Here is a 115,343-nt window from a genome sequence, read left to right as displayed (position 1 = left end):
GAACCGGTGGACTATCTGGGCATGCAGCTGCCGCTGGATCCGCAGATCGGTACCGCGATCTTTCCGGAGCACGCCCAGGACACCAACTCACTGATTCGCCGCGCCCACATCGCGCAGGGCTCGAACGAAGCCCGCGACCGCGGATTGGCCTATTACCAGCCAACACGGGATTCCTACAGCGCCGACCGGCTGACACTGGTCTCGGAGTTGCGCAAGGCGCTGCAAAACGGCGAGCTGGAGCTGCACCTGCAGCCCAAAATGGCGCTGCCCTCCCGCACCATTGTCGGGGTGGAGGCACTGATTCGCTGGCCTGAGCGCAAAACCCCCATCCCTGCCGATATGCTGATCGGTATTGCCGAGCAGACCGGGCTGATCAAGCCACTGACGCGCTGGGTTCTGGAACAGTCTCTGGCGCTTCGGACCAGGCTGGTGGAACAGGGCTGGCCGCTGGGCATTGCCGTGAATATTTCGCCGAACAATCTGCGGGAGCCGGATTTCCCGATGTTTGTCCAGCGGCTGATGAGCAGTCATCACAGCCACCGCGGCATGATCATCCTGGAGGTCACCGAAACGTCGATGATGCAGGACCCGGCCAACTCCCTGAAGGCGTTGAACTCGCTACACACAGCGGGTATCCCGGTCTCCATTGATGACTTCGGTTCGGGCTATTCGTCGCTGTCGTACATCAAGCAGTTGCCCGCCAGCGAGATCAAGATCGACCGCTCCCTGATTACCGATATCGGTACTCATGCCGGTGACCGCGTCATCGTGCAGACCACCATCGATATGTGCCATTCCCTCGGCTACAAAGTCGTGGCAGAAGGCGTGGAAGACGAGACCACGGCGGCGCTGCTGGAGAGCATGGGCTGCGACATGATCCAGGGCTACCTGCTCACGCCGCCACTGCCCCTGGAAGAGCTGCTGGTCTGGTTATCCGACCGCGCCGCCGCGGAGGACAAGCGGAAGATTGTCTGATGCCGGGAAGGCAAGAGGGCGAAAGAGCGGCTGTCACCCCGGTCCGTCAGCGGGCGCGTTTGCGGATCAGCGCTTCCTGGGTGGTGGACGCCACCAGACCGCCCTGCTGATTGAAGAAGTTGCCGCGATTGAAGCCGCGGCCGCCGGAGGCGCTGGGGCTGTCCTTGTCGTACAGCAGCCACTCGTCCATGCGGAAATTCCGGTGAAACCAGATGGCGTGGTCCAGGCTGGCCACCTGCATGCCCTTGCTCATGAAGGTAACACCGTGGGGATTGAGCGAGGTGCCCAGAAAAGAAAAGTCCGACGCATAGGTCAGCAGGCAGCGATGCAGGACCGGGTCATCAGGCAGATGTCCCTGGGTCCGGAACCAGCTTTGCTTGTGGGGCGGCCGCGCCTCGGGCTTGAACGGATTGACCGGGTCCACCGGACGGATCTCGATCGGACGCTCACGGGTGAGCGTATCCCGCAGGTGCTCGGGAACGTGAGGGGCCAGCATCTCGCCGTATTCCTGCTCCGACTTCAGGGTGTCCGGATCCGGTGCATCGGGCATGTCCAGCTGGTGCTCAAAACCCTGCTCCTCCACCTGGAAAGACACCGATCCGGTGAGGATCTCTTTACCGCCCTGGCGCGCAATAACCCGGCGCACGGAGAAGCTGCCGCCATCCCGCACCCGCTGCACTTCGTAGTCAATCGGCATGCTGTGATTGCCCGGGCGCAGAAAGTAGGCATGCAGGGAATGGGGCAACCGGCCTTCGACCGTGCGACTGGCCGCCATCAGCCCCTGCCCCAGAACCTGGCCGCCAAACACGTTGGGAAAACCAAGGTCTTCACTGTCACCCTGGAAATGGTCGTCCCCGATTGGCGAAAGATCCAGAAGATCCACCAGCTTTCTGGTTATCTCAAGCATGCCCACTCCTGTCAATTCGTTAGCTCACGAATGAATTTCTACCCGAAGCCGGGCCTTTTCGCAATAACTCAGCCGTGAATGGGGGGCACTTCCTTTGACAGGGCCTGCTTTTCCACCGCAAACCGGCCAGTCACCGCGAAACCCAGCACGGCACCATCCGCCGCTTTAAACAAGGCACGGACATCGCTGCCCTCCTGCTCAAGCTCCCACGCTCCGGCAGCGTTGGGCGGGGGCGGGCAGACGGCCGTGGGGCAGCACGGGGTTTTGATCATGACCGGCATGGTGCCGTAAGCCACCTCGGTGCGCTCACTCACCAGCGTTTTCGCCAGGGCTCGGGAGCAGGCCATCAGCGGCAGCACGTACAGCAGCACGTGGCCGTCGACCTCGGCGCAGTCACCCAGGGAATAGACATCCGCCGCGGAGGTTTCCAGCGCCCGGTTAACCACAATGCCCCGGTTGGTGGCAATGCCGGCAGCTTCCGCCAGTTCGGTTCGCGGCCGCAGACCGACAGCGGAAATCACCAGATCCGCTTCCAGCGTCTCGCCGTTGGCCAATGCCAGCCGCACGCCCTCACCAGCACGGTCAATGCGATCCACCACGGTTTCGAGATGGAAACCCACGCCCAACTCGGTCAGCTCGGCCTTGACCGCCTCTGCCGCCGGCGGCGGCAGTAGCCCCGGCATCAGCGTGTCAGAGGGGGCAATCACATCGACCTCGACACCGCCGTTGCGGAGGTCGTTGGCAAACTCACAGCCGATCAGGCCAGCACCCATGATGGCCACCCGCTTTTTGCCCGCCAGCGCTTCGCGGAACGCGCGGTAATCCATCAGATCGTTGATGGAATGCACGAATTCCTGACCGTCACCTTCAATATTCAGGCGAATCACGTCAGCGCCCCAGGCCAGCACCAACTTGCTGTAGCGGAGACGTTCGTCGCCCAGCACCAGCTCGTGGGCTGCGGTGTCGATGCCGGTCACCGTGGTGAACGTGCGCAGCTCGAGATTCAGCTGCTCGGTCATGGCGTCGGCACTGGCCTGGGCCAGCTCCTCGGCCTCCTTGCCCTTGGTAAAACCGGTTGACAGCATAGGTTTGGAATAACTGAAGCCGTCATCGGCGGTGACCATGACGATGGCGATGTCCTTGTCTTGCTTACGGATCTCCCGGGCCAGGGAGTATCCGGACAGGCCGGTTCCCACGATGACGATAGGGGCTTCTGTTGTCATTCCAATTCTCCGTCGGTGTGCTTCTCAGGGTGGCGGCCGGGTATCAGCCAATCTCGATCATTTCAAAGTCTTCTTTGCCCACGCCGCAGTCAGGGCAGACCCAGTCCTCAGGCACATCTTCCCACTTGGTGCCCGGCTCGATACCGTCTTCCGGCCAGCCTTCGGCCTCGTCGTAAATCAGTCCACACACAACACACTGCCACTTTTTCATAATCTCTCTCCGCGTAGAATTCGGGCGCAATGATAATTGTCAGACAATATTGCACGCAAGTTTTTTGGTTGTGACTGCACATTACTCAAAACGGGCCACCATCATACCCACCCGCCCGGGATTGACCAATGCCACTCAGGACAGTCTTTCCCGGGTATTTCTGCCAATCGCCACAAATACCCATGGGCCGGTCGGTGGGTTGCCCCTCCCTTATACCCGCCTCCTCCGGTATAATCGCCGGTTTTACGACAGGATCCGACCGCTATGACCGATACCGTCGCCGAGATGAATCAGGTAATGAATGAAGCCGATTGCCTGGTCGATGAACAACAGGTACAGGTGGCCATCCGCAGCCTCGCAGACGACATCACCCGCCGCCTGAAAGACAGCAACCCCCTGCTGTTCTGCGTGATGAACGGCGGCCTCATCCTCACCGGACAGCTGCTACCGCTGCTGAAGTTTCCGGTGCAGGCGGAATACCTGCACGCCACCCGCTACCGTCAGGAAACCACCGGTGGCATCCTGGAATGGAAGCTGCGACCGGAAGCGGACATGAAAGACCGCACCATCCTGATCGTTGACGACATCCTGGACGAAGGCACGACCCTCTGCGCCATCGCCGATTACTGCCTCGCCCACGGCGCCCGCGAAGTGCTGACCGCGGTACTGGTGGACAAACAACACGACCGCAAGGCGCACCCGGATCTGAAAGCCGACTTCACCGGCCTGAACGTGGAAGACCGCTTCCTGTTCGGTTTCGGCATGGACTACAAAGGCTACTGGCGCAACGCCCCCGGTATTTATGCCGTCAAGGGACTTTGACCGGCGGGTGGACACGCCTGGCAGGGTGCCATTAACCGCACCCCTGGCGATTCCGCCCACCGACTGGTATCGCTCGCTGGCTGCTGCAGGCCTCCGTGACAACACGGTGCACGGCCCTGCCCGTTTCTGGTTACAGGCGGAAGGTTCGCTGACCCGGGAACTGCAACGGCGCTGCACCGACTCATTCCACGTTAACGTGATCCGTGAAGGGTTTTCGCGCCCGACCCGTGAAGAGGCGCAGACACTCAACGTGCCCGAGCGCCAACTGGCGTGGATTCGCGAAGTGCAGCTGTGTGGCGACGGTGCGCCCTGGGTGCTGGCCCGCACCGTTATTCCACTGCCCACCCTGGAAGGCGCCGGGCGACGCCTGCGCCACCTCGGCCGCCAGCCACTGGGCGCCTGGCTGTTCAGCAACCCCCGCTGGCAACGTGGCCCGTTTGAAACCGGCGTCTGCCTGACCTGCGACCCGAGCCAGCCCCCGGTGGCCCGCCGTTCGCGTTTCCACAACGGCGACAAGGCGCTGCTGGTGGGCGAGTACTTTCTGCCCCAGTTCTGCCACTGAGCCCGGCCTTTAACAGGCGCACGTCCGCTGGCTATAATCCACGCTCAGGAAAACACCAGCCATACCCAATCGGACCACGCACTATGCTGTTGAACGCCATGCCCGAACACCTGCGGAGCCGCCTGGCGGACTACGCCAAGCTACTGCGACTGGATCGCCCCATCGGCAGTTTGCTCCTGCTCTGGCCCACTTACTGGGCGCTGTGGCTGGCCTCCGACGGATTCCCGGGCATCGGCAACCTGATCATCTTCACCGTCGGGGTGTTTCTGATGCGCGCCGCCGGCTGCGCCATCAACGACTTTGCCGACCGCGACGTCGACCGCCACGTCAAACGCACCAGAGATCGCCCCCTGACCTCTGGCCGCATTGCCGCCTGGGAAGCGGTCGCCCTGTTCCTCGGCCTCGCCCTGGTGGCCTTCCTCATGGTGGTGCTGTTCACCAATCCGCTGACCCTGTATCTGTCCTTCGGCGGCGTAGTCCTTGCGTTCATTTACCCGTTCATGAAGCGCTACACCCACCTGCCGCAGCTTTTCCTGGGCGCCGCCTTCTCCTGGGCCATTCCCATGGCATGGGCGGCCGAAGCCAATGAACTCACCCAGCTGACCTGGCTGCTGTTCACCGCCAACGTACTCTGGACCGTGGCCTACGACACCTTCTACGCCATGGTCGACCGCGACGACGACCTCAGGATTGGTGTCAAATCCACCGCCATTCTCTTTGGCGACGCCGACCTCGCCATCATCGGCTTTCTGCAGGGTCTGGTGGTGGTGATCCTGATCATGGTGGGCAACCAGGCGGACCTGGGCATCATCTACAATCTGGGTGTCCTCGCCATGGCCGGCCTGTTCATCTACCAGCAGTACCTGGCCCGCTTGCGCGAGCGGGAGGGCTGCTTCAGAGCGTTTCTGAACAATAACTGGGCAGGATTTGCGGTGTTTGCCGGGCTGGTCGTCGATCGCTTGCTGCAATGACAGTAAGGAATATGGGAGCGGTGTGTCGCAGTCGTGCCCACTCCCGCCACCAGGCAGAATGTGTCATATACTTGTAACACTATGGCGTTGTAATAAGGCAGCAACAAACCAAGGTCTGATACAGGTTAATGCCCATGAATGGAAAAACTGTCCTGATCGTCGACGACGAGGCCCCGATTCGCGAAATGATCGCCGTGGCCCTGGAAATGGCGGATTACGACTACCTGGAGGCAGCGGACGCACTGGAAGCGCATGCCCTGATCGTCGACAAACACCCCGACCTCGTCCTGCTTGACTGGATGCTCCCCGGCACCAGCGGAGTGGAACTGGCCCGCCGCCTCAAAAAAGAAGAGGCCACAGCCGACATCCCCATCATCATGCTCACCGCGAAAGTCGAGGAAGACAACAAGATTCAGGGCCTGGAGGTGGGCGCTGACGACTACATCACCAAGCCCTTCTCCCCCCGCGAACTGGTCGCCCGCCTGAAAGCGGTGCTGCGCCGGGCCACACCACCGGGCGTTGATTCTCCGGTAGAAGTGGAAGGCCTCACCCTTGACCCGGTCGGCCATCGGGTCACCACCGAGCAGGGCGCCCTCAGCATGGGCCCCACCGAGTACCGGCTGCTGCAATTCTTCATGACACACCAGGAACGGGTATATACTCGCTCTCAATTGCTGGATCAGGTCTGGGGTGGCAACGTCTACGTTGAGGAGCGTACCGTTGACGTGCACATTCGCCGGCTGCGCAAGGCCCTCGGCGAGCAACATGACCACCTGATCCAGACGGTGCGTGGTGCCGGCTACCGCTTCTCCACCCGGGCGGCATAAACGGCGGACGCAACGGCGGCACACCAACTCCAGGGCGTCTCGATGCAACACAACTGGTCACGATACTTTCGCCTGATCATCGGGTTTCTGGTCGTCTGCACCGCGGCGGGCGCCTTTTTCGGTTACCCGATCTACGGCCTGACCCTCGGTTTGATCGCCTACCTGTGGTGGACGCTGGTACACGCCCGGCGCCTCTACCACTGGCTGGGCAACCCCGGCGCAACCCGTGAGGCGCCCCAGAGCATCGGCCTCTGGGGCGACATTTTTGACGGTCTCCACAAACTGCATCAGAGCCACCTGCGCCTGCAGGATCGCCTGCGGGCACAGATCAACCGGGTGCAGGAATCCACCAACGCCATGCGCGATGGCGTCATCATGACCGACGCCAAAGGCTCCATGGAATGGTGGAACGGCTCCGCCGAGTACCTGCTCGGGTTCCGCCGCAACACCGACCGCGGCCAGTACATTCACAACCTGATCCGCACCCCGGCGTTCAAAGCCTACTTCGACGCCCGCGACTACCGCGAGCCGCTGGACATCAACTCTCCGGCCAAGCCCCACATTCACCTGCAGATCCAGATCAGCCTGTTCGGTGACGACGATCGCCTGATCGTTGCCAAAGACGTGACCCGGCTGTATCAACTGGAGCAGATGCGCCGGGATTTCGTAGGCAACGTGTCCCACGAGATGCGCACCCCGCTGACCGTCATCAGCGGCTATCTGGAGACCCTGGTCGACAACGCCGACGACCTGCCGCCGAAGTGGCGCCGAGCCATCACCACCATGGCCCAGCAATCGTCCCGCATGGAAGCCCTGATTACCGACCTGATCCTGCTGTCAAAGATTGAAACCGGGGAACAGACCGTCAATGACACGGTGACCGACGTGGACGCACTGATTCGCCAGATCTGCCACGACGCCAGCGCCCTGAGTGGGGAAAAGGAACACGAATTCAGCGTGAAGATTACCGACCAACGGCTACTGAAGGGCGACGAAAGCCAATTGCGCAGCGCCTTCTCCAACCTGATCTTCAATGCCGTGAAATACACGCCCGCCAGGGGCCACATCACCGTGACCTGGAGCGCCAACCGTGACGGTGCGCATCTGTCGGTGCGGGATACCGGTATCGGGATCGATCCGGTGCACATTCCCCGCCTCACCGAACGTTTCTACCGCGCCGACCCGAGCCGCCACAAAGACACCGGCGGCACCGGCCTCGGGCTGGCCATCGTCAAACACGTGTTGCTGAACCACGACGGCACTCTGGAAATCAAGAGTCGCATCGGCGACGGCAGCGAGTTTATCTGCCACTTCCCGCGGGAACGGCTGGTCGAACGGGTACCGGAAAACGTATCCTGATCAGCGGTTGGCGGCGCGGAAACGCGCCACGAAGCGGGACAGGTCTTCAAGCTTCTTCGGATCCTCATCTACAAAGCGGATGGTGACACTGACAAAATCCGTGTCCTGACGCTTATCCACCGCCTGCAACTGGTGAACGTATCCGTTAAGCCTCGCCATCTGCCCTTCCGCAATCTCGATGTCCACCACCGCCTGATCAAGAATGCCGGGAAAATCCTGATCCCGCTTCGCGATAACACGCACTTCTGTCAGGTTGATGTCTTTCACCACAGATTTGAGCGTGCTGTCGGCAAAGCGCACCGAGGCCACGCTCAGCGAGCTGCAGGCGGCGGGTTTCTGCTCCGGAACCCCGGCGCCGGCCGCCAGCAGGGGCGAGGCGGCTGTGCCTCGCTCTGTGGCCGGGGTGTCGGTGACAGGCTCACGCTTCTGGGTCAGCAACGTCGCCGATTCCTTGAAGGCATCGGTGGGGCTGGCCATGGATTTTCCGCCGTGGTCCATGGCGTCTTTAAGGCTGCGCCCCATCACCTTGATGATTTTCTTGCTGAGACCGTCCGGACTGAACGGTTTGCCGAGATATTCCGACACCCCCTCTTTCACCGCTTCTACCACATGATTCTTATCGCCGCGGCTGGTGATCATGATAAACGGCACTTTCTCGTACTGCGGCTGCTGGCGCATCCACTGCAGCAGTTCCAGGCCGGACATCTCCGGCATTTCCCAGTCGCAGAGGATCAGATCGAAGGCGCCCCGGGACATCAGCGACTGTGCGCGACGGCCGTTCTGCGCGTCGGTGGTTTCAATCACGGGAAAACGCTGGCGAATCGTTCGTTTCACCAGATCCCGCACGAAGCTGGCGTCATCCACTACCAGCGCTTTGAGCATTGCCATGTTGTTTTGACCCTTTTACCGACCATCCGGGACGTTTCTCGATGAAACTATAGAACAAAGCAGACCCGGGAAAACCCCGACGCTACAAAAAGACCACAATTCACTGCAGGCGGGAACCGGCGGGTTAACGATTTGTCACGGTGACAGGCCCAAACCGGTATTTTCGTTCGTAAAAAAAAGGCTACCATGGCCGTGCCTGTTCAAAATGAACACCTCACCCATTATTGTTTCCATACCGAGGTTCTGCGTGCAAAACAGACATTCAGGGACTACCCACGGACAACGGACACTGCAACGTCTCTCTGTGACCGGACTGCTGCTGGCACTGGCGCTGCCGGTCGCCGCGGAAACCAGCAACACCGAGGCGTTCGGACAATGCGTTGCACGCCTCAAAGACCACGCAATTGCAGCGGGTGTCAGTACCAAAACCGCCAACGATGTGCTGACAGAGGTCGAACACCTTGACCGGGTGATCGAGCTCGATCGGCGCCAGCCCGAGTTCACCACCACGTTTGCGGATTACCTCAATCGCCGGGTGAACGAAGACCGCATCAGCAAGGGTCGGGAATTACTCAAAGAGCACCGGGAGCTGCTTGCCCGGGTCACCCGGGAAACCGGTGTACCGGCGCCGTATCTGGTGTCTTTCTGGGGGCTGGAAACCAACTTTGGTTCCTACTTCGGCAAGATGTCGGTGCCCAGTTCGCTGGCAACCCTGGCCTGCGACCCGCGCCGCAGAAGCTTTTTTACCGAGCAGCTGACCGCCGCGCTGCGGATTATTGACGAAGGCGCCATTGCTCCGGAACAGATGGAGGGATCCTGGGCCGGCGCCATGGGCCATGTCCAGTTCATGCCCACGGTGTTTCTCAAGCACGCCGTGGACGGTGACGGCGATGGCAAGCGGGATCTGTGGAACAGCCTGCCGGACGCCATGATGTCCGCAGGTAACTTCCTGCAACATCTGGGCTGGGACGGCGACTACCGTTGGGGCCGGGAAGTGCGGCTGCCCGCCAGTTTCGATTACTCACTGGCCGACGGCCGGCGCCTTGAGCTGGCGGAATGGAACAAGTTGGGCATCACCGACGCCTTCGGCAACGCACTGGCGGATGAGCCCATCGACGCGGCCCTGGTGGTGCCCTCCGGCCACCGCGGACCGGCGTTTCTGGCCTACCGCAACTTCAACGTGATCATGGGCTGGAACCGCTCGGAATTCTACGCCATTGCCGTGGGCCACCTGGCCGATCGTATCGCCGGGGCGGGCGGCCTGCAGACCCCCCCACCGGAGGATCAGCCCAATCTGTCCCGGGACATCATCCTTGCCCTGCAACAGTCACTGAACGGCCGCGGATTCGACACCGGCAAGCCAGACGGTATCATGGGGCCAGCCACCCGCGGGGCCATCCGCGGCTATCAGGCGGCCAACGACCGCATCGCCGACGGCTATCCGTCTCAGGACATCCTCAACGAGCTGACCGTGGCTCCGGAGGCCGAGAATCAACCCGACGCGTCCGAGGAATCCGATGACTGAGCACAGTACGCCATGGACTCGATAACCCAGGCGGCCCTCGGGGCAACGCTCGCCGGCGCGGTAGCCGGCAAAACCCTCGGGCGCTCGGTGCTGCTGACCGGAGCTGTGCTGGGCACCCTGCCGGATCTGGACGTGATCATCGATTACGGCAGTGCCGTGGCCAATTTCACCCAACACCGGGGGTTCAGCCATTCGCTGTTAATCCTGATCCCGCTATCGTTTCTGCTGGCCTGGGCATTGTGGCGCTGGAAACCGCAGCTGAGTTATCAGCGCTGGCTGCTGATGACCGGCCTGATTCTGGTCACCCACCCGGTCCTGGACACGTTCACCACCTATGGCACCCAGCTGTTCTGGCCCTTTGGACCACCGGTGGCGCTGAACAGCATTTTTATCATCGACCCGCTGTACACCCTGCCCCTGCTCGCCGCCATGGTGTTCTTTCTATGCCGGCCACAGAGAACAACCGCACTGGTGACGGGCCTGGCGGTGTCCACTCTGTATCTGGGCTGGACGCTGGCTGCGCAACAGATGATTACCAATCGGGTGGAACCGGCACTGGCCCAGGCGGGGCTGGCAGAGGCACCGCGCATGGTGCAACCCATGCCTTTCAACACCGTTCTGTGGCGGGTTACCGTGGTGAGTGATGATCGCCGGGTGGAAATGGTGACCGGCTTTCTCGACGGCGACGCGCCCCTCAACCTCGAGGAATTCGCCCGCGATCCGGCACTGGCCGCGCGCGCCCGCACCCTGCCTGAGGGACAGCGACTGGAATGGTTTACCGATGGCTTCCTGCATTATGAGCAGCAAGGCGAGCTACTGATCGCCACCGACGTGCGCCTCGGGGTTCCGGGCGCGCACCCGTTCACGTTCGTGCTGGCGAAGAACAACGGCAATAGACTGGAACCGTCCCTGAGCTACCGTCTGGACCGCCCCGCGGTCCGCAAGGAACTGCTGGGTGCGCTCTGGGCCAGACTGACCGGCACGGCGCCGGTGCTGTGCCTGGCCAGTCTCGAGCTGCCACCCCCCGGAGAGCGGTGTTCCTGACCGTGCGCCTTGATCAGTTTGTGGCCACCGCCACCGCGCTCTCCCGCAGAGAGGCCAAGCAGGCGATCACCCGGGGTCGCGTGCGGGTAGACAGCCACCCCTGCCGCGGCGCAAATACCCAGATCGACAGCGATGCCCGCGTCACACTGGATAACGCCACGCTCACCCTTCCCGGCGAACGCTACTTGATGCTCAACAAACCGGCCGGCGTGGTCAGCGCCACCACCGACAGCGATCACCCCACGGTACTGGATCTGCTGCCCGCGGCCACCGCCCGGGGCCTCCATATTGCCGGCAGACTGGATGCCGACACCACCGGCCTGGTGTTGCTGACCACCGATGGCCGGTGGTCGCACCGCATCACCTCGCCACGGGTGGAATGCCCCAAGACCTACCGGGTATCCCTCAGTGAGGCGGTAGCGGACGAGGCCCTGCAGCAACTGGAATCGGGGGTCACCCTGCGCAACGACCCGAAGCCCACGAAACCCGCCAGCATCCGGCGCCTCGGTGACCGCGAGATCGAACTGACCATTTCAGAAGGCCGGTACCATCAAGTGAAGCGCATGTTGGCGGCGGTGGGTAATCATGTGCTGGCGTTGCATCGCCAGCGCATCGGCACCATCGAGCTGGATCCGGCCCTGGCACCCGGAGCCTTCCGCGAGCTGACCGATGCCGAGATCAACAACGTGGTCTGAGTGCCGGCGATCAGGCCCGCTCGAACTTCTGGGCCTTGAGATTCTTGCGCACGGCACCGGCCTCGAACACCTCACCGTTCATGGCAATGTAGACACCCGCCGGCAGCAGCTGCACCGCAGCCCAGGCGAAGCCGACATTGAATACCGCATCACTGCGGCGCATTCTCGCCGGTTGCATGGCGCCCAGCAGCACAATGGTCTTGTCGGTGATGGTCGACAGCGCGCGAGCCGTTTCGGCCATGGTGTCGGTACCGTGGGTAATGAGGATCTGCGTCGCATCAGCGGCCGCCACCGCCTCACGAACGGCCTCGCGATCGGCATCGGTCATCTCGAGACTGTCCTTTCGCAACAGGCCGTTAATGGCGTAGCCGTCGTGAATATTGGATTCGGTCAGCAACTCCGGCAGCAACGTGTCTCCGATCTCAAACGCGCTGTTGACATCAAAATACACCTTGTCGATGGTGCCGCCGGTTGTAAAAATCTGGATCATCTGTTCCCCCACTCCCTGTCAGTTTGAGCTCGCCGGCTGTTGCGTCTGACCGCCCTCGGCATAGATCGCGTTTTTCTCCTGCTCATACGCCTTGGCCGCCGCCGCAACGCGGCCGGTTGCGCCGGTATCCAGCCAGTTGCGGATGCGGCCGGCATCGCCGATCGGTGAGCGGGTGCCAAGCGAATCCAGTAGCACCGTCACCACCTGTTTGCCGTTCATGTTGGACACCATGACCAGGCAGCGGCCCGCTTCGGACAGGTAGCCGGTCTTGCTCAGACTTACGCCCCAACTGTCCCGATGCACGAGAATGTTGGTGTTGCCATAGGACAGGCTATATCGGGGCTGGCGGAAGCTGGCGGAGAAATAGCGGGTGGTCGAATAGTCGCCAATCTGCGGGTGGCGTGCCGCGGCATTGACCAGTTTGACAAGGTCCGCCGCGGTGGAGGTGTTGTGCACCGAGAGTCCGGTCGGATCCACAAACCGGGAACGGGTCATGCCCAATGCCAGCGCCTTTTCATTCATGGCGCGAACAAACGCATCGAAGCCACCGGGATGCTGACGGGCCAGGGTGTAGGCCGCAAAATTCTCCGAGGACATCAGAGCGATTCGCAACACGTCCGAACGCCGCAGCTCCGAGCCCACACGAATACGGGTATAGGCATTGGCCGGCGCCGGTATGTGGCGTTTCTCGAACACCAGCCATTCATTGAGCGGTACGCCGGAATCCAGTACCACCAGTGCCGTCATCAGTTTGGTGATGGAAGCGATGGGCACGATCCGGTCGGCGTTCTTGCCGTAAACCAGGTCGTTGTCACCGGCGAAAGTAACGGCCGCGTTGACAGACGCCAACTGAACCACACTCGCTTCGCCGCCCTCACTCTGACTGCGGGCACCCGTATTGTGGGCGTAGGCCTGGCTCATAACCGCACTCAGCAACAACAGCATCAGGCCTGACAAGGCACTTCGGATCATCCATCAACCTCTGACTTCATTTCTGTGGCTTCATTCACGGTGGCTACTATACCAGCGAATGACACCAGGAGAATGAGCGCCGCCGCCACAAACCATTAACACTCCGTCAGGTTCGTGCCGACCAACAGGGACGTGCACGCATTCACAGTTCTCACCCAGGCGTTTAAAACAGCAAATGCAAAACACTATAAAATGCAGTAAAATTACTGCAATTTCATAATGTTGCAGATTATTACATCGTGTAATCAAGGTGTAACTGCCAGCTCGACATTCCGACAACGCAGGATTTTCCCCTGAATGGACTCATCCGCGAGCCCGACAACGCAAGCCCGCGCCGGAACCCCGTGGCGGCGTCTGCCAAAACTGGCCCGGCGCTGGCTCCCGCTGAGCTTGCTGATATTCAGCGTTTTCTACGGTGTCGCCGCACTGTCGCTGTCACCGTCGATCAACAGCGTTGATCCGCGGCACGGGCTGGCCACCGCGCCGCCCGACGCTGATCTGATTCACGTTCGCACCGAGTTTTCTCTGCAATCCCTCGATCAGGCGCTGAGCGCTCGGCAACAGGCGGCGGTCGCGCCCTGGACCTCCACACCGGAGAACCACACCGGCATCGGTTATCTGAACCAGCCCGCGACGTTCCGGTTCTCGTTGGAGAATACCTCGGAGGAACCGGTCATCAAGCTGCTGGTGGTGTCGGCCCCGTTTCTCGACCGCATCCGCCCTGCCATGGTGACGCCGGAAGCCCGCGTGGAACGCCTGCCGGTTATGGGCGACAGGCACGCGTTCCAGCACCGTTACTTCAAACTGCCGCAGTGGATCTGGCCGGTGACACTGAACCCGGGCACCACCACCTTTCTGTTTGAAGTGGAAAATTCCGGGCCTACCCTGCTGCCCCTCTCGGTTCACAAGCCAGAGGACATCCTCGGACATACCGCCTTTACTCTGGCCTGGAAGGCCTTCATCGCTGGGTTACTGGCCTTCGCCCTGCTCTTCAACATCAGTATTGTGGTGATGCTTCGACGCCCCGGTCTGGCCTGGCTCAGTGTGTTTATGGTGGGGGTCATGCACAGCCAGCTGGTCATGGACGGCTTTGGCCTGTGGTTTCTGTGGCCGGGCTGGCCACAGATCAACAATCTGTTGAATGTCAGCCTTCCGCTGTGCCTGATCGCCCTGTGCCAGTTCACCCCAAACTTTCTGTCGATTCCACGGTACATCACGTCGGTGCTGCACGGCTTCAGTATCGCCGCGTTCGTCATTCTGATTGCCGCGCCACTGGGGCTGCCCTTCCCCGGTCAGGGTACTTTACTGGTGCTGGCCACCCTGACCGGCCTGTTCATACTGGCGGTGGTGGGCCGGCAGCTGCACCGCCATGTGTACGCCCGCTATTACGGCCTGGCCATTCTGGTCATCCTGAGCGGGGCCACTGCATCGTCCCTTCGCACCGTGGGTTGGGTGCCGGTCAACGACCTCACCGACTCGGCCTTTTTCCTCGGTGCCGCCATCGCCTCCCTGGTTCTGACCTCCGGCGTGGGACGGTTGCTACTTGAGGAACGAAAACGAAGACTGCATTCCGATGTGCGTGCCCGTCAGGAGGAGCAGCTGCGGTCAAGGATTGAGCAAGATTATGATCGGCTGCTGAAAACCCATCGGGTAACCGGCAAACCCAACCGCGCCATGCTCGAGGAATCACTGGACACCCTTAATGCAGCGGCAACGCCCTACACCCTGTGCATTGTGCGCCTCACCCGCTTCCATGAAATTGAGCAGGCGCTCGGCTACCGCACCGCCGAGGAACTGCTGAAAATCTACCTGCGCCGCCTCAACAGCTTTCTGAAGCGGTCCTTCAGTACCCGCCTGGTGATGGTTAACGGCTTTGCCCTGGCCAGCATCGACACCGTCAACCACGCCTTTGCTTTCCACCGCAGCGATGACACGGCCGGCGACCGACAAACACTGGAAGATGTGGTGTCCTGGCTTGGCCGGAATTTCAGGGAAGGGCGCTTTGCGTTTTCCTGGAGCCCGTCGGTGGGTGCCGCCCACGCCCCGGAACATGGTCCGGATGCGGCCAGCCTGCTGTCTTCCGCCGGCTTTGCCTCACTCAACGGCGATCGCATTCTCTGCGAGTACGACCCGTCAATCGCGGAGTGGCAGTACCGCCAGCAGATCCTGATGCTCGACGTAGAAGACGCGCTGGCCAACGGCCACATGTGGCTGGAGTATCAGCCCAAGGTCCATATTCGCGAAGGCCGGGTCAACTCGGTGGAGGCACTGATTCGCTGGCAGCACCCGGAGTTCGGCCGCGTGCCGCCAGACCACTGGATACCGCTGGCGGAACAGGTCGGCATGATTCATCCGGTCACGCTGTGGGTCATCAACCACGCCTGCGGCGATCACCGCCGGCTGGCGGCGCATCACGGATCCACGGTCGCCATTGCGGTAAATATTTCCGCCAAGGACCTGGCCCAGCCGCACTTTGATCGGGAAGTGCTGGAGATCACTCAGCGGCACGGGATGACCCCGGGCGACCTGATTCTGGAAATTACCGAAACCGCGATGATGGCGGATCCCGAGGCCGCTCGCGTGATGATCCACACCCTCAGCAACCTGGGCTTTCGCATCGCCCTTGATGATTTCGGCACCGGCCACTCATCACTGGGCACCCTCGCCCGTTTTGATCTGGACGAGCTCAAGATCGACCGCAGTTTCCTCAAGGACATCCTGGAGCACCCCACCCGCCAGCGGATCTTCCGTGCCACGCTGGAACTGGGGGAAGCGCTGGATCTGGACATGGTGGTGGAAGGGGTAGAAACCCAGGCCGTGGCCGCGTGGCTTCAGCAGTTCCCGGGCCTCCACGGCCAGGGCTTCTACTGGGGCCGGCCGCAACGGCTCATGGCAGATCCGTCACCGCACCCAGAGACGCCGAGCTGACCGTACGGGCGTATTTCGCCAGCACCCCCCGGGTGAATCGTGGCTGAGGCGCCTGCCAGGCACTGAGCCGTTGCGCCAGTTCCGAGTCCGGCACATCCAGCTCAATGCGGTTGCTGACCGCATCGATGGTGATGGTGTCGCCATCCTCCACCAGGGCAATCGGGCCACCTTCGGCCGCTTCTGGCGTGATGTGCCCCACCACGAAGCCATGACTGCCACCGGAGAAGCGGCCATCGGTAATCAGCGCCACATCGCTGCCCAGGCCCTTGCCCATGATGGCCGATGTAGGGCTGAGCATCTCGCGCATGCCTGGCCCTCCTTTCGGGCCCTCGTAACGGATCACCAGCACATCCCCGGCCACCACCGTGCCATCGAGAATCCGCTCCTGAGCCTCCTCTTCGGAATGGAACACCCTTGCGCGGCCGGTAAAGTGCGTGCCTTCCTTACCGGTGATCTTGGCGACCGCGCCGGTGGGCGCCAGATTGCCGAACAGAATGCGCAGGTGGCTGTCGGCCTTGATGGGGTTGTCGAAGGCGTGAATGATGTTCTGATCCTGCGGATAGGGAGCCACTGCCTGAAGGTTTTCAGCCAGAGTCCGGCCGGTGACCGTCAGGCAATCACCGTGCAGCAGGCCACGATCCAGCAGCATTTTCATCAGCGGCTGGATACCGCCGATGGCCACCAGCTCAGACATCATGTAGTGGCCGCTGGGGCGCAGGTCCGCCAGCACCGGCACCCGCCGGCCGATCTCCACAAAATCGTCCAGCGACAACTCCACTCCTACGGTGCTGGCCATGGCCAGCAGATGCAGCACCGCGTTGGTGGAGCCCCCCAGGGCGATCACCACGGTAATGGCGTTCTCGAACGCCTCCCGGGTCATCACATCCGAGGGTTTGATGTCTTTGTCCAGCAGGTTCAGTACCGCCGCACCGGCGGCCCGGCAATCCTCGGCCTTGGACCCGGATACCGCGTTCTGGGCCGAACTGCCCGGCAGGCTCATACCCATGGCCTCGATGGCCGAGGCCATGGTGTTGGCGGTGTACATACCGCCACAGGAACCGGGGCCGGGAATCGCGGTTTCCTCGATCTGTTTCACCTCGATCAGATCCAGGTCGCCGCGGGCGTGGGCACCCACCGCCTCGAACACCGAAATGATGTCAGTGTGATTTTCGCCGGGCATGATGGTGCCGCCGTAAACAAACACCGACGGGCGGTTCAGCCGCGCCAGGCCCATTATGCAGCCCGGCATGTTCTTGTCACAGCCACCGATGGCCACCAGACCGTCAAAGCCTTCACAACCGGCGGTGGTTTCAATGGAATCGGCGATAACTTCACGGGACACCAGCGAGTACTTCATGCCCTCGGTACCGTTGGCGATGCCGTCGGACACGGTGATGGTGTTGAAAATCAGCGCTTTGCCACCGGCCTCGTCGGCGCCGGCCGCCGACTCCTCCGCCAGACGGTTGATGTGCATGTTGCAGGGGGTGAGGTTACTCCAGGTGGAGGCGATGCCCACCTGGGGTTTGCGGAAATCCTCATCGGTAAAGCCCACGGCACGCAACATGGCACGGCTGGCAGACTTGCCGATGCCATCCACCACCGGGGCGGAATAACGACGGCGCTTGTCCTCTGTCATGGGTCTCTCCTTGCTGATCGGCTACAGGTCCGATTCAGATTGTCAGAAAAACCGTCTCACAACAACGCTTCTCAGGCGCGGATCAGCGCATAGTCTTTGAGGTCCAGAGACGCCATCTGCCGCGCATACTGGGTGGCAAACCCCGGATACATGGTGGCGTTGAAGCCGTCTTCGGTGAGGTACCAGCTCTTGCAGCCGGAATTCCAGTTGGTCTTCGCCAGCCGCTTCTGGATTTCCCGGTTATGGCGGGCCTGGATATGGGACTTCACATCCAGCGCCTTGATCTCCAGCGCGCGCAGCACCCTGACGGCTTTCAGGATGTACTCAATCTGCGACTCCATGTACACCAGCGCCGAGTTGTGCCCCGGCCCGGAGTTGGGGCCAAAGGTCATGTGCAGGTTGGGGTAACCGGACACATTGATGCTCTTGTAGGCCTGCGCACCGCGGTGCCATTCCTGGCCCAGCTCCCGGCCACCGACGCCCCTGACCGGGAAGGGCGTGCCGGCGTTGCTGACATCGAAGCCGGTAGCAAACACAATGCAGTCGAACTGATGCTCGATGCCCTCGGCGGTGCGGATGCCCTGTTCGCTGATCCTGGCAATCGGCCAGGTCACCAGCTCGCAGTTGTCCTGCTGCAGGGCCGGGTAATAATCACTGGACATCAGCACCCGCTTGCAGCCGATGCGGAAATCCGGCTTCAACTGACGACGCATCCAGGGATCCTTGACCTGCCGGTTCAGATGCGCTTCGGCCACCTTCTCCACCACCCGGGTCAACGGTGAATTCCACACAATACCCAACGCCACCGACTCATGGCCGAGATACAGCGCCTTGCGCACCGCCGCCTGACTGGCCGGGACCTTGCGGAACAACGTCCGGTTCCAGCCCGGGGTGGCAAAATCCGGCTTCGGCAGCACCCAGCCGGGAGTACGCTGAAACACCTTCAGCTTCGCCGCCTGCTGCACCAGCGCCGGAATAATCTGCACCGCACTGGCTCCGGTGCCAATCACCGCCACCCGCTTGCCGGTGAAATCATACTCATGATCCCACTGCGCGCTGTGCACCGTGTGACCCTTGAACGAATCAATACCCGCAATCTTTGGCAACCCGGGGTTCGACAATGGCCCCTGCGCCATCACCACCGACCGGCCGCGGAACACCTCCCCGGACGCCGTGACCGCCGACCACACCCCGGCGGCTTCGTCGTATTCCAGCCCGGTGACATTCCGGTTGAGCCGCACCATCCGTCGCAGGTTGAACCTGTCCGCCAGGTAGTGAACATACTTCAGAATCTCTCCACTGCCGGAAAAACTCCGCGACCAGTCCGGATTCGGCGCAAAGGAAAACGAATACAGATTCGACGGAATGTCACAGGCCGCCCCCGGGTAGGTGTTGTCCCGCCAGGTACCACCGATGTCAGCGGCCCGCTCCAGAATCACCACATCGCGGATGCCGTCCTGTTGCAACCGTAACGCCGTACCGAGACCACCGAAGCCCGCCCCAACGATCAGCACCTCATGAACATGAACATCCTGCTCAACCGGTCCAGCAGCCGCCTTCCGGGTCGTCTTTCTTTTGCGTGGAGCGGTTTTAGCTTTCTCAGCCTTGGCTTTCCCAACAACAGTCGTCATAACACTCTCTCAATTTCAACAAAGCGACCCCCATCCCTCGCCTCACTCCATAGCTGGGGCAAACAGAGTCAGGCCGTGGTGCGCCAGGTCAGCCCCTTGACCCAGGTCGGCACCGGCCCTACCGCCCGGTTGGGAATAAAACTGGTCAGCTTCACCAACGCATCCACCGGCACGTGGTACGGATGCGAGCGATTTACCACCATCTTTCCGTGCTGGCTGATGATCTGGAACCAGGGATTGCGGCGCCCCTCCTCGGTACGACCGCCAATGCGCTCATACTTGTTCATCGCGTCATACAGGCGCTCTTCCTTCAGCCCCATGGCGACAATGTTGTCCCGCATCTTGTTGAGCAGCGGCGCGTAGGCCAGCACCCCGAGAATCAGTTTGGGGTTGGCCACGGTACCGATCGTTTTCACCGCCAGTTGATGCAGCTTGCCGCGGCCCAGCATTTCCATAACATGGAAATCCACCCCCAGATGCCGCGACTCATCGCCGTTGATCTTCGCGAACACCTCGTGACACAGGGGATCGTCCACCTCCTCCAGCAGGAATTTCAGCAGCGCGCCGTCCAGGGCAATCTCCAGCATCGGAATCACCGAACCCAGCACCTCCAGCGGCATATCATCGCTGTAGCGGTCCAGCCACTCGATGGTCAGTCGCAGATTGATGTTCGGTTCCGGCAACTCATCCCCTTCGAGCATGCCCCAACGGCGCATCAGAGCCATTTCAGCATTGGCATGACGCTGCTCTTCGGCATGGAAATAGGTGTAAATCTCCCGCAGGGTGTCGGTCGGGGCCTTCTTCGCCATCGCTGCAAAGCCGCGGGCGCCGACGTGCTCGATCCACATCAGGTCCGACATGAACGCCTTCAGCTTGGGCCACTGCTCCGGGCTGATCTTGTCAGCACCCGGGGCCTCCCAGTCAATGTCCGCCAGCGCCCACTGGCTGTCCTTGATTTTCTCCAGCATCTTGTCGAGATCGATAGTCGCCATAACGTGCCTTCCTTTCAGATCGGATCAGGGTGGATCGGCCCGGCTCAGTCAGTGCAAGCGGCTGACACCGAACCGGTTGATCAGCCCGGTGCCGAGGGCATAGGTGCGTGGAATCAGACGCTTGGCGCGCCAGATCATGCGCGCATCGAACTGCGGCATGACGTACAGATCGCCCCGGTCCAGAGCGTTCAGGGCATCGTTCACCACCCGCTCCGGCGACATGCCGAAACGATCCATCAGGCGGTCGAACAGCTTCGAGGATTCCCCGATGATGCGGCCGTTGGCCTTGATGTTGGTTTTCACCAGCGTCGGGCACAACGCCGTTACCGAGATGCCGGAACCGGCCAGCTCGGCTGCCATGGTCTCGGTCAGTGCCAGGGCACCGGCTTTAGTGACGTTGTAGGCGCCCATCAGCGGGGCGGCCGAAAAGCTCGCGGTGGACGCCACATTGATAATGCCGCCATGGCCCAGCTCTTTCAGTTTCGGAGTAAACACATGACAACCGTGAATCACGCCCCAGAGGTTGACCCCCAGGGTCCATTTCCAGTCGGCCATGGTGGCCTCACCGACCGGCTTGCCGCCGACACCGACGCCGGCGTTGTTGATCACCAGGCTGACCGGCGCGGGCAACACCCGCTCGGCCTCGTCGGCCAGGGCCTCGACCTGATTGAGCTTGCTGACGTCACATTTGAACGCCCAGGCCTGACCTCCCAGCTCCTTGATCAGAGCCACGGTCTCCTCGGCGGTGGCCAGATTGATATCCGAACACAGCACAGTACCGCCACGACGGGCAATTTCCAGTGCGAACGCACGGCCGATACCACTGCCGGCACCGGTTACGACCGCAGCGGCGCCGCGGCTGGGTTTGTTGGGCAAACGACTTCCAAACATGGAGTACCTACACTTTGACAATGAGCGAATGATTCACTCACCATAAAGCGAACGCTTGTTCGGAATCAATTCGGAAAAATTATGGCCAGAAAACCTGTGCAGCAACGCGCCAAAGCCACCGTGGACGCCATTGTCGAAGCGGGCTTCATTGCCATGGCAGAGCGCGGACCAGCGGCCACCACAACCCGGCAAATCGCTGATATTGCAGGAGTTGGCGTGGGCTCACTGTATGAGTACTTCGAGAACAAGGAAGAGATCTTTCAGGTCATGAGCGAGCGCTTTGTGGCCGACACCATTGGAATGATCCAGCCCCTGATTCCCACCATTGTTCGGAAACCGATTAAAGAGGCGGTGCTCGATCTGCTCGCCCACTTCCGCGATTTCCTGCAGGCCAACAACGAGCGCTACCTGAAATGCGCCCGTTACGCCATGGCGCTGGATTTCGAGCAACACGTGGAACCGCTGCAGAAAACCCTGTCGGAACTGGTCACCCAGTATCTGATGCACCACCCGGAAACGCTGAAGATCCGCAACATCCCGACCATGAGTTACATCATGATCAACGGCGGTATCTACTCGGTGGTGCGGCACCTGTGCGATCCGGCCCCGCCCATCACCTTCGACGAACTGGCCGGGGGGCTGGCGGATATGGTGGGCCACTACACCGAGCGCGAAATGGCCCTGGTCAGCGACCGATAATCACACTGCCACTGCCGACGGTGACGCCACCGCAGGTAATGGCGCTCCCGGTGACGGCAGCGGGTATGCCGTTGATCAGCACGCTTGCGGAGCCTGCGGCCACCGCGCGAGGGTGAGGCGGGTGTTTGGGCTTGGAGTGCATGGCGAGGGGATCGCCGACCCGGGCAACTGGTTTACCGTCCACCAGCACATCGGGAGACCCCGCAATGACGGGGGTGGGCGGAAAGCCCTCATGATCGGTGCCGAGGTCACCCAACAAAACAATCGCTTTGCTCATTCCCTGAAGTCCTTATCGTCCGTGACTGTCTTCATGTCTTGCGGCCTATCTTAAAGCCAATCGCTGTCACTGCCAAACGACCAGGTCTCACCCGCACCGGATGCGTCAGGGGATGACCTGCGTCAAAGGCGGTCCCGAGCCCATCTTCTACAATTCTGCCATACCCAAACGCCATGGAGGCACACCATGTCATCAACCGGCCATCCGGAGTTCGAGCTCTGGCGACACGGCTACGGTGTTATACGGCATTCCCCGACCACCTGCACCCGCGCCAGAGCCATGGCAGAGGCACTGGTGGCCAACGGCCAGCAGCCGGACACCGAGGCGGTATTCCGCAAGCTGAGCGCACTCGATCGCCTGACCAGTGCCGGTCTGTGGCTGGTCGCCCACATGACCTACACACAGCGGGTGGATATCAGCGGCCAGCCGCTGCAGCCGCGCGATTTCAAACACTTTCCGGAGGGCCACACCGGCGGCGCACTGAACATGGTGCCGGCCTATGCCGCTTACCTGGCACTCAACAACCTGACCGGGCAGACCCGCAGCTGGCTGATGGGTCAGGGTCATTGCGTGGCCGCCATCGACGCCCTCAACGTCCTCACCGGCAACCTGCACCCGGAGCAGCTCAGCCGCTACCATGGCCCCGAGGGGCTGTCAGCACTGGTATCCGATTTCTACAGCTATCGCCAGCGGCCGGATGGCGGCATGGCCGCCCCCCTTGGAAGCCACGTCAATCCCCACACCGCCGGGGGCATTATCGAGGGCGGCTATCTCGGGTTCGCCGAACTGCAGTACGCCCACATGCCCCTGCCCGGGGAATCCCTGGTGGCCTTCCTGTCCGACGGCGCGGCCGAGGAACAGCGCGGCAGTGACTGGGTTCCCCGCTGGTGGCGGGCTGAAGACTGCGGCACGGTGATGCCGATCATGATCGCCAACGGCCGCAGAATCGAGCAGCGCACAGAGCTGGGCACCCGCGCCGGTCTCGAGCGATTCGAGGAGCACCTGTCCGACCGCGGCTTCGCCCCGGTACGCTTCGATGGCCGCGACCCCGCTGCCTTCGTCTGCGTGCTGTTTGATATGGAGAACACCCTCGCCGCCAACGGCCGGCGGGCGATCAAGGGCGAGCAGGTCTACCCGGTTCGGGTACCCTACGGCATCGCCGAGACCGTCAAGGGGTTCGGTTTCTATGGCGCTGGCAGCAACGCGGCCCACAACCTGCCGCTGCCCGGCAGCCCGCGCGTGGATGCCAAGGCGCGAGAGCTGTTCCAGAGCCACGCCGATACGCTGTGGGTGGCACCGGACGAGCTGGCAACCTGTGTGCAACAGCTCAATCAGCACGTTCACCAGCAACGTCCGCTGGAACGGGATCACGCCCTGGCAACGCGGAACCCGCCGGAGCCACAAATACCGCACCTGCCCCAGGTCAGCACCGGATGTTCGCCGATGCAGGCCGTCGACGATTTCTTTACCGCGCTGGTGGATGCCAATCCCCACCTGCGAGCGCGGGTGGGCAACCCGGATGAACTGGCCAGCAACCGGCTCAGCAGGGTACTTAATCAGCTCAAACACCGGGTCAACAACCCGGAAAGTGATCAGGAGTCGGTGCAGGGCCGGGTGATCACCGCGCTCAATGAGGAAGCGGTGGTTTCGGCCTGTCTCGGCAACAAGGCGGGATTGAACCTGGTGGCCAGTTACGAGGCGTTCTGCGTGAAAATGCTGGGCGCCATCCGTCAGGAACTGATTTTTGCCCGCCATCAGCGGGAAGTGAATAGGCCCGCCCGCTGGCTGGGCTTTCCGGTGATTGCCACCTCCCACACCTGGGAAAACGGCAAGAACGAGCAATCCCATCAGGACACGACGTTCTGTGAAGCTTTGCTGGGGGAAATGAACGACGTATCGCGGGTGGTGTTTCCCGCTGACTACAACAGCACGCTGGCGGTGCTGCCCGGCATCTACCGGGGCCGCGGCACCCTGACCTGCATGGTCATACCCAAACGGGACCGCCCCTGCGTGTTCAACGAGACCGAGGCCCGGGCCCTCGCCCGCAACGGCGCCTTAGTGGTGGACGAAGATACCTCCAGCGGCGAACCGGTGCTGCTGATTGCCAACGGCGCCTACCAGTTGTCGGAGCTGATGCGCGCTTGCGAACGGCTGCGTGAAACCGGCACACCGTTCCGCCTGGTCTATCTGCAGGAGCCGGCCCGGTTTCGCCAGCCTCGGGATGTCCACGAGGCTACGGCTTGTCTGTCCGAATTCGAACGGGAGCGACTGTTTCCATTCCGCCTTCACCGCCGCGTGGCCCTGACCCACATGCGGCCGGAGGTGTTCCGAGGTCATCTGCACCCTCTCTTCCCCGAGCCGCGCCATTCCCGGGTGCTGGGCTACATCAATCGCGGCGGCACCCTGAACGAGGCTGGCATGCTGTTCGCCAACCGCTGTTCCTGGGCCCATGCGCTGTCAGCCTGTGCCCTGGTCACGGAACGGCCACCCGGCGAATGGCTGTCCAGTGCCGAGCTGGCGGCTGTTGAGGGGCGCGGTGACCCCGGCGTGATCACTCGGGGGCCGGGCTAGACGCGCCCGGTTTACGCCTCGCCCGCCACGCCGCAAGGCGGTCTCCAGCTCCTATTAAAGCCCGGCCGGGATACTGGCCGGGTTGCTACAGGTCAAGAACAGCGCCCACGAGGCCGGTCAGTGAACGAATACGGGGCCGAATCCCATGTTCCACAGCAGTACCGAGCCCACCCGGGTGGAGACCAGAATCACCAGCGCCACCGTCAGCAGGGCGCCGCCGTACATCACCGCGCGGTCCTTCTCGATGCCCATGACAATGGGCAAGCCGTCAAACATCAGCCAGGCGCCGTAACAGGCGGCCAACAGAAAGACGAGGGCATTGAACCAGGGCACCGGGTAAAGCAGCGCGAAGCCGGCGAGGAACAGTGGTGTGCAGGAGTAGGACGCTAACGCAATGCCGTTGGACGGCACCTGTTCTTCCGCCGCGCCGTAGGTTCTTGCCATCCAGTTGATGGCGTAGCCCAGGGCAAAGACGCCGATCAGTATGGCCAGGTATGTCAGCACGCTGAGCTGCATGGCGCTGATTTCGGTCATTTTGATGAGCCGGTCGTTGCCGACCGTCCAACCGAAATGCGCGGTGGAAATGTACGCACAGATCGGGGCAATGGCTGCCAGAACCAGTACGTAAGCCACATAGAGACGGCGAGGGGGCGCGTGTTCTCTGCGAATGGACGCCCATTCTTCATCAGGATGAGTAAACAGACCGAATGCATGTGACAGGAGCATTGCCGCTCTCCTTTTTGTCGTTATTGACTCTTATTGGTTACGCTTCTACCTGAAAGCTAGATCAGAACGGCAAAAAGCTCCAGTCACACCGATCAATTGCGGGGGTCGGTCTCGGCCACCCAGGGCCGCTGCTGGTGACGGTCACGGAATGACAGCAAGCTCTCGACACCCTCGAAGCTTATCAGGCTGCGGAAATCGAGCCAGTCCACCAGGCAGTACAGACACATTGCCGGGTAATTCCAATCCTCGAACGTGCCCTCGTCGACCAGGGCTGTAAGGGTGCGCAGCGTGGTCATGATGCGCTCCCGCTGCAGATTGAAAAACATGACATCGGCGCCGGTGTCGAGGCCGGATCGTTCCGACAACAGCAAGGTTACCGCGGAATCGTTGGCGGCGTCGATCAGGGTGAGCTGGTTCTGCTGGTTCCAGGTCAGCGGATCGCGGCCCTGCTTGGCGCTGATGTAACGCGCGATGATCCGCGAGTCATAAATATCCTGGCCGTCGCTCTCCAGCATGGGGATTTTCAGAGCCGGATTGTTGCGACGCAATTCGTCCCGGCCCTCACCATAGATATCCAGGTTGATGAATTCGTAGGGCTCTTCATCCAGCAGGATGCGAATGCGGCGAACATAAGGCGACGTCGTCGAACCAATCAGTTTCATGTGCTCTCCAGTGATCAACAGTTTATTATTAAAGTAGGCTGTCCGGATCGGTGTAGGCATACCCGGTCGCCTCTGCCACCTCCCTGTAGGTCACCTTCCCTCGGAAGACATTCAGACCCCGACGCAGGTAAGCATCGGACGTCAGCGCACTCACGACCCCCTGATTGGCCAGCGCCACGATGAACGGCAGGGTAGCATTGTTCAGCGCCAGCGTGGACGTGCGGGCAACCGCGCCGGGCATGTTGGCCACGCAGTAATGTACCACGCCATCCACAATGAACGTGGGTGCATCGTGAGTGGTCGCCTTCGAGGTTTCTGCGCAGCCGCCCTGATCGATGGCCACATCCACGATCACGCTGCCTTCCGGCATCCGCGATACCATGTTGCGGCTGACCAGTTTCGGCGCCGAGGCCCCGGGAATCAGCACACCGCCAATGACCAGATCGGCCTCGATTACCGAGCTCTCCAGGGTGTCAGCGTTGGAAAACAGCGTGCTGATGCGGTTGCCATAGAGCTGGTCAAGCTGCCTCAGTACGTCCAGGTTGCGGTCCAACACCGTGACCCGGGCGCCCAGCCCGACCGCCATTGCAACCGCATTCTGCCCCACCACGCCGCCACCGATGACCGTCACGCGGGCGGGAGCAACGCCCGGCACCCCCCCGAGCAACACTCCTCGCCCCCCCATATTTTTTTCCAGGCAATGGGCCCCAGCCTGAATCGCCATGCGCCCGGCCACTTCTGACATGGGCGCCAGCAACGGTAGCCGGCCGTGGCGATCAGTGACGGTCTCGTAAGCGATGCAGGTGGCCCCCGAGCTTACCAGGTCGTCGGCCTGCGGCTGATCCGCTGCCAGATGGAGGTAGGTAAACAGCGTGTGACGATCGCTCAGCTGCGCTCGCTCCGCGCGCTGGGGCTCCTTGACCTTGACGATCAACTCGGCATTGGCAAACACCGCTGCACCGTCATCCACCAGGGTCGCTCCCGCTGCCCGGTATAGGTCATCGGTAAATCCGATCGCGGCACCGGCAGACGTCTCCACGAACACGGTATGCCCGTGTGACACCAGCTCCCTTACCGCGGCCGGCGTCATGCCAACCCGGTACTCGTGGTTTTTCACTTCCCTCGGCACACCAATGTTCATGATTTCCCCCGTTGCTGCCGCGCAGCGATGAGCCTGACCGGTGATTCTCCTGACAAAGTGTAGTAAAAAGGTCTGGGTCACGGAGACCCGACAGGACGCATCGGTTGAACAGACCTTCCCGTACATACCAGGACGTCGTCTCAACCACAGCACACAGGAGCAGGAACGCACATGAAAACCTTGATCGCCACCCTTTCCGCCACCACGCTGGCCTTTTCGCTGACCAGCACACAGGTCATCGCCGAAATGCAGACAGAAACCGTCGAATACACCGTTAACGGCACTACCTTTACCGGCTACCTTGCCTGGGATGACGAGGCCGATGGCAAGCGCCCCGGCGTTCTGGTTGTCCACGAATGGTGGGGCCACAACGAATTCGCCCGCGAGCAGGCCGAGCGACTGGCGGCAGCGGGATACACCGCGTTTGCGCTGGACATGTACGGTGACGGCAAACTCGCTGACCATCCGGACGATGCACAGAAATTCATGAAGGAAGCCACCAGGGACCTGGATCAGGTGCAGGCACGCTTCACCGCGGCCATGGAGTTGCTGCAGGACCACGAGAGCGTGGACAGCGGGCGCATCGCCGCGCAGGGATACTGTTTCGGTGGCGCCGTCGTGCTGAACATGGCAAGACTGGGGCTGGATCTTGACGGGGTGGTGAGCTACCACGGCGCACTGGCAAGCCCGATCAAGGCCGAGGCCGGCAAGGTCAACGCGCGAGTTCAGGTGTATACCGGCGGGGCCGACAAGATGGTGCCCTCAGATCAGGTCGCCGGACTGGTGCAGGAAATGCAGGATGCCGAGGTGGACCTGACGCTGGTGTCTTTCCCGGGCGTTCTGCATTCGTTTACCAATCCCGGGGCAGACCGCATTGCGAGCGAGTTCAACATGCCGGTGGGCTTCGATCAGGCAGCCACCGACCGCTCCTGGAACGGCACTCTGGAGTTTTACGAAACCATCTTCGCCGAGTAAGCAACCCGCAACCCCCGGTGAACTTCAGGCACAAAAAAAGGCAGCCGAAGCTGCCTTTTTGGCGGTTACCCTCTGTTATTTACAGAGCAGTAACGTTCTCCGCCTGAGGACCTTTCTGGCCCTGGGTAACGGTGAACTCAACCTGCTGGCCTTCTGCCAGAGTTTTGAAACCGCTGCCCTGAATAGCGCTGTAGTGAACAAAAACGTCCGGGCCGCCTTCACGAGTGATAAAGCCAAAGCCTTTAGCTTCGTTGAAGAACTTAACAGTACCGGTAGTAGTAGACATACTAAAATTTCCTGAAATCAATCATATTATCTGCTGCCAACACCCTCATGGTGCGAGGTCAGCGTGTCACGGAAAAACAGAATTCGCGGAATCAAAAACAGGACGGTCACTGCTAACTGCGGAGGTACGTCTTATTCATGAAATGCTTTACTAATCTTTCCTACGAAAAACACTCTACTCCTGATTTCCGGGATTGCCAAGGGTATTTTTCAATAAAATGTGTAGGTAATGGTACCCATCAACCCCTCAACACCCCAAAGGCATAAATTCCCAGCGCGGTCATGAGGATGGAGCCCACCACGTGGGCCAGAACGCCGGCGAGGGCCATCCCCCACTTGCCTTCCTGGATGGCTGCAAACATTTCCAGCGAGAAGGTGGAAAACGTGGTCAGGGCGCCGCACAGACCGGTAATGGCAAACAGCCGCCACTCCGGCGCCAGAGCGCTGCCATGCATAAAGAACCCGATCAGCAGGCCCACCAGGGCACTGCCGGCCAGATTGGCCACCAGCGTGCCCAGAGGAATGGCGTGGTAGCTGGCGTTCAGCCATAGCCCGAGGGCCCAACGAAGGTTGGCGCCGATCACGGCGCCAACACTCACAGCAACAACCGATAACCACATTTCAGCGGTTTGCCCGGTTACGCGGGGTTGTGGTCAATCAGCGTGTCCTTGTTGCTGGCAAACTCGTCGAACGGGAAATCGTCCACGGTCAGCATCTCCAACACCACAGCTTCATACTGGCGCATGAAGTCGGCCTCTTCCTTGGTGTAGACCCCCGCCTTCAGAGCCGCTTCGAACCGCTCCTCCGGGTGCAAGGCGGTCATTGGCAGCTCGCCCTTGGCGTAGGCCTTGGTGACCTTGCGATACAGCTGCTCGGCCTTGTCGTAGTCCTTCAGCAGCCCGTTGTAGCGGGCCAGCGGGTTTTCCACCGTGCCTTCGCCATCGGTGTTCCAGGTGGCGGCCGTCAGCTTGCTGCGAATCGGCGTATCGGTGGAAATCGCACGGGCCAGCTTGCGGGCCAGGTCATCATGGGGCAGATCCCAGCGGCAGCCCAGCGGCAACGTCACCGCCCGCAGCGCCAGCGCAACCGGCCGGTTGGGCAGGTTCTGCAGGAACTCGTCCAGTGCGCTCTCGGTGCGGTGCAGCAACAGCCCGAGGCTGTACTCCATCACTTCCTTCTCACCCTCGACCGGCTGAGTTTCGTGCCAGTTTTTCAGCACCATCGACGCCAGGTAGAGGTTGGACAACATGTCCCCGAGGCGCGCCGAGATCAGCTCGCGCATTTTCAGTTCACTGCCCAGGGTGGTCATGGCGGCATCCGCACACAGACCGAAGGCGGCACTGAAACGGGCCACGGCTTGCGCGTAACGACGGCTAGCGCTGTCGAAGGGCACGTCAGCACGGCCCACACCCAGCGCCTGGGTGAAGGCGCGGGCGGCGTTACCAAAGATCAGACCGGCATGGCCAAAGAACGCATCGTCGAACGCGTCGATGTCATCATTATCCTTGGCGGACAACTCCCGCAGCACGTAGGGATGGCAGCGAATCGCGCCCTGACCGAAGATCATCAGGCTGCGGGTCATGATGTTGGCACCCTCCACCGTGATGGCAACCGCCGAACCACTGAAGCCGATACCGAGATAGTTACGCGGCCCCAGGGTCACCGTCTTGCCACCGTGAACGTCCATGGCGTCAGTCGCAATGCCACGCTGGAACTCGGTGAGGTGGTACTTGAGAATCGCCGACGGCACCGCCGGCTTCTCGCCCTTATCGATCATGTTGGCGGTGTGATTGACGGCAGCCTGGGTGATGTAGGTCTTGGCGGCGATACGCGCCAACGGCTCCTGCACACCTTCCATGTCCGCTACCGGAGTGTTGAACTGGCGACGGATACGGGTGAAGCCACCGGCAGTGCCGACAGCGTAGGCTGCAGCGCCGGCCGCACCGGACGGCAGCGTGATGCAGCGTCCCACCGACAGACACTCAACCAGCATGCGCCAGCCTTCGCCCGCCATGTCCTGACCACCGATAATGTAATCCAGCGGGATGAAGACGTCCTTGCCGATGATCGGCCCGTTCATGAACGGTGTGCCGATGGGGCAATGGCGACGGCCGATTTCCATACCCTTGGTGTCACGGGGGATCAAAGCGCAGGTAATGCCGTGATCTTCTTTGTCGCCCAACAGGCCATCCGGGTCAAACATGCGGAACGCCAGTCCCACGACGGTGGCGATGGGTGCGAGGGTGATCCAGCGCTTCTCGAAGTTGAGGCGGATACCCAGAACTTCCTTGCCGTCCACTTTCTGCTTGCAGACAATACCGGTATCCGGCAGCGAGGTGGCGTCGGAGCCGGCACGGGGGCCGGTGAGACCGAAACAAGGGATCTCGCGCCCGTCCGCCAGACGCGGCAGATAATGATTTTTCTGCTCTTCAGTACCGTATTTGACCAGCAGCTCGCCGGGACCGAGAGAGTTCGGCACGCCGACGGAGACCATCAGCATTTCGTTGGCGGCCAGCTTCTGCAGCACCGCAGTCTGTGCCTTGGCGGAGAAACCGAGGCCGCCGTATTCCTTGGGGATGATCATGCCGAAGAATCCCTCTTTCTTGAGGAAATCCCACAGCTCCTTCGGGAGATCGGCGCGCTCGACGGCGAGGTCCCAGGCGTTGCACATGGAGATGGCCTGCACGCACTGATTGTCCACGAACGATTGCTCTTCCTCGCTCAGGCCGGTGTGCCGGTTGATCAGCAGGTTGTGCCAGTCCGGCTGACCGGTAAACAGCTCACCGTCCCAGCCCACAGTACCGGCTTCCAGCGCGACTTTTTCGGTTTCCGACACTTTCGGTGCAACCTTCTTGAACATCGCGAATACACGGGGGGTGAGCCAGGATTTGCGGAACCCGGGCAGCCCTGCGGCGGCGGTCACAGCGGCGCCGATAAACAGAATCAGGGCAAGGGTGCCAGAGGCCAGAATCAGTGACAGCAGGCCGACAACCACCATCACACCGATGGCCGGTTTCGCACCTGATTCACGACGCATCACGGTCAGCAGACCGGCCAGCGCCACCAAAAACAGAATGAAAGTCATCATAGGGTCTCTCTGTCATCCATGGATTGAATAGTGAAGACTGTAAAGCGTTACGTCCAAGTTACCCGATCAGATGATCGCTGACCAGTAACCACATCATGATCAGGCAGTTACAATCACCCGGATACCCTCCAGCGCGAGACTGGCCTGATCAATGGCAGACTTTGCCGCCGCGAACTGGTCGCGGAAGAATCCGATCTCGTCATCGCGAATGGCCGGATTCACCTTTTGCAGCGCCTCCAGACGCCGGATCTCCGGCTCGAACATCTCGCTCAGCTGCGTCATCGCTTGGTCCCGCAACGGCTCAAGGTGCGGCTGCGCCAGCCGCTCGGCGTGATCGACCATGGTTTCCACCTGGGGACGAACCTGGGGCACAACGGCTTGGGCGGTACGACGGCGGATGTTCGAGCACAGATCGTTCAATCGATCGTGAGGCAGCGCCGCCGAAAGATCGCGACCATTCACGTCCACCAGCAGCCGCAGCGGGGAGACCGGCAGATAGCGTGACAGCTGCAGCGCCTCAGGCGCAGGGCAGTGCACCGTAAACAGGACTTCCAGCAACAGCGTGCCAGCCGGCAGCGCCTTCACCGAGAGACTGGCCAGGGCCGCCTTGCCAAGGCCGGAGCTGGTTACTGAGTCCATCACGCCGGTCACCATCGGGTGCTCCCAGCTCATGAACGCGAGATCTTCCCGCTCCAGCGCCTGCTGCCGGCTCCAGGTGACGGTGAGACCGTCCTCCGGCAGCTCCGACACGTGGCCGGCGTGATACTGCTCACCCGGCCTGAGCACATCGGCGTGCTCGGAATGGTCTTCCACATCCACACCGAGGATATCGAAGGCCTCCATCATATAATCCCTCACCGCAGCAGACCCCTCTTCCGACTCGATCTGGCTGATCAGGTTCTGGGCCACGTCCCGGCGGCAGGAATTCATCTCGATCAATGCATCGCGACCATTCTGCAGCAGGGTGCGCAGGCGGTCAGCCTCGGCCCTGGAATCAGCCAGCACGGTATCCAGCTCGCCGAATTCACCGCCCAGCACCCTCAGCCAGGCCGCCTGCACTGTGCCCTGAACCGCAACACCGACGGAGCAACTCTCGTTGAACGCATTGAGCCCCTCATGGAACCAACGGAACTGGGCCTCCTGAACGGTGCCTTCCAGATACGGAATGTGAATATCGATGGTGTCAGACTGGCCGATTCGATCCAGCCGGCCGATCCGCTGTTCCAACAGGTCGGGGTTGGCGGGCAAATCGAACAGCACCAGATGATGGGCAAACTGGAAATTGCGGCCCTCGCTGCCGATTTCCGAGCAAATCAGCGCCTGGGCACCCTGCTCGCTGTCGGCGAAATACGCCGCCGCCCGATCGCGTTCGATCAGGCTCAGGTGTTCATGAAAGGCCGCACTGCGAATCCCGGCCCGTAGCTGCAGGTAACTCTCCAGCGCCATGGCGGTGCCGGCGTGGGCACAGATCACCACCACTTTGGCAGGCTTAAGACTGGCCAGAGTTTTCTCCAGCCAGGCGACCCGCGGGTCTTCCGCCAACCACTGTTCTTCATCCAGCGCCCGCTCCGGCGCCAGGTTTTCAAGGCCGAAACGGTGGGGCTGATAGCGGTCCGGACACGCCAGCGGCACTGGCAGCGCACGCCGTTGGGGAAAACCCTGAATCGCCGCGCGGGTGTTGCGGAACAGCACCCGCCCGGTACCGTGCCGGTCCAGCAAGGCGTCAATAATGGCCTGTTGGGGTTCGGGTGCCTTTTCCAGTATCGCCAGCTCATCCCCGAGCCAGTCCTGCAGCGCGGCGCGATCGTCCGCGGCGAGGCTGCCGTCGTTTTCCTGCAGGCGGCGCACCACCCGGTTGATAGCCTCGTACTGCTGCTCTTCCGCGCGGAAATCCTCAAGATCGTGAAAACGCGCAGGGTCCAGCAATCGTAGCCGGGCAAAGTGACTGGCCACCCCCACCTGTTCCGGAGTCGCAGTCAACAGCAACAGGCCACGGCTGGCCGCAGACAAGTCCTCCACCAGCCGGTATTCGGGGCTGGCCTGTTCCGGACTCCAGGCCAGGTGGTGGGCTTCGTCTACCACCATCAGATCCCAGCCGGCGGCGACCGCATCCTTCTGCGCCTGGGGGCTCGACATCAGGAAATCCAGGCTGCACAGCACCAGCTGATCACTCTCGAACGGATTGCTGGCGAAGGATTCACCAAACACTTTGGTCATCAGTGCATCAACGTCATCCTCGCTCTCGGCGAGGGCGTCGTAACGGCCCTGGTCGATGATGGAGAAGCGCAGGTTGAAACGCCGCAGCATTTCCACCAGCCATTGATGGATCAGCGAATCCGGCACCACGATCAGTGCCCGCTTTGCGCGACCGGTATGCAGCTGATAATGCAGTATCAGACCCGCCTCGATGGTTTTGCCCAGACCCACCTCATCCGCCAGCAACACCCGCGGGGCGTGGCGGCTGGCCACTTCGTGGGCAATGTAGATCTGGTGCGGCAGGTGCTGGGTACGGGCGCCGATCAGTCCCTGTGCGGCGGATGCCCGCAAGCGCTCCTGATGCTGAAGAGTGGCCACCCGCAGGCGGAAGGCGCCGTTGCGATCAAACTGGCCGGCAAACAGCCGTTGATGGGGCGCGGAGAAATTCACCGAACTGCTCAGCTTGACCTCGGAAATCTGCTGGATATCGCCACCGTTGTCGGCGTGGTACATCAACACACCACCCAGCTCTTCCACCGCCCGGACAACGTAGCGTTCACCGTCGAAGGTCTCGATTTCCTCACCCATCTGATAAATGATGCGTGACAGGGGCGCATTATCGATGGCGTAGGTGCGCTCCTCGTCGGCAGCGGGGAAACCCAGCGTCACCCGACGGCCCGAAATATCAGTGACGATGCCGAGCCCGAGGCCGGTATCGCTGTGGCTGACCCAGCGCTGGCCAATGACAAAATCCGATGCGTCCAAGAAACCTCCGTCGCGTTTCAATTCAGTCTTTTTTACGTTCGTTACGTTCGTGACCGTGGTCAGTGCCACTACTTGAGTGGTTTGAGGTCGGTGCCGTTCTCGTGAACCCAGTAGGCCGCCGCGCCACACACGGCCGCGGGCACCACCACCAGGTTCAGCACCGGCACCATGGCCGCCAATGCTACCGGCATTCCGAACCCGAAGGCCGACAGCCGGGTATCTCCCAGCAACCCGCGCAACGCCGGGAAACTGACCTTGTGGTTGTCAGCCGGGTAATCCACGTACTGCAGCGCCATCATCCAGCAGTTGAACGCAAACCAGAGCGCTGCGGCCACCAGATTCACCACCGGTATCAGCCCGAGAATCAGCAGGCCGATGGCCCGCGGCAGGTAATAGAGGATTTTCTGCACCTCACGCCAGAGCGCGCGGGGAATATCGCGGATGATCTGCCCCCAGCTGTCGTCGGTGCTGACCTCCTGGCCGGTCAGGTGTTTTTCCGTGAGCTCGGCCAGATAGCCGTAGAAAGGAGAGCCAATCAGGTTTGCCAGAATGACGAACCCGTAGGCCAGCATCAGCAGGATCACCACGCCGTAGAGCATCCAGAACAGCCAGTCCAGGCTTTGCAGCCAGGCCCAGTCCGGCAGCCACCCCATGGCCGCAGCGATCATCCCGGCAAACAGTTCCGCCAGGAAATAGAACAACAGGCCGAATAACAGCACGTTGATCACCAGGGGAATAATCACGAACAAGCGCAGGCCGGGCTGACGTATCAGCCGGAATCCCTCGCCGAGGTAGCCCAGGCCACGAAAAAAGTTACCCTTCAACATAGGTGGCATTACCTCCGCTTCAATGACAGTGACGGGGCGCAAAGCATATCATGTTGCCTCACTCACCACAGCCCGAGGGCCACCCGGATTCCACCGATGGACACACTCAAGCGCCAGCTGGCACGAATTCTCGATTGCCAGCCCCTGTGGCGGACCGCCCTGCTGATCTCCGTGGTCGCTATTCTGTACCTGGCCACCACCAGCGATCCTTACCCGGTACCCGCATCCAGCTACGACAAGGTGAATCACCTGATTGCCTTTGCCGAACTGACCTTGTTGTCACGGCTGGCCTGGCCACAGACCCATCCAATCCGGTTCATCCCGCTGCTGATTGCGTTCGGATTGCTGATCGAAGTTATTCAGTCGCAACTGCCCTACCGTGATTTCTCCCTTGCGGATGTGGTCGCAGATGCCGTCGGGGTCGCCATTGGCTTGCTGCCCTGGCCCGGTCTGCCCCGGTGGAAGACCACCGGTAACGCCACCCAAAACCGGATGTGCGAGAAACGCTAAAAATCGTGTGCGATATCTCTCACAAGACTGTGCGAGCTTTCTGAAACATTGTGTAAGCTCTTCGGCTCCCGCCAATCTAAAAATTCACAACATATTGATTTGTAGATTTTATTTTTGTAACACCCTGTGTCATTGCCAAAATGATGGATATTGGTCACAGGTTTGTCAGATCAGGATTGCTATAGTGGATTCGTCAGGGATGACAGGGAAATGGACGACGCACTGGACGCACCCCGGCATTGGATGCAGGGAGAGGCAAGGACACAGGGACGCCTCGCTTAAAGGATAATTATTCGGATCGCCGGCTCGGAGGCTGGCACCAAGGAGCGGCTCAAGGATAGCGCAACACGGCAGTTGCACACATCGCACGGATGCGACGACCTGTTCCGAAAAGGGCAGCCCACGGGTTGCCCTTTATTTTTTTGCGGTTGCCATTTCGCCAGCCACCCGATAGATCCTCACCTGATTGAACTCCTCGAACTCATTGAGATCCGGCCAGGTCCGACCTTCGATCACCGCAAGCCGCTGATAATGGTCATCGCCCAGATCCCGCAACCGGGAATCCGCCAGCAGTACTTCCGGGGCCGCTGCCCTGAACGCCTGCAATAACGGCCGGTTGTCAGGATCGTAGAGCACGTCCGCCGCGGTGATCAGATCAACGGTTGCGGATCGTTGCCGCCAATCCGCACACAAGGTCACCGACACCCCATTCAGCCGGGCGTTGGCCGCAGCAGCATCCAGCGCAGCCGGGTCGATATCACAGGCAATTGCCTCCGCCGCACCGGCGATGGCGGCCGCAATCGCGACCACGCCGGATCCGGAGCCAAAATCCAGCACCCGCTTGCCCGCCACCTGGTGCGGATTCGAAAGGATCCACTGGGCGAGCACCTGTCCACTGGCCCAACAAAAGGACCAGTACGCCGGCTCACCGACTACCGCCTGGGCCTCCTCATGACTCAGCGGCCCCTCCAGCACCGCAGGATCAAACAGATGCAAACCGATATCCGGACACCCGGCCGGCCGGGTCACCGCGACACGGCCACGGCTGAGGGTTTTCTGCAAATGGTGGTCAAGCTGCTGCTGATTCATCACATCTCCGGGCCGGCCTGTAAACGAGCATAAAAACAGTGTCTTCGTTATACTGCAAACTCATTTTTTTCACGATCTTGGCACCTCAATGGCCTCCAGACCCGACACCGACGACTTCCTGTCCCTTTTCCTGAACGACATTCCGCTGATGGACGTGCGGGCACCGGTTGAGTTCAGCAAGGGCAGCTTTCCCCGCGCCGAAAATGCGCCACTGATGAACGACGAAGAGCGTCATCGGATCGGTATCTGTTACAAGGAAAAAGGACAGGACCGGGCCATCGAGCTGGGGCATCAATTAGTGGCCGGCGACATCAAGGCCCAGCGAATCGAGGCCTGGAAACGCTTTATTGCCAGCTACCCCCAGGGCTACCTGTTCTGTTTCCGTGGTGGTTTGCGATCACGACTGACCCAACAATGGATTCGGGACGCGGGCATTGACTACCCGCTGGTCAAAGGCGGCTATAAAGCGCTGCGCCGGTTCCTCATCGACAGCCTCGCAGCGCTGATCACCTCATCGGATTTCCGCATTCTCAGCGGGCGGACTGGCACCGGGAAAACCCGGGTGCTGCAACAACTGCCCAACCCGGTGGATCTCGAGGGACTGGCCAATCACCGCGGATCCAGCTTCGGCCGGCAAGTCACACCTCAGCCCTCCCAGATCGACTTCGAGAACCGACTGGCCGTGGCCATGCTCAAGGCCACCCATCGGGTTGGCGGTCCGATTTATCTGGAAGACGAGAGTCGCCTGGTTGGGCGCTGCGCGCTGCCGGATACGCTCAGACAGCGGATGTCCGAGGCACCGCTGATGGTGCTTGAGCAGCCTATGGAAGAGCGCATCAGTATTATTCGCGAGGACTATGTGGAGATCATGCTGGCCGATTACTCCGCCCGCGACGGCGAGGTGGCGGGTTGGCAGAATTTCCAGGATTACCTGCTCAGCGCACTGGACCGGATCCGGAAACGGCTGGGCGGCGAACGCCACCAGCAATTGCGAAACCGGATGGTCGCCGCCCTTGATCAACAGCAGCACAACGGCGACACCAGCGGCCATAATGAGTGGATCCGCGCACTGCTGGAGGAATACTACGACCCGATGTATGACTATCAGCTCCGCCAGAAAGAAGGCCGTATCGTGGTCCAGGGCGATCCGGCCACTATCGTCGATTGGGCCAATCAATGTTAGTTTGTGCTCGAAACCGGAAAAGACCTGAAAGTGTCTTGCGAGTTGGATACGCTTCGGCTTTGCTGTAAACACAAGTCTGTCATCAACCACTTGATAATCTGACGAAGAGCAAGGAGTACCCGAATGGAAGAGTTGTTTGGAGCGAATGGGCGCGCGTCCGAGATCGTGGATCAGGCCATCACCCTGGTCATGACCTACGCCCCCAAGGTTGTCCTCGCCATAGTGACATTGCTGGTCGGTCTCTGGCTGATCAAGCGTTTTGTCGGCGTGATCGACAAGAAACTCGGGGAAAAAGACCCGTCACTGAACAAGTTCGTCTGCGGCCTGACGAGCGCCCTTCTGAAAATCATGCTGATCATCTCAGCCGCCTCCATGATCGGCATCGCCACCACCTCGTTCATAGCAGTGATCGGTGCTGCCGGCCTCGCGGTGGGCCTGGCCTTGCAGGGAAGCCTGTCCAACTTTGCCGGTGGCGTACTGATTCTGATCTTCAAACCCTTCAAAGTGGGTGACACCATTGAAGCACAGGGCCACCTTGGTGCCGTTGCCGAAATCAGCATTCTGTATACTATCGTGAACACCTTCGACAATCGCCGTATCGTGATCCCCAACGGCAGCCTGTCCAACGCCACCCTGGTCAACGTCAGCATCTACGAGAAACGTCGCTGCGACATGACCTTCGGGATTCATTACGACGACGATATCGACACCGCCAAGGCCATCTGCAGGCGCCTGTACCAGGAAGATGAGCGCTCGCTGATGGATCCGCCACCGCGCATCTGCGTGGGCAGCCTGGGCGACAACTCCGTCAACATCATGTTCCGCGCATGGGTGGCCACCGACGACCTGTGGCCGTACTACTGGGACATGCAGGAAAAGGTCAAGAAGGCATTCGATGCTGAAGGCCTCACCATTCCGTTCCCTCAGCGCGATGTGCACGTTTACAACCACAGTGGAGCGGAAGCGGGACAAACGTCTCAATAATACGTTTGCTTACTCGCATTCTTCACAGGCTCAACTAAGCTGACGTTAATGGTGCCTGCCAGCCCTTCCGGCAGGCACCAGGCCATTGGGGCCAGACACAGAACAATCATCGGCCTCAGTCTCGCTGTCATTGCTGGTAGGAGGTTGTCACTATGCCGGTACAGCAGTTGAAAGATTTCCTCGATCAGGCCGATGTGGAATACATGTGCCTGTCCCATCCCCCCGCGTTTACTGCCCAGGAACTCGCCCATCACGTCAAGATTGCCGGCGACCGGGTAGTGAAAACCGTCATTATTGAGCTGGACGGCAAGATGACCATGCTGGTCATGCCCGCCACCTGGCGCATCCGCTGGGATCGCCTGTCGCGCATTCTGGATACCGATTTCGTCGACCTGGCGGATGAGCAGGAGTTCCAGGATCGCTTCCCCGAGTGTGAAGTCGGCGCCATGCCACCGTTCGGCAACCTGTTCGGGATGTCGGTGTTTTGCGCGGAAGCTCTGACCGAACAGCCGGAACTGGCGTTTGCCGCCGGTAGCCACACCGAGTCGGTGCACATGAAAACCAGCGACTTTCTGACTCTGGTGCAACCCATGGTGCTCAACCAGGGGTTTGTGAAGCCCGGCGCGCAAAAGCCGGCGTGGCTGGTCAAAGGGCGCCGCCAACCGGATGAGCTACCCGGAGCCCGGGTATCCGGCCTGGCCGGTTACTGAACCGGGCAAACCTGTCAACGGCTTGATCCGGGCCGCTTGTCTGAAATCTTCCATCGCGTAAACTGGAAGCCTCAGACAGGAACCCGTTATGACTCAAGATTTTGACATCGTTGTTGTCGGTGCCGGCATGGTGGGGGCTGCCCTTGCCACCGGCCTTGGCCAGAATGGCTTTCGCGTTGCACTGGTGGACAAGCAAACGGCACCCCGCTACGACCCTGAGGCGCCGCCGGACATCCGGGTATCCGCCCTCAGCTCCGGCAGTGAACGCTACCTGCAACAATTGGGTGCCTGGCCTGAAATCATGGCGTTACGGGCAACGGTGTATCGCCGCCTCGCGGTCTGGGATGAAACCCGCCATCCACTAAGCGCCCTGATCCCCCGCAAGCCCACCGAAGTGGTGTTCGACGCCACCCTACTGGCCGCCAGCCACCTGGGCCATATTGTGGAAAACCGCATCACCCAGCAGGCCTTGTGGCAGTGCGCCGCGAACCAGCCGTCGGTGACCCTGATGCCGGGTACCGGCGTGACCGCGTTAAACAACGGCGACGACCGGGCCACGGTAACACTGGAGAATGGCGACACCCTGAGCTGCCAGCTGGTGATTGGTGCAGACGGTGGCCAGTCGCGCCTTCGCGAACTGGCCGGTATCGGCGTCACCCGGGACCAATATGCCCAGCAGGCCATGGTGATTTCCGCACGCTATGGCGGGCCGGTGGAGGACATCACCTGGCAGGCGTTCCACCCGTCCGGTCCCCGTGCCTTTTTACCCCTGCACAGTGCCGGGCCGGCGCACCCCGGCGAAAGTTGGGCCTCTCTGGTGTGGTACGATTCGCCGGAGGAACTGGCGCGATTGAAAGCCCTTGATAATGAGGCACTGATACTGGCGATCCAGCGGGGGTTTCCCGATGATCTGCCGCGGCTGACCCACATTGATACCCGGGCCAGCTTTCCCATCGCGCGGCAGCACGCCAAGCACTACCACAATGGCCGCGTGGTGCTGGTGGGCGATGCGGCCCACACCATCAATCCGCTGGCCGGCCAGGGTGTGAACCTGGGCTTCCAGGACGCCGCTTGCCTGCAATCGATGATCCGCGAAGCCCAGCGTGCCGGCGGCGATCTTGCCCATCCGCTGTGGCTGTCCCGCTACGAGCAGCAACGGCGCCCGGCCAATCGCCGCATGATGCTGGCGATGGATGCCTTCTACCACCTGTTCAGTAACCGCATTCCACCGGTTCATCTGCTGCGCAACCTCGGCCTCGGCGCCGCCCGTGCCCTGCCCTTCGCCCGCAACCGCGTCGCCCGTTACGCCATGGGCATTGACGAGGAACTGCCGGCGATGCTCAAACAGATCACGGCCCGTTTACCGGGGCTGAAACAGCTCTGAATCCGGCACACAATCATCAAGGAGCCACCATGTCAGACACCATTTTCACCAAGATCATCAACCGAGAGATCCCGGCCGACATTCTCTACGAGGATGACATCAGCCTGGCGTTCAGTGACATCAACCCCCAGGCTCCGATGCACTTTCTGGTGATCCCGAAAAAGCCCATCGCGACGATCAATGACATCACCGAAGGCGATCGTGAGCTGGTAGGTCACCTGTATGTGGTGGCGGCGAAAATTGCCAGGGAAAAGGGCTTTGCGGACGACGGCTATCGCGTGGTGATGAACTGCGGCGAGAACGCCGGGCAGACGGTGTTTCACATCCATCTGCACGTGCTGGCCGGCAAGCCTCTGGGGTGGCCGCCTTATACGGACAAAATGAAGCAGGCCTGATGGGGTTTTACCGTTTGGACTGACCTTGGGGGAGGCAAACGCGGCTGTCTTTCTGTTCAGGACAGCGGCCGTCCCCCAAGCTCAAAAGCCCGAAAAATCAGCGCCCGACAACTTTCTCAGCTTCTTCCACCGGCGTATGACGAACGTCCTCGCCCTTGACCATGAAGATCACGTTCTCGGCAATATTGCAGGCGTGATCGCCGACCCGTTCCAGAGCACGAAGCACCCACATCACCGACATGCACCGTGAAATGTTGCGAGTGTCTTCCATCATGAAGGTCAGCAAGGTACGTGTAGCCGCCTGATACTCCTCATCAACACGCTTGTCTTCCTTCATGATCCGCAGCGCCTGCTCAGCGTCCAGGCGAGCAAAGGCGTCCAGCGCGTCGTGCAGCATGCTCAGCACGTGGTTGCCGATATGGCGGACTTCCACGTAGCCGCGGGGCGCCTGGCCTTCCTCGTTGAGCTTGATGGCGAACTTGGCGATTTTCTTGGCCTCGTCGCCCACCCGCTCAAGATCCGCGACCATCTTGATGACAGAAATCACCAACCGGAGATCCCGGGCCGTAGGCTGACGACGGGCAATGATCAGGGTAGCCTCTTCGTCGATGTCCATTTCCATCTGGTCGACTTTCTTATCACCGGCACGTACTTCGTCCGCCAGGTGGCCATCATTGTCCACCAATGCATGAATCGCACGGTCCACCTGTGTCTCAACCATCCCGCCCATTTTCAGGAACTCGGTTTTGAGCTCCATCAGTTCATCGTTGAACTTGTGGGAAATGTGGTCGCCGTAAACGTCGTCCTTTTTGGTTGGCATAGCTCTGTTCTCCAATATTCAGCAATAACCGGATTAACCGAAACGACCGGTGATGTAGGATTCCGTCAGTTCATGCTCGGGCGCAGTGAAGACCTTGGTGGTCTCGTTCACTTCCACCAGATGGCCCAGGTGAAAATACGCGGTGCGGTGTGACACACGTGCGGCCTGTTGCATGGAGTGGGTCACGATGACGATGGTGTAGCTCTCCGACATTTCCGAGATCAGCTCTTCCACTTTCGCGGTGGCGATCGGGTCCAGCGCCGAGCAGGGCTCGTCCATCAGGATCACTTCCGGGCTGACAGCGATGGCCCGCGCTATGCACAAACGCTGCTGCTGACCACCGGACATGCCGGTAGCGACGGCGTCCAGGCGGTCTTTCACTTCATCCCATAGCCCGGCCTTGCGCAGACTGTTCTCGACGATTTCGTCCAGATCCGACTTGCGGTTCGCCAGGCCGTGAATGCGCGGGCCATAGGCCACGTTGTCATAGATCGACTTGGGGAACGGATTGGGTTTCTGGAACACCATGCCAACTCGGGCCCGCAACTCCACAACATCGCGCTTCGGATCGTAAATATCATGGTCGTCAATGGACAACTGACCTTTGACCCGACAGATGTCGATACTATCGTTCATCCGGTTCAGGCACCGGAGAAACGTTGATTTACCGCAACCCGACGGACCGATAAATGCGATCACTTCGTTACGGCCAATATCCAGACTGATATTCTTGATAGCCCGGTCCTGGCCATAGAACACTTCGACGTTACGAAGTTTGAACTTGGGGTTCTCCGAGAACGGGTCACCCACGGTCTTTCCTTCTTCAACCAGGGTTTCCGCCGGCTTGTCTTCATCCACCGGGGCAATCGTTTCTTCAGGCATATCGGCTTCGCTGGTTACGGCTGGGTTCATAGTATTCATTAATAATCTCCTTACCACCGACGCTCAAGACGTTTACGGAGCCAGATGGCGAGTGCGTTCATAGTGATCATGAAGGTAAGCAGCACCATGATGCCGGCGGACGCCAGCTCGATGAAGCCCTGTTCGGAGCTGCTGGCCCAGAGGTATATCTGTACCGGCAATACGGTCGCTGAATCGAGAAAGCCACTGGGCACATCCACGATGAAAGCCACCATGCCAATCAGCAATAATGGCGCCGTCTCGCCGAGTGCCTGAGCCATCCCGATGATCGAACCGGTGAGCATGCCCGGCATGGCCAGAGGTATCACGTGATGGAGCACCACCTGCATCTTGGAGGCGCCAACACCCTCTGCGGCCTCGCGAATGGAGGGCGGCACGCTCTTGATTGCTGCCCTTCCGGAAATGATGATGGTTGGCAGTGTCATCAGCGCCAATACCATGCCACCTACCACCGGAACCGAGCGCGGCATGCCGAAGAGCCCAATAAAGACCGCCAGGCCAAGCAGACCGAAAATGATCGACGGCACCGCAGCCAGGTTATTGATATTGACCTCGATAAAGTCGGTAATCCTGTTCTGGGGCGCAAATTCCTCCAGATAGACCGCGGCGGCAATACCGACGGGAAACGCGATGGCCAGCGTCACCAGCATGGTCAGCAGAGAACCGACAATGGCCCCGAGAATACCGGCATTGGCAGGCTCTCTGGAGTCACCGCGGCTGAACAGCACATCGTTGAAGCCGGTATCGATAACACCTTTTGCCTGCAGCTGATCCACCCAGCGTTGCTGCTGATCCGACAGTTTCACGCTGTACCGCGGGTTATCCGCGTGCTTGACGTAAGTCGAGACCCTGTCGTGCGCCAGGAACTCCATGGTCTGAGTGGTGTTCAGCAAACCCGGATTATCTTTCAGTAGATCACGAATCTCGCTGGCGCCATAGGTGCCGATCAATCGGCCTAACTCCCGTTTCTCACCAGCGCTGTCAGCCTCGGGAATATGCGCTTGCAGGGCCGCAATGATGGGCGCAACGAAGTCAGCCATGGACAGCTGATCCTCGTCCGTGGGGTCGTCGAGATACATCGTTTCGGAATCAAGAGTCACATCCAGCGTAATAGTGGTCTTGACGAAGCCGGTGTGACCTTTGCTGATAATGTCGGCAAAAAGAATGGCCAGGGAGGCAAGGGCAATGAAAATCGCCAGCATGCCATACAACCGGAACCGGCGTTCCTTGCGATAACGGCGCTTGAGGGAGTTGCGGACAATCTCCGCCTGAGAACGTTGATCAGTCATACTGTTCCCTATACTTGCGAACGATCTTGAGGGCTACCACGTTCAGCAGCAGCGTGACGATGAACAACAGCATACCCAGGGCAAATGCAGACAGGGTCTTGGCACTGTCGAACTCCTGGTCACCCACCAACAGCGTTGCAATCTGCACAGTCACGGTCGTTACCGACTCCAGAGGGTTGGCGGTCAGATTTGCGGCAAGGCCCGCTGCCATCACCACGATCATGGTCTCGCCGATGGCGCGGGACGCGGCCAGCAGGATGCCGCCAATGATCCCCGGCAGTGCGGCGGGGAAAATAACCTTTTTCATGGTTTCGGACTGGGTCGCGCCCAACGCCAGCGAACCGTCTCGCATCGCTTGGGGAACCGCATTGATGACGTCGTCAGAGAGCGAGGACACGAACGGCACAATCATAATGCCCATCACCAGGCCCGCAGCCAACGCACTCTGGGAAGACGCCTCCAGGCCCACCATTTCCGCAAGGTCGCGGATAAACGGAGCTACGGTCAGTGCCGCAAAGAAACCGTAAACAACGGTCGGAATGCCCGCCAGCATTTCCAGCACCGGTTTTGCGGTAGAACGCACCCGCTTGCTGGCGTATTCAGACAGGTAGATGGCTGACAGCAGGCCAACGGGCACGGCGACCAACAGTGCGATGGCCGAAATCAACAAGGTGCCGGTAAACAGCGGGATGACACCGAACGCCCCTTCAGATCCCACCTGATCAGCCCGCAAGGCTGTCTGGGGACTCCAACTGGTGCTGAACAGAAAATCACTGATCGGTACCCGACCGAAGAACCGGATGGTCTCCAGAATCACTGAAAAGACGATACCTGCCGTGGTCAGGACCGCCAACGCCGCACACACAAAGAAGATGCGACGAAGCGTTGTCTCAACATTGAGTCTTGCGTTGATGTGAGGCGCAACACGGGTCCACGCAAACGCGGCACCGGACACGGCAACCAGCAAAACCAGAGCGGCTTTGAAGTTCGCGCTTTGATTATCCATCGTCTCAAGCACCGACGCGGCCCCGACAATATAGTCTGGCACAAAATCCGGATTCAGCTTCCCTGCCGCCACGTTGCTGATCTGGGAAAGTATCAGACTCGCCTCTCCGGGCGATTCCGGCCAGACATCCTGGGGCAGCGATGCAATAACGATCCCCTGGATAACCTTGCCCTCAAATCCGGCCCAGGCTGCGAGAACCAACAGGGCGGGGATCGCGCACCAGAGTGCTGCCCGCGTCGCGTAGTAGAAAGGAAGAGCTTTAAGATTCCGGATGCCGCCCAGGGGCGCTGCCACGGCCCGGGATCGCATATAAGCGAGGCCATAGGCAACCACGGCGAGAACAAGAACCAGGGGCAGAAGATTGGCCGTCTGCATATCAGTCTCTGTATTGATGGCTTGAAGTTGACTCGGCGTCTATTTTGCCAGTTTGCGGCACAAAAATATTCACACACATGTAATAAAGGAACGCGGACCTTGCGGCCCGCGTTCCTTCTTCATCATCCATGACGTGCCTTGCCAGAACCTTACAGTTCTTTGCCGGTCATCGGCTGCAGTTCCTTCACTTTCTTGGCAATTGCCATGCGCTCATTGCGCGGGCTTGGAATCAGACCCACGTCAACCAGGTAGCCGTTGTCACCCCAGGTGCTCTCGCTGGTGAACTCTGCGACGTATTCCGGGATTCCCGGTACAACGCCTACGTGCGCCTTCTTGATATAGAACCACAGTGAGCGAGCAACCGGGTAGTCTTCGACTGAAATATTCTCAGGAGTGGGCTCGACACCGTTGATGGTTGCTGCCTGGATCTGGCCCGAGTTTTCCATCAGGAAGCTGTAGCCGAAGATCCCGTAGGTGCCTGAATCCTGCGCCAGACGCTGAACAATCAGGTTGTCATTTTCACCGGCTTCGACGAACGGACCGTCTTCACGCATGCTGTGGCAGACGCTTTTGAACTTGTCTTCGTTCTCGTCTTCCATCTTCGCAATCATATCGAACTGCTTGCATCCACCTTCCATCGCAAGCTCAACAAACGCGTCACGGGTACCTGAGGTCGGAGGGGGACCCATTACGCTGATGGCCTTGTTTGGCAGGCTGGCGTCGATGTCGCTCCACTTCTCGTAGGGGTTCGCAACCAGCTTGTCACCGCCATTGGGATCGGGAACTTCTTTGGCCAGCGCCAGGAAAATCTGCTCCAGACTGAAGTCAGACTTGGCTGCATCCTTGGAGTTGGCGATGACGATGCCGTCCGCGCCGATGCGTACTTCGGTGATTTCCTTGACGCCGTTAGACTGGCACAGCTCAAATTCGCTGGACTTCATGCGGCGTGAAGCGTTGGTGATGTCCGGGTGCTGGGTACCAACACCTTCACAAAACAGCTTCAGGCCGCCGCCGGAACCGGTAGATTCAAGTTTCGGGGTCGGAAAGTCAGTGTTGCGACCAAAACGCTCGGCAACCACGGTAGCGAACGGGTAAACAGTAGAGGAACCCACGATGTTGATGGTGTCGCGAGCCATAGCCGGTGTTGAAACGGCGGCAATACTGCCTGCCAGAGCAACGGTTGTAAGGGCGGTTTTCAGTTTAATCACGCTGAGTCTCCATTATTCATTTGGACTTTTTAGTCGGATTGGCTTTACCGATGACTGCAGATTAACGAGGCTCTGTGACAACTTTGTTACAGTCACTGAAATATAGATCATGGTGTGCAAATTTTCTTGCAGACTGCCCGCAGCCCGCTAACATGCGGGTATAACAATTCTCAGCAGTAGAAAAAGGCAGGTTCCATGACAGCGCTCGACGACGACAAACCCACCCCGAGAGGCGACCTCACGCTTCAGGTAGTGCCTCTTCCTTCTGACACCAACGCCAATGGCGATGTGTTCGCCGGCTGGCTGGTCAAACAGATGGACATTGCCGCCGCCACCATGGCGGGCCGGATTTCCCTCGGCCGCAATGCCACCGTGGCCATGGACCGGATGGAGTTTCTGTCGCCGTTACGGGTGGGTTCCCAGGTGGGCTGTTACTGCGAACTGGTAGACATCGGACGCAGCTCGATGCAGATCAAGGTGGAAGTCTGGACGCTAGACCGCGCCGCGAAATACCCGCGCAAGGTCACCGAGGGCCTGTTCGTGTACGTGGCGATTGACGAACATGGGCGCATCCGCGAGGTGCCTGAGCAGGGCTGACACAGCCCATGCTAGCGTAATCAGCAGGCTTCCAGCGGCGCATAGGCCAGCACCAGCCACTTGGCTCCCTCGTCGAAATTGACCTGAACGCGGGTGTGGTGGCCGGTGCCCTCAGAGTTCATCACCACGCCCTCGCCAAACTTCGGGTGGCGCACCCGCTGCCCCAGGCTGAAACCGGATTGCGCCGCGGAGTCCTGGCTGAACAGGCTCTCGTTTGGCCGCTCCATCATCATCGGGCGGCTGACCGTATTGCGCAGCCGCACTTCCTGAATGCAATCACCGGGAATCTCCCGCACGAACCGTGACAGGGCGTTGAACTTCTCCTGCCCATACAGCCGGCGGGATTCCGCGTAGGTGAGCACCAACTGCTTCATGGCGCGGGTAATGCCCACATACGCCAGCCGACGCTCCTCTTCCATGCGCCCCGGCTCTTCCAGGGACATACTGTGGGGAAACAACCCCTCTTCGACCCCGGCCAGGAACACCAGCGGAAATTCCAGGCCCTTGGCGGAGTGCAGGGTCATCAGCTGCACGCTGTCTTCGTGGGATTCTGCCTGGGACTCGCCGGCGTCCAGCGCCGCCTGGGCAATGAATTCCGCCAGCGGATCCACGCCCTCTTCCACCTCGAAATCCGACAGGGCGTTGACCAGTTCCTCCAGGTTTTCCACCCGGGCCTGGCCCTTCTCGCCTTTTTCGCTGGCGTGGTAGTCCTTCAGCCCGCTCGCTTCGATGGTCTGCTTCATCAAGCCGTGCAGGGAAGCGTCGTCCGCCATCTCCGACAGGTCGTGGATGATCGCCATGAAGGATTGCAGGCCGGTTTTGGCGCGGCCCTTGATCAGCCCCGCTTCCAGCAACCGCTCCGCCGCCTCCCACAGGGAAATGCTCTGGCCGGTGGCCACTTCCCGCAATTCCGCCAGGCTCTTGGCGCCGATGCCCCGCGTGGGAATGTTCACCACCCGTTCGAAGGCGGCGTCATCGCGGCGGTAATGCACCAGCCGCAGGTACGCCAGCGCATTGCGAATCTCCTGGCGGTCGTAGAAGCGCAAGCCGCCGTAGACCCGGTAAGGAATGCCCTGGCGCATCAGGGATTCTTCCAGCACCCGGGACTGGGCGTTGGAGCGGTAGAGGATGGCGGATTCGCTACGTAGATTGCCATCCTGGACCCAGCTGGAGATGGTGTCGGCAATGTAGTTGGCTTCGTCCTGCTCGTTGAACGCCGCATACAGACTGATGGGCTCCCCCTCGGGACCGTCGGTCCACAACTCCTTGCCGAGGCGACCCTGGTTGTTGGCAATGACCGAGTTGGCCGCTTTCAGGATCAACTGGGTGGAGCGGTAATTCTGTTCCAGCCGCACCAGCCGCGAATTGGGGAAATCCCGCTGATACTGCTGGATATTCTCGATCTTGGCACCACGCCAGCCATAGATAGACTGGTCATCGTCCCCCACCACGGTCAGCGGTACACGGTGGCTGGCCAGTACCTGCAGCCAGGCGTATTGAATGGTGTTGGTGTCCTGGAACTCGTCCACCAGAATGTGCTGGAAGCGGCCCTGGTAATGGGCCAGCAATTCGGGCCGATGCAGCCACAGCTCGTGGGAACGCAGCAGCAACTCACCAAAGTCCACCAGGCCACTGAGCTGGCACAGCTTTTCGTACTGGCGATACACCGTCAGCATGGTGGAGGTGAACTGGTCCCCGGGATTCTCCTGGATATGATCCGCCCGCAGCCCTTCGTCTTTCTGGCTGTTGATAAACCACTGCGCCTGCTTCGGCGGCCAGCGGCTCTCATCAATTTGCAGCTCCCGCATCACCCGCTTGATCAGCCGCAGCTGGTCGTCGCTATCGAGTACCTGGAAATTCTCCGGCAGGCCGGCGTCCTGCCAGTGCGACCTCAGCAGGCGATGAGCGATGCCGTGAAAGGTGCCGAACCACAGCCCTCGCGCCGGAATGTCCATCATCTGCTCGATGCGGTACCGCATCTCTTTTGCCGCTTTATTGGTGAAAGTGACCGCGAGAATTCCCGTGGGTGGCACCCGATCTACCTGCATCAACCACGCAATCCGATGGACCAATACCCGCGTCTTGCCACTACCGGCGCCCGCCAACACCAACAGGTGATCGTTCTGTGCAGTGACCGCTTCGCGTTGGGCGTCGTTGAGGGCATCGATAATGTGGGAGACATCCATAGGGGTTTAATCGCTACTGGTTAAATGAACAGGTGTTGAAGTATAACAGGAGAAGAAAGGGTTTGTCGGCGGGGCTTGGGTAGCCCTTTTACTCTCGGCGGGATGCACGGGGGAGGAGGTCTCCCCCGTGCATTTCAGGCTTGGAAAAAACTTCTCTCTTAAAAACCTCTGGGTACTGCTTGCGCTTCCACAAACTCGAACAAGCCTTCCAGGCCCCCTTCGCGGCCAATACCGGAGGCTTTCATGCCCCCAAACGGTGCCTCCGGGGTCGGACCGGTGCCGGTGTTCCAGCCACAGTGGCCAAACCGCAGGCCGGCGGCAACGCGCTGGGCGCGCTCGGCGTCGTTGGTGAACACGTAGGAGGCCAGACCGAACTCGGTGTCATTGCCGGCGTCGATGACCTCCTCCTCGCGACGGAACAGCGCCATGGGCACCAGTGGGCCGAAAGTTTCCTCGCGGTAGCAACACATGTCCCGGGTGACGCCGGTGATCACGGTGGGCGGGAAGAACAGGTGGCCGTCACCGAGGTCTTCCGGTTTCTTGCCGGCAACCAGCGAGGCGCCGTTCGCCAGGGCATCTTCCAGGTGACGTTTGACCTTGTCGAAGCCGGCCTGGTTGATCAGCGGACCGAGATCCACGTCTTCCGTCAAACCATTACCCACAGTCATCTTGTTGACCCGCGCTGCCAGCTTCTCGCCAAAAGCGTCAGCTACTTTCTCATGCACGAAAATCCGGTTGGCACAGACGCAGGTCTGGCCGCCGCCACGGAATTTGTTGGCGATCAGATTGTCAGCGGCGGAATCCAGGTCGGCGTCATCAAACACGATGAACGGGGCGTTGCCGCCCAGCTCAAGCGCCAGCTTCTTCACCTGTTCGGCGGTGTCGACCACCAGTTTGCGACCCACTTCAGTGGAGCCGGTGAAGCTCAGCATCGGCACGTCGGGGCTTTCACACAGCACCTTGCCGACCACGCTGGCTTTACCCATCACCAGATTGACCATGCCATCGGGCATGTCCACGTACTTGTCCATCAACCGGAACAGGGCAACCATGGTCAGCGGCGTTTCGCTGGCGGGTTTGATCACCGAGGGACAGCCGGCCGCCAGGGCCGCAGACAATTTCTTGGCGATCATGCCGATAGGAAAATTCCACGGCGTAATCAGCCCGGCGACGCCGATGGGGCGGTAATGAACCGTCCAGGTGCAGTCTTTGGGCTTTTCCGTCAGGGTGTGGGCGTCCAGCGCCTGAATATGCCTGGAACAATAATCGAAGAAGCCGGCGGCGTAATCCACCTCGCCCTGCGCTTCCTTGAGCGGCTTGCCGTGCTCCATGCACAGGATACGGCCCACTTCTTCCTTGTGCTCTCTCAACGCGTCGCGAATACCCTCGAGCCATGTGCGGCGGGTTTCCAGGGTGTAGGGACTGGTCAGCCGGAGTGCGGACTTGCCCGCCTCGACCGCGGCCACCACATCCGCCTCTGACATGGAGGGCACTTTGGCAATAACCTCGCCGGTGGCGGGGTTGTAGACGTCAAAAGTGTTGCCCTCGGAGGAATCGGACCAGCGACCGCCGATGTAGCCAGTCAGCTTGTCAAGCAGGGGTGACTCGATCATCTCGGCTCCTTTCGTTGATAGGCTGCTATCTGTCAGCTCTCAATGGGTGTTTGCATCTCACAGGTATGCCTTCCATAGTGGATGCAGAAGCACGGGCTGTAAAGTCACACCATGGTGTTTTGACCACCCGGTTTAACTGCTTATACTCGAAGAATGATTGATTCAGGAGGCCGGTAGATGAAAGCATTTTTCCACTCAGCGCAGGACCAGCACATCCCCAGAACCTACTTCACCCGTGGTCAGATGCGCCAGCCTCAGGAAGTCCCCGATCGCACCGGCCACATGCTGGAAGGCCTCAAGGCAATGGGCGTTCCGGTACTGCAGCCAGCCGATCAGGGCGCCGGGCCCATTTCCAGGGTTCACGATCTGGGCTACCTGCGGTTTCTGGAATCGGCCCATCGGCGCTGGATGGAAATCCCGGAAGACTGGGGCGAGGAAGTCATGTCCAACATCTTCGTGCGCTCGCCCAATGCTATGAAGGGCATTTTGGCAGAGGCCGCCCGCTATCTTGCGGATGGCAGCTGCCCCATCGGTGCCAATACCTGGAGCGCTGCCTATTGGTCCGCCCAGACCGCCCTCGGCGCGGCCGATGCGCTGATTGCCGGTGAACGCACCTCCTACGCGGTGTGCCGTCCGCCCGGTCACCACGCCCGCAAGGATGCCGCCGGTGGCTTCTGCTACCTTAATAACGCCGCCATTGCGGCCGAGCATATGAAGAGCCGTTTTCCTCGGATCGTCATTCTCGATACCGACATGCATCACGGCCAGGGCATTCAGGAGATTTTCTACAACCGCAGTGACGTGCTGTACATCTCGATCCACGGAGACCCCACCAACTTCTACCCGGTGGTGAGCGGCTTCGAAGACGAGCGTGGCGAGGGCGAAGGGTACGGCTACAACATCAATCTGCCTATGCCCCACGGATCGTCCGAGGAGGATTTCTTCCACAAGCTGGACGAAGCGCTGGCCGCCATCCGCCTGTTCCAGCCGGATGCCATGGTGCTGACCCTCGGCTTTGATATCTACAAGGACGACCCCCAGGCCAAGGTCTCGGTGACCTCCGAGGGCTTCGCACGCCTTGGCAGCCATCTGCGCCAGACCGGCCTGCCCACCCTGGTGGTGCAGGAAGGCGGTTACGACCTGGAGACGCTGAGCGCCAATGTCCAGCAATTCTTCAAGGGCCTGCAGGGCTGATACTGCCCTGTCGCTCACTCACGACGCCGGGGCGTACACCTTGATGTTGGTGTGGCCTCCGGCCTTCAGATGACCGGCACGCATGCGGCTCATGGTGCCGCGATCGCAATACAGCAGGTACTGTTTATCGGCTTCCAGCGCGGCGATTTCCCGGTTGAGCTCGTAAAACGGAATCTGAATGACGTAGTTGTTGGTCATCCGCAGCGGTGACTGCTCGCCCTCGGCCGGGTGACGCACGTCGATGATGATGTCATCCACCTCCGGCGTGTGCACCAGTTCCACCTCTTCCGGCGTAGTGGTGGTTTCCAGCAGGCGGGCGACCGGCGTGTCCTGGCGGTTATCGATGGCCTGCTGCAAAACCGCCGCATCCATCAGTGCTTCGTCCTCTTCCACCCGATGCAACCTCGCGCGCGTAACGGGCTTCTGGGAAATCACTCCACAATATTCCGGCATGGTCCGCGCGTAGGCTTCGGTTCCGATCTCCCGCGCCAAGGCAATGATGGCCTCCTTGTCCATGCTCACCAACGGGCGCAGCACCACGTCCTCGCTGGCACGGTCCACCACGTTCAGGTTGGTCAGGGTCTGGCTCGAGACCTGGGCTACCGCATCGCCGGTCACCAGACCGATGGCATTGTTCTGTTGCGCGATGGCCGAGGCCGCCTTGAGCATCTGACGTTTGAGCACCACGCCCCAATGGCGGTGATTGACGCTGCGCATGATTTCCGCCACTACCCCCTCGAACGGCACGGAAACGAATTTTGCACCGTGGGATGAACCGTAGCGGGACCAGAGGTAATGCACCACCTGCCGCACGCCAACCTCATGGGCGGTGCCGCCAAGATTGAAAAACAGGAAGTGGCTGCGCAAACCGCGGCGCATCATCAGGTAAGCCGCAACCGAGGAATCATAACCACCGGACACCAGTGTCATCACCGTTTCCGCGCTACCGAACGGGTAGCCACCCAGGCCACGGTGGCGGCGATGGGCAATGTGAAAATGATCATCCTGCACCTCGATGCGCACTTCCACCTCGGGCGATTTCAGGTCCACGCCCCTCGGGCGGGCGCGCTGCGTCAGTGCCCCACCCACTTCCCGCTCCAGATCAATGGAGCGGAAATCCTGATCACCATGGCGCCGCACCCGTACCGCAAAGGTTTTGCCCCGAAGTCGTTCGCCAAAGGCAGCAACAGCCTTTTCCGCAACATCGTCCATACTGACAAACGGGAACACGCCGATTTCCTGAATGGTGGAAATGCCCGGAATCCGCAGTAGTTCGTCGATCACCAGCCCCGACAGGCCGCGGCCTTCCGGCACGGCCACATCAACACGGTCCCAGCTGCCATCCACACGGATGTCGGCGTCCAGGCGGGCGAGAATCTTGCGGATGTTCTGACGCAGGTAACGCATCTGCTGTCGACGAACGGGCTTACTTTTGATCGCAACTTCAGGAGCGGGGCGAATCAGCAGCTTCATAAATCGGAATCAGGTCGGGTGGCGTATTGATCGGAATGGGCTTAGTCTAACGTTTTCGGCGGGGGCCTTAAAATCAGGCATTGCCGAAACAAGATTAAAACCGGCCCGAGCGCCCGCCCCTGAATTCATCCCTGTATAACGTTCAGGAGTTTTACCGTAGATGACCGAAGCGACCATCAATGCCCTGGTATCTCCCGAGGGCAGTCTTGAAATTCTTTCCAACCACGAAGTCAATCGACTGAAAGACAAAAGCGAGGGTGGTCTCTACCGGTTGTTCCGCCAGTGTGCCCTGGCGGTGCTGAACACCGGGGTTGAAACCGACGACTGCAAAACACTAATGGAAGCCCACGCCGACTTTGATGTGCGCCTCGTGCCCCAGCCGCGCGGGCTGAAACTGGAGCTGGTGAACGCCCCTGCCCACGCCTTTGTGGACGGTGAGATGCTTCGGGCGATCCGGGAGCACCTGTTCTCGGTGTTGCGAGACATCATCTATTCCTACTCGATTCCCCAGTCCGCCGCGGGCTTCCGCCGCGACGATCCGGAGGATATCACCAACCTGATCTTCCACATCCTTCGCAACGCCCGGGTACTCCAGGCCGGCCGGCAGCCGGATCTGGTGGTGTGCTGGGGTGGACACTCCATCAATCAGCGGGAATATCAGTACAGCAAGGAAGTGGGCCACCAGCTCGGGCTGCGGGGCCTGAGCATCTGCACGGGTTGCGGCCCCGGGGCCATGAAGGGCCCGATGAAAGGCGCCACCATTGGCCATGCCAAACAACGGGTGAAAAACGGGCGCTACATCGGCCTGACAGAGCCCGGCATTATTGGTGCCGAAGCGCCCAACCCCATCGTCAACGAGCTGGTAATCCTGCCGGACATCGAGAAACGTCTGGAGGCGTTCGTGCGCACCGGGCACGGGGTCATCGTGTTCCCCGGTGGCGTGGGCACGGCGGAAGAAATCCTGTACCTGCTTGGCATCCTGTTGCACCCGGACAACGCGGACCTGCCCTTCCCGGTGGTGTTTACCGGGCAACAGGAAAACGCCGAATACTTTGAGATGATCGACAGTTTCATCCGCAACGCCCTGGGTGACGAAGCCGCCAGCAAATACGACATCATCATTGATGACCCGGACCGGGTCGCCCAGACCATGAAACAGGGCATGAAAGAGGTGGAAACCTTCCGCCGCGCCATGCAGGACGCCTACTACTTCAACTGGATGCTGAAAATCGATCCGGTCTTCCAACTGCCGTTCGAGCCCGACCACGACAACATGCGTGCACTGGAGCTGCACCGCGACCAGCCGGTGCACATGATCGCGGCCAACCTGCGCAAGGCATTCAGCGGCATCGTTGCGGGCAACGTGAAAGAAAATGGCATTCGCCAGGTGCAGGAGAGAGGACCGTTCGAGATTGCCGGCGACCCCAGCCTGATCAGACCCCTGGAGGCGATGCTGGAACAGTTTGTGGCCCAGGACCGGATGAAGCTGCCCGGTTCCAGCGCCTACAAACCCAGTTACCGGATTGTCAGCGGGGCGGCCTGAGCCGGCCCGACTGACCGCCGATGGCGAAAGGCATCAGAAGGTAATTACTGACCGCCTGCAGGGAGGCTGGCGTAGTAGGCGGCGAGGTTGGCAATGTCGTCATCGCTCAGGGCCATGGCCTGACCCTGCATGATGGCAGCCTGACCACCGGAACGCTGTTTGTTCTTGTAGGCCTTCAGGGCTGAGATCAGGTACTGCTCATTCTGCCCCGCCAGATTTGGATAGCCCGGAATCGCAGCAATACCGTCTTTACCGTGACACGCGGCGCAAACTGCAGCCCTGGCCTTGCCCGCTTCCGCGTCGCCTGCCGCGGCTGCCGCAGGCATCAGGGCGCCAAGTGCAAACAACCCGGCAATGGTATAGTGTTTCAAACTCATTGGTTTTACCCTCTCATCGTTATGGTTGTCGGCATCCGACAACCACGTGCCAGACATCGAACAGCTTAAACTTATAGCACAGTGCCCTGGAACCTTAAATGCATTATCCCAAGGCCATGCGGAGATCTGAACATGCCCATCAAGGTGCAAGAACTTGATTGCCTGGAAGGCCGGATCGGCCTGATCACTCTGGACTCGCCCGCCACCCTGAATGCGCTCTCTGTTGACATGATCATCGAAGCTCAGCGCACCCTGGACGCCTGGGCCGAGGATGACGGCATTGCGCTGGTGGTTCTGCAAGGTGCCGGTGAACGCGCCTTCTGTGCAGGCGGCGACATCACGCAGTTATACGATGGGATCATCAACGCCGATGAGTCTGCTCCGGCAGCGGATTTTTTTACCCGGGAGTACCGGCTCGACTACAGCCTTCACCGGTTCCCGAAACCGGTGGTGGGGATTGGCCACGGGGTCATCATGGGCGGGGGTCTGGGACTGCTCACCGGCTGCCGGTACCGACTGATCACCCCGGAGATCACCATGGCCATGCCGGAAGTTGCCATCGGCCTGTTTCCCGATGTCGGCGCCAGCTGGTTTCTGAACCGTCTGCCGGGGCGCCTCGGTCTGTTCATGGGATTGACCGGCTGCCGCCTCAATGCCTCGGATGCTATCAGGGTAGGTCTGGCGGACATGGCCATCGGTCCCGAAGACCGCAGCAGCCTGCTTGATCGCCTGCAAAGCGAGCGTTGGACCGACGGTCCCGCGGCCACCGATAACCGCCTGTTTCGCCTGCTCAATCAGCTGAATGCCGTGGATTATCGCGCGCTGGAGACTAGCAAACTGGCCGCCCATGAACAGGATATCGCCAGGCTGAGTGCCGGCGACGACTTGCCAGCAATCGTGGATCGCCTGATTTCCGCTGACATCAGCAGCGACTGGTGGCAGGCGGCGGTGCACAACCTTCGAACCGGCTGTCCGTTATCCATGTGGCTGGTGTGGACCCAGTTGAAACGGGCACAGCAGATGTCGCTCAAGGACGTGTTCCGCATGGAGCTGGCCATGGCCACTGAGTGCACTCGCCGGGCGGACCTGCCCGAAGGCATCCGTGCTCGCCTGATCGACCGTGACCAGGCGCCCCGATGGTCGTTCACAGCACTCGACCAGGTACCCCAGGCTGTGATCGATGCCCACTTCCTGCCGGAATGGGACGACGAGACGGATCCAATGCAGCTCGATTGAGCTGCACGCCGCGGCAATCTAGAGCTCGGCGCCCGCCTGAATCAACAACATTTCCAGGTCCCGATTGCCATTGCCTCTGGCCACCTCCAGCGCGGTCACGCCTTGCCCGGAACGAAAATTCACGTCAGCCCCCGCCGCCAAGAGCATTTCCGCGGTCAGCATGTCGCCGCTGTCGACGATGTGCATCAACAGCGAACGGCCATTCTGGCTGACATTCACATTGGCGCCGGCCGCCAGCAGCACTTTCACAACGGACAGGTGGCCGTTCTGAGCGGCGCGAATCACCGGTGTTGAACCGGCTGCATCCGCTGCGTTCACTTGTGCACCCGCCGACAGCAGCAACTGCACCAGCCGACGGCTGCCCTGCCCGGCCGCCACCATCAGCGCGGTTTCGCCATCACCCGTGCTCAGGTCCGGATTCGCCCCCTCCGACAACAGGTACCAGGCAATGCGATCCTGCTGTCGCCTCACCGCCACCATCAACGGCGTGCCAGCTTCTGTGACCGTGTTCAGGGAGGCGCCGTCAGCGGCCAGGGACTTGACCCGATCCAGCTCACCGGCACGAATGGCGGCCACCATCGGGGTGTTTGCAGAAGATGCCTCGCGGGACGCCAGATTGGCAGGCTGATCAGCAGGGGAGGCACAACCACTGACAAGCAGGCTGAGCAAAAGCAGAAGCAGAAGCAGAATGAACGGATGAGCACGGATGGTGCCGGTTCCCTTGGCCATGATGAGGTCTCTGTTGGTGTTTTTTGACCGTATTCTGCGCAGGTCCGGGCGGGAATTAAATCGAGCGGGTCACAAGTTGCGGGCATGGGCCAGCACAGTGCCCGCCATGCGACGCAGTCGCTGTTCTCCGTCCCGGGCGCCAAGGCACACCCCGGCACTTTGCAGCTCCGGCCACGACCAGCCCTGAACCACACGGCGAATCCACAGCTGAGCATCCTCATGCCCCCCGAGGACCTCTGATGTCGCCTGACCCAGACTGACCTTACGCAGCACCGGCACCATCAGCTCGAAACCACGGTGGCCACTGGCAAAGCTGTCCAGGTCTCGACAATCCTCGGCGCTCAGGTGCTGCTTCGCCGCCAGCTCCGCGGTCAACAGACCAATCAGGGCCGGTTCCGTATCCCGCCAGTACAGGGGAACCAGTGCCAGCCAGTGTTCCGCCAGCCGCTGACGAATGCGGTGTAACAGGTTCTCGCCGCGAGCCGACACACCGCGCAGCATCTGAATCGGGTATTCACCGGTGCTGGTTTCCCGGGTCATGCCCGGGCGCGCCAGCGCCAGGCCCGACCGCTGCCAGAAACGGATCAACGGTTCATTACCGCCAAAACTGGTGCCCAGGCCGTCATATTGCTTGCTGGCGGCGTATGCGCACGCGGTGTCTACCAGCTGCTGACCGTATCCGCGAGAGCGGTAATGCTCGCTGACGGCCACCCGCACCACCCGCAACCAGGTGCAACAGGCCGCCTCGGGAAAGCCGCTGTGATTGGCCAGCGACTGAGCCAGAAGGTGCCCGCGCACGCGCCGCTCACCCCGCATGACCTGTTCCGCCAGCGTGGGTTCCAACCCGCCTTCTTTCGATGCCCAGAGCACACCGGCAAGCTGACCGCCCACTGTGAGCCGCCAGCTGACCGCATCGGGATCATCGAGCCACTGGCGCAGGTCGGCCGGGGTTGTGCGGTAATGGGCGTTGACCAACAGGCCAAACGCCTCTGCCCGCTCCTGTTCGCTGGCCCGCGCCGGTGCCCAGGGTGCAATCGTCACCTCACCATCGGTGGGCACCGTGGCCGGCGCATCGGCGTGCAGCAGAAACAGCTCGGAAATCAGCGGTTCCAGAGGATCGGTGTCGGACCAGCGGATGGGCGTTTGCAGGGTGACCTGGCGCCACTGCGGCGTGCGGGCATCCAGCACCTGGCGAAAACGGATCGCGAAGCCGCGGCCCGAGCCCTCGTAACCGTGCACAGTGGATGCAAACACCACCCGCGGCCAGCCGCCCAGAATCTGTGTCAGCCGTTCGGTCGGCAGCGCTGCCGCCTCGTCCACCAGCACCAGCTCCGCCATCGGCGCCCGGGCCAGTAACTGGTCAGGCGGCAGGTAACTCAGGCAGCCACCATCCGCCAATCGCAGCTCGCCCGTCGATCGCAGTTCAGCGACATGCTCCCCCGCCGCCAGGCGAGCATGCCGAAACACCGTATCCGCAGCCTCGGCGGATGGCGCGGTCACCACCACATGCCGGCGCCCCTGCTGAAGCAACCGGACCGCCGCGATCCCGAGCGCCGCCGACTTACCCCGGCCCCGGTCCGCGGTGATCACCAGCGGGCGTCGGCGACGCCCCTGCCCGGTGCGGACGATGGCCTCGAGAACCCGGTGCTGGTCGGCCGTTTCGGCGATGGCGAATGGCTGCGACGGACGCGCCAGCCGCGGCAGCACCGCGTGCGCTCCCTGTGCCGGATTGACCCGGATCACCGACGGGGACGCGGCCAGAACAGCCGACAGCCTCGCGGCAAACGGATGATGATCGAGGCCGTCAAGGCCGGTTCTGGCGTAATCGGGATCCTCAAAGGTGGCCCACTGGGTCAGCGGAGGCATCAGCCAGAACAGCAGCCCCCCGGCCTTGAGGGTGCCGGCCAGTGCCGCCAGACCGTCGGGAGGATTGCCGTGCCAGCCGTCCCAGACCACCACGTCCAGCTCGCGCCCCAACCATTGGCGGGCTTGTCCGGGCGGCAAACCCGTCAGCCGCGAATCAGGCGAGTCGTCCGCCGCGCCAGTCCAGACACCGCGTTCCATGGCCAGGGTTGGCACCTGTTGCCGCAGCCAGTCAAGGGCACTGGCCGGCTCACCTTCCACCAACACGAGGCGGCGCTCACCCAGCGCTGCCAGTTGTTGCTGCAGCCGACGCCAGGGAGCTACGTCGGTTTCTTGTGGGGCGCTGGGCGTCATCAGCTGAGATCGGTTCCATGAACTTTCAGGCTATCCAGGGCACAATGTTCCAGTGCCGCCTGATGGGTGGCCCGCAACCGCACCCGGGGGGCGCAGCCGGCATCGAATGCCTCCTGCCAGCGGGCAGCGCACAGGCACCAACTGTCCCCGGCTCTGAGGCCGGGGAAGCCAAATTCCGGTCTGGGGGTGCTGAGATCGTTGCCACGGGCCTTGGAGAACGCGAGGAACTCATCGGTGACCACGGCACATACGGTGTGGGCGCCAAAGTCGTCGGGACCGGTGTTGCAACAGCCATCCCGGTAAAAACCGGTGACCGGATCGTTGCCACAGGTTTCCAGTGTTTCACCGAGTACGTTAACGGATTCCTCAGACTGCATGGGTGTGTCCCTTTCTGCTGGTTAAATCGATATCGACTCATTACTATAACGAATTGAACGCTTGACCCGCATCTCTCCTATGGCAGATTCCCGCATCCCTGGTTCGGGAGACACTCCCCGAATCCTGCTCCTGTCCAGCTATGACGCCACCAGCCACCAACGCTGGCGCGAGCAACTGACGGCGTTGTTCCCGGGTTTTCACTGGCAGACGCTGGCGTTGCCCCCGCGTTTTTTCCGCTGGCGCATTCGCGGCAATCCGCTGAGCTGGCTGAACGAACCGGCACTGAGTGAGCCCTGGGATCTGGTCATCGCCACCTCCATGGTCGATCTGGCCACATTACGCAGCATTCACCCCCAGTTGACCCGAACGCCCTGCCTGCTCTACATGCATGAAAACCAGTTTGCTTTTCCAGTGTCCGGAACCCAGGCATCCAGCGTCGACCCCCAGATGGTCAATCTTTACAGCGCCATCTCTGCCGATCTTGTGGTATTTAACAGCGACTGGAACCGGGACAGTTTTCTCGACGGTGTGCGAGCCTTGCTCGATAAAATGCCCGACGAGGTACCCGAGGGGCTGAGCGCCTGCCTGCGGGCGAAATCCCGGGTGATTCCGGTGCCGATCGAGGACCGTCTGTTCGCCGAGCAACCGAGTGAGGTGAACTGGGTCTGCCCCCACCTGCTGTGGAATCACCGCTGGGAATACGACAAGGGACCCGAGCGTTTGCTGAAGCTCCTGCAGGCGCTGAAGCAACGTGACCTGCCATTCCGGCTCAGCGTGGTGGGTGAACAGTTCCGCAACCATCCCCGCGCGTTTGACCAGATCCGGGATCAGTTCGGGGAGCGGATCACGCACTGGGGCTTTCTCGGCAGCCGCGGCGAGTATGATCAGCTGTTGCGCCAGGCAGACGTTGTGATCTCCACTGCTCTTCACGATTTCCAGGGGCTGTCGATGCTGGAGGCCATGGCCGCCGGGTGCGTGCCGCTGGCACCGGACCGGTTGGCGTATCGGGAGTATGTTCCTGCGCGCCATCGCTACGCCAGCCATGAACAGGATGCAGACGCTGAGGCCGGCGCCGCGGCGGATTGTCTGGAACACCTCCGCCTGCACCGGGCTGCCGGGTGCCCACCAAACGCCTGGCGAGCGTCGGTACTGACCGACGCCTACCAGGCCGTGTTTGACCGGATGCTGTACCCGGCCCGGACCGATTGATCACCCCAATTTATCCCAAATCCGGACAAAAAGGCCGGTACAATGCGCCCCATGCCAAACCGATCCGACATGCCCGAACCCGATAACCTTCCGGATTACCTCACCGACGAGCAGCAGGCCATCGTCACCGCCGGCTACGAGCATTCGGTAATCACCGCTGTGGCGGGCAGCGGCAAAACCTCCACCCTGGCCTGGCGCATCCGTTATTTGCTGCAGCAGGGTCATGACCCTGACCGCATGCTGGTACTGATGTTCAACCGCAGTGCGCGGGTCGATTTCGAGCGCAAGCTGCGGGACGTTACCCGCAACCTCGGGCTGGCAACGCCGGAGATCCGCACCTATCACGCCATGGGATTGCGGCTGTATAAGCGGTTCGTGCGGGAGGGTTACCTGCCGGGGTTCTCCGACAAAATTCTCACCGAGCAGGAAATCAGCTATCAGTCGTGGTTGCTGACCCGGCGGCTGGCGCCGGACGATCTGGCCGACGAGATCCGCCGCAACAAGAAGGATTTCGTGGAAACGGCGACCGGCTTCATCGATCGGGTCAAGACCACACTGTCGCCCGCCGAGGTGGTGTTCGAGGAGCTGGGTTACGCCGACAAACACCGTTACCTGATCGACCTGTTCCACAGCTTCGAGCAGTGGCGCAAGGGCCAGGGGCGGATCAGCTACGCCGACATGCTGTACGAGCCGGTCATGGCGATTCACCAGAACCCGCCGTTGCAGCGACTGGTGAGCAACAAAATGGACCTGATTCTGGTGGACGAGTACCAGGACACGAACGAGATTCAGCATCTGCTGCTGCGTTATGTTGCTGGCGACCGGGCACGGGTCACCGTGGTGGGTGACCCGGACCAGACCATTTACGAGTTCCGCGGCGCCAAACCGGAGTTCATCCTCAAACGCTTCAGTGATGAGTTCGAGAGCCCGCTGGAACAGACCCTGAGCTACAGTTTCCGTTATGGCCACCGGGTGGCGCTGCTGGCGAACCATCTGATCTGCCACAACACCGGCCGCAAGGATGTGCTCTGCCACGCCCATCCTTCGACACCGGACACCGGCATCCGTCTGCATGAAGCAGAGAATGACGGCGACACAGTGGTCGAATTGTTGCGCCAGCAGCCCGTGGAGGCACTGGCCGGCACCGCGATCCTGTTTCGGGTGTGGAGCCAGAGCGTGCCGATTGAATTAAAGTTGTTGGCGCAACAGATTCCCTACCGCATCGACGCGGGCAAGGGCGCCCTGTTCAGCCGCGAGGTGCAAGCGGTGAGTGCCCTGCTGACCGTGATTGCCGGCAAGCTGGCTAAGCTGCCGCCGGACGATCGCCTGAACACGGCCCGCCAGCTGCTTCGCTTTCCCCATGTCGGATTGAAAGAGCCGGAACTGGAGCAACTGGCCGGCTTCCTCGCCGGCTTTGAGCACGACTGGCACCAGCGCCTGCTGGCGATGGATTTCGATGCCCTGGCGCCGATGGCCGCGCGCAAGCTGCGCAAACTGGGCGAGGTGCTGGCCCGCCTGCAGGGCTACAGCGGGCCGGTCAGCAACGCCATTGCCGTGTACGCCGACCATACCGAATTGTATGAGGGCATACGCAGCCTGGCACTGACGCACGAGGCCGCCGATGAGCGCATTGATACCGTGGAGGGCTTCCGCGCTTACCTCAGCGGCCTGAAGCTGGACGCCGCGGGTGCGCTGGAACACCTCAACACCCTCAAGAAACAGGCCGGTGAGCACGTCAGCCATGGTGTATTGTTGTCCACTATCCACCGCACCAAAGGCCTGGAATGGCCGGTGGTGATCCTGCCCGGGCTGCAGGAGAAATACCTGCCCTACACCCCGCGGCCCCAGGACAATCCACAAAGCTTCCTGGAAAGTGAGCGACGGCTGCTGTACGTGGCCATGACCCGCACCCGTCAGCAACTGCATCTGATTACCCGACCCATGACGACCACCCGTCACCTGGAAGGCGATCAGGGGCCCAGCCGGTTTGTCGATGAGCTGTGTTTCGGCCTTTGCCACGAACTGGGAACATGGCTGCACGAGCGCGCGGAATCAGAGGCTCCGGTTTTCCAGGCGACTCATCCGCTAACGCCGATCAGCCTCCGCTACGCCGAGCGCGAAGCCGTGACCCTGGAAGGCAGAGCGGCAGAGAGCAGTGCCGGCCATGGGCCGGTGTGGGCAAGCAAACGACTCAGCCACGCCATATTCGGGGCCGGTTCGGTAACCGGCGAGGAAGAGAACGCGTTTGAAGTCCGTTTCGATTCCGGTGAAACCCTGAACTTCAGCAAGAAAAGCGCGCACCTGTATTTCACCGTGCTGGCCTGATCGGCCGGCACATGTCGCGAGACATTGGGCGTACAATCCCTTATCCGGTATTTCCCGGATTTTCTTTGTGTTTTTGAATCCTCTCACGTAGGTTTCCCGTACCTAGGTGAGTGAAACACCAGAAGATAGAAGCACGATTGAAAGTTGCCTATAACTACAACCGAACAGGAGGTTCTGCATGAGCATCATGCGTCCACTGACAGCAGCCGCTCTGGCTGCATCCCTTGCCACTCCGGCCCTGGCCGACAACACACAAACCATTTACGTTAACCCTTTTGTCGGCTATCAGCTGTTTGACGACAAACGCGATCTGAGCGAGACCGGCACCTTCGGCGTCGGCGCCGAGTACCGTTTCCTGCCCAACTGGGCCGTGGAAGTGGTGTTCTCCCGCGCGGATGCCGACCGTAAATACGTCTCAGGTTCGTCCGACTTTGAGGAATTCCGCCTCGACGGCACCTACTACTTCGCCGGTCAGGAAGAAGCCTGGAACCCGTACGTGTCTCTGGGTGCCGGCCATGCAGATTTCGGTGATGACGTGCTCGCGCAGCAGACCGCCGGCTCCGATCACGATGAAACCCGCGTCAATGTGGGTGTTGGTGTTCGTTATAACGTCACTGACAACATTTCCCTTCGCGGTGATCTGCGCGAGTTCCACGGTATCGATGAAAGCACCTTCGACACCATGGCTTCTCTGGGCCTGAGCTACGCCTTCAACCGCACCACCGCTGCCCCGGCTCCCAGCGACGCCGACAACGACGGTGTACCGGACAGCCGCGACCAGTGCCCCGGCACGCCGGCCGGCGCCAGCGTCGACAGCACAGGGTGTGAGCGTGACGGCGACAACGACGGCGTCGTCGATAGCCGTGACGAATGCCCGAACACCCCGGCGGGTGCCAGCGTCAACAGCAAAGGCTGTGAGCTGGACAGCGACAACGACGGCGTGGTCAACAGCAAAGACCAGTGCCCGGACACCGCTGCCGGTGCCGAGGTTGACGCCACCGGTTGTGAAGGTGTCACTGAAACGGTAGAAACCATCGAGTTGCGCGTTCAGTTCCCGAACAACAGCTCGGTCATTGACGGCACCTACGACGCAGAAATCCGCAAGGTCGCCGACTTCATGGCGGAATACCCGGAAACTTCCGTGGAAATCGCCGGTCACTCCGACAGCACAGGCGCGGCCGAATACAACCGCTTCCTGTCTCAGCGTCGTGCCGAAGCCGTTGCTGATCGACTGACCCAGTCACTGGGTGTCGACGCAGACCGCGTCAGCGCTACCGGTTACGGTGAAGCAGAGCCGATTGCCAGCAATGATACGCAGGCAGGTCGTGCGCAAAACCGTCGGGTTGAAGCCCGCATTCAGGTTCGCCGCTGAGAAATCAGCCGGTCATCCTGATTGAAAAGGCGCCTCCGGGCGCCTTTTTTATCGGCGCCTGAAACATCGATAACGCCGGAATCTGAGGTGAGTGAGTAAGGAGAGCGTTTTGGTCCGTCTGATGACACTGCTGTGGGTGTTGATGGCTCTGCCCCCCGCGGCCGACGCCGAGGTGTTCCGATGCACAACCGACACCGGCACCAGCTTTGCCGATCAACCCTGCGGTGAAAATGCGGAAGTGGTTACCATTCGGGACAACCGCATAGGGGGTAATTTCGGCGATAACCTGCCACCCGAGACCGAGACTGCAGATCCAGACGATACCACCGACCGGCAAACTGCCCGCGAAGAAAGCCCGGACACCTGCCGCTTTATCAACTCAACCCAGTTGCGCACCTACCTGACCCGCAATCAAGTAGTCAAAGGCATGACCAAAGATCATGTTCTCAGGGCGTTTGGTCGCCCACCGGAGACCTACCCCACACCCCAGGAAACCTGGGTATACCAGACCAAATACTTCGGCGCACTCTACGAGCTGACCTACGTCTATTTCAAGGACGGCTGCGTGGAGCAGGTGGTTTACCGCCAACCCTGACCGCATCCACCAGCAGGTTGCGGGGTGTCAGCGCGCGGTCGCAAAACGTGCCGAGGGTGACGTCGTAACCCTGCTCTTCCAGGAACAGGCCGTAGTCCAAAACCAGCCACAGCTCCAGTGGACGCCGGAACAAATGCTGCACCAGTTCATGGCGGCGAACCTGGGCCAGGCGTTGCTCCCCCATACGCTGCCAATAGGCAAAGTCCGTATCGGCCGCCAGGGCCAGCCCCTTCTTTTCCGCTGCCCATCGGCAGAACGCCTCGAAATCCGCACCCGTCAGTCTGGTCGGATGCGACGGCACTGGCAGATAGTCATCAACGCCACGCCGTTCACGCTGCCAGGCATCAAAGCCCAGGCGCCAGCCACTGACCCGTGCCCTTTCCGCCCGCACCCGGGCCGGCGCGGTGACGGTTTCCTGCACCGCCAGCCGCAACTCGGTGCGTTTGAGTGTGAGGGCATCGGGGCAGGCGGTCGCCCGCTCAGACAACGGCTGGTAATCCGCCGTGGCCGTGAGGTGATAGCAGCAGGGTGAAAAACTGACCCGCGCCGCGCCGTCCTCGCAGGCCCGGCGAATCAGGCGGCGATGCAGATCACCACAGGCGTGCAGTGCCACACCGTGAATGCCGGCCGGCAGGGTGAGGTCGGGGGCCATCACATCCTGGCGCTGCAGCGTAACACCGTCATTGAACCGACCGGCCAGGCGGTTGCCATCCGCCACCAGCGCGTCGTCCCATTCCAGCCCGGTGACCGGCTCCGTGCTGTGCCCGCACAGGGTTCGTGACAGATGGCCTTTGCCACAGCACCAGTCCAGCAGAGGCCGGGCAAGCGGCACAATCGCCGCCGTGAATGCACCGGCCTGCAAACGCTTGCGACCCGGCATGTCGGTGGCACGAATTTCCGGCAGGGTACAGGCGATGGCGGCATCCGGATGGCTCACCAACTGCGGCAACGTCACCAGCGAGGGTCGTTCCGTCAGCGCCGGCACAAAGCGACACAGGCGCTGGGCCAACCACTCGGGGTGGTCGTCAAAACCGGCGCAGTCCGCGTCGCTGAGGCCCTCCACCTCCGCGGCCAGCCCGGGGTAGTGCCCGATCCAGCCCGGCCGCGGCTCCATAAAGGGCGCCGGGCGCCACAGGTCCTGGTGCGCCAGCAACCACCGGTTGAGTCGCTGCCAGTGGCTGTAAATACTTTCTACCGGGTCGTGTAAACTCGCCGCCGGAGGTAACGTCATGCAACTGGCCTTTGTACTTGCTGAACCCAAGGTTCCGGAAAATGTCAGCGCGGCCATCGCCACCGCCGCTCTGGTGTTCGGCCGCGCGAGCCGGGGTCCGTGCAATGGGGAACCGGCGCGCAACGAGGCGCCGGTTCGGCGCCCTCCGCCAGCGGCTGGAGACCCTGCGGCACAAACGCTGATTATTCCCGGAATCGCCCGGGGCGAAAAGCATCCAGGCAGACCGCCGGCTCCTCGCCATCAATGACCTGAGCAATCACATCGGCACTGCCGGCAGACAGGGTCCAGCCGAAGGTACCGTGGCCAGTGTTGAGATACAGATTGTCTCGGGGGCCACGGCCGATGATCGCGGGGCCATCGGGGGTCATCGGGCGGAAGCCGGTCCAGGCCTCGGCAGACTGCAGGTCGGCACAGCCGGGAAACCTCGACTCCACCGATTTGCGGATGGTCGCCAGCCTGGCGCCGGGAATATCGCGATTGAAATCATTGAGCTCCACAAAACCGGTGGCCCGCAGCCGGTTACCGAGGCGGGTGGACACCACCTTGAAGTTGTCGTCGTGGATGGTGGAGGTCGGCGCCCGGCCCGGGTCTTTCAGCGCAACCGTCAGGCTATACCCCTTCACCGGATAGATCGGCAATTCCAGACCCAACGGCGCCACCAGGTGATTTGACCAGCACCCGGCACTGACCACTACCGCATCCACGTCGAGGGTTTCCAGCGTTCCGTCATCGGATCGCAAGGCGATGGCCGTGACGTTCCGGGCATCGGCGATCAACCTCTCTGCCTCCACGCGATAGCGGATCTTCACGCCCTTTTTCTCACAGGCGGTTGCCAGTTCCCGCGAGAACAGGTGGCAGTCACCGGTGCCGTCGGTGTCATAACTCAGGGCTCCAAAAAGCGGCCCATCGCCCACCATGCCGGGCTCCGCCTCCCGCACCTGTGACGGTGTCAGCAGGCGGGACGGAATACCCAGCTCCGTCAGCAGGTCGTGGGTTTCCCGGTAGTGATCCATTGCCTCCGGCGTGCTAGCCAGATGAAGCAGCCCATGATGGTCACCATCAAAGGCCAGGCTCAGCTCCTGTTCCAACGCCAGAAACCGTTCCCGGCTGTGGCTGCCCAAACGCAGCATGGCCCGCCGGTTCAGACCAAACAACCCGGGCGACCAGGCATAGCGCAGAGTGGCAAACAGGAACCTGAGGGTTTCTACGGAGGGCGGCATCCGCAGCTTGAGCGGGCCGTCCTGTTTGAAGATCCAGGGCAGCGCCTTAAAAACCATCGCGGGGTCCGCCCACGGATACACCACCGCGTAGGAGCGCTGGGCCGCGTTGCCCTTGCTGGTCTCATTGCCGGCAATACCATGGCGTTCCAACACCGTGACCTGATGCCCACGACGGTTCAGTTCGTACGCGGTGGTCATGCCTACCACTCCGCCACCGACAACAACAACATTCATTGGCTGTTCCTCTGTGTCCGCCAACCCATTTACTCCACGCCGCTTCTCGCCAACAGCTGGCGATACCGTTCCAACACCTCTGCGTTCTCCTGCGGATATTCCGGAGCCAGCCGCTGTAATTGCTCTGCAAGCATCGCCGCCACGATGGCCCGGGCCTGGGGCTTGCGGTCGCCGGGCACAACAAACCAGGGTGCCGCCGCGATATGAGTCGCGGCTACGGCTTCCTCCGCGAACGCTTCGTACTGCTGTCGCTTTTCCCAGCCATCAATATCCGATTGGTCAAACTTCCAGCGCTTGCGAGGCTTGTCGAGCCGCTTGAGCAGGCGCTGACGATGCTCATCCTCCGACAGGTTCAGCCAGACCTTGATCACCGTGGTGCCCTCTTCCACCAGATGACTCTCGAAATTCCGGATCGACCGGTACCGGTTCTGCCAGTGGTAACGTTCAGGCGGGTGAACAGGCCATACCCGTTCGGCGATCACTGCCTCGTGGTGGCTGCGATTGAACGCCACCATGTCACCAAACCCGGGCAGATAGGGCGTTACTCGCCAGAGAAAATCGTGCCGGGTTTCGGCCCCCTGGGGGCGGCTGAACGACCAGGCGTGGAAACCGGCCGGGTCGGCGAAGGTCGCCAGGGTGCGGATCAGGCTGTCCTTACCACTGGTGTCCGGGCCGTGCACCACCAACAGCAGAGCGCGCTGCCGGTTGGCCCACAGCCGCCGCTGGTACTCGCCGATCTGCTCGAGACTGGCTTCCAACGCCGGCACGGCGCGATCATCGTCAAGCAGGGTCGGGTAGTCCCGGAAACGGGGTGTTTCCGGGTCGAACAGAAATGCGCGCGCGAACGCCGGTAACGTCATCAGAATGCTCCGTGCTACTGACTATCAGTCCGATACAGGCCAACAATCGGACAAGCTGGTAAACTTGTGCCATCAAATTCTCAGCATAGCAGTCAATGTTCCGGCTGCCCTGGAGTGTAATACCCGGCCATGAGTAAAAAACGTCGCGAGATTCCCGTATTCGATCAACCCATCATCGAAACCCACTGCCATCTGGATTACCTCAAAGATCGCCCCCTTGAGGAGACACTGGCGGAGGCACAGCGGGTCAACATCGAGAAAGTGATCACCATCGCGGTGTCTCCGGACAACCTGGCGCGGGTGCGTGAACTCAGCCAGATTGCGCCCTGGGTCTATGGCACCCAGGGCATCCACCCCCACGATGCGGAAAGTTATTCAGACGAGGTGGAAGCGGAGATTCGCGCCCATGCCGGCGACGACAAGATCGTGGCGGTGGGCGAGATCGGGCTGGACTACTTCTATGACAATGCCGACCGGGACGTGCAACGCCAGGTGTTCCGCCGCCAACTGCAGATCGCCTGTGACAGCGACCGGCCGGTGGTCATTCACAGCCGCGATGCCGACGACGACACCATTGCCATCCTCAGCGAGTTTGAGGCGACGCTCACGCGCCGGGGCGTGATCCACAGTTTTACCTCCGGCCCGGGTCTGGCGAAATACGCGCTGGATCAGGGCTGGTGCCTCGGCTTCAACGGCATTACGACGTTCAACAAGGCTGAAAACGTGCGGGACATCGTGCGTATGGCGCCCATTGAACAGATTCTGCTGGAGACCGACTCACCGTTCCTGACACCGGTGCCCTATCGCGGTCGTGAAAATGCGCCGTTCTACATCCCGTTTGTGGCCGAGAAAATCGCCGAGGTGAAGGAACTGCCGCTGGATCAGGTGCTGGCGCATACCTATCAGAACAGCATCCGCACATTTTTCAACACACCCTGACCGCACCACCGGGGCTGCCCTAGGCCCCGGTATCTCCGGCGTCGAACAGACAGTAGCCGTTGCGGCCGGCCTGCTTGGCCCGGTACATGGCCTGGTCCGCCTGTCGCAGCAGCTGATCGCCATCCAGCTCGGCCGCTTGCGGGTACAACGTGACGCCGACACTACCGGATACTTCGACCATATGGTCCGCAACCCAGACCGGCTCGGCGATTTCCACCAACAGCCGTTTTAGCAGCTTCTCCAGGCTGGTACGGTCCTGAACGTTGACAATGATGGCGGCGAACTCATCGCCACCCAACCGGGCCAGCGTGTCCTCTTCCCGCAGCATCGCGCGCATGCGGCTGGCCACTTCCACCAGCAATTCGTCGCCCGCGCCATGGCCGAAGGCATCGTTCACCGGTTTGAAATGATCCAGGTCGATGTAGACCACGGCCAGATGATCGCCCTGCCTGCGGGCCTGTGCCATGGTCTGCTGGAGGCGGTCAGCAAACAACGAGCGGTTGGGCAGCTGGGTCAGCGCATCGTAGTGGGCCATGGTGCGGAGTGTGTTCTCCTGCTCCTTGAGACGACTGATGTCGCTGAAAATGCCGACAAAGTGCGTCAGCGTTTCACGCTCGTCGAGCACCCGGCTGACCGTCAGCGCAAGAGTCAGATTCTTGCCGTCGGCGCGTTTCGACACGAACTCGCCGGCCCAGAACCCACGCTCCCTGGCGGTGTGGAGAATGCCCGGCCCCTCCTCCATTGGCAGCGGCGGTAAACGGCCGGTGGCCCGCGCCCGCGAGTACCCGATCATCGACGAGTAGGCGCCGTTGACGTCAATCACCATGCCGTGCTCGTCGGTGATGAAAATGGCTTCCCTGGCATGCTCGAACACGCTGGCGGCCAGGCGCTGGCGCTGCTCCGCCTGTTTTCGGCGGGTCACATCGTAGAGCGCACAGAGGATCACGTTGTCCTGTTCGCCGCCCTCATGGATAGGTGCCAACGTCATGTCCGCCCACAGTTGGGAGCCATCTGCGCGCTCGAATATCCACTCTCCGCTTTCCACCAACCCCGCTCCGACCCTCGCCATCACCTCATCGACCTTGGCCGCCGAGCTCTCGCCACCCGGCTGCAACAGCGGCATGAAGGAAGCGACTGCCTTGTCCATCACGAACTCATGGGAGGGACACCGAAGCAGCTCGAGCGCCGCACGGTTGAAATCAAAAAAACGCCCATCGCGAATCATCAGCATGGGCTGTGGCCAGCTCAGGATCAGTCGGCGCAAACGCCGCTGCTCCGTCGCCACCTGGCGCTTTTTGCGGCCCAGCCAAACCGAACTTGCCAACAGAAGGGCCAGCAACAGGCCCACCGCAACAACCCAGAACCGGTACTGATGAAAGGCATCCAGCCACGTCAGTTGGGGGGCATGGTCATAGGGCGCAACCCGCAGCTCACGGGCCAACAATTCCACGGACTGATAGTCTGCCGGAGGTGCAAAACCGGCGATGCCGGCGGCGCGGGCTGCAGGGTCGTCGGCGCCCAGGGCAAACAGAGCGGAGGCAATGCGACGAACCCGAGCCTGATCCACGTGGGGAAGCGCCACCAGCGGCCATTCCGGGTACAGCCGGGTCGACACCTCATAAGGAAAGCCGGAGAGATTCTGGGCATTCAATACCTTGAGCTGATCACGCAGGCGCGGGTTTTCCGCCGACATCTGCTCCAGAATGCCGGTTCGGATGAAGCCGGCGTCTACATCCCCGGCCAGCACCGAGCGCACCACTCGATCGTGGCTCCCCAGAAGCTTGATGCGGCCCCGGCGGCGAGGATCAACGCCCACCCCGATCAGTTCAAGCAGTTGGCTCTGGTAGCCACCGAGAAAATGCACGCCCGGGCTGGCGATAATCCGGCCATCAAGGTCCTCCAGACGGTTGATGTCGTCCCGCTGCCGGCGCGCTATGATCACGCCCCCCAGGCTCGCTGTGCTGGTCGCACCGGATTGGCTCAGCACCGTGGCGAGCACTCCGGTTACACTGCGCTCACTGCGGATCACCAGAAAATGGCTGGGGTTGGTCAGAAACAGGTCCAACTGGTTGGCGGCGAGGGCACGGTTCATGTCGTCCTGCGCCAGTACTTCAAGGCGAACGTCCAGCCCGGTTTTCTCGCTCAGATAATCCGCCAGCGGCTGATACTGCATCAACATGACATCCGCCGGACGATAGGCGAACACCCCCAGGGTGATCTCCTCCTTTGCGGTGGCAATCGGCGCGTTCAAAACCAGCAGAAGAAACAACCAGGACAGTCGCTGCAGACGCTTCACAACGGCCCCCGTGGGAGGAAGGACGCATCGCACAACCCTTTCAGATCAACCGGCATTTTAAGTAGCCCTTCCCTGAGCATCAGTTGGTTGAGACTGGCAGCCACCTGTTCGACACGGCCGCTCGGTGCCAGATACCGCTGGTTGGCAGAGAGGTCTGGCAGCATGACGGTCGCCAGGGCGCGGCGAACAGCCTCGGGCGTCACCTGTTGGCGGGTGGCAATTCGGTAGACGGCATCATGAAAACTTCTCACCAGATGGCTCAGCCCCCTGAAATGGCCTGCCAGCAGATCCCTCAGCGCCGGTTTCAGTGTGCCGGCCCGTTCCCGATTCACCACAAGCACATCGAAAATCGTGTCCGGCAGGGAACGGCTGTCAAACAGTCGGACCGCCCCCCGGGTTTCCAGCACCGACGCCACAGGCTCATAACTGACGGATGCGTCAATCTCACCACGCTGCCAGGCCCGGGAATGCTGATGAACCGGAAGGTCGACAATCTCAAGGTCTGACGGCTCAAGGCCCGCCTGCTCCAGTGCCCTGAGGAGCATGATGGCGGGCGCTCCAGCGAGCTCTACCGCCACTTTTTTTCCCCGTAGATCGTCCAGTGACTGCATCCCCGCACGGGCCATGATCACATCCGCACCTGCGGACACATCCATCACGGCAATCACCGTCAGCGGCACGCCCAGCGCCATTACCCGTAGGGCTTCATCCAGTGTCACGGCGGCCGCATCCAGGCGCCCCTCGCGCAGACCTCTGACGGACTCCGACCCGGTTCCGCCCTTGACCAGGGCGACGGTGTCTTTCAGCCAGCCAAATTCCTCGGCCAGATACAGAGACTCATAGCCGATCCAGGGGTGAACGCCAACCTGCAGTGGCGGTCTCCGACTGCAACCCGGAAGGCCAGCACCCGCCAGGGAAGCAGAAGCCAGCAATCCAATAAATTGGCGACGGCGCATGAACCAGACTCCGGGCGTCTGCATGAATTATGACTAACGTTGTATCACATAATAGACCGGCACAAGGCCGCCTTTCGTTCATAGGGCTCTGCGCGGCATAAAATCTAGTGAAAAGACAGAAAAAGCCCCATCAGGACCGGAGACAGAAACGACAGTATAAATCCCGAGGCAATGGCAACCGGCACGCAGGCCAGACCGCCGCTGCTGCGGATCACCGGGAGTGTGAAATCCATGGCGGTGGCCCCGCCATAGCCGATGGCCATGGCCGGGCGGCGGGCAATCAACAGCGGAATGATGGCCAGTGCGATAATTTCGCGGATCACGTCGTTGAGGAAGGCCACCCCTCCCCAGGCCGGCCCGAGGGCGTCACCCACTACAATGCCCGACAGCGAATACCAGCCAAAGCCGGAGGCCAGCGCCAGCGCGTCGTGCCACGGTAAGGCCAGAAGCGGCATCAGCGCCAGGCCCGCCAGCAGCGAACTGCCCGCCATCGCCAGTGCGATACCCAGCCCCTGACGGTTCATCAGCAGTTTGCGCAGGGACAAGCCGGCATTACGCAGCTGCAAACCAATCAGGAACAGCAGCAGCATCAGCGACCAGGTCGCCAGATCCTCCGCCAGCGGCAGATCCGGCAACAGAAAATACCCGGCCAGCGCGCCGAAAGCCACCGCCGCTAGCGGTTTCAGGCCGGCCAGGAACAGGCGCTGATAGCCGGGGCGCGGAGCACTCTCCTCCTGCGCCACACTCATGGGTTGCCAGCGGTGGAACAGCCAAAGACCGGCAAGATTCGCCACCAGCAACACCCCCACCAGTGCGGCCACCTGAATGGCCATGTCACCGAGCTGCTGGGTCAGCCCCTCCATCTGGCCAAGACCCAGCCCCAACAGGGCAAGAATGAAGTACACCAGAGCCTCTACGGTGTAATGAATCACCGTCATCAACCGCCGGTTCTGCAGCGGCAGGGCAAAACCGAAAAACAAAGGGGCAAGAATCAGCAAGGCGCCGGTGAGCATGGTGTCCTCGAAACGGGGGTGGGGGTCTTGAAATCAGTCGATGGGCTCGTACTGATCGGGATCAAACAGGTAGCGGCTGTCTATGGCTGCAGTATCGGTACGGAGATTGCGGGCAAGACGCTGGGCAGACACCGACCATACCACGTGATCGGCGGGCCTGGGGTCGTAGTCATCCTCAAGCAGCGCTCCGGCAATGGCCCGCAGTACCGCTTCGGCACGCCCGACACTGCGGTAGGGGCCCTGGCACCGCTGCTTTTCCGGCTGGCCGGCGTCCGTACCGCTGAGGGCGACCAATGCCCAGATATCGGCACCCACCTGTTTTACATACAGTTCAACGCGGCGCTCTTCGCGCACCAGAACCAGCGCACGGAGTGGTGAGCGGCCATGGAAGTAGTGCAGTTTCACTGTCGCGCTCCGTCGCCGTCAGTGCAGTACATGGTCGCCGCGGTCCTGAACCAGCACCCAGGGCGCGACAACCACCGCCCAGAGCTCGGTCTTTTCATCGTACCAGGCCTGTGCACGCTCCGGGGCAACGTCACCGATGCGGTTGTCTGCCATCCACTGCTGGAACTGCGCGGTGTTGTCCGCTGCCAGTTCGGCGGCCACATCCAGCAGGTCCAGATCCGGCTCGACCCGGACAACATGCCCGCGCGCGTAGTAGGTCTGCAGGTCGTGCCAGCTGATTCGGGAGGTTTCGAGGTTCAGTTTGGTGAGTAATTCGTCGCGGGACGATTTGGACGACATAACGTGCCTCGGAGCCAGTAAATTACAGTTACAGATTACCCGTTCGACCTCCTCTAAACCAGTAGAACCGAATGGTTCCCACTCGAGAACGGGCAGTCTTCAGTCCAGCTTTTTCCAGATATCGCGGATCTTTTCAGACAACGTCATCGGATCGAAAGGCTTGGGAATAACGTCGACAGCGCCCTGTGCGAGATACTCTCTGACCTCCTCAGGCTGCACCTTAGCGGTCATGAAAATCGCGGGAGTATTGCGGAACTCCGGTCGTTCACGAATGGCACGCAGGGTCGACGGCCCGTCCATCTGAGGCATCATGACATCCAGCAGGATCAACTGGGGGTTAAAGGCATCCAGGTTCTCAAGCGCGCTGGCGCCGGAGCCACAGGCCTGCAAGGTGAAGCCTCCGACGGCTTCAAGAGCAAGCTCAGCAACGGCACGGATATCCTCCTCATCTTCAACCAGCATGATTCTCTGTAGCTGTGCGCCGGATCGAGTCATCTACAAATCCCTCGTCTGTGATGCTTATTTCACTCTGGCTCAACCCCCGTCAGCACACTGTCGAGATCCCCGACTGCGGTCACGCCATTTCGGCCACCGGATTTGCGACCATAAAGAGCTCTGTCAGCCGCCTCAATGGCATCGGCAGCTGTCTTGAAGCCGCCAAGCGGGGCAATACCAACACTCAGCGTTACCGAAAACGGGGCCTCGCTTCCCTTGAAGGTAATCGTTGACAGCTGATTACACACCTCCTGCATCGATTGTCTCGCGTCCTCAATCGAGCAGTTTGGCAGCGCCACGATGAACTCTTCACCCCCATAGCGACCAATAACATCCGTTTGTCTGAAGTGATGCCGAAGAACGTTTGCCAGACCTTTGATCACCAGATCACCGACCCTGTGCCCATGCCGGTCGTTCACCTGTTTGAAATGGTCAAGATCCAGCATCGCCACAACAGACTGCTCCCCCAGCCTCTGACAACGCGCGTGCTCCTTGGCAACTTCAGTGTTAGCCAACGAGTGTTTCAGCAGGCCGGTCAGGCTGTCGCGGGAAGCAAGCTTATCCAGTTGTTTGGCGCGATAGCATCGAACTTTGGCCGCTTGAACCAGAATGCTATCGGTAACCGGTTTGGCCAGAAAGTCATCGCCTCCCTGCGACAAGGCATTAAACTGAAACTCCCTGTCCTCCTCAGACGACAAAAAAATGATCTGTAACCCCACCCACTCAGATTCAAACCTGAGCATCCTCGCGAGAACCGGCCCGCTGAACGGTCCCATCTGCATGTCCATGAGCATGATGTCAGGGCGGAACTCCGACAACGCACTCAAAACCTTGGACGGTGAGCTCACCTTGCGCACGTCGAACCCGGCATTTTCTAAAACCACGCTGTAGTGCTCAAGCAATTCCTGGTCATCATCAACGATCATTACCCGGCCCGAGTCGGATTCAGTTCGTTCACTGATGAGCCGCTCCATGCAGTCAACCAGCGCAGGCACATCAATTGGCTCGCTTGCATAACCATCGGCTCCAAGCGATGCGAGCCGATAGCGATTTTCAAAGGTATCTTCCGAACCGATACAAATCATGGGAGCCCGCGTTTCGCCAATCACCGGCAAAACACTCTGCTGAATCAGCACGCGGTCACGGACAAGCACCACGGCTGCGTTGAGAGACACAGAGTCAGACGGGAGAGCGAACGAGGTAACGCATTGCACGATGAACCCGTGAGGGCGCAGTGCGGCGGCAAGCGACTCCCCGGCCTTTTCATCAGGCTCGACAATCAGCACTTCGAGCTGCTCCGAGGACGCGACATGCCTCTCTGCTGAATGCTCAGGGGCTTCCGCGGTGGCCTCTTCCGCAGTCAGGAGATCTGACAGCTTCCTGACTCGCTCCATGAACCGATCATCAAGAAGCTCAGCGATCGTAACCCGCTCGTTACCCGGCCCGGTGCCGTCGCCGTCTACATACGGCTTGAGTTCCAGTTCCAGCGCTCGCGCTTCATCACCGAGGGCGCGAAACCCAAAGGTTCCTGCGGAACCCGCCAGCCGGTGCAGCGACTGATAGGCCAGCCGCAGTGCTTCCGGATTGCCGTCTCCAGTTGCCGCAAGGCGCAATGCGTCACACACGGCCTGCTGATCAGCTAGCGCTTTTTGCTCGAAGCGCGCCTTCAAAAGACCCAGCTTTTCCTTAATATCGACCCTGTGTGCTTCGGACATATGCGACTCAATCAGATCCGCTCAAAATATCTTTTATGCCATACTAATCGGGCAGTTCCAGATCTGCCATTTATATTTATAAAGTACCACCGAGGAAACCAACTTGCCCAAATTTTCGCTCGGCACCCGCTTCGCGCTCATCATCGTGCTCGGATCATTATCAATTGTGGCAGCAATCATGGCCGTCGCCTACAGCGCGCTAGTAGACGACTTCGAAACGCTCCTGACCCAACAACAACTCACCGAGACCCGGCGTATCGCATCCGAGGTGGAGCAGCGCCTCCAACTCAAACTTGATGTACTTGCTGAGTCAGCAAGAATGATGAGCGATGGCCAATCACTGCATTCCCTGCCCGAGATCCAATACCTGCTTGATCGGCAAAGTCTATTGAGCTCGCTTTTTCCAGACGGGGTTTTAGTACTGAACGCAGAAGCAACGGCTGTCGTGGAAAATCAGTATGCTCCTGGTCGTATTGGCACCAACTATGCGGATCGGCAGCATTTCCGCCAGGCCATTCGAACCCGTGAGCCCATCATCAGCCGGCCGATTATGGGTCGCGCTACCGGGGTTCCGCTGTTGTCGTTCGTGACTCCCATCGAATCCGATGAAAACGACCTGCTGGGGTTAATGGCCGGTGCCGTCAATATTGGTCAGACCAGTCTTATTCCGCTTGACAGGCTGACCCGCCTTCGCGATCGAAACGATACATTCAAAGTCGTTGATATCAATAATTATCTCTACATCGAAGGCGGACCAGCGTCCGGAGCGCGAGTACAGCCTTTACCTGCGCCAGGGGCCGACCCGCTGGTTGACGCGGCGTTATCCGGCATCACTTTCGGAACGGTAACCGATTCCACCGGCGAGGAATTAATCTATGCCGCCAGCCACCTGGAAAATCTGGGTTGGATGTTTGTACGCGCGGTGCCATATGAGCGGGCGACCGCCCCTGCAAAAAACTCTTTCATGAAGTTTCTGGGAATCAGCGTGGTGGTTGGTTTAGTGATTGCTGCCCTCAGCTTTCTCGCAATCCGATCAACAATCAAACCCCTCAACAAAATGACGCAAACCATCGAAAAAATGGCCCGAAACCCCTCCCGGGGACAGCGCCTCATCGCCGCAGGCTCCATCGAGACCAGGCAGCTGGCCAATGCATTCAACCAGTTGATGACTGAGCGCGATGTGATCAGCAAAATGAAAGAAGAGTTCGTTTCCAACGTCAGTCATGAGCTGCGAACGCCGCTCACATCGATCAATGGCGCGCTCCGATTGCTGGCGTCCGGTGCCGCAGGGGAGCTACCGCAGAAAGCCGAAGAAATGGCAAAACTGGCATTGCGTAACGGAGACCGGCTCCAGCTACTGATCTCCGATCTCCTGGATTTCGGCAAACTCGCGGCCGGTCGAATGAGCATCAATTTGTCTGCACAACCCATACTTCCGATCATCAAAACCGCCATCGAGAGCAATGCATCCCTGGCCCATGAGCGCGGCCTGTCACTGGAAATTGAGGGGGACGAAAACCCGGTTGTGCTGGCGGACGCGCATCGATTAAGGCAGGTGCTGGACAACTTCATCAGCAATGCGATCAAATTCTCGCCCCCGGACCTGGCAATTTCGATCCGAATCACACAACGCCGCCCGGGCTATACGTCGATTATCGTCCACGATCGTGGCACCGGGGTACCGGAGCACTTCGAGCCCAAGCTGTTTGAACGTTTTTCCCAGGCCAACAGTGGCTCGGCAAAGTCGGTCACAGGCACCGGGCTTGGCCTCGCCATCTGCCGGGAACTTGCCACGCTCATGAATGGGCAGACAGGCTACTTCTACGACCAGGGCGCCAATTTCTGGATTGAGTTACCCAATGTTGTAAGCAGGAAGACCAGTACCGATGAAAGCACCTGACCTGAGCCACAAAGAGCTCCAGCGGCAAGCGGCTCTTGAACGAACTGGCCTGCTTGACACTCAACCTGAAGAACGATTCGACCGCTACACGGCGATCGCCTCCAAAGCGTTCAAGGTGCCAATTGCTTTGATCAGTCTGGTGGACAGCAACCGACAATGGTTCAAGTCCTGCCAGGGGCTTTCGATCTCGGAAACCCCCCGCGAAGTCTCTTTCTGTAGCCACGCGATTCGTGAATCGGAAATCCTGGTGATCGAGGACACGCTCTGCGATGACCGCTTCATGGACAACCCGCTAGTCACGGAGGAACCCCACATTCGCTTCTATGCGGGTGCGCCATTACATGACAGTGACGGCTTCCGACTTGGAACCCTCTGCCTGATCGACCGCGCGCCGCGCACCTTTGATCAGAATGACCAGGCGCTTCTGCGTGAAATCGCCGATTGCGTGGAACGTGAAGTTAACCTGCAGGTCGCCACCGAACTCTACCAGGAGCTCAAGAGCAGTGAACGCCGAGCCAAAGCCGTCATAGAAGGCACGCGAATTGGTACCTGGGAGTGGAACGTACAGACAGGTGAAACGGTCTTTAACGAGCGCTGGGCCAACATCTGTGGCTATCGGCTCGACGAACTCGAACCGGTCAATATCGAAACCTGGTTGAACCTTGCACACCCGGAGGATCAACTGGAATCGGAACGCCTGCTCAATGCCCACTTTTCCGGCGAGCTGCCAGAGTACGATTGTCGGTGCCGCATGAAACACAAAAACGGCCACTGGGTATGGGTGCACGATCGCGGCCAGGTCTTCGAATGGACCGAAAAAGGCGAACCTCTGATGATGTGCGGCACCCACGCCGACATCACCAATGAAATGGCTAGCCTCGACCGCATACAGCGACAAAATACCGCGTTGAGCATCCTCAATGAATTGGCCCTCGATCCCGAAACCGATGACAACGCAAGGATCGAGAAAGCCCTGCGCCTCGGGGCAGACTATCTGGATCTGGATCTGGCGATCGTGAGCGAGATCACCAGAGACGTATACTCGGTACGGTGGTTTGTTGCCCCAGCCGAAGCAGGACTTGAACAGGGCCTCAGCTTTCCTTTGGTCGACACCTATTGCTCACTGCTGCTGGGGTCTCGAGACAGTCTGGCGATCGCCCATATGGCGAAATCCCAGTACCGAAACCACGACTGCTATGACAAGTTTGGATTGGAGAGCTATCTTGCCGCGCCTGTTTTTATCCGGGATAGACTTTACGGCACCGTCAACTTTTCCTCCCCGGAACCACGGGCTCAGGACTTCTCCGATACCGATATCACGTTCGTAACGCTCCTCGCGCGATGGATCGCTGGCGTCATCGAGCGCAAGCTCAGTGAGCAGATTCTGAACAAGCTGATCGAGCAGACACCCGGGATGCTTTACCAGTTCCAGCGCTGGCCGGACGGCCACTCTGCCTTTCCTTTTTCCAGCCCACACATCAAGGATATCTACGGCGTCACCAGCGACGAAGTCAAAGACGATGCCTCGGTCTGTTTCAACAAGATACATCCGGATGACCTGGCGGAGATGATGGTCAGCATCGAAAGGTCCGCAGAGACACTGTCGATCTGGAATGCCCATTACCGGGTCAAGGACGGGCACTCAGGCTGGCGCTGGGTCGAAGGGAAATCATCGCCAGAACTCATGCCTGATCAAAGCGTGATATGGCATGGTTACATCGCCGACATTGACGACACCAAGCGCACAGCCCTTGCTCTGCAGGAAAGCGAAGCTCAGCTGCGACGGCTCTACGAGCTGTCCCCCATTGGTATTGCGCTGAACGATTACCTGTCGGGCGCGTTTCTGGATGTCAACGAGGCCCTGCTGGAGCCAACGGGCTACAATCGCAATCAAATGATGTCAATGAACTACTGGGACCTCTTGCCGAGGGATTTCGAAAGCCAACGACAGACAATCATCACCAAACTCCAGACCGAGAGACGCTTTGGCCCGTACGAGGTAGAAATCGTGCGGGCCGACGGCTCCACCTACCCAGCCGTCGTTCGAGGGATGAGAATACGCAACCCCTCCCAACAACCACTGATCTGGACGTTGATCGAGGACATTTCTGAGCGTAAGAAAATAGATCGGCTGAAGAGCGAGTTCATCTCAACCGTCAGTCATGAATTGCGAACGCCACTGACGTCCATTGCAGGATCCCTGAGTTTACTCTCGAACAACACCGTCGGTGAGCTCTCACCAGACGCATCGAGGCTGGCCAAAATTGCTTACCGCAACAGCCAGCAACTAACATTTCTCATCAACGATCTTCTCGACATCGAAAAACTCGTCGCCGGGAAAGTCATTTTCCACCTGGCTGATTGCCGAATCGCTGATGTGGTCAGTGAATGCGTCGAGGGAATCGAAAGCTTTGCGCTCGATAAGCGGATAACCGTCAGGATCGGAGAATTGCATGACACAGTCGTCAATGTCGACCGTGTGCGACTGCGTCAGGCGCTTAACAACCTGCTCTCGAACGCCATCAAGTTTTCTTTTGATGAGTCCGAGGTTCATGTATTTACCGAACTCTCACTTACCGGCATCCGGATGTGTGTCCGCGACCAGGGACCGGGGATCCCGGCGGACTTCAGGGACAGAATTTTCCAGAAATTTTCCCAAGCCGACGCGTCTGATCGCCGATCGCAGAGTGGCACCGGCCTGGGGCTGGCCATCACTCGGGAGCTGATGCATGCGATGGCCGGCGAGGTGGATTTTGCATCGGAGGAAGGCCACGGTGCGTGCTTCTGGCTGGACTTGCCACTGACCCAAGGTCATAGCAAGCAGTCAGCCTGAGGGCCGCCGCCCTCCCCCGAATGGGCCCTTTGTCCTGAACAGACGCCAGAGCCAGCGATCCCTCGCTAGGCTGTGCGCAGCATCTCCCTCACGACGTAATGGAGAATGCCGCCGTGCCGGTAATAAACAGCCTCGTTGGCGGTATCGATCCTTGATTTCAGGTCACAGGTCTGGGTGCTGCCGTCCTTGTATTTCACCGTCATTTTCAGGGTCTGTCCCGGCTGAATGTCACCGGACAGGCCCTCGATGCTGATGGTTTCCTCGCCGGTCAGCTTCAGGCTCTTGCGATCCGTGCCCTCCGGGAACTGCAGCGGCATCACCCCCATACCAATCAGGTTGGAGCGGTGAATGCGCTCATAGGACTCTGCCACCACGGCATTCACGCCCAGCAGACGGGTGCCCTTGGCGGCCCAGTCCCGGCTTGAGCCAGTGCCGTATTCCTTGCCGGCAATCACCACCAGGGGCGTACCCTGGGCCTGATACTTCATGGCGGCATCGTAGATGGCCATCTGTTCACCGGTGGGCACAAAGCGGGTGTATCCGCCCTCCACACCATCAAGCATCTCATTGCGGATGCGCACGTTGGCGAAGGTGCCACGCATCATCACCTCGTGGTTGCCGCGGCGGGAACCGTAGGAGTTGAAATCCTTCGGCTCGACCCCGTGGTCCTGCAGATACTTTCCGGCCGGGGTGTCCGGTTTGAACGAGCCGGCCGGGGAAATATGGTCGGTGGTCACCGAGTCCCCCAACAATGCAAGGATGTGGGCGTCGCGGATGTCATCAATGGCCTCCGGCTCCTCCCCCATGCCCTCGAAAAAGGGCGGGTGCTGGATGTAGGTGGACTTGTCTGACCACTCATACACCTTGCTCTCCGGGACCTTGATCGACTGCCAGGTGGCATCGCCGTCGAACACCGCCGCGTACTCGGTGCGGAACATGTCGGTCTTCACCTTTTCCACCGCCTCGGCAATTTCCTGCTGACTCGGCCAGAGATCTTTCAGATACACCGGATTACCGTCCTGATCGGCACCCAGCGGATCTTTGAAGAGGTCCAGGCGCACGTTACCGGCCAGGGCATAAGCCACCACCAGCGGCGGCGACGCCAGCCAGTTGGTCTTCACCAGCGGATGCACGCGGCCCTCGAAATTGCGGTTACCGGACAGCACCGAGGCCACGGTCAGGTTACCGTCGGCAATGGCCTTCTCCACCGCATCCGGCAGCGGGCCGGAATTACCGATACAGGTAGTGCAGCCGTAGCCCACGAGATTGAAACCCAGCTTGTTCAGATCGTCCTGGAAGCCGCCCACGCGCAGATAATCTGTCACCACCTTGGAGCCCGGCGCCAGCGAGGTTTTCACCCAGGGCTTGGTCTGCAGGCCTTTGGCGACGGCTTTCTGGGCAATCAGGCCCGCGGCCATCATCACACTGGGGTTCGAGGTATTGGTGCAGGACGTGATGGCCGCAATCACCACCGCACCCGGGTCCAGCCGGGTTTTTGCACCGTTCATTTCCATCGGCTGGCTGGCGGCGTGGTGGTAACTGTCATCCACACCCACGGCAGTCTGGCCGCCCTCAGACTCGAGTTTGCCCTCACGGCTTTCAGCCGGGCCCTCGGCCGTTTCCATCAGCAGCTCGAACGAGGCTTTCATGTTTTTCAGGGCAACCCGGTCCTGGGGCCGCTTGGGCCCCGCCAGACTGGCCTCCACGTCACCCATGTCGAGGGTCAGACGGTCGGTGTACACCGGCTCATGGCCCGGCTCGCGCCAGAGCCCCTGGGCCTTGGCGTAGGCTTCAACCAGTTCGAGCTGAGTATCTTCGCGACCGGTCAGTTTCATGTACTTGATGGTCTGCTCGTCCACCGGGAAAAAGCCACAGGTGGCGCCGTATTCCGGTGCCATGTTGGCGATGGTGGCACGGTCAGCCACCGGCATGTCCTTCAGGCCATCGCCGTAGAACTCCACGAACTTACCGACAACGCCTTTCTTGCGCAGCATCTCGGTGACGGTCAGCACCAGATCCGTGGCGGTAATGCCCTCACGGAGCTTGCCGGTGATTTTGAAACCCACCACTTCCGGAATCAACATCGACACCGGCTGACCCAGCATGGCCGCTTCGGCCTCGATGCCGCCCACGCCCCAGCCCAGAATGCCGAGGCCGTTGATCATGGTGGTGTGGGAGTCAGTGCCCACCAGGGTGTCCGGGTAGGCGATGGTCTTGTCGCCCTGGTCTTTCTGCCACACCGTTTTGCCCAGATACTCCAGATTGACCTGATGGCAGATGCCGGTGCCCGGCGGCACCACACGGAAATTGTCGAAGGCCTGCTGGCCCCAGCGCAGAAACTCGTAGCGCTCCTGATTGCGCTCCATCTCAATGGCCACGTTGTCCTTGAACGCCGAGGAGTCACCGAAGTGGTCCACCATCACCGAATGGTCAATCACCAGATCCACCGGCGACAGCGGATTGATCATTGCCGGATCCTTGCCTGCAGCTTTCACCGCCTCGCGCATGGCGGCGAGATCTACCACGCCGGGCACCCCGGTGAAATCCTGCATCAGCACGCGCGCCGGCCGGAACTGGATTTCGGTGTCGGACTTACGGTCCTTCAGCCACTGCACCATGGCGTCCATATGGCTGCGTTCAACGGTGACATCGTCTTCGTTACGCAGCAGGTTTTCCATCAGGACTTTCAGGGAAAACGGCAGGCGATCCAGATCGCCGAGGGTCTCCGCCGCCCTGGGCAGGCTGTAGTAGTGAAAGGTCTTGCCGCCCGCTTCAAGGCTGGACAGGGTATTGAGGCTGTCATTACTGAGACGTTCGCTGGACATGGGGTGCCCCCTTTTGGCTGATACATGATGGCCGGGTTGGGAAGTCTCCTATAACTATTGCAGCGAATGCGCAGACTTCAACCAAACCACCATGAATGTTCGGGATCACTGCGGTGAATAGCGCCCCGTGAGGCTTGGTTCAGAGCTGCTGACGGTCGCCGTAAAGCTGGGCATAGAGCCCGTCCCGGGCGATCAGTTCATCGTGGTGGCCCTCCTCGATGATGCGCCCGTCCTCGAACACGCAGGCGCGGTCGGCTTTTTTGACGGCACTCAGTCGATGGGCAATGATCAGGGTAGTACGCTGGCTCAGGAATTCATCCAGCGCATCGTGAAGCCGGTGCTCGGTGTCGGAATCCAGCGCCGAGGTGGCTTCGTCGAGAATTACAATGGATGGCTCGGTCAACACCATGCGGGCGATGGCCAGCCGCTGACGCTGCCCGCCGGAGAGCCGCACGCCCTGGCGGCCAATCATGGTGTCCAGCTGGCGTGGCATCGCGGCGATGGTGTCGTCCAGCTGGGCAATTTTCAAAGCCCGCCAGAGGGCGTCGTCAGGCTTGTCACGCCCAAGGGTGAGATTCTGCCGCACGGTGTCATTGAACAGCGCCGGATGTTGCAGCACCGTGGCCACGTGCTCCCGCAGACACGGCAAACCGATGCGCTGCACAGGCACATCGTTGATCAACACCTCACCCTGCTGGGCGGTGTACATGCCCAGAATCAGCTGCACCAGCGTGGACTTGCCCCCACCACTGGCGCCGACAACGGCCACTTTCTCGCCGGGGGCCAGGTGCAGGTTGATGCCCTTCAGCACCGGCTCGTCGTCGTAACGGAAGTGCAGATTCCTGAGGGTCAGGCTGACGGTGTGGCGGCCACGGAACGGGTTCTCCAGCGCCGGATAGCGGGGTTCCTCTTCCAGCTCCAGTAACCGGTTGATCCGGGCCAGGGCGGCATTGGCCGCAAACCAGGCGTACTGCATGTTCAGCATTTCCTGCACCGGCGTCAGCATGAACCACAGATACCCGAAAATCGCGAACATCATGCCGATGCTGAGATCACTGAACAGCACGGTCACCATGGCTGCCCCGCGGAACGCGTCGACACCGAACTGGAACAGCGCAAAACTGGCGCGGGTAGCGGCGTCACTGCGCCATTCAAACTGGATGGCGTGATCGCGCACGCTGCGGGCGCGCCCGATCAGTTGTCGCAGGTAATGCTGCTCGCGGTTGGCGGCCCGCAACTGGTGAATGGCGTCCAGGGTTTCGGTCAGGTCGCCCTGGAAGTCCTCGTAGGCACTGTTCTCCCGGCGCTTCAGCTCCTTCACCCGTTTACCAATCAGAATGGTGGCAAAGATCACCAGCGGGTTGAGCAACAGAATCAGCAGCGCCAGTTGCCAGTGCACCCACAGCAATACCGCGGCAGTGCCGGTGACCGTCAGGCTGGCCACCAGAAAACGGCTGATGGTGCTGCCAAGAAACTGATCAATGGTATCGAGATCGGTAATGAAGTGGCTGCTGATGGCGCCGGAACCGCGGGTTTCGTATTCCGACATGGCCACCCGCTGCAACCGGCCCAGCAGACGGGATCGGATGCGGAACACCACATCCTTGGAGATCTTGGAAAACTCCCGCGACTGCAGCACGTTGAACGCCAGCGCGCAGACCCGGAGCGCGAAGGCCGCCAGCACCATCAGGGCAATGTAGACCATCGGCTGCTGCCAGCCTGTCGGCAACAGGGTGTTCATGAACGGCAACACCGGGCCACTCTCCTCCAGCAGAACCTCATCCACCAGCACCGGCAACAACAGGGGCACCGGCACGCTCATCAGCGTTGCCATAATGGCCAGCATATTGGCGCGCACCAGTCTTGGCTTGTGCTTCAACGCCAGCGCCAGAATATCCCGCCAATGGTAGTGCGATGGATGGCTGGCCGGCGGTGTTTCGCGGGTCTCAGGGGATTCTGGGTGTGGTGCCAAGTGGCCTCCCGGTTTGTGGATCTGATCTCTCCCTTACGTTGCAGGGCGCACAATAGTCTACCCGTCACATTGTGGCGGGGGCACGGCTTCTGTCATTATTGACGCCCTATTCTCTGACGGACCAGAACCAGGCTCACTGTGAAACACGATTGTCATTACCACCCGGGCGATGCCGCCAAATGGCACTGTGGCGAATGCCAGATACACTACTGCAGCCGCTGCATGCCAGACGCCGACAGCCGCAAGCGCCACGCCCTGTGCCCCCGGTGCAGCCGTGCCATGCGCTACCTCGGCGCAGCCACCGAAGTGGTCCCGTTCTGGAACCGGCTGGGGGCCTTTTTCCGCTACCCGTTCCACACTGACCCGCTGATTGTCATCGCCATCTGCACACTGGTGCCGCTGCTGGTCAAAGCCAACATCGTGGGCATTATTATCACCCTGTTGCTGGCGCTTGCCCTGCTGAAATATACCTACGATGTCATCCGCCATACTGCCGAGGGCCATATGAAACCGCCGCCGGTCTCGGTCGCGTTCAGCGGCAGCGGCTTCGATATCGTGATCCTGCAGTTGCTGGTCTTCGTGCTGATGGGCGGCCTGGTGGGCGCCGCCGCCATGATCGGCGGGCAGCTGCTGATGATGCTGGCCCTGGCCTTCGTGATTCTCGCCCTGCCGGCCAGCATCATGGTGCTGGCGATGGAGCGCTCGGTGGTCGCGGCGGTCAATCCGATGAATCTGGCGGTGCTGATTTCCCGCATTGGCAGCCCCTATTTCCTGCTCTATGGCTACCTGATCCTGCTGACCCTGGCTTCCGGTGCGGCACAGGACTTCGCGGTCAACCATTTCCCGCTGTGGTTTTCCCAACCGCTGGCAGGCTTTCTGAACAGTACCTTCACGCTGATTCTGTTCCATATGCTCGGCTACCTGCTGTTCCAGTACCAGGAGGAGCTTGGCTTCGCCAGCGACCTTCAGGACGGTGAGCAGCCCGGCGAGGTTCAGCAACGTGACCGCAGCGCCCGCTTTGATGCCGACATCGACATGAACCTCAAGGACGGCAACTACGACCGCGTCCAGTCGATGCTCAAGGAAGCGCTGAAAAAAGACCCGCAGAATCCCCAGCGCATCGGTCAGCTGTTCCGGCTACTGCAGACCCGCAACGACACCGCCGATCTGTACCGCTACCACCCCCGCCTGCTGGGCTGGCTGGCAACGGGCAACAACGGCGACGACATGGCCACCCTGCTGGCAACCCTCGAAACCGTGGAACCGGGGTTCCGCCTCGACGACCCGGAGCTGGCGGTTCGCTGTGCTCGCACGCTGTATCCGCGCGGTCACTTCAAGGCCGTGCTGAAACTGCTGCAGGACTTCCACAAGCGTTTTCCGGACAGCCATGAGCTGGCACCGGCCTATCTGCTGGTAGCGCAATCTCTGGCCAACGGACTGAATCAATGGGAAAAAGCGACGGCTTTTCTCAACTTCATCCAGAAGCGCTGCGGCAACCACCCACTGCACAGCCAGATCGCCACCTACCTCAGCCAGGCGGAAAACCGCGAGCCCCTGAAAGGACCGAAAGCGTCGTTTGTCGTTGAGGAATAAGCAGGCTCGTTCAACAGGCAGATATTCCTTTCAACCTCAGGTAGCCTGCAGAAGCTGTTTGTAATGACGGGCCTTCGGTGTCATCTGACGCTTATCGAATTCTTCCGCCAGCAGCCGACAGGCTTCGGTGGTCAGCAGTTCATCACCGCAGCTTCGCAATCGCTCGAATGCCTTCTCGGCGGCTTTCAGATCGCCGTGGCGGAGGCTGGTGAAGAGCACGCGGTTGTGATCCTCCGCCGCCAGCGGGGCATGGCGTTCGCCTTTACCCAGATACTCCTGCCAGACTTCAATCAGGCGCTCCGGTTGTTTGCGGGTCAGGGTCTCGTTCATCAATTCACGGGTGCGTTGCCGATACTCGGGAAGATCCGGGCGCAGTTTGGCGAGCTGATACAGGTGTTCCAGCAGAACGGACCGTTCCGGATAACGCTGCCAGAGCGCCTCGAACTGACGGCGGGCAACATCGAACTCCATCCGGCCCAGGCTGCCCATGGCCTGTGAATAGCCGGTGGTGAAGCGTTCATCCTGCGCCTCCGGCTCCGGTTCGAAAAACGTCTCCCGCACCTGGAAAACGCTCTTGCCCAGCAGCCACACCAGACCGGCACCAGCCAGCAGACCGCCGGCGTGGGCCATGTAGGCAATGCCGGTGGCGCCGGCAAACCAGTAATCGTAGATTTCCTTGCCCAGCCACACCGGTAGCAGCGCCAGGGCCGGCGCCCGGAAATAATTGAAGTACACCCCGACAAAGTAGAAAAACCGGATTTTCTGCAGGCCGTAGATGGCCACGTACATACCCATCAATCCGGAAATGGAGCCGGAGGCGCCTACCAGGGGCACCGGGCTGCCCAGTGAAAACGCGGTAAACACCAACCCCGACAGAGCGCCGCACATCAGGTAGGCCAGCAGATATTTCCCCGGCCCTAACGCCTTTTCCACGGTAAAACCCAGCAGAAACAGGAACACCAGATTGCCGATGATGTGCCCCCAGCCACCGTGCAGGAACTGATAGCTGATCAGCGAATACAGCGACAGCTCCGACGGTACCAAGCCCAGCTGATTGGCACTCAGGCGGTCGATGTAGTCAGCCTGGATCGGCGCGCGCTGTTCGAGCCAGCGCTGGCGTTCCCGCGCTGCCCACAACAGATCCCGGTTGTCCTGCATGTACTGGTAGAACTCCGGATCCAGCAGCAGGCTCACCGCCACCCACACCGTCTCGCCCGACGCCCTCAGTTCCTGGAACTCCTGCAGTTCCAGAGACAGCTCGTCCTTGCCCTCAAAGCGGATCTGGCGCTGCAGGTAATCCTCGTAGACCGGCGCTTCCAGCTCGGTCAGACCGGAATCCAGGTATTGCTGAATGGCCCCTTCGAGGCGCCGGTTGTCACCGCCCTGATAGAACAGAAAAACCAGCAGGCAGGTCAGGACGAGGCCCAGGGTGACCCAGGGCGGGCGGCGCCAGTTAACGGCGTTTTCAGCAGGAATAATCAGCATGGGCAGTCACAATTCATCATAATTCGTCCGTGAAAACGTGTTTTTTACCACAGTGAGGCCAGCTTTTCGCGCTCTAATGACAGACAAGGTGATTCCAGCAGCTGTTGTCATGGGACCTTCACACAAATGTCATTCAATCAGGACTGCCGGCAAGCGGAGAATCACCCGACATCGACCATTCGCCAATTGCCGTTGTTGCTGACTACGCCAATAGTAGTCAGCAACAACAAGAAACCGGATACCGGAAACAAGGAAACTGACATGACCGTACTCGTACTGGACAACCCGGAAATGCTGGCCAGAGCCGCGATTGAAGCAGGCCTTCTAATGTCTGCGACGGCGGAAACCGGTGCCCGTAAACCGCACCGTATGCGTTTTCACTATGGTTTCAACAAGCACACCCTGGACCCGCAGGACGAAGACATCCTGCGCCAGCATGCTGCCTACCTGCGGCAACAGCCGGGCGTGAAGGTGCACATTCACGGCCACACCGACAACTTCGGATCGGAAGATTACAACCGGTTTCTTTCACGCCTCAGGGTCAATGCGGTGGCCCGGCTGCTGATGGAAGCGGGCGTGCGGGACGCACAGATTGTGACCAGCAGTTGGGGCAGCGACAAGCCGCTGGCACGCCCGGAAGACCGGGCGGCAAATCGCAGGCTAGAACTGGAATATGTCACTCAGGAAATGGCCCGGGCCCTTTAGGCCCGCCCGGGTTTAACCGTAGACCTGGTAAACGTTGGCCAACAGCAGGATGGCGGCCACCAGAATCGCCAGCCAGGTCAGAACGATCCCCGCCATGCGGGCCTTGTGAGGTCCGCCGCGACCATTGATCATGCCCCAGGCATGGAGAATACGCCCCACCACCAGCGCCATCCCGGTCCAGTACACCAGTCCCCCGGCAACCCCGTTCAGCTCGGCCAGCGCCAGCATGATCAGCCCCAGCGGGGCATACTCCACCAGATTGCCGTGGGCGCGAACGGCCGCCTCGAAATCCCGGTCGTCGGTTACGCCCATGCCTTTACCGTATTTGAGGCGGAAACGTACCACCTGGAAAGATAAAACCAACAGCAAAATGCCGATAACGGCGGCGAATACAGCAGTAACAGGTACGATCATGCTCAGGCCTTCTTGATTGCACTAACGACGGCAAGCAACAACACCGCACCCACCGTGGCGGTCACCAGCTCGCCAATGGCGCCTTGGGCGGCGAGGCCCAACAGGCGGAACACGAAGCCACCGAGGAAAGAGCCGACGATACCGATACCAATGTTGGCCAACACGCCGAAGCCCCGGCCTTTCATGATCAGGCCGGCCAACCAGCCAGCAACACCGCCAATGATCAAAAACAGAATCAGATTCATAACACGCCTCTCGCAGCATTTCGGACAAAGGGTTCGAACCCCGAAAGACTGCCCTGTTTTCTATTCTGCTTCAAGCACATCCATCTTGGCCTGGGATCCGGGCAAGGCGGCGATAGCCGCCTCCATCTCGCGGCGGCAGCGCTCAATCAGCTGCGGGATGTCGTCGGTGGTGAGGCCGGCGGTTTCAACCGGTGGCAGGATACGGACCGATACCGGCTCACGTCGGCCAGTCCAGCCCAGGGCGCGGTCCTGATATTCACTGACACACACCATGGTGATGGGTGCGCCGGCGGCAATCGCGGTGTGGAACGCGCCTTTCTTGAATGTCTGCAGGCTGCGGCCACGGCTGCGGGTGCCTTCGGGAAAGATCCACAGGCTCTTGTGGTCGCGGGAAATGGCGTCACTGGTTGCCTGCATCACCGCGATGGCCTTGTGGGATCGGGCGCGATCGAGGATAACATTGCCACCGAGCCAGAAAATCTGACCAAAAAACGGGATCCAGACCAGCGCCGATTTGCCCACGGTCACGGTTCGGGGTGGCAACAGATCCCCCATCACAAACAGATCGTCGTTATGCTGATGATTGGCGATCACCACCGTGGGGCGGTCTTGTGGCATGTTTTCCAGGCCACTCGCCGGGCGCTCCATGCCGAGCAGGAAACGCCCCACCTTGCCGACCGCATACCCGAACAACCGGTTGTTGTCGGGATTGAAGGGACGCGCCAGATACAGCAGAAACGCAAAACAACAGATCACCGGCACACTCAGCCAGGCCAGGAATTTTCTCAGAACACCCATGCAACACAAACCCGTTCGTTAATTTGCGCACAAGTGTAAGCTAATTTTACAACCCGGCAACAGTATCGATTTGTAGGGGATCGCTACCAGCGGCCGCTACGCTGACCGGCTCGAATGTTGCCTGCACCACGTACCGCAGGGGGCCGCGGCTATCGAGGCTGTCAAACGGGTAACAGGTCACCAGCAACAGGGTGTGGTCATCCAGGCGGGCGGTGTCGATCTGCTCGTAGCGACTGTCGACCACACGGATGCTGTTCACCCGATACCGATACCACTTGCCCGAGCGGGTCTGGAGTTTCAGCTCACTGCCGGCTTCCAGGTGGCGCAGACTGGTGAAATGGGTGTCCCGATGACCGGCAATCACCACCGGGCCCGGCCCGGCCGCGTTCCCCAGCACCTGGCCGGGCCCGAACGCCAGGCTTTCGCCGTGGGCGCCGTCCAGCACGATCATGGACTGCCCCAGCTCCGGCAAGGACAGCCGCGCCACCGGCCAGGTGTCCGCCCAGGGCCAGGGCCGTGTCTCTATCTGCCGCGCCTGGCTCTCGGCCCAGGCCAACTCCAGCAATTCCTGCGCGACCAGGGCCTTGAACGGAATCCACAGGCCAACGGTCAGTACGGTCCCGAACATCACGGTGAGCAGCAGTAACAGGCGATTCATCGGCTCACCCTCCGCTGCAGCATCCAGCCGGCTGCCGAAAACATCAGCCCGAGCAGGCCCAGCGCGGTCAGCAGCGGCGACAGGGTCGCGGTCTGTGGATAGCGCAGCATGGTGGAGCTGCTGCCAGCCGGCAACAGGGTCGGCACCTGATCGGTCGTCAGCGGCTCTGACGTCTCGCGCACCGGGGTACTATCCACCGCCACAAAGCTGGTGAACCGGGTGATCAGTTGATGCGCCAGCGCCAGCTCGACCACCTGTTGCCGGCTTTCGTCCCCGACATGACCGGACAAGGTCTGATCCATCAGACTGTCGATCTTCTCACGGCCCCAGTGGCGATGAAGCCCCGTGCCCGATGCCGCACGGGACAAGTCCAGCGAGGTCTGCCAGCGGCTGCCATCCGACAGCCGGCCGGAAATCCCCAGGCTCCCGCTGCTCTTTACCCCGCGCATAACCTGAACCAGCGGTTCGCCAGCAAACAGATCCCCCGGCCTGATCGGATAGGCCTCGGCCGGGCCGGCCGCTGGCGGGAGTTCGATGGCGATATCGGTCAATACCGGGGCCTGCATTTTGGCAAACAGATCGTCCAGCTGGCCGGCCACATCGGCGATGTCGCTGATGGCGGTGTAACTGCCACGGCCGTAACGGGCAGCCTCCCGCATGAAATGCAGGTTTGGCGCAGAGCCGATGCCCACCGTGAACAGGCGGCGCCCGCCCAGCTGTTGCCGGATCTGCTCAAACAGCGCGGCTTCGTTGCCCACGGCGCCATCGGTGATGAACACCACCTGGCGCACATGCTGACCGGTCGTTTCTTCCTCAGGCGAATTCTCCCCCAGCGCGACCCGCAGTGCGGGCGCCATCTCGGTGCCGCCATTGGCACTCAAGCCCTCCACGTAGCGCCGCGCGCGCGCAAGGTTCTGGCCATTCGCCGGCACCGCCTGCATGAACAGAGCGTGGGTCTGGCTGTTGAACTGAATAATATTGAAACGATCCCCCGGTGACAGGGTCGCCAACCCCCGCAGCAACGACGCCCGGGCCTGACCGATGGACTGGCCTGCCATGGAGCCGGAGGTGTCGATCACGAATACCAGCTCCCTGGGCAGATTCTGGTTACGGCTCAGCCCCGGCACCAGCAGCGCCAGCAGGTAATCCTCCCCCTGCCACCGCTCGTGGAACACCGCCGCAGAGGGTGCCTGGCCCCGCACTGGTGACCACCGCACCACCACATCCTGATCCATGGGTACGGCGCCCTGCTCCGGCGCGACCCGCACCCGATGACCGTCCCAGGTGCTGCGCAGTGCGTGGCTGGGACTGGCGACATCCGCCACCGGTAAGCCGGCGTCAATTTCCAGATTGACCACCACCCGATGACTCTGATCCCCCACGTCCTCCGCCTGCACCGTGGACGGGCTGATGGCGTCGGCATCGGGCACCGCGGTCGTCGGCCGGGCCCAGCCGCCCTGCCACTGCTGAGGAGACTGGGCCAGGGGTTCGCCCGGCATGTAGCGGGGCGTCAGGGTGGTGGGCAAGCGCAGCTCGAACTCCCCGGACTGGTAACGCACGGTTTGCTGATAGTTGAGCTCCACCGTGATGGTCTCGCCCGGCGGGATGTTGGCCAGGTGCGTGGTAAACAGGTTGGGACGCTGCTGATCCACCCGCGCGGCATTCTTGCCGGCCTTTTTGGCCGCCTCGTAGCGCCGTTTGGCTTCCTGCTTTTCCCGCACGTCGCCGACAATCTCCCGCTCCCCCACGCGCATGGTCATGCCATACACGCTGGCTTTTTCCGGTAGCGGAAACACGAACACGCCCTCACGCCACTGCTGGCTGGTGTTCCTGAAACTCTGGGTCAGCCGGGTATCGGCAATCAGCCCGCTGACCCGAACCTGGTACTCGGTGTTGAGTAGCGTGGCCTGGCCCTGGTGACGACCGTCGGCGGCCACGAACTCGAGCATACCGGTGCCCTCAGCTGCGCTGGCGGCCTCCGCGTACAGCGGGTGCACAAACAACAGCAGCAGCATCGCCAGCCACAGGGATACACCCTCACAGCAGCGTTTGACGCGCCGGGGAGCGAGTCGGGGTTTATCGAGTTCCAGCCTGAGTAACGTCGTTGGTAGCATCATGGTGCATCCTTTCTTTTTCGGTTCCGGCACCGCCGGGTTGCATGGGATGACGCTATTTCAGCGCAGCGAAACGACGCTCAGGTGGCGGAATCTGGCAAACTGACGGGGAGAAAATGATGAATTGTGGCAAACCCGGCGGTTGGCCTTGTGCTGGCCCCTCACCGTGATTAAATAGAGCCTGTCATTCACCGGAACCCCAGTTATCCATGAAACGACACATCGCCCTGATTGAAGACGAGCCTGCCATTCGTGAAAATTACCGCGACGCGTTCGAGCGCCGGGGGTATCGCGTGTCTGCCTACGGTGACCGCAAGAGTGCCTTTCAGGTACTGCGTACAGCACTGCCCGATCTGGCGATCATCGACGTGGGTCTGGGGGATGAACCGGAGGGCGGCTTCACCCTGTGCCAGGACCTGCGCCAGCTGTCGGCCACCGTACCGATCATTTTCCTCACCGCCCGGGACAGCGACATCGATTCCGTACATGGCCTGCGGCTGGGGGCGGACGATTACGTCACCAAGGACATGAGTCTGGATCACCTGCTGGCGCGGGTGACGGCGCTGCTGCGCCGGGCCGATGCCTGGGCAGAGGCTCTGAAAAAGCCCGACGAAGTACTCCAGCGCGGCAAGCTCACCCTGAACGTGGACCGCATGACCGCCGACTGGCACGGCCAGCCTGTCGACCTCACGGTGACCGAATTCTGGATGCTGCATGCGCTGGTTCAGCACCCCGGCCACGTGCGCACCCGCGATCAGTTGATGGAGGCCGCCAGCACGGTGCTGGACGACAACACCGTGACCTCTCACATCAAGCGCATCCGCCGCAAATTCCAGCAGCTGGACACCGCCTTTGATGGCATTCAGACCGCCTATGGCATGGGCTATCGCTGGAATGCCCATGGGGTGTAAGCCTTGAGCCTGAAGCGCCAGCTGTTTGTTGCCAGCCTGTTGATGCTGCTGATTCCCTGGGCCGGGCTGCAGTTTGTGCTGGAGCTGGATGAAGCGTTGCGCAAGCAGGCCACCGAGCAATTGCAGGAACAGGCCAGGCGCATGGCACAAACCGCCGGGGACCTGCTGATCGGTAACGATGCCGTCGAATCCGGCACGCCGGTGATCTACGCGGAGCCTCTGGAGCAATCACCCCGGCTCGACGGCTACGGTGATGACTGGCCCGGATACGATGAGGAGTTGTCCCGCCAGCACTGGCAGCCACTGCCCGAGGGCAGCGAAAGCGCCGCCCTGCGCTGGCAGGCGGCCACCGACCAGCGCTTCCTGTATCTGCTGATTCGGGTGCAACGGCCCGACGTGGTGTATTTCGACCCCGGCTCGCCGGAGCGGCCCCATGACCGCTTGCGGCTGATTCGCGAAATGGACGGCGAGAGCTCGGAACGCCTGATCCGCACCCCGGCACCGGGCGGCATTCATGCGCTGATTCCCGGCCGGCAGGCAGAGCGGGACTTCCGCATCACCGGACGCTGGGAAACCGTCGAGCAGGGTTACCAGCTGGAACTGAAACTGCCCCTCCCCGCGCGGGGCAGTCGTCTGGGGCTGGTGGCCGAGTGGCCCGCAGAAGCAGGCACCGGACGGGCCGGAACGTCCGAGGCACCGTTGCCGGTGCTGGTCAAACGCCTGCCGGCAATCGAACGAACACTGTCTGACCAGATGGCCAGCGGCCAGCAGCTGCGGATCCTCGAACCCGATGGCTGGGTGATCGCGCGCCAGGCGCTGGCCAGCCAGCATCAACGCCCGGAATTCGACGCCCTGAGCCCTGCTCAGGTGGTGGAGCAGATTGCTCTCAACGGCCTGCGGGCCCTGGTTCGGTTCTACCAGCCGGACCCCCTCCCCATCGACGACACCGCCATCCGGTCTGCACCGCACACCTTGCCGGACCAGGGGCTGGTGCGTCATCGCAGTGGCGATACCCTGCTGATGGTGACGCAACCGGTGTTCAATGGCCGCACCCTGGTGCTGGAACAGTCGCTGGATCAGTTGCTGGCACTCTCCGGCAACACCCTGGGTTCGGTGATTGCCCGCAGCACGCTGTTGGTGGTGGCGCTGATGCTGATACTGCTGGGCTACGTCAGCTGGTTGTCGTGGCGCATCACCCGGTTGCAGCGCGCGGTCGGTGCCAGCGTTGACGACGATGGCCGCATTGTCGGCAGCCTGCCTGACACCCGGGCCCGCGACGAGCTGGGGCAGCTGCAGCAGCATTTCGGCCAGATGGTCATCCGCCTGCGCGGCTACAATGATTATCTGGAAAGCTTTTCCCGCCGGCTTTCCCACGAACTGAAAACTCCGGTGGCGGTGGTTCGCTCGTCTCTCGATAATCTGCGCCATGCCGATTCCGAAACCGAGCGCAGCAACTACATCGATCGCGCTGCCGCGGCCACCGAACGCCTGAGCCAGATCCTCAACGGTATGAGTGAGGCGGCCAGGCTGGAACAGAGTTTTGACCACGCCGAGAAGGAAACCTTCGAACTGGCGGCGGTGATTGATCAGACCACCCGCGCCTATCAGCAACTGGATGCCGATCATCGCATTCGCTATCGCGGCCCTGCTGGCGGCTGCACCATGCATGGCTCGCCGGAGCTGATCGTGCAGCTGCTGGACAAGCTGGTGGACAATGCGCGGGATTTCACCGCCAGTGGCGGGTTGATTGAAGTCAGGCTGGCGCACCGGGGCAAGTCCCTCGAACTGGGTGTGTTCAATCAGGGCCCGCCGCTGCCCCGACGGCTGGGCTCCGACATTTTCAGCCCGTTTGTATCACTGCGAGACGGCGCCCACGAGGGCCATCTGGGGCAGGGGTTACTGATCGTGAAATTGATCGCCGAGCATCACGGCGGGGCGGTCACTGCCAGCAACCACAACGACGGCGTGCTGTTCACCGTGACGCTGCCAGCGGTCTGACCCCGCGTCGCTCCAAGGCCGGGCGACGGTACCTTCGGGGCAAGCCTCAGGTCGTATGTTCCCGCGGGTGCCTTTGCCCTACCCTTGGAGTTTACCCGCTTTTCAAAGCCACACCATGGAGATCAACCAGCGTGGGTTCGAGCCTTTCAGCACTTGCGATTCATCCGTTACGGGATGACCTCTACAACGAACTGCACTCCCGCCCGTTCCAGGTCCTGCCAACGCCGGCCAGGGTAACGCATATTGCGGTGCTGACCCGGCCCGAGCAACGGGATGCCCAGTTCCGCCATCTGCAGCGCCTTCACCGGCTGCTGGGCCAACCCGAGCCCCAGCAGGAAGTCAGCTGCTTCGAGAAGACCTTTGGCAATCTGAGGGTGCGCCGTGAAATGCATATGGAGTTCGCCTCGTACACCTTCATCAATCTTGACCCGGCACAGAACGGCGCACCCTTCTCGGAGACCGGCATCAGTATGCTGCCGCAAGGGTGGCTGGAAGAGCTCGCCGGCACGGTGATTGCGGCCTTCCACATCGATCTGCAGGCGCAATCCGGTCAGGGGCTGGAAGATCTGGATTACGTGCGCCAGCACTTTGAAGGACTGCGGCTGGTGGGCAGCAGCCCCCAGGAAGGTGCGGCGCGGGTGTGGGGCACGTTCAAGCTTCACAGCGACGGGTTTGGCCGCTTTCTGGTGATGAACCACCACATGTCCGACAGTCAGCTGGGCCGCCTGACCCAGCGCCTGATGGAAATCGAAACCTATCGGCTGATGTCACTGCTGGCGCTGCCACTGGCGCGGGAAACCACGCCGTCCCTCAACGACATGGATCAGAAACTGGTGGAGATTACCCAGTCACTGGCGGACAACCGGGACGTGGACGAGCCGGCCCTGCTGGCGGAATTGACCGCCATCGCGGCGCGGATCGAGGCGTTCCGCGCCCATTCCACCTTCCGCTTCTCGGCAACTCGCGCCTACCACCGGCTGGTGCTGACCCGCCTCGACGAGCTCCGGGAGGACGAACTCAGCGGTCACCTCACCATCACCGAGTTCATGACCCGGCGGCTGACTCCGGCGGTAAAAACCTGCGAAGCGGTGAGTGAGCGGCTGGAGGATTTGTCACGGCGGGTCGACCGCGCTTCGGACATGATGCGCACGCGGGTGGAACTGGCCATTCAGAGCCAAAACCAACAGTTGCTGAGCTCCATGGACCGACGCTCCAAAATCCAGCTGATGATGCAGCACACCGTGGAGGGCTTCTCGGTGGTGGCCATCACCTACTACCTGATCGGCCTGCTCAAACTGGCGCTGGATTCCCTGCAGCAGGCGGGGTTCTCGGTGAACCCGCCCTGGGTACTGGGTGTTGCCATTCCGGTGGTTCTGCTGCTGGTCTACCTCGGGGTGCGGGTGGTTCACCACCGCTTTCTGCGCATGGCGAAGCAACACTGACCCGCCGCGGCTAACGCTCCGGGTTGTGGTCACCGGCAAAATGACGATAGAACTGCTGGGCAGATCGACCGTTGCGCACCCCTTTGGCGGTGGCAAAACGGATCGCTTCCTGGTGCAACGCCGCGCGATCCGCCACGTCCGGGAACAGGGCGTCCACCGCCTGCAGATAGACCTGCTGCGAAAACGGGTAAAACGACAGCTGTAACCCGAACCGGTCCGCCAGCGAGACCTGTTCCTCGATGGCCTCCGCCGGGTGCAGCTCGCCGTCGCGCAGTTCGCTTTTGAGGTTGTCTGACATGAACTCCGGCATCAGGTGCCGGCGGTTGGACGTGGCATACACTCGCACATTCTCCGGCGGCAGCTCCAGCGACCCTTCCAGCACGCTCTTCAGTGCCTTGTAACCGGTCTCGCCCACATCGAACGACAAGTCATCGCAGAAGATCACGAAACGGTACGGCAGATCATTGATGTCATCGACGATCTCCGGCAGATTGACCAGATCGTCCTTGTCCACTTCAATCATCCGCAGGCCGCGGTCCTGATAGCGGTTCAGCAAGGCCTTGATCACCGACGACTTGCCCGTGCCCCGCGCGCCCCAGAGCAACACGTTGTTGGACGGATCACCGGCCAGGAAGCGTTCGGTGTTGCGTGCGAGCGCCTGCTGCTGCCGCTCAATGCCCGTCAGCGCCTGCCACTGGATCGGGTCGAGCCGCCGGATCACCCGCAGTCCGGACCGGTGCCTGCGCCAGACCGCAGCCGGTGTTGTTGCCCAGTCAATCGTTGCTGCCATCATCGGATCTCCGTGTGGTGGCGTGTTACAGGAAAAAATCCCACTGGCCGGCTACACTGACGGTTCTGAATACAAAGGATTGTGAAAGATTCGATGAGCGCCCCCTCGTCTCAGCGTTTCCGCTCCATGGATGTTGGCCAATGGCTGCCCGGCATGGCTTGCCTGTTGCTCATTCTGCTCGCCGCACCGGTGTGTGCCGAGACACCTCGCACCATATCCATCGGCATCGTCTCTGACAACCAACCCTATTCCTCGATGGACGGCCGGGAGGCCTCGGGCTTTTCCGTGGATGTGCTCAAGGAAGTGGCGCACCAAGCCGGCCTGACCTTTGCCTTTCGCGCCGGCAGCTGGCCGGATATCTACGCCGCGTTCCTGAACGGAGAGCTGGACGCCATTGACGGCATATCTTACACCGAAGCCCGGGCGCAGGAGATCCTGTTCACACCGCCCTACCATGTTCGTCAGACCTACCTGATGCAGGACCGTGAGCGCCCGGTTGGCGATATCGACTCGCTGGAACAGCTCAAGCCCCTGAAAGTCGGAGTGGTTCAGGATACCTATCACCGCGACCTGCTGGTGGACAATGGCATCAATCTCAGTACATACGATTCCATACCCAGCCTGATTCGTGCGCTGGCGTTCGGCTGGGTCGACGTCATTCTTGGGCCCGAACTGACCCTGACCTACTACGCCAATCTGGCGGGCTTCCGCTCACTCGAGGTCTCGGGCCCGGCACCGTTGGGCGACCGGTCTCACAAAGATGTCCGGCTTGGCGTGCTGAAATCCGACCAACCGCTGTTTGAGCAGCTCCGCGACGGCCTTAACAGCGTGCCCCAGGAGCGCATCAGTGAGCTGCTGCGGCGCTGGTACGAATTTGGCGGGGCCCGTATCGCCGAGCCCGAGACCTTCAGCCTGAGCACCTTCAATCGCCAGTACCTGCAGCAACTGGGACCATTGCGGGTCGGCGTGATGCGGGACTACGCCCCTTTCAGTTTTGAAGACGGCGGCAGGCTGCAGGGACTGACCATGGACATACTGAGCCGGGTGGCTGACCTCACTGGCCTGGAGGTGATTCCGGTCAGTGGCCAATGGCCGGAACTGCTGGAGCTGTTCCGGAATGGCGACATCGACATCATGGCCAATATGTCGATGAACGATGAGCGGCGGAAGTTTACCCGCTTTACGGAACCCTACCACGTGATTCCGAACGTCGTATTCACCCGCCGCAACGATCTGGTCTTCACCAACCTCATCGACCTTAAAGGTTTGAGGATCGCCTTTCGTTCGGAAATCTATTATCAGGCGACCGTCACTGAAACGCTCGGTGAAAACGCACTGGCCTTCAACAGTCAGCGAGCGATGTTTGAAGCATTGGCCGATGGCACCGTCGACGTCGTGCTGGCCGCCCTGCCTAACGGCAACTACTGGATTCGGGAACTGGGCATTGCCGGCACACGCATTGCCGGCGAGCTGTCACTGGGCGATATGGCCGGGGAGGATTTGCGCCTTGGCGTTCGCCATGCCCTGACACCTCTGGTGGACGTACTGGATCAGGCACTGGCGGCCATCAGCCCCACCGAAATGCGCACGATCGAAGATCGCTGGCTCGGAGCCACATTTAGCCACGCGCGGGAGCAACCTGTCGGGCTCACTCTGACTGAGCAGGAACAGCAGTGGCTGCAACAGCGGGAGCGGCGGCTGACATTGTGTGTTGATCCGGACTGGATGCCGCTGGAGGGTATCGATAGCCGGGGTCGCCACGTTGGCCTGTCGGCAGACTTGTTCTCCCTGTTTGCCGACCGCTCCGGCATCCGCTTTGATGTGCTGGCCGCGCCGGACTGGCACTCCGCCGTAACCGCTGCCCGCGAACGTCGCTGTGACCTGTTCCCGCTCGCGATGAAGACACCGCAGCGGTCAGAGTTCATGAGCTTTACCGAACCCTACCTGAAAATTCCCAATGTGATCATCGGCCGGATTGAAGCGCCGTTCATTGAACGCCTGCGGGAGCTGGAAGGCCAGCGCGTTGGCATCGTTGGTGACTACGCGTTCGCCGAGCTGCTGCGGCGACGCCAGCCCGGCATCCAGTTGGTGGAGGTAGACGACGAATTCGAGGGTCTGCGGCTGCTTCAGCAGGGGGATCTGGATGGCTACATCACCACCCTCGCGACGGCCAGCCACTACATGCAGGAGCTCGGGCTGGCCGATCTCAAGGTGATTGGTCGCATCCCCGCTGACTGGACCCTTTCCGTGGCTACCCGCAATGACGAGCCTGTGTTGCTGGGCATCATGCAGAAGCTGGTGGCGAGCCTGACCGACGAGGAACGTAAGAGGCTGAACGAAAAATGGCGCTCCGTCAGACTGGAACAGAAAGTGGACTACACCCTGGTGTGGCAGCTGATGATGATTGCCACCATCATTCTTGCCCTGATGTTCTACTGGAACCGCAAACTGGGCCGGCTGAACCGGAAACTGGGTGTTGCCAACGCGACACTGGCGCACCTCAGTGTCACCGATGACCTGACCCGGCTCGGTAATCGCGCCTACTTTGATCGTGAATTCGCTCAGAGTTTCCAGTGGTGCCAACGGCACCAGGCCGGGTTCGCCGTCGCCATGGTGGACGCCGATCATTTCAAGAACATCAACGACACCTTTGGACATGAGACCGGCGACGAATGCCTCAAGGCCCTGGCTGAAATCATGCGCGATCAGTTCCGGCGGGAGACCGATCGAATCGCCCGTTTCGGTGGGGAAGAGTTTGTGGTGTTCACCACCTACCAGAATGAACAGGACATGATTCAGCGCCTCGACAGCTTCCGGGAGATGGTGGCGAATCATCGCACTACCGCATCACAGCGGGACGTTCATTTCACCATCAGTATCGGTCTGGCCATTGGGGTTCCCGGGGCCGATACGGCACCGTCAGAATTCCTCCGGCTGGCGGATCAGACACTGTATCTTGCCAAGAAAAACGGACGTAACCGGCTTGAGACCAGAACGGTTCCAACATCGCACCGATGACTTCGCAGCCAGGGGGGGGCGGGGCATAAAAAAGCAGTGCCAGGCGCTGCGTCCTGACACTGCTTGGGGGTCAGCGATCGGCCTGCCTAGAATTGGAAGCGCACACCCACACGGCCGGTGTCAAAGTCCGGGCCGTCGTTGGTCACCTGACCGTTAAAATCGTCCTCGTCGATATCGACGTTGTAACGGTCGTATTCGGCGAAGGCGGTCAGCTGTTCGGTCACCCGGAAATCAACGCCGGCACCCACGAAGGGGCTGACCTCATCGTAGGTCTCGCTTTCATCGAACGCGTCCACGTCCAACGCGGAGGCGAAGGCACCTGCCTTGGCGTACACGCCAAAGGTGTCAGTCAGAGGTAAGCGCCCGATCAGCCCGAGGCCAACCCCCTTGAGCTTACCTTCAACGTCGTCATCACCGAAGTTGCCGAAATCGATGTAATCCGCTTCCAGCGCAAAAAACTCGTTAAACTTGTAACCGACGGAGGCACCCAGCAGGTCGTTGTCGTCATCAAACTCACCACCGTGGGACTTGTAGCCACCGTAACTACCGCTGATGAAGAAGCCGGAACTGTCCCGCGCCGTGTTGTCTTGAGCCCAGGCCGCCGGAGCAGCAAAAACGGCTGTCGTCAGAACGGTTGCACATGAAATGCTCGCTTTGTAGTTCATACGCTTTCATCCTCATGGGTTCAGAAATCCATTCAAATCGGACAGCAACCGCGAAACCCTTCGCTCGATTGCATGGCCACAGCGTACAACCCATAAGCCCATCCGGGGGTTACACCTCCCCTAAAATTCAGTCATATATTGTTCATGTAGGTTTGTGAAATAGTGTTTTATTTAAGTAACTTAGCGCTTTCGTTCCGGCCCACGCAGCAGTTCACCGGCGCCTTGGGCCACCGCGGAAACGCTCCGATAAGACAGCCGTGATACCGAATGGTGAGTGGTCCGAACCGCCTCACTCCAGGGCCGCGTGACGGGGATGCGCTCAAGCACATTGAACGTTTCGTCGGCAATGGACAGGTGCACCCGTTCCAGCTTCTGCGCCCCATGCACCACACCATGGGTGAGAATATCCGCCAGCCCAAGCCACCACTCGTGCCCGTGTTCGTTTTCGGTTTTCATAGCAACCACTCCACTAATTGCCGGGCCACATCGGGGTGATGCGCCAGACGAATATGATCAACGCCGGGAAACGTAGCCACACCGGCCAGTTTCCAACCCGTGCGCTCGTGCCCCCGGGCGCTGGACTCATGCACCAGGGCATCGCCGAACAGCGCATTCACCGGGTGGGTTCGTGATCGGGCCAGCAGGCCGCAGACCACGAAATGCCTTGTTCCGGGAACCAGCGGCGGCTCCCCCTGATCCGCTGGCACGACCTCGCCCCGGGAGAGATTCCGGATGCCCTCGCTGCGCACATCAATCACCTCGCCCACCACCCGCAGGTAATCGCGGGGGGCGCGATTGAGCAGATCTGCAGTGGCCTTCGCCCCTTTGGCCAGCCATGAGCCATCGTGGGGTGACCCGAGATACACGCAGTCGGTCAGATGTGAGAGCCAACAGTGATTCTGCGCCTGACCATGATGACAGGCACTGCGTATCAGCAACCCGCCCATGCTGTGGCCCATCAGAATGACGCGTTCCACCGGAACCGGCCAGGCAGCCACCAGCGTCTCCAGCATGTTTGCCAGATCTTCACCGTTGCGGGTTATCGGGCGCCCGGTGTTGTAGCGCAGGGTCAGCGGGGTGACATCGCCGGACGTCCCGTTCAGCAGGGAGCCGTAACTGACGTCGCTCTGCCCCGGGAAGGTCCAGACCGATTCCAGCTCCATCAACCCGTGGATGGACAGACAAAGCGTGGAACCCGGCGCATCGAGGCGGGGGGCCTGGCAATCCAGTGGAGTGAGCCCATGAAAGATGCCCATCGGCAGGGCCAGCGGGTTGTTGCGTTCCTCCAGCCAGTCCCCGAGGAAACCACTGAAAATGGCGGAGGCGTGACGTTGCCACACCGGTCGGAAGTCTGAACTCATGCTTGGGGCTACCCTGTGATGAAGTCGTCTTCCCAGTGTACTCTGTTAACCATCCCAGCGATTGGCTGAGCCTTCGACCGCATCTGGCGGGGCGGCAACTGCCGATCAGGCCGCCTCACCACCGGCGGGCGCGGGCTCGGGGGCGTCTGTGCCCTTTGCGGCCTCGGTTTCCGCCTCTTTCATCAACACCATTCCACCCTGCAACAGCAAGGATTTCAGGCGCGGATCGCCCTGCTCCGCAATCCCGAAGGCAAACGCCACCAGGGCGGATTCCAGCGGATTACGGCGAATCAGTTCCCGCAACGGTTGCACCGGCGAACCGGAACCCGATGGCGAAGACGCCGCCTTGGACAGGCTACGGGCCGGCCGTGTCAGACGGTAGAACACCAAAGCAAGCACCAGAAAGCAGACCGCGCCGACCATGGCCATGGCCGCAGACTCGCCCACGACCGGTGTCAGCGCGACGGTTGCAGCGGCCACCAGCAGATAACACCCGGTAATCAGCAGTGCCGTCAACAACACCAGCGCCAGCATGAAGCCAAGCACGGCGGCGACGGCCTTGCGTACGGCACTCTGAACGTTCGGGGACTCAAGCATGATCAACGATCGAGTAGGCGCCCGACCAGGATCCCGGCCAGAAACATGATGAGAATACTGAGGAAAGGCCGCTCCTCAATCTGATGTTCCACATCGTGAACCGCCTTGGTGCCGGCATCACGGGCGCGGTGGAGAGCCTCGTCCCCGCGCTTGCGCACGCTATCGAGGGCCTCCCGGCTCTCCCGGCGTATCTCATCCCGCAGGCTGCTGATGTTACTTTTCTGACCATCAGTGACGGCTTTAGTGAGTTTGGCGAGGTCTTCTCTCAGCGCCTGCAGATCTTCCTTCACGCGGTTGTAATCGTCCTGTGCGGATTTCGCTTCCATTTGCTGCCTCCTGTCAGTTTTGACACTGCGTTTACGGCATTCCGATGACTACTATGCTCTCCCCGCTCTGTTCTCACGTTGAGGGCGGGGGTTCATTAAACGTAGCACAGGGATCGGTAAGTGGTATGACGTTTACTTAATCAGAGCCGGTGGCCGCGGCTGGCGGCTCATCCGCCCGGATGCGCAGAAAACTTGCGAAGCGTGGCAGCCCGGTACTGGTGTAACCAAAGTGTTTATAGGTCACCACCGCGCCAATTGGTGGGGGATCGAATCGCTCAGCGTCGCTCAGGCCACTGCCCAACCGGAGGCGACGACCGTCTTCCAGCTCCACCAACAGCGCACCCAACGCGCCCCGGTATTTGCCGCTGCCAGGCAGATGACCCACCACCACCGCCTCCCCATCGTTGTGGCGCTTGACCTTCAACAACGACTCCGAGCGCCCGGGTTGATGGCGGCTGGGGCCGTGGCGGAGCATCAGCCCTTCACCTCCAGCGGCAATCACGCGATCGAGCGTGACCATCAACTCTGCATGCGACGACACCCGCCACTGTGGCACGGCCTTGAGGTACGGCGATGCCGTTGCCCCGACCCGTTCATCGATCGCCGGAATGCGCTCACTGAACGGTCGGCTACTGCCGGGCAGGTCGAACACCATGAAACGTATCTGACGCCATTGCGCAGCGCTAGGCTGATGACGCCTGACCGCGCCGGACAGCTCATCAAACCGCTCACGCCCCATCCACAGCTCGCCGTCCAGCGGCACCGCGGGCCAGCCGCGGGTGAACCACGCCGGCGCCCTGAACACGTTGCCCTGCCGTAACAGGAAACGGCTGCCATCCCAATACGCCCGAACGCCATCGTATTTCTCGCTGACCCAGTATTCCTCCAGGGCAATGCCTGGCTCATAAACCTCAGCCAGCGTGAGTCCGGGAGGCGTAGCGTGGCTGACAACCGTGAGCAACAGACTGCCGAGCATCAGCAGCCAGCGAACTCTGTTCTGGCAGGAGGACATCATCGCAAATCCTTTTGCGTGGGTTCAGGGAGTTTTTCAGGTGGTTGCGCTCAGCGATCGCAGGCTTTTGCCACCTTTTGCCGGAAGCGCTCACGGATGGCCTGGTTCTCCGATTCAGAAACAAACACCCGCTCGCCCTGTGCGTTCAGATCATAGAACGTGGAAACACTGGCCATGTATTTCAGCCGCGCCTGCAGTTTCTGGCATAGCTTTTCTTGCTTCTGCGACTGTTGACGGGCCTTCTGCTCAGCCGCCTGCTGCTTCTCCCGCTCTCGCTGCTGTTCATCCAGAAAACGGGTCACGTTCTGATGACGAGCCTCAGCGGACGGGTCCGTTTTGGGCGGCGCCGCATTGATCTCAACCTCACTGGACGCCGCCTGAGCCGGAGGGCGATCACCGAAATGGGTCTGGCCGTTGGAGTCTACCCATTTGTAGACGCCAGCATGGGCGAGGAGGGGGAGCGTTAAGAGACACAGAAGCGTCAAGAATCTTCCTGACAATTGGTTCAATTCCATTTTTTGATTCCTGTCTGTTGCTTGTTGTTCTTCCTGAATCAATCCGGGCCCTCACCGAGTTGTGACAGGACACTCTTTCAATCCCTGGAAATCATCACGGCCAGATTATTAAGGGAATAGACCAAGCAAAAGCACTCAACTGTCGGTTTTAACGCCAGGAATGGTTAACTAATGCCGTCTGGTTTTTTCGCTTGAAGGCTTCGTAATCGTCTTCGCTCATATTCCGCCAGTGATAAGGGTCACGCCCGGCTTTCTCGTCATGGGCACGGGTGGTTGGGTCCAGGTAGCGGTAGGCTTCGAACAGGGGGATCTCTGGAAGTGGTTTGGTCACATCCATGTACTGGCGAATCAGATCCCAATAGGCCAGTACGTCCTCACGGTTGGTGGTAGCTGCCAGTAGCTGGTTCATGGGTAAAGCCCATTCCTGTGTTTTGTGCACCAGAACCAGGCGGTACCAGATGTTGCCCTGATGATCCGGCAGGCTCAGCAGGTAACCGTCCCATTCGTGAAACGGAGCTTGGCCCCGTATTTCGCCGGACTGGCCCTCTTTTTCGGGATCCTTGAACAGCGTTACCATGCCAGTGCGGCGGTTAAGCTCCCAACGGGGGCCCTTGATATCCTGGTAAACGAGCTTTGGATATTTTTTCTCAAGAAAGCGGCCCAGGCCCCAACAGAGGAGCATGGGTGAGAACATATACACCAGAAAAGGATGAACGCCATCTGCGTAGTATTCACTCAGGCTGAGTTCAGCATGTAATTGAGACCAACCGAAAATCGTGACCAGACAAAAAACAGGAAACAGTATAAGAAACCCCCATCGCCCCCCATGCTGCATCCACAAGAGCGCCCAGCTTAGCCTGGGCAGGGTGGCGTAGCGCAGACACTCTTCATCCAAACGACCATGGTAGGTGTGCCTTTCTTCCAACTCTGTGATACCACGCGCTTCGTCAATCTGTTCATTATCTCGAATTTCCGCCGGGTCCCAAAGCTCGAGAAATCCTGCTGGAATCAGGTCGGAAAGCTTCCCCCTGGGTAACGGAGAACCCATGGTCCAGCTTTTGCGAAAGAGAGCACTCTGCTGGTTTCCCTCCATTGGCTCCGGCACTTTACGATTGCTGCGGTAGGCTGTAGGAGCGTAGCCAGAAGTCTCAAAGGTGGCGTTCACGTAATTTCCTCTACTCTATGAGTTTTCTCATCCGCCCAGAATAGCTGTTCTGTCTCACTGAAGTCTGGCTCTCCATGTTCAGCCTGGTCGAAGGTGGTGGCCTCCTGCAGCTCCGGCGCAGGAAATACCAGGTGGCGGTGGGCCTGACCAAAAACATGGGTGGCTTGCCACTGTGCCTTGACTTTCACGTCGCTGGTTATGACAGCTTCCTCACTCCAGGAATGCTTGACCGTTTCTCTTGGCGGTAAGGCCAAATAAAAGACCTTACCATTGGGGAGGGGTTGCTCCAGCATTACCTCCGGCGAGTCCGGGAATAGTTTCCTTTGCGTCCTCTGGCCACGGCGCGTGGATTTGCGTGTAACTCGTTCCGTTCGCATGGAAACGGTCAGTGTGGCGGCGTCCAACATTGCTGCCAGGTTGTTTTCCACCCGTACCATGGTATTAATGTTTGCAATATCGCTGGCCCGCCAGGGATCCAGTCAATAGCCCTGCTCTGTGAGCCTTGCATGCATGTTATTGACTTTTTCGATGGTAATGCGGGGCTTTGCTAGCAGGTCTACAAGCCGATAGTACGTTTCTTCCGGACTTCCATCCAGGTGGGGGTAAGCATTATCCTGCTCAGGTCCAAAGGGCCCCCGCTTCAACCAATCCACCAGGGGCGGGTCGTCCAGTACGGCTGCCAATAGGCTGGCTCCGATTGTAACGGTGACACCTGCAAGCACCCAGCCCCAAGGCCCCAACCCCAGCAGGATGGGAGCTACTCCAGCTTCCGCCATCTTTGTCATCATAAGGCCGCCCATCACCATCATGCCGCCACCGATGGCTGAAACCCCATAGGCTGCGGCAGAATCGAGATCGCCGGTGTCCCATTCGTGGGCCATGTCCAGCAGGGAAACGGTGATGGTCAGTCCAGCGGTGACAAGCCCACCGAGCATTCTTCTTGTGACAATTTCCGGCAAGGCTTTGGCGATTGTTTTTGATGCTCGATCCAATATTTTCTTATTCACCGTGAAGGCAGTTTGACTGAGACTCCTACTCACATTCTTCCAAATTCCGACGTCTTTGCTCAGCCGCTCTGCGGCAATTGTCATGGCAAAGCCTAAATCAATTGCTGAACTTAAACCGCCAGCTACTGCTCTACCAAGCCCCTTCGTACGGAAGGTGGTTTGGAACAGGCTGAACTCTGTCAGCACGTTATGCCCTTCTAGTATCAACACCAAATAAGGCACCCGCACTCGATCCAAAAACTCGTCCAAACGCTCCATACGGCGCAAATCCCGGTGTGCCTTGACTACTTCCGAGCTTTCCGGTGCGGCGTATACCTGCATACGCTGCGCCTCATCGGTATCGGCCAAGTCCGGGACGTTTGACTTACGGGTGCTGGCCAGGGGAGTTCCGTCGGCGTCCAGATATTCCCCATAGAAACGCTTGTGGCCAGTGGTTCTATGGACATATTCCCGGTCTGCTTTGGTCAAGCCCATGTCCAGGCCGGAGGCGGGATCACGCAGCCCAAGAATGATCCAGCCTTCCGGAACCGCATTGCGGGCAACCAGCTTAACGCTGCCAAGCAATGACGGGTCGCGGGCTTTGGCCATCCGCAAAAGGGGGCCATATAGCCGGCTATCGAGTACGTACGCATGGGATTTCAGCCGGTTAGCAAGGGATCGGACATTCTTATCGATTCCGTCCAGGATTGCGTCGATGCCGGCCATCCAGCGTTTCGTTTGTGAGGACAAGTCTATGTCATCGAATTTTGCAACCCCGGCCAGTACTGCGGCTGTCAGGGTCTGTACTGCATCCTGTTCCGGCTGCTCGTCCGATAGCTTTTTCAGGTCCTCGGGACGGCAGCGGCCATCGCCGCACTCCCCTCTGGTTCCACTTTCTTCAACAGAGCCGGCACTGTCTGCCTGGTCTGAGGGAAACAGCATGCAATGCAGTGGTTCTTCACTGCCGTCTTCAACAATTTTCAGGACGAGGTGATTGGCATCTCGAACCTGGGATTCATTGGCTACTTCCACCCGGGCGAGATGGTCAAGGCTGCCGGGATCCATAGCCAGGATCTGGAACATATCCCCTGTACAGGCGAATCCCTCGATATAGTCAGCACCAGAGAGATTGAACAGATCGGCCATGGCAGCCTGGTTGACAGATTGCCCCATCAGGCTGGCCAGTTGTGTCTGTGCCATAGCCAGCTCCTCGCGAGCCAGTTGGCGTTGGGCAGTGAACAGGTGGGCATGCAAAGGACCGAAGCGGCTGGTGTCAATCTCCTTAAAATGGCGATGCAGACCATTTTCCTGTGCACCCAGACGTTCAGGCCCCATCAGCCGGTACACCAACTGAGCACTGTCACCATGGGGCTTCTGCTCAATGGCCTCAAGGAGGCTATTCATAAACCGGCGGGCCTCTGATCCTGAGGCCAGTCGATGTCGAATAGTAAAAAGGCGGTCCTCCAAAACAACACCGGCGTGATGATTAGCTTTTGCAGAAGCCAGCGCATCTTCCGCGCTGGCAAGTGACTGCCATAACTCTGTATTGGCCTCCTCAGAATCCCGATCAGCCAGAAAAGCATCTACGCGAGCAGCAGGGGTTCCACGCAAGGGGCAGTCTCGATAACAGGCTGCTTCCCAGGCTTCATCCGCTGATTCGCCACCTGCATTAAAATCCTGCACCTCCCTCGCCGCTTGTTCAAACAAGTTGCTGGCATAGGTGCCAGACAGATCGTAAATCTGCTTCCAGGGCCGGCGTAGGCGTTGCTCAAGCTCCGGTTCACGTAGCCGCATCTCCGGGAAGGCGGAAAGAGACACCAATTGCCCTGGAGTGACCGTCTGGAGGGGAGAGTATTGAGATGCCACCTGAGGCTCAGGGCCGCTAAGAAACTGGCACCTTGCTTGCCGGGCTGCGTTGTTCAGTTCCAGATAAGTAAGTTGTCGGGCCGAAAGCTGCACCTCCGAGAAAGCCAGTTGAAACTCGCCCATGATGGAGGTGTTCATTTCGCATATGGGTAACCAGATGCTCAGCTGTGGTTTGCCCACAACGCTGCGCTGATCACTTTTAACGCCCGGTACACCTGGTTCCCGATAATCCATCAAGCGTACGTCACAGAACTCAAGGGTTCCTGCGTCACTGTTACGGACCTCAAGCTCTCTCCACAGCGTGCCGTTGCGAAAGATACAAATAAAGCCAGGCCTTACCGGCACAGCACTTTCTGAATCCCTGCCAGGCTCCGGATTCGGGTCATTCAGCAGCGTTAGTGGAACGACAGGCCAGATTCGATTCCATTGGCCCTCTGGTTGGCGGGGAGTGCTTGCCACCCCGCTGAAAAGAGGAATGCGGATGGGGCTCCCTTCTTCAGCCTCTATATCAAGCCATACGTTCCCGGAAGGTTGGCTCTTCCAGGGCCAGACATGAAGCGCAGAAACATCCAGCTTCTCCGTCTCAGCCTGATTTTCCAACTGCTCTTGCTGTTCGCGATTGGAGGTGTCAAACAAACGAAAACGCTGGCCCTCTGGGCAATCTTTTCCCATCACCTCAATAATCAGGGTTTCACCCTCACAGGCAGGGCCGCAATTCCCGGTTCCATTGCTTGAGTTATTTTCAGACATCCCTGTCATTCCTTTTTCTTAAATGCCGTACGTTCATGACGGGCCACTCATGGCATTTATCGCCCGCCACTGATGTTCGTCCAGTGTTGCCACCGGAGACATGGAAAAGGGTTTCGGATTATCCGTAATCCGCCAGCGTTTTGATCCGGCTTCGTCAACCCAATAAATCACCCGCTCAATCACATCGGCCTCAGGTGCGCTAGCGGGAGACAACTGGTGCCATATCCGGGCATCGTAAAATCTCAGGAGCCCTTTTCGCTGGCCGTCGAAACGCACTATCAAGCGAGCCCTCAACCAATCAGCGACCATATCCTGCCCGGCTGAGGATTCCAGGATCAGTCCGCTCAAGCTCTCTTCCTTCAAACCTTGCAATGCCAATTGATATTCGGCGCTATCCTGTCGCGCTTCCAACAAAATGGGACCTTCTTCGCGATAAGCGTGCCAGTCGGTATCGGAAAATAAATAGAGCCATTCAGGGCTCTCTGAGATTTCGTAAAGTTTCTGTAGCAGGAGCTTCGGATTCAGTGACTCCAGCACAAAATAACGCGCTTTATTGTTGGCCATAAAAGATGCCCTCTCCGCTTACGCCTGCTGTGCTTTCCCGCACGGACAGTTATTCAGAGGGCAGGAACCATCCGGCTGCTCCTGACATTGCTCCACCACGGCAGACCGCTTCATTCGTGCCTGTTTCAGGCGGTGGGCAACCACGGGTTTGGGCTCCGCATTTGCCCGCCGCACCACATCCGCAATCTCCACAGGCGCCACAGCCCCACCATTCTTCTCCACCAACCCAGGCATTTCCGGCACCTGAACCTTCTGCCCACCGCCCTTACCCGGCGAACCACCGGCATTCATCTTGATCGCCGCGCCACCCATGGCGACGCCGCTGGGATCGATCTTCACGAAGCTGCCGCCGGCTTTGAGGGTGATTTCGGCGCCGGCTTCGATGACGGCTTTCTGGCCGGCTTTAATGTGCAGTTCGGTGCCGGAGTCGCTGAGCCAGGCGGTGCCGGCTTTCAGGTGCAGGGTGCCGGTGACGTTGAAGCTGTGGTCCTTGCCCGTTTGCTCGCGTTTTTCGCCATCTACGGTGCAGTGGTCATCGCCCTTGATATGGTTAAACGCGTCGCTCTCTACCGTACAGTGGCTGTCGTTTCTGATGACTTCCGTGCGGTTGTTTTCGGTCAGCAGGTCCAGGTCTTTCTGGGCGTGGATGTAGATCTGTTCTTTGTCAGCTTCGTCTTCAAACCGCAGCTCGTTGCTGCCCTCTCCTTTGTGGGTCTGGGTTTTTAATGTGGTGCGGGTTTTGTGTTCCGGCAACGCGTACGGCGGCGTGTTGGTGGCGTGATAGGTGCGACCGGTGATGATGGGCTGATCCGGGTCGCCGTCCAGGAAGCTGACGATGACTTCGTGGCCGATTCTGGGCAGCGCCATAAAGCCATACTGACCGCCGGCCCAGCCCTGGCTGACTCGTAACCAGGCGCTGCTGTGCTCGTCATTCTTGCTGTACCTGTCCCAGGGGAAGCGGACTTTGACGCGGCCGTGTTCGTCGCAATGGATCTCTTCACCCTCCGGGCCGGTGACAATGGCCATCTGCGGGCCGTCCATCAGCGGGCGATGGCTGATCTGCGGGCGCCAGGTGCGGTCGGCGGGCACGGCCTTGAAACGGTTGCTGTAGCTGGTGGGGTCGGAACCGCCCTCCTCTTCCAGCGCTTGAGGTTGTTTGCCGGTGTGGACAAGGCCGGTGATCAGCCATTCCCGGTTCAGGGCGTCGCTGTCGTGGTCGGTAAGGGTGACTTTGGCACCGGGGGTGAAATCGGCACGGTTGCTTTCACCGCTGGCGGTGCTGGCGTCGTTGCGCAGGGCGTCCAGTCTCGCTTCGGTAAAGGGCTGGCCGCTGGCGTCGGCCTTGAAGCGGCCGGGGTATTGATAGCTCTGGTAGTCCTCGCGGTGATTGAGGTCGGCACCGGCGTCTTCGTGCATCAACGCGTAAGCGGGGTTCTTGAAGGTGTAATCCTTC

The 115,343-nt window shown here is 60.5% G+C and carries 99 protein-coding genes (1 of these 99 running past the window's edge); 36 read left to right on the top strand and 63 right to left on the bottom strand.

Annotation, left to right across the window (positions count from 1 at the left end):
- Positions 1 to 975: the 3' portion of an EAL domain-containing protein gene (locus R0125_RS00495; RefSeq protein WP_317236765.1), read on the top strand. The gene continues 1,584 nt to the left of window position 1, outside the view; 975 of the gene's 2,559 nt are visible here — the last part of the coding sequence; its start codon lies off the left edge, out of view; it ends in the stop codon at positions 973 to 975.
- Between the two features lie 46 nt (positions 976 to 1,021).
- Here the strand turns inward: R0125_RS00495 and tesB are convergent, their stop codons facing one another.
- The 3 genes from tesB to R0125_RS00480 all read right to left on the bottom strand — a co-directional run bounded on the left by tesB (position 1,022) and on the right by R0125_RS00480 (position 3,316).
- A complete protein-coding gene (gene tesB, locus R0125_RS00490) occupies positions 1,022 to 1,882 on the bottom strand; it encodes an acyl-CoA thioesterase II (RefSeq protein WP_248181611.1) in 861 nt (286 codons plus the stop codon).
- 68 nt (positions 1,883 to 1,950) lie between these two features.
- Positions 1,951 to 3,105: an NAD(P)/FAD-dependent oxidoreductase gene (locus R0125_RS00485; RefSeq protein WP_248181612.1), complete on the bottom strand. Its 1,155-nt coding sequence runs from the start codon at positions 3,103 to 3,105 to the stop codon at positions 1,951 to 1,953.
- Positions 3,106 to 3,148: 43 nt separating this feature from the next.
- Positions 3,149 to 3,316 (bottom strand): rubredoxin, encoded by a 168-nt coding sequence (locus R0125_RS00480; protein WP_008173532.1) that lies wholly within the window; start codon positions 3,314 to 3,316, stop codon positions 3,149 to 3,151.
- 264 nt (positions 3,317 to 3,580) lie between these two features.
- Here R0125_RS00480 and R0125_RS00475 point away from each other — a divergent pair, with 264 nt between their 5' ends.
- The 5 genes from R0125_RS00475 (at position 3,581) to phoR (ending at position 7,857) form a co-directional block, all read left to right on the top strand.
- A complete protein-coding gene (locus R0125_RS00475; protein ID WP_317236764.1) occupies positions 3,581 to 4,138 on the top strand; it encodes a hypoxanthine-guanine phosphoribosyltransferase in 558 nt (185 codons plus the stop codon).
- Positions 4,119 to 4,700 (top strand): chorismate--pyruvate lyase family protein, encoded by a 582-nt coding sequence (locus R0125_RS00470; RefSeq protein WP_248181614.1) that lies wholly within the window; start codon positions 4,119 to 4,121, stop codon positions 4,698 to 4,700. The genes R0125_RS00475 and R0125_RS00470 overlap by 20 nt, the downstream gene beginning before the upstream one ends.
- 83 nt (positions 4,701 to 4,783) lie before the next feature.
- On the top strand, positions 4,784 to 5,671 hold the full coding sequence (gene ubiA, locus R0125_RS00465) for a 4-hydroxybenzoate octaprenyltransferase (protein ID WP_317236762.1): 888 nt from the start codon (positions 4,784 to 4,786) through the stop codon (positions 5,669 to 5,671).
- Positions 5,672 to 5,805: 134 nt separating this feature from the next.
- Positions 5,806 to 6,498 (top strand): phosphate regulon transcriptional regulator PhoB, encoded by a 693-nt coding sequence (gene phoB, locus R0125_RS00460; RefSeq protein WP_248181616.1) that lies wholly within the window; start codon positions 5,806 to 5,808, stop codon positions 6,496 to 6,498.
- 42 nt (positions 6,499 to 6,540) lie between these two features.
- Positions 6,541 to 7,857 (top strand): phosphate regulon sensor histidine kinase PhoR, encoded by a 1,317-nt coding sequence (gene phoR / locus R0125_RS00455; protein WP_248181617.1) that lies wholly within the window; start codon positions 6,541 to 6,543, stop codon positions 7,855 to 7,857.
- Here the strand turns inward: phoR and R0125_RS00450 are convergent, their stop codons facing one another.
- Complete coding sequence (locus R0125_RS00450; protein ID WP_317236761.1) at positions 7,858 to 8,745, bottom strand: response regulator; 888 nt, start codon at positions 8,743 to 8,745, stop codon at positions 7,858 to 7,860.
- A 304-nt stretch (positions 8,746 to 9,049) separates the two neighbouring features.
- Here R0125_RS00450 and R0125_RS00445 point away from each other — a divergent pair, with 304 nt between their 5' ends.
- From R0125_RS00445 to R0125_RS00435, 3 genes are read left to right on the top strand one after another with little or no spacing between them, the layout of a single operon-like run.
- Positions 9,050 to 10,270 carry a lytic murein transglycosylase gene (locus R0125_RS00445; RefSeq protein WP_410797525.1) on the top strand — a complete coding sequence of 407 codons (1,221 nt, stop codon included), beginning with the start codon at positions 9,050 to 9,052 and terminating at the stop codon, positions 10,268 to 10,270.
- 12 nt (positions 10,271 to 10,282) lie between these two features.
- A complete protein-coding gene (locus tag R0125_RS00440) occupies positions 10,283 to 11,314 on the top strand; it encodes a metal-dependent hydrolase (RefSeq protein ID WP_317236760.1) in 1,032 nt (343 codons plus the stop codon).
- A gap of 2 nt (positions 11,315 to 11,316) precedes the next feature.
- Positions 11,317 to 12,009 carry a pseudouridine synthase gene (locus R0125_RS00435; protein WP_248181725.1) on the top strand — a complete coding sequence of 231 codons (693 nt, stop codon included), beginning with the start codon at positions 11,317 to 11,319 and terminating at the stop codon, positions 12,007 to 12,009.
- Positions 12,010 to 12,019: 10 nt separating this feature from the next.
- Here R0125_RS00435 and R0125_RS00430 read toward each other — a convergent pair whose 3' ends face one another.
- Both R0125_RS00430 and pbpG read right to left on the bottom strand, forming a co-directional pair.
- Complete coding sequence (locus R0125_RS00430; RefSeq protein WP_317236759.1) at positions 12,020 to 12,499, bottom strand: asparaginase domain-containing protein; 480 nt, start codon at positions 12,497 to 12,499, stop codon at positions 12,020 to 12,022.
- Positions 12,500 to 12,517: 18 nt separating this feature from the next.
- The gene (pbpG, locus tag R0125_RS00425) at positions 12,518 to 13,471 is read right to left on the bottom strand and encodes a D-alanyl-D-alanine endopeptidase (protein ID WP_317236758.1); all 954 of its coding nucleotides are present in this window, start codon (positions 13,469 to 13,471) and stop codon (positions 12,518 to 12,520) included.
- 297 nt (positions 13,472 to 13,768) lie between these two features.
- On the opposite strand from pbpG, the gene R0125_RS00420 reads away from it, so the two are divergent.
- Entirely contained in the window at positions 13,769 to 16,399 is a 2,631-nt protein-coding gene (locus R0125_RS00420) for an EAL domain-containing protein (RefSeq protein ID WP_317236757.1), read from the top strand.
- On the opposite strand, the gene ilvD is transcribed toward R0125_RS00420, so the two are convergent.
- The 4 genes from ilvD to R0125_RS00400 form a co-directional block, all read right to left on the bottom strand.
- Positions 16,359 to 18,035 carry a dihydroxy-acid dehydratase gene (gene ilvD / locus R0125_RS00415; RefSeq protein ID WP_317236756.1) on the bottom strand — a complete coding sequence of 559 codons (1,677 nt, stop codon included), beginning with the start codon at positions 18,033 to 18,035 and terminating at the stop codon, positions 16,359 to 16,361. The two genes, R0125_RS00420 and ilvD, sit on opposite strands and share 41 nt — an antisense overlap.
- A 71-nt stretch (positions 18,036 to 18,106) precedes the next feature.
- The gene (locus tag R0125_RS00410; RefSeq protein ID WP_317236755.1) at positions 18,107 to 19,666 is read right to left on the bottom strand and encodes an NAD(P)/FAD-dependent oxidoreductase; all 1,560 of its coding nucleotides are present in this window, start codon (positions 19,664 to 19,666) and stop codon (positions 18,107 to 18,109) included.
- Positions 19,667 to 19,734: 68 nt separating this feature from the next.
- Complete coding sequence (locus R0125_RS00405; protein WP_248181625.1) at positions 19,735 to 20,658, bottom strand: ferritin-like domain-containing protein; 924 nt, start codon at positions 20,656 to 20,658, stop codon at positions 19,735 to 19,737.
- 48 nt (positions 20,659 to 20,706) lie between these two features.
- Positions 20,707 to 21,534 carry an SDR family NAD(P)-dependent oxidoreductase gene (locus tag R0125_RS00400; RefSeq protein WP_317236754.1) on the bottom strand — a complete coding sequence of 276 codons (828 nt, stop codon included), beginning with the start codon at positions 21,532 to 21,534 and terminating at the stop codon, positions 20,707 to 20,709.
- Between the two features lie 96 nt (positions 21,535 to 21,630).
- On the opposite strand from R0125_RS00400, the gene R0125_RS00395 reads away from it, so the two are divergent.
- Positions 21,631 to 22,248: a TetR/AcrR family transcriptional regulator gene (locus tag R0125_RS00395; RefSeq protein WP_248181627.1), complete on the top strand. Its 618-nt coding sequence runs from the start codon at positions 21,631 to 21,633 to the stop codon at positions 22,246 to 22,248.
- Here R0125_RS00395 and R0125_RS00390 read toward each other — a convergent pair.
- Positions 22,235 to 22,525: a type VI secretion system PAAR protein gene (locus R0125_RS00390; RefSeq protein ID WP_317236753.1), complete on the bottom strand. Its 291-nt coding sequence runs from the start codon at positions 22,523 to 22,525 to the stop codon at positions 22,235 to 22,237. The genes R0125_RS00395 and R0125_RS00390 overlap by 14 nt on opposite strands.
- 186 nt (positions 22,526 to 22,711) lie before the next feature.
- Between R0125_RS00390 and R0125_RS00385 the strand changes: the two genes are divergently transcribed.
- The gene (locus R0125_RS00385) at positions 22,712 to 25,096 is read left to right on the top strand and encodes a xylulose 5-phosphate 3-epimerase (protein WP_317236752.1); all 2,385 of its coding nucleotides are present in this window, start codon (positions 22,712 to 22,714) and stop codon (positions 25,094 to 25,096) included.
- Between the two features lie 117 nt (positions 25,097 to 25,213).
- Here R0125_RS00385 and R0125_RS00380 read toward each other — a convergent pair whose 3' ends face one another.
- The 3 genes from R0125_RS00380 to ald form a co-directional block, all read right to left on the bottom strand.
- Positions 25,214 to 25,822, bottom strand: coding sequence for a Yip1 family protein (locus R0125_RS00380; RefSeq protein ID WP_317236751.1), 609 nt, complete (start codon positions 25,820 to 25,822; stop codon positions 25,214 to 25,216).
- A 92-nt stretch (positions 25,823 to 25,914) separates the two neighbouring features.
- A complete protein-coding gene (locus R0125_RS00375; RefSeq protein ID WP_317236750.1) occupies positions 25,915 to 26,484 on the bottom strand; it encodes a glutathione S-transferase N-terminal domain-containing protein in 570 nt (189 codons plus the stop codon).
- A gap of 28 nt (positions 26,485 to 26,512) precedes the next feature.
- On the bottom strand, positions 26,513 to 27,625 hold the full coding sequence (gene ald, locus R0125_RS00370) for an alanine dehydrogenase (RefSeq protein WP_317236749.1): 1,113 nt from the start codon (positions 27,623 to 27,625) through the stop codon (positions 26,513 to 26,515).
- Between the two features lie 171 nt (positions 27,626 to 27,796).
- Between ald and R0125_RS00365 the strand changes: the two genes are divergently transcribed.
- Positions 27,797 to 28,600, top strand: a complete 804-nt coding sequence (locus R0125_RS00365) for a dienelactone hydrolase family protein (RefSeq protein WP_317236748.1) — start codon at positions 27,797 to 27,799, stop codon at positions 28,598 to 28,600.
- Positions 28,601 to 28,679: 79 nt separating this feature from the next.
- Here R0125_RS00365 and R0125_RS00360 read toward each other — a convergent pair whose 3' ends face one another.
- From R0125_RS00360 to cysZ, 5 genes are all read right to left on the bottom strand, one after another.
- A complete protein-coding gene (locus R0125_RS00360; RefSeq protein ID WP_041340064.1) occupies positions 28,680 to 28,886 on the bottom strand; it encodes a cold-shock protein in 207 nt (68 codons plus the stop codon).
- Positions 28,887 to 29,124: 238 nt separating this feature from the next.
- The gene (gene crcB, locus R0125_RS00355) at positions 29,125 to 29,505 is read right to left on the bottom strand and encodes a fluoride efflux transporter CrcB (protein WP_248181635.1); all 381 of its coding nucleotides are present in this window, start codon (positions 29,503 to 29,505) and stop codon (positions 29,125 to 29,127) included.
- Between the two features lie 17 nt (positions 29,506 to 29,522).
- Complete coding sequence (locus tag R0125_RS00350) at positions 29,523 to 31,973, bottom strand: acyl-CoA dehydrogenase (RefSeq protein WP_317236747.1); 2,451 nt, start codon at positions 31,971 to 31,973, stop codon at positions 29,523 to 29,525.
- A 99-nt stretch (positions 31,974 to 32,072) separates the two neighbouring features.
- Entirely contained in the window at positions 32,073 to 34,934 is a 2,862-nt protein-coding gene (gene rapA / locus R0125_RS00345) for an RNA polymerase-associated protein RapA (protein ID WP_317236746.1), read from the bottom strand.
- Positions 34,935 to 35,002: 68 nt separating this feature from the next.
- Complete coding sequence (cysZ, locus tag R0125_RS00340) at positions 35,003 to 35,761, bottom strand: sulfate transporter CysZ (RefSeq protein ID WP_248181638.1); 759 nt, start codon at positions 35,759 to 35,761, stop codon at positions 35,003 to 35,005.
- Positions 35,762 to 35,857: 96 nt separating this feature from the next.
- Here cysZ and R0125_RS00335 point away from each other — a divergent pair, with 96 nt between their 5' ends.
- Positions 35,858 to 36,271: a VanZ family protein gene (locus tag R0125_RS00335; RefSeq protein ID WP_248181639.1), complete on the top strand. Its 414-nt coding sequence runs from the start codon at positions 35,858 to 35,860 to the stop codon at positions 36,269 to 36,271.
- Positions 36,272 to 36,685: 414 nt separating this feature from the next.
- Here the strand turns inward: R0125_RS00335 and R0125_RS00330 are convergent, their stop codons facing one another.
- Complete coding sequence (locus tag R0125_RS00330) at positions 36,686 to 37,360, bottom strand: class I SAM-dependent methyltransferase (RefSeq protein WP_317236745.1); 675 nt, start codon at positions 37,358 to 37,360, stop codon at positions 36,686 to 36,688.
- An 88-nt stretch (positions 37,361 to 37,448) separates the two neighbouring features.
- On the opposite strand from R0125_RS00330, the gene mnmH reads away from it, so the two are divergent.
- The 5 genes from mnmH to R0125_RS00305 all read left to right on the top strand — a co-directional run bounded on the left by mnmH (position 37,449) and on the right by R0125_RS00305 (position 42,016).
- The gene (gene mnmH, locus R0125_RS00325; protein ID WP_317236744.1) at positions 37,449 to 38,543 is read left to right on the top strand and encodes a tRNA 2-selenouridine(34) synthase MnmH; all 1,095 of its coding nucleotides are present in this window, start codon (positions 37,449 to 37,451) and stop codon (positions 38,541 to 38,543) included.
- A 123-nt stretch (positions 38,544 to 38,666) separates the two neighbouring features.
- A complete protein-coding gene (locus R0125_RS00320) occupies positions 38,667 to 39,527 on the top strand; it encodes a mechanosensitive ion channel family protein (RefSeq protein WP_317236743.1) in 861 nt (286 codons plus the stop codon).
- 152 nt (positions 39,528 to 39,679) lie between these two features.
- Positions 39,680 to 40,237, top strand: coding sequence for an aminoacyl-tRNA deacylase (locus tag R0125_RS00315; protein WP_248181643.1), 558 nt, complete (start codon positions 39,680 to 39,682; stop codon positions 40,235 to 40,237).
- 88 nt (positions 40,238 to 40,325) lie between these two features.
- Positions 40,326 to 41,621, top strand: coding sequence for an FAD-dependent monooxygenase (locus R0125_RS00310; protein WP_317236742.1), 1,296 nt, complete (start codon positions 40,326 to 40,328; stop codon positions 41,619 to 41,621).
- A 29-nt stretch (positions 41,622 to 41,650) separates the two neighbouring features.
- Entirely contained in the window at positions 41,651 to 42,016 is a 366-nt protein-coding gene (locus R0125_RS00305) for a histidine triad nucleotide-binding protein (protein ID WP_317236741.1), read from the top strand.
- A gap of 97 nt (positions 42,017 to 42,113) precedes the next feature.
- Here R0125_RS00305 and phoU read toward each other — a convergent pair whose 3' ends face one another.
- From phoU to R0125_RS00280, 5 genes are all read right to left on the bottom strand, one after another.
- Positions 42,114 to 42,836, bottom strand: coding sequence for a phosphate signaling complex protein PhoU (gene phoU, locus R0125_RS00300; RefSeq protein WP_248181646.1), 723 nt, complete (start codon positions 42,834 to 42,836; stop codon positions 42,114 to 42,116).
- A 33-nt stretch (positions 42,837 to 42,869) separates the two neighbouring features.
- Positions 42,870 to 43,757 carry a phosphate ABC transporter ATP-binding protein PstB gene (pstB, locus tag R0125_RS00295; RefSeq protein WP_248181647.1) on the bottom strand — a complete coding sequence of 296 codons (888 nt, stop codon included), beginning with the start codon at positions 43,755 to 43,757 and terminating at the stop codon, positions 42,870 to 42,872.
- A gap of 11 nt (positions 43,758 to 43,768) precedes the next feature.
- Positions 43,769 to 45,046 carry a phosphate ABC transporter permease PstA gene (gene pstA, locus R0125_RS00290; RefSeq protein WP_248181648.1) on the bottom strand — a complete coding sequence of 426 codons (1,278 nt, stop codon included), beginning with the start codon at positions 45,044 to 45,046 and terminating at the stop codon, positions 43,769 to 43,771.
- Positions 45,039 to 46,427 carry a phosphate ABC transporter permease subunit PstC gene (gene pstC / locus R0125_RS00285; RefSeq protein ID WP_248181649.1) on the bottom strand — a complete coding sequence of 463 codons (1,389 nt, stop codon included), beginning with the start codon at positions 46,425 to 46,427 and terminating at the stop codon, positions 45,039 to 45,041. The genes pstA and pstC overlap by 8 nt, the downstream gene beginning before the upstream one ends.
- Positions 46,428 to 46,576: 149 nt before the next feature.
- Complete coding sequence (locus R0125_RS00280) at positions 46,577 to 47,635, bottom strand: substrate-binding domain-containing protein (RefSeq protein ID WP_317236740.1); 1,059 nt, start codon at positions 47,633 to 47,635, stop codon at positions 46,577 to 46,579.
- A 195-nt stretch (positions 47,636 to 47,830) separates the two neighbouring features.
- Here R0125_RS00280 and R0125_RS00275 point away from each other — a divergent pair, with 195 nt between their 5' ends.
- On the top strand, positions 47,831 to 48,232 hold the full coding sequence (locus R0125_RS00275; protein ID WP_317236739.1) for an acyl-CoA thioesterase: 402 nt from the start codon (positions 47,831 to 47,833) through the stop codon (positions 48,230 to 48,232).
- A gap of 20 nt (positions 48,233 to 48,252) precedes the next feature.
- Here the strand turns inward: R0125_RS00275 and uvrD are convergent, their stop codons facing one another.
- Together uvrD and R0125_RS00265 are read right to left on the bottom strand one after the other, a co-directional pair.
- Positions 48,253 to 50,418: a DNA helicase II gene (gene uvrD, locus R0125_RS00270; protein ID WP_317236738.1), complete on the bottom strand. Its 2,166-nt coding sequence runs from the start codon at positions 50,416 to 50,418 to the stop codon at positions 48,253 to 48,255.
- A 158-nt stretch (positions 50,419 to 50,576) separates the two neighbouring features.
- On the bottom strand, positions 50,577 to 52,031 hold the full coding sequence (locus tag R0125_RS00265; RefSeq protein WP_317236737.1) for an NAD-dependent succinate-semialdehyde dehydrogenase: 1,455 nt from the start codon (positions 52,029 to 52,031) through the stop codon (positions 50,577 to 50,579).
- 177 nt (positions 52,032 to 52,208) lie between these two features.
- On the opposite strand from R0125_RS00265, the gene R0125_RS00260 reads away from it, so the two are divergent.
- Entirely contained in the window at positions 52,209 to 53,225 is a 1,017-nt protein-coding gene (locus R0125_RS00260) for a histone deacetylase family protein (RefSeq protein WP_317236736.1), read from the top strand.
- An 18-nt stretch (positions 53,226 to 53,243) separates the two neighbouring features.
- Here the strand turns inward: R0125_RS00260 and thiI are convergent, their stop codons facing one another.
- Positions 53,244 to 54,698, bottom strand: a complete 1,455-nt coding sequence (gene thiI / locus R0125_RS00255) for a tRNA uracil 4-sulfurtransferase ThiI (protein ID WP_317236735.1) — start codon at positions 54,696 to 54,698, stop codon at positions 53,244 to 53,246.
- A gap of 160 nt (positions 54,699 to 54,858) precedes the next feature.
- Between thiI and ppnN the strand changes: the two genes are divergently transcribed.
- The gene (ppnN, locus tag R0125_RS00250) at positions 54,859 to 56,241 is read left to right on the top strand and encodes a nucleotide 5'-monophosphate nucleosidase PpnN (protein WP_248181656.1); all 1,383 of its coding nucleotides are present in this window, start codon (positions 54,859 to 54,861) and stop codon (positions 56,239 to 56,241) included.
- Positions 56,242 to 56,285: 44 nt separating this feature from the next.
- Here the strand turns inward: ppnN and R0125_RS00245 are convergent, their stop codons facing one another.
- Positions 56,286 to 56,618: a c-type cytochrome gene (locus tag R0125_RS00245; protein ID WP_248181657.1), complete on the bottom strand. Its 333-nt coding sequence runs from the start codon at positions 56,616 to 56,618 to the stop codon at positions 56,286 to 56,288.
- A 132-nt stretch (positions 56,619 to 56,750) separates the two neighbouring features.
- On the opposite strand from R0125_RS00245, the gene R0125_RS00240 reads away from it, so the two are divergent.
- Entirely contained in the window at positions 56,751 to 57,854 is a 1,104-nt protein-coding gene (locus tag R0125_RS00240; RefSeq protein WP_248181658.1) for an enoyl-CoA hydratase/isomerase family protein, read from the top strand.
- An 18-nt stretch (positions 57,855 to 57,872) separates the two neighbouring features.
- Here the strand turns inward: R0125_RS00240 and R0125_RS00235 are convergent, their stop codons facing one another.
- The 3 genes from R0125_RS00235 to R0125_RS00225 all read right to left on the bottom strand — a co-directional run bounded on the left by R0125_RS00235 (position 57,873) and on the right by R0125_RS00225 (position 61,177).
- Positions 57,873 to 58,583 (bottom strand): ankyrin repeat domain-containing protein, encoded by a 711-nt coding sequence (locus R0125_RS00235; RefSeq protein ID WP_317236734.1) that lies wholly within the window; start codon positions 58,581 to 58,583, stop codon positions 57,873 to 57,875.
- Between the two features lie 69 nt (positions 58,584 to 58,652).
- The gene (locus R0125_RS00230) at positions 58,653 to 60,800 is read right to left on the bottom strand and encodes a tRNA(Met) cytidine acetyltransferase TmcA (RefSeq protein WP_317236733.1); all 2,148 of its coding nucleotides are present in this window, start codon (positions 60,798 to 60,800) and stop codon (positions 58,653 to 58,655) included.
- Positions 60,800 to 61,177 carry a DUF2237 domain-containing protein gene (locus R0125_RS00225; RefSeq protein WP_317236732.1) on the bottom strand — a complete coding sequence of 126 codons (378 nt, stop codon included), beginning with the start codon at positions 61,175 to 61,177 and terminating at the stop codon, positions 60,800 to 60,802. The genes R0125_RS00230 and R0125_RS00225 overlap by 1 nt, the downstream gene beginning before the upstream one ends.
- 79 nt (positions 61,178 to 61,256) lie before the next feature.
- Here R0125_RS00225 and R0125_RS00220 point away from each other — a divergent pair, with 79 nt between their 5' ends.
- From R0125_RS00220 to R0125_RS00205, 4 genes are all read left to right on the top strand, one after another.
- The gene (locus tag R0125_RS00220) at positions 61,257 to 62,387 is read left to right on the top strand and encodes a DUF3524 domain-containing protein (RefSeq protein WP_248181662.1); all 1,131 of its coding nucleotides are present in this window, start codon (positions 61,257 to 61,259) and stop codon (positions 62,385 to 62,387) included.
- Between the two features lie 51 nt (positions 62,388 to 62,438).
- Positions 62,439 to 64,712, top strand: a complete 2,274-nt coding sequence (locus R0125_RS00215) for an ATP-dependent helicase (protein WP_317236731.1) — start codon at positions 62,439 to 62,441, stop codon at positions 64,710 to 64,712.
- 178 nt (positions 64,713 to 64,890) lie between these two features.
- Positions 64,891 to 66,084 carry an OmpA family protein gene (locus R0125_RS00210; RefSeq protein ID WP_248181664.1) on the top strand — a complete coding sequence of 398 codons (1,194 nt, stop codon included), beginning with the start codon at positions 64,891 to 64,893 and terminating at the stop codon, positions 66,082 to 66,084.
- A gap of 109 nt (positions 66,085 to 66,193) precedes the next feature.
- Positions 66,194 to 66,679: a DUF4124 domain-containing protein gene (locus tag R0125_RS00205; RefSeq protein WP_317236730.1), complete on the top strand. Its 486-nt coding sequence runs from the start codon at positions 66,194 to 66,196 to the stop codon at positions 66,677 to 66,679.
- Here R0125_RS00205 and R0125_RS00200 read toward each other — a convergent pair.
- From R0125_RS00200 to R0125_RS00190, 3 genes are all read right to left on the bottom strand, one after another.
- Positions 66,636 to 67,910, bottom strand: coding sequence for a methyltransferase (locus tag R0125_RS00200; RefSeq protein ID WP_317236729.1), 1,275 nt, complete (start codon positions 67,908 to 67,910; stop codon positions 66,636 to 66,638). The two genes, R0125_RS00205 and R0125_RS00200, sit on opposite strands and share 44 nt — an antisense overlap.
- A 182-nt stretch (positions 67,911 to 68,092) precedes the next feature.
- Positions 68,093 to 69,364 (bottom strand): D-amino acid dehydrogenase, encoded by a 1,272-nt coding sequence (locus R0125_RS00195; protein WP_317236728.1) that lies wholly within the window; start codon positions 69,362 to 69,364, stop codon positions 68,093 to 68,095.
- Between the two features lie 29 nt (positions 69,365 to 69,393).
- A complete protein-coding gene (locus R0125_RS00190) occupies positions 69,394 to 70,224 on the bottom strand; it encodes a polyphosphate kinase (RefSeq protein ID WP_248181668.1) in 831 nt (276 codons plus the stop codon).
- A gap of 129 nt (positions 70,225 to 70,353) precedes the next feature.
- Between R0125_RS00190 and R0125_RS00185 the strand changes: the two genes are divergently transcribed.
- The gene (locus tag R0125_RS00185) at positions 70,354 to 71,163 is read left to right on the top strand and encodes a TatD family hydrolase (protein ID WP_317236727.1); all 810 of its coding nucleotides are present in this window, start codon (positions 70,354 to 70,356) and stop codon (positions 71,161 to 71,163) included.
- Positions 71,164 to 71,182: 19 nt separating this feature from the next.
- Here the strand turns inward: R0125_RS00185 and R0125_RS00180 are convergent, their stop codons facing one another.
- The 7 genes from R0125_RS00180 to R0125_RS00150 all read right to left on the bottom strand — a co-directional run bounded on the left by R0125_RS00180 (position 71,183) and on the right by R0125_RS00150 (position 78,382).
- Positions 71,183 to 73,459 (bottom strand): diguanylate cyclase domain-containing protein, encoded by a 2,277-nt coding sequence (locus R0125_RS00180; RefSeq protein ID WP_317236726.1) that lies wholly within the window; start codon positions 73,457 to 73,459, stop codon positions 71,183 to 71,185.
- Positions 73,456 to 74,415 carry an ABC transporter substrate-binding protein gene (locus R0125_RS00175; protein ID WP_317236725.1) on the bottom strand — a complete coding sequence of 320 codons (960 nt, stop codon included), beginning with the start codon at positions 74,413 to 74,415 and terminating at the stop codon, positions 73,456 to 73,458. Before R0125_RS00175 ends, R0125_RS00180 begins: the two co-directional genes overlap by 4 nt.
- Before the next feature lie 104 nt (positions 74,416 to 74,519).
- Positions 74,520 to 75,428 carry a lysine exporter LysO family protein gene (locus R0125_RS00170; RefSeq protein ID WP_317236724.1) on the bottom strand — a complete coding sequence of 303 codons (909 nt, stop codon included), beginning with the start codon at positions 75,426 to 75,428 and terminating at the stop codon, positions 74,520 to 74,522.
- 33 nt (positions 75,429 to 75,461) lie between these two features.
- A complete protein-coding gene (locus tag R0125_RS00165; RefSeq protein ID WP_248181673.1) occupies positions 75,462 to 75,833 on the bottom strand; it encodes a hypothetical protein in 372 nt (123 codons plus the stop codon).
- Between the two features lie 18 nt (positions 75,834 to 75,851).
- Positions 75,852 to 76,172: a DUF2288 domain-containing protein gene (locus R0125_RS00160; protein WP_317236723.1), complete on the bottom strand. Its 321-nt coding sequence runs from the start codon at positions 76,170 to 76,172 to the stop codon at positions 75,852 to 75,854.
- Between the two features lie 99 nt (positions 76,173 to 76,271).
- Positions 76,272 to 76,667 carry a response regulator gene (locus R0125_RS00155; protein ID WP_317236722.1) on the bottom strand — a complete coding sequence of 132 codons (396 nt, stop codon included), beginning with the start codon at positions 76,665 to 76,667 and terminating at the stop codon, positions 76,272 to 76,274.
- A 29-nt stretch (positions 76,668 to 76,696) separates the two neighbouring features.
- Positions 76,697 to 78,382 carry a diguanylate cyclase gene (locus R0125_RS00150; RefSeq protein WP_317236721.1) on the bottom strand — a complete coding sequence of 562 codons (1,686 nt, stop codon included), beginning with the start codon at positions 78,380 to 78,382 and terminating at the stop codon, positions 76,697 to 76,699.
- A gap of 103 nt (positions 78,383 to 78,485) precedes the next feature.
- On the opposite strand from R0125_RS00150, the gene R0125_RS00145 reads away from it, so the two are divergent.
- Together R0125_RS00145 and R0125_RS00140 are read left to right on the top strand one after the other, a co-directional pair.
- On the top strand, positions 78,486 to 80,282 hold the full coding sequence (locus tag R0125_RS00145; protein ID WP_317236720.1) for an ATP-binding protein: 1,797 nt from the start codon (positions 78,486 to 78,488) through the stop codon (positions 80,280 to 80,282).
- Positions 80,269 to 83,115: a PAS domain S-box protein gene (locus R0125_RS00140; protein ID WP_317236719.1), complete on the top strand. Its 2,847-nt coding sequence runs from the start codon at positions 80,269 to 80,271 to the stop codon at positions 83,113 to 83,115. The genes R0125_RS00145 and R0125_RS00140 overlap by 14 nt, the downstream gene beginning before the upstream one ends.
- Before the next feature lie 65 nt (positions 83,116 to 83,180).
- On the opposite strand, the gene acnA is transcribed toward R0125_RS00140, so the two are convergent.
- On the bottom strand, positions 83,181 to 85,940 hold the full coding sequence (acnA, locus tag R0125_RS00135) for an aconitate hydratase AcnA (RefSeq protein WP_317236718.1): 2,760 nt from the start codon (positions 85,938 to 85,940) through the stop codon (positions 83,181 to 83,183).
- 139 nt (positions 85,941 to 86,079) lie between these two features.
- Positions 86,080 to 87,912, bottom strand: a complete 1,833-nt coding sequence (locus R0125_RS00130; protein WP_410797524.1) for an ABC transporter ATP-binding protein — start codon at positions 87,910 to 87,912, stop codon at positions 86,080 to 86,082.
- Positions 87,913 to 88,050: 138 nt separating this feature from the next.
- Here R0125_RS00130 and R0125_RS00125 point away from each other — a divergent pair, with 138 nt between their 5' ends.
- Positions 88,051 to 89,505 carry a hypothetical protein gene (locus R0125_RS00125; RefSeq protein WP_317236717.1) on the top strand — a complete coding sequence of 485 codons (1,455 nt, stop codon included), beginning with the start codon at positions 88,051 to 88,053 and terminating at the stop codon, positions 89,503 to 89,505.
- A gap of 36 nt (positions 89,506 to 89,541) precedes the next feature.
- Here R0125_RS00125 and R0125_RS00120 read toward each other — a convergent pair whose 3' ends face one another.
- Positions 89,542 to 90,990, bottom strand: coding sequence for a rhomboid family intramembrane serine protease (locus R0125_RS00120; RefSeq protein WP_317236716.1), 1,449 nt, complete (start codon positions 90,988 to 90,990; stop codon positions 89,542 to 89,544).
- A gap of 126 nt (positions 90,991 to 91,116) precedes the next feature.
- On the opposite strand from R0125_RS00120, the gene R0125_RS00115 reads away from it, so the two are divergent.
- Positions 91,117 to 91,695 carry an OmpA family protein gene (locus R0125_RS00115; RefSeq protein WP_248181684.1) on the top strand — a complete coding sequence of 193 codons (579 nt, stop codon included), beginning with the start codon at positions 91,117 to 91,119 and terminating at the stop codon, positions 91,693 to 91,695.
- 12 nt (positions 91,696 to 91,707) lie between these two features.
- Here R0125_RS00115 and R0125_RS00110 read toward each other — a convergent pair whose 3' ends face one another.
- Genes R0125_RS00110 through R0125_RS00090 form a run of 5 tightly spaced genes read right to left on the bottom strand, consistent with a single transcriptional unit; the run spans position 91,708 to position 95,927 of the window.
- The gene (locus tag R0125_RS00110; RefSeq protein ID WP_317236715.1) at positions 91,708 to 92,109 is read right to left on the bottom strand and encodes an MAPEG family protein; all 402 of its coding nucleotides are present in this window, start codon (positions 92,107 to 92,109) and stop codon (positions 91,708 to 91,710) included.
- 2 nt (positions 92,110 to 92,111) lie between these two features.
- Positions 92,112 to 92,354 (bottom strand): GlsB/YeaQ/YmgE family stress response membrane protein, encoded by a 243-nt coding sequence (locus tag R0125_RS00105; protein WP_248181686.1) that lies wholly within the window; start codon positions 92,352 to 92,354, stop codon positions 92,112 to 92,114.
- Positions 92,355 to 92,414: 60 nt separating this feature from the next.
- Positions 92,415 to 93,152, bottom strand: coding sequence for a lysophospholipid acyltransferase family protein (locus R0125_RS00100; RefSeq protein WP_248181687.1), 738 nt, complete (start codon positions 93,150 to 93,152; stop codon positions 92,415 to 92,417).
- Between the two features lie 46 nt (positions 93,153 to 93,198).
- Positions 93,199 to 93,810, bottom strand: a complete 612-nt coding sequence (locus R0125_RS00095) for a class GN sortase (RefSeq protein ID WP_248181688.1) — start codon at positions 93,808 to 93,810, stop codon at positions 93,199 to 93,201.
- Positions 93,807 to 95,927, bottom strand: a complete 2,121-nt coding sequence (locus R0125_RS00090) for a marine proteobacterial sortase target protein (RefSeq protein ID WP_317236714.1) — start codon at positions 95,925 to 95,927, stop codon at positions 93,807 to 93,809. Before R0125_RS00090 ends, R0125_RS00095 begins: the two co-directional genes overlap by 4 nt.
- A 206-nt stretch (positions 95,928 to 96,133) precedes the next feature.
- On the opposite strand from R0125_RS00090, the gene pdsR reads away from it, so the two are divergent.
- From pdsR to R0125_RS00075, 3 genes are all read left to right on the top strand, one after another.
- Positions 96,134 to 96,835, top strand: a complete 702-nt coding sequence (gene pdsR, locus R0125_RS00085; protein ID WP_317236713.1) for a proteobacterial dedicated sortase system response regulator — start codon at positions 96,134 to 96,136, stop codon at positions 96,833 to 96,835.
- Positions 96,836 to 96,838: 3 nt separating this feature from the next.
- Positions 96,839 to 98,833 (top strand): ATP-binding protein, encoded by a 1,995-nt coding sequence (locus R0125_RS00080; RefSeq protein WP_317236712.1) that lies wholly within the window; start codon positions 96,839 to 96,841, stop codon positions 98,831 to 98,833.
- A gap of 131 nt (positions 98,834 to 98,964) precedes the next feature.
- Positions 98,965 to 100,275, top strand: a complete 1,311-nt coding sequence (locus tag R0125_RS00075; RefSeq protein ID WP_248181692.1) for a DUF3422 family protein — start codon at positions 98,965 to 98,967, stop codon at positions 100,273 to 100,275.
- A 10-nt stretch (positions 100,276 to 100,285) separates the two neighbouring features.
- On the opposite strand, the gene R0125_RS00070 is transcribed toward R0125_RS00075, so the two are convergent.
- Complete coding sequence (locus R0125_RS00070; RefSeq protein WP_317236711.1) at positions 100,286 to 101,065, bottom strand: ATP-binding protein; 780 nt, start codon at positions 101,063 to 101,065, stop codon at positions 100,286 to 100,288.
- A gap of 93 nt (positions 101,066 to 101,158) precedes the next feature.
- On the opposite strand from R0125_RS00070, the gene R0125_RS00065 reads away from it, so the two are divergent.
- Positions 101,159 to 104,083: a transporter substrate-binding domain-containing protein gene (locus R0125_RS00065; RefSeq protein ID WP_317236710.1), complete on the top strand. Its 2,925-nt coding sequence runs from the start codon at positions 101,159 to 101,161 to the stop codon at positions 104,081 to 104,083.
- Between the two features lie 86 nt (positions 104,084 to 104,169).
- Here R0125_RS00065 and R0125_RS00060 read toward each other — a convergent pair whose 3' ends face one another.
- From R0125_RS00060 to R0125_RS00005, 12 genes are all read right to left on the bottom strand, one after another.
- A complete protein-coding gene (locus tag R0125_RS00060; RefSeq protein WP_317236709.1) occupies positions 104,170 to 104,748 on the bottom strand; it encodes an outer membrane beta-barrel protein in 579 nt (192 codons plus the stop codon).
- A 180-nt stretch (positions 104,749 to 104,928) separates the two neighbouring features.
- Positions 104,929 to 105,204, bottom strand: coding sequence for a hypothetical protein (locus R0125_RS00055; protein ID WP_317236708.1), 276 nt, complete (start codon positions 105,202 to 105,204; stop codon positions 104,929 to 104,931).
- Positions 105,201 to 106,109, bottom strand: coding sequence for a hypothetical protein (locus R0125_RS00050; RefSeq protein WP_317236707.1), 909 nt, complete (start codon positions 106,107 to 106,109; stop codon positions 105,201 to 105,203). Before R0125_RS00050 ends, R0125_RS00055 begins: the two co-directional genes overlap by 4 nt.
- A 105-nt stretch (positions 106,110 to 106,214) precedes the next feature.
- Positions 106,215 to 106,706 (bottom strand): hypothetical protein, encoded by a 492-nt coding sequence (locus R0125_RS00045; RefSeq protein ID WP_317236706.1) that lies wholly within the window; start codon positions 106,704 to 106,706, stop codon positions 106,215 to 106,217.
- Between the two features lie 2 nt (positions 106,707 to 106,708).
- Positions 106,709 to 107,032, bottom strand: a complete 324-nt coding sequence (locus R0125_RS00040) for a YqjD family protein (protein WP_248181698.1) — start codon at positions 107,030 to 107,032, stop codon at positions 106,709 to 106,711.
- A 136-nt stretch (positions 107,033 to 107,168) separates the two neighbouring features.
- Positions 107,169 to 108,047 carry a DNA ligase gene (locus R0125_RS00035; protein WP_317236705.1) on the bottom strand — a complete coding sequence of 293 codons (879 nt, stop codon included), beginning with the start codon at positions 108,045 to 108,047 and terminating at the stop codon, positions 107,169 to 107,171.
- Positions 108,048 to 108,094: 47 nt separating this feature from the next.
- Positions 108,095 to 108,529, bottom strand: a complete 435-nt coding sequence (locus R0125_RS00030) for a DUF4124 domain-containing protein (RefSeq protein ID WP_317236704.1) — start codon at positions 108,527 to 108,529, stop codon at positions 108,095 to 108,097.
- A 178-nt stretch (positions 108,530 to 108,707) separates the two neighbouring features.
- Complete coding sequence (locus tag R0125_RS00025; protein WP_317236703.1) at positions 108,708 to 109,724, bottom strand: hypothetical protein; 1,017 nt, start codon at positions 109,722 to 109,724, stop codon at positions 108,708 to 108,710.
- Entirely contained in the window at positions 109,721 to 110,017 is a 297-nt protein-coding gene (locus tag R0125_RS00020; protein ID WP_317236702.1) for a hypothetical protein, read from the bottom strand. Before R0125_RS00020 ends, R0125_RS00025 begins: the two co-directional genes overlap by 4 nt.
- Positions 110,018 to 110,203: 186 nt before the next feature.
- Complete coding sequence (locus R0125_RS00015) at positions 110,204 to 113,326, bottom strand: hypothetical protein (protein ID WP_317236701.1); 3,123 nt, start codon at positions 113,324 to 113,326, stop codon at positions 110,204 to 110,206.
- A gap of 33 nt (positions 113,327 to 113,359) precedes the next feature.
- Positions 113,360 to 113,890: a DUF4123 domain-containing protein gene (locus tag R0125_RS00010; RefSeq protein ID WP_317236700.1), complete on the bottom strand. Its 531-nt coding sequence runs from the start codon at positions 113,888 to 113,890 to the stop codon at positions 113,360 to 113,362.
- Positions 113,891 to 113,908: 18 nt separating this feature from the next.
- Positions 113,909 to 115,343: type VI secretion system Vgr family protein (locus R0125_RS00005; protein WP_317236699.1), on the bottom strand; the 1,435-nt coding region annotated here is incomplete at its 5' end.

It is taken from the genome of Marinobacter sp. M-5, assembly GCF_032911545.1.
Classification (GTDB): domain Bacteria; phylum Pseudomonadota; class Gammaproteobacteria; order Pseudomonadales; family Oleiphilaceae; genus Marinobacter; species Marinobacter goseongensis.
Note: the sequence above shows the minus strand (reverse complement) of the source record. Positions and strands in the feature narration are given on the sequence as shown.

Coding starts and splice junctions, on each gene's coding strand:
- tesB (WP_248181611.1), bottom strand. CDS start 1,882: ATGCTTGAGATAACCAGAAAGCTGGTGGATCTTCTGGATCTTTCGCCA.
- R0125_RS00485 (WP_248181612.1), bottom strand. CDS start 3,105: ATGACAACAGAAGCCCCTATCGTCATCGTGGGAACCGGCCTGTCCGGA.
- R0125_RS00480 (WP_008173532.1), bottom strand. CDS start 3,316: ATGAAAAAGTGGCAGTGTGTTGTGTGTGGACTGATTTACGACGAGGCC.
- R0125_RS00475 (WP_317236764.1), top strand. CDS start 3,581: ATGACCGATACCGTCGCCGAGATGAATCAGGTAATGAATGAAGCCGAT.
- R0125_RS00470 (WP_248181614.1), top strand. CDS start 4,119: ATGCCGTCAAGGGACTTTGACCGGCGGGTGGACACGCCTGGCAGGGTG.
- ubiA (WP_317236762.1), top strand. CDS start 4,784: ATGCTGTTGAACGCCATGCCCGAACACCTGCGGAGCCGCCTGGCGGAC.
- phoB (WP_248181616.1), top strand. CDS start 5,806: ATGAATGGAAAAACTGTCCTGATCGTCGACGACGAGGCCCCGATTCGC.
- phoR (WP_248181617.1), top strand. CDS start 6,541: ATGCAACACAACTGGTCACGATACTTTCGCCTGATCATCGGGTTTCTG.
- R0125_RS00450 (WP_317236761.1), bottom strand. CDS start 8,745: ATGGCAATGCTCAAAGCGCTGGTAGTGGATGACGCCAGCTTCGTGCGG.
- R0125_RS00440 (WP_317236760.1), top strand. CDS start 10,283: ATGGACTCGATAACCCAGGCGGCCCTCGGGGCAACGCTCGCCGGCGCG.
- R0125_RS00430 (WP_317236759.1), bottom strand. CDS start 12,499: ATGATCCAGATTTTTACAACCGGCGGCACCATCGACAAGGTGTATTTT.
- pbpG (WP_317236758.1), bottom strand. CDS start 13,471: ATGATCCGAAGTGCCTTGTCAGGCCTGATGCTGTTGTTGCTGAGTGCG.
- R0125_RS00420 (WP_317236757.1), top strand. CDS start 13,769: ATGGACTCATCCGCGAGCCCGACAACGCAAGCCCGCGCCGGAACCCCG.
- ilvD (WP_317236756.1), bottom strand. CDS start 18,035: ATGACAGAGGACAAGCGCCGTCGTTATTCCGCCCCGGTGGTGGATGGC.
- R0125_RS00410 (WP_317236755.1), bottom strand. CDS start 19,666: ATGACGACTGTTGTTGGGAAAGCCAAGGCTGAGAAAGCTAAAACCGCT.
- R0125_RS00405 (WP_248181625.1), bottom strand. CDS start 20,658: ATGGCGACTATCGATCTCGACAAGATGCTGGAGAAAATCAAGGACAGC.
- R0125_RS00395 (WP_248181627.1), top strand. CDS start 21,631: ATGGCCAGAAAACCTGTGCAGCAACGCGCCAAAGCCACCGTGGACGCC.
- R0125_RS00390 (WP_317236753.1), bottom strand. CDS start 22,525: ATGAGCAAAGCGATTGTTTTGTTGGGTGACCTCGGCACCGATCATGAG.
- R0125_RS00385 (WP_317236752.1), top strand. CDS start 22,712: ATGTCATCAACCGGCCATCCGGAGTTCGAGCTCTGGCGACACGGCTAC.
- R0125_RS00380 (WP_317236751.1), bottom strand. CDS start 25,822: ATGCTCCTGTCACATGCATTCGGTCTGTTTACTCATCCTGATGAAGAA.
- R0125_RS00375 (WP_317236750.1), bottom strand. CDS start 26,484: ATGAAACTGATTGGTTCGACGACGTCGCCTTATGTTCGCCGCATTCGC.
- ald (WP_317236749.1), bottom strand. CDS start 27,625: ATGAACATTGGTGTGCCGAGGGAAGTGAAAAACCACGAGTACCGGGTT.
- R0125_RS00365 (WP_317236748.1), top strand. CDS start 27,797: ATGAAAACCTTGATCGCCACCCTTTCCGCCACCACGCTGGCCTTTTCG.
- R0125_RS00360 (WP_041340064.1), bottom strand. CDS start 28,886: ATGTCTACTACTACCGGTACTGTTAAGTTCTTCAACGAAGCTAAAGGC.
- crcB (WP_248181635.1), bottom strand. CDS start 29,505: ATGTGGTTATCGGTTGTTGCTGTGAGTGTTGGCGCCGTGATCGGCGCC.
- R0125_RS00350 (WP_317236747.1), bottom strand. CDS start 31,973: ATGATGACTTTCATTCTGTTTTTGGTGGCGCTGGCCGGTCTGCTGACC.
- cysZ (WP_248181638.1), bottom strand. CDS start 35,761: ATGTTGAAGGGTAACTTTTTTCGTGGCCTGGGCTACCTCGGCGAGGGA.
- R0125_RS00335 (WP_248181639.1), top strand. CDS start 35,858: ATGGACACACTCAAGCGCCAGCTGGCACGAATTCTCGATTGCCAGCCC.
- R0125_RS00330 (WP_317236745.1), bottom strand. CDS start 37,360: ATGAATCAGCAGCAGCTTGACCACCATTTGCAGAAAACCCTCAGCCGT.
- mnmH (WP_317236744.1), top strand. CDS start 37,449: ATGGCCTCCAGACCCGACACCGACGACTTCCTGTCCCTTTTCCTGAAC.
- R0125_RS00320 (WP_317236743.1), top strand. CDS start 38,667: ATGGAAGAGTTGTTTGGAGCGAATGGGCGCGCGTCCGAGATCGTGGAT.
- R0125_RS00315 (WP_248181643.1), top strand. CDS start 39,680: ATGCCGGTACAGCAGTTGAAAGATTTCCTCGATCAGGCCGATGTGGAA.
- R0125_RS00310 (WP_317236742.1), top strand. CDS start 40,326: ATGACTCAAGATTTTGACATCGTTGTTGTCGGTGCCGGCATGGTGGGG.
- R0125_RS00305 (WP_317236741.1), top strand. CDS start 41,651: ATGTCAGACACCATTTTCACCAAGATCATCAACCGAGAGATCCCGGCC.
- phoU (WP_248181646.1), bottom strand. CDS start 42,836: ATGCCAACCAAAAAGGACGACGTTTACGGCGACCACATTTCCCACAAG.
- pstB (WP_248181647.1), bottom strand. CDS start 43,757: ATGAATACTATGAACCCAGCCGTAACCAGCGAAGCCGATATGCCTGAA.
- pstA (WP_248181648.1), bottom strand. CDS start 45,046: ATGACTGATCAACGTTCTCAGGCGGAGATTGTCCGCAACTCCCTCAAG.
- pstC (WP_248181649.1), bottom strand. CDS start 46,427: ATGCAGACGGCCAATCTTCTGCCCCTGGTTCTTGTTCTCGCCGTGGTT.
- R0125_RS00275 (WP_317236739.1), top strand. CDS start 47,831: ATGACAGCGCTCGACGACGACAAACCCACCCCGAGAGGCGACCTCACG.
- uvrD (WP_317236738.1), bottom strand. CDS start 50,418: ATGGATGTCTCCCACATTATCGATGCCCTCAACGACGCCCAACGCGAA.
- R0125_RS00265 (WP_317236737.1), bottom strand. CDS start 52,031: ATGATCGAGTCACCCCTGCTTGACAAGCTGACTGGCTACATCGGCGGT.
- R0125_RS00260 (WP_317236736.1), top strand. CDS start 52,209: ATGAAAGCATTTTTCCACTCAGCGCAGGACCAGCACATCCCCAGAACC.
- thiI (WP_317236735.1), bottom strand. CDS start 54,698: ATGAAGCTGCTGATTCGCCCCGCTCCTGAAGTTGCGATCAAAAGTAAG.
- ppnN (WP_248181656.1), top strand. CDS start 54,859: ATGACCGAAGCGACCATCAATGCCCTGGTATCTCCCGAGGGCAGTCTT.
- R0125_RS00245 (WP_248181657.1), bottom strand. CDS start 56,618: ATGAGTTTGAAACACTATACCATTGCCGGGTTGTTTGCACTTGGCGCC.
- R0125_RS00240 (WP_248181658.1), top strand. CDS start 56,751: ATGCCCATCAAGGTGCAAGAACTTGATTGCCTGGAAGGCCGGATCGGC.
- R0125_RS00235 (WP_317236734.1), bottom strand. CDS start 58,583: ATGGCCAAGGGAACCGGCACCATCCGTGCTCATCCGTTCATTCTGCTT.
- R0125_RS00230 (WP_317236733.1), bottom strand. CDS start 60,800: ATGACGCCCAGCGCCCCACAAGAAACCGACGTAGCTCCCTGGCGTCGG.
- R0125_RS00225 (WP_317236732.1), bottom strand. CDS start 61,177: ATGCAGTCTGAGGAATCCGTTAACGTACTCGGTGAAACACTGGAAACC.
- R0125_RS00220 (WP_248181662.1), top strand. CDS start 61,257: ATGGCAGATTCCCGCATCCCTGGTTCGGGAGACACTCCCCGAATCCTG.
- R0125_RS00215 (WP_317236731.1), top strand. CDS start 62,439: ATGCCAAACCGATCCGACATGCCCGAACCCGATAACCTTCCGGATTAC.
- R0125_RS00210 (WP_248181664.1), top strand. CDS start 64,891: ATGAGCATCATGCGTCCACTGACAGCAGCCGCTCTGGCTGCATCCCTT.
- R0125_RS00200 (WP_317236729.1), bottom strand. CDS start 67,910: ATGACGTTACCTCCGGCGGCGAGTTTACACGACCCGGTAGAAAGTATT.
- R0125_RS00195 (WP_317236728.1), bottom strand. CDS start 69,364: ATGAATGTTGTTGTTGTCGGTGGCGGAGTGGTAGGCATGACCACCGCG.
- R0125_RS00190 (WP_248181668.1), bottom strand. CDS start 70,224: ATGACGTTACCGGCGTTCGCGCGCGCATTTCTGTTCGACCCGGAAACA.
- R0125_RS00185 (WP_317236727.1), top strand. CDS start 70,354: ATGAGTAAAAAACGTCGCGAGATTCCCGTATTCGATCAACCCATCATC.
- R0125_RS00175 (WP_317236725.1), bottom strand. CDS start 74,415: ATGCGCCGTCGCCAATTTATTGGATTGCTGGCTTCTGCTTCCCTGGCG.
- R0125_RS00170 (WP_317236724.1), bottom strand. CDS start 75,428: ATGCTCACCGGCGCCTTGCTGATTCTTGCCCCTTTGTTTTTCGGTTTT.
- R0125_RS00160 (WP_317236723.1), bottom strand. CDS start 76,172: ATGTCGTCCAAATCGTCCCGCGACGAATTACTCACCAAACTGAACCTC.
- R0125_RS00155 (WP_317236722.1), bottom strand. CDS start 76,667: ATGACTCGATCCGGCGCACAGCTACAGAGAATCATGCTGGTTGAAGAT.
- R0125_RS00150 (WP_317236721.1), bottom strand. CDS start 78,382: ATGTCCGAAGCACACAGGGTCGATATTAAGGAAAAGCTGGGTCTTTTG.
- R0125_RS00140 (WP_317236719.1), top strand. CDS start 80,269: ATGAAAGCACCTGACCTGAGCCACAAAGAGCTCCAGCGGCAAGCGGCT.
- acnA (WP_317236718.1), bottom strand. CDS start 85,940: ATGTCCAGCGAACGTCTCAGTAATGACAGCCTCAATACCCTGTCCAGC.
- R0125_RS00120 (WP_317236716.1), bottom strand. CDS start 90,990: ATGCTGATTATTCCTGCTGAAAACGCCGTTAACTGGCGCCGCCCGCCC.
- R0125_RS00115 (WP_248181684.1), top strand. CDS start 91,117: ATGTCATTCAATCAGGACTGCCGGCAAGCGGAGAATCACCCGACATCG.
- R0125_RS00110 (WP_317236715.1), bottom strand. CDS start 92,109: ATGATCGTACCTGTTACTGCTGTATTCGCCGCCGTTATCGGCATTTTG.
- R0125_RS00105 (WP_248181686.1), bottom strand. CDS start 92,354: ATGAATCTGATTCTGTTTTTGATCATTGGCGGTGTTGCTGGCTGGTTG.
- R0125_RS00100 (WP_248181687.1), bottom strand. CDS start 93,152: ATGGGTGTTCTGAGAAAATTCCTGGCCTGGCTGAGTGTGCCGGTGATC.
- R0125_RS00095 (WP_248181688.1), bottom strand. CDS start 93,810: ATGAATCGCCTGTTACTGCTGCTCACCGTGATGTTCGGGACCGTACTG.
- R0125_RS00090 (WP_317236714.1), bottom strand. CDS start 95,927: ATGATGCTACCAACGACGTTACTCAGGCTGGAACTCGATAAACCCCGA.
- pdsR (WP_317236713.1), top strand. CDS start 96,134: ATGAAACGACACATCGCCCTGATTGAAGACGAGCCTGCCATTCGTGAA.
- R0125_RS00070 (WP_317236711.1), bottom strand. CDS start 101,065: ATGGCAGCAACGATTGACTGGGCAACAACACCGGCTGCGGTCTGGCGC.
- R0125_RS00065 (WP_317236710.1), top strand. CDS start 101,159: ATGAGCGCCCCCTCGTCTCAGCGTTTCCGCTCCATGGATGTTGGCCAA.
- R0125_RS00060 (WP_317236709.1), bottom strand. CDS start 104,748: ATGAACTACAAAGCGAGCATTTCATGTGCAACCGTTCTGACGACAGCC.
- R0125_RS00055 (WP_317236708.1), bottom strand. CDS start 105,204: ATGAAAACCGAAAACGAACACGGGCACGAGTGGTGGCTTGGGCTGGCG.
- R0125_RS00050 (WP_317236707.1), bottom strand. CDS start 106,109: ATGAGTTCAGACTTCCGACCGGTGTGGCAACGTCACGCCTCCGCCATT.
- R0125_RS00045 (WP_317236706.1), bottom strand. CDS start 106,706: ATGCTTGAGTCCCCGAACGTTCAGAGTGCCGTACGCAAGGCCGTCGCC.
- R0125_RS00040 (WP_248181698.1), bottom strand. CDS start 107,032: ATGGAAGCGAAATCCGCACAGGACGATTACAACCGCGTGAAGGAAGAT.
- R0125_RS00035 (WP_317236705.1), bottom strand. CDS start 108,047: ATGATGTCCTCCTGCCAGAACAGAGTTCGCTGGCTGCTGATGCTCGGC.
- R0125_RS00020 (WP_317236702.1), bottom strand. CDS start 110,017: ATGCTGGAGCAACCCCTCCCCAATGGTAAGGTCTTTTATTTGGCCTTA.
- R0125_RS00015 (WP_317236701.1), bottom strand. CDS start 113,326: ATGTCTGAAAATAACTCAAGCAATGGAACCGGGAATTGCGGCCCTGCC.
- R0125_RS00010 (WP_317236700.1), bottom strand. CDS start 113,890: ATGGCCAACAATAAAGCGCGTTATTTTGTGCTGGAGTCACTGAATCCG.